The organism is Labrenzia sp. C1B70 (assembly GCF_000475395.1).
Taxonomy (GTDB): domain Bacteria; phylum Pseudomonadota; class Alphaproteobacteria; order Rhizobiales; family Stappiaceae; genus Roseibium; species Roseibium algicola.
Genome location: NZ_AXCE01000006.1, coordinates 170,352 through 285,267, shown reverse-complemented (window position 1 = coordinate 285,267; position 114,916 = coordinate 170,352). Strand labels below are relative to the sequence as shown.

105 protein-coding genes (2 of these 105 only partly in view) are annotated in these 114,916 nt (G+C 58.6%); 56 read left to right on the top strand and 49 right to left on the bottom strand.

Annotation, left to right across the window (positions count from 1 at the left end):
• A protein-coding gene (locus tag Q666_RS43045; RefSeq protein ID WP_023004040.1) for a GNAT family N-acetyltransferase crosses the window boundary here: on the top strand, positions 1-771 show its 3' portion. The gene continues 555 nt to the left of window position 1, outside the view; only the last 771 of its 1,326 coding nucleotides appear in the window; its start codon lies beyond the left edge, outside the window; it ends in the stop codon at positions 769-771.
• A 14-nt stretch (positions 772-785) separates the two neighbouring features.
• Here Q666_RS43045 and Q666_RS43040 read toward each other — a convergent pair whose 3' ends face one another.
• The 3 genes from Q666_RS43040 to Q666_RS43030 form a co-directional block, all read right to left on the bottom strand.
• Entirely contained in the window at positions 786-1,640 is an 855-nt protein-coding gene (locus Q666_RS43040; RefSeq protein WP_023004039.1) for a GNAT family N-acetyltransferase, read from the bottom strand.
• 125 nt (positions 1,641-1,765) lie between these two features.
• The gene (locus tag Q666_RS43035; RefSeq protein ID WP_023004038.1) at positions 1,766-2,086 is read right to left on the bottom strand and encodes an antibiotic biosynthesis monooxygenase family protein; all 321 of its coding nucleotides are present in this window, start codon (positions 2,084-2,086) and stop codon (positions 1,766-1,768) included.
• A gap of 139 nt (positions 2,087-2,225) precedes the next feature.
• A complete protein-coding gene (locus tag Q666_RS43030; protein WP_023004037.1) occupies positions 2,226-3,155 on the bottom strand; it encodes a LysR substrate-binding domain-containing protein in 930 nt (309 codons plus the stop codon).
• A 122-nt stretch (positions 3,156-3,277) separates the two neighbouring features.
• On the opposite strand from Q666_RS43030, the gene Q666_RS0133015 reads away from it, so the two are divergent.
• The 3 genes from Q666_RS0133015 to Q666_RS43020 all read left to right on the top strand — a co-directional run bounded on the left by Q666_RS0133015 (position 3,278) and on the right by Q666_RS43020 (position 4,719).
• Positions 3,278-3,463 (top strand): YdcH family protein, encoded by a 186-nt coding sequence (locus Q666_RS0133015; protein ID WP_031270751.1) that lies wholly within the window; start codon positions 3,278-3,280, stop codon positions 3,461-3,463.
• Positions 3,464-3,495: 32 nt separating this feature from the next.
• Positions 3,496-3,699, top strand: coding sequence for a hypothetical protein (locus Q666_RS43025; protein ID WP_023004035.1), 204 nt, complete (start codon positions 3,496-3,498; stop codon positions 3,697-3,699).
• Between the two features lie 192 nt (positions 3,700-3,891).
• Complete coding sequence (locus Q666_RS43020) at positions 3,892-4,719, top strand: bifunctional allantoicase/(S)-ureidoglycine aminohydrolase (RefSeq protein ID WP_023004034.1); 828 nt, start codon at positions 3,892-3,894, stop codon at positions 4,717-4,719.
• A gap of 250 nt (positions 4,720-4,969) precedes the next feature.
• Here Q666_RS43020 and Q666_RS43015 read toward each other — a convergent pair whose 3' ends face one another.
• The 4 genes from Q666_RS43015 to Q666_RS43000 form a co-directional block, all read right to left on the bottom strand.
• Positions 4,970-8,074, bottom strand: a complete 3,105-nt coding sequence (locus Q666_RS43015) for an efflux RND transporter permease subunit (protein WP_023004033.1) — start codon at positions 8,072-8,074, stop codon at positions 4,970-4,972.
• 33 nt (positions 8,075-8,107) lie between these two features.
• Entirely contained in the window at positions 8,108-9,202 is a 1,095-nt protein-coding gene (locus Q666_RS43010) for an efflux RND transporter periplasmic adaptor subunit (protein WP_023004032.1), read from the bottom strand.
• Positions 9,203-9,215: 13 nt separating this feature from the next.
• The gene (locus Q666_RS43005; RefSeq protein ID WP_023004031.1) at positions 9,216-9,779 is read right to left on the bottom strand and encodes a TetR/AcrR family transcriptional regulator; all 564 of its coding nucleotides are present in this window, start codon (positions 9,777-9,779) and stop codon (positions 9,216-9,218) included.
• A gap of 234 nt (positions 9,780-10,013) precedes the next feature.
• Positions 10,014-11,741, bottom strand: coding sequence for an EAL domain-containing protein (locus Q666_RS43000; RefSeq protein ID WP_023004030.1), 1,728 nt, complete (start codon positions 11,739-11,741; stop codon positions 10,014-10,016).
• Between the two features lie 77 nt (positions 11,742-11,818).
• Between Q666_RS43000 and Q666_RS42995 the strand changes: the two genes are divergently transcribed.
• Positions 11,819-12,718: a sugar kinase gene (locus Q666_RS42995; RefSeq protein ID WP_023004029.1), complete on the top strand. Its 900-nt coding sequence runs from the start codon at positions 11,819-11,821 to the stop codon at positions 12,716-12,718.
• A gap of 177 nt (positions 12,719-12,895) precedes the next feature.
• A complete protein-coding gene (locus Q666_RS42990) occupies positions 12,896-14,071 on the top strand; it encodes a hypothetical protein (protein ID WP_023004028.1) in 1,176 nt (391 codons plus the stop codon).
• Between the two features lie 72 nt (positions 14,072-14,143).
• Here Q666_RS42990 and Q666_RS42985 read toward each other — a convergent pair whose 3' ends face one another.
• The 3 genes from Q666_RS42985 to Q666_RS42975 form a co-directional block, all read right to left on the bottom strand.
• On the bottom strand, positions 14,144-15,931 hold the full coding sequence (locus Q666_RS42985; protein ID WP_023004027.1) for an ABC transporter ATP-binding protein: 1,788 nt from the start codon (positions 15,929-15,931) through the stop codon (positions 14,144-14,146).
• A gap of 120 nt (positions 15,932-16,051) precedes the next feature.
• Positions 16,052-17,833: an aspartate--tRNA ligase gene (aspS, locus tag Q666_RS42980; protein ID WP_023004026.1), complete on the bottom strand. Its 1,782-nt coding sequence runs from the start codon at positions 17,831-17,833 to the stop codon at positions 16,052-16,054.
• A 164-nt stretch (positions 17,834-17,997) separates the two neighbouring features.
• Positions 17,998-18,624 (bottom strand): ParA family protein, encoded by a 627-nt coding sequence (locus tag Q666_RS42975; protein ID WP_031270746.1) that lies wholly within the window; start codon positions 18,622-18,624, stop codon positions 17,998-18,000.
• Positions 18,625-18,770: 146 nt separating this feature from the next.
• On the opposite strand from Q666_RS42975, the gene rnd reads away from it, so the two are divergent.
• Positions 18,771-19,955, top strand: a complete 1,185-nt coding sequence (rnd, locus tag Q666_RS42970; RefSeq protein ID WP_023004024.1) for a ribonuclease D — start codon at positions 18,771-18,773, stop codon at positions 19,953-19,955.
• Positions 19,956-20,002: 47 nt separating this feature from the next.
• Here the strand turns inward: rnd and Q666_RS42965 are convergent, their stop codons facing one another.
• The 4 genes from Q666_RS42965 to Q666_RS42950 form a co-directional block, all read right to left on the bottom strand.
• The gene (locus Q666_RS42965; protein WP_023004023.1) at positions 20,003-21,523 is read right to left on the bottom strand and encodes a Ppx/GppA phosphatase family protein; all 1,521 of its coding nucleotides are present in this window, start codon (positions 21,521-21,523) and stop codon (positions 20,003-20,005) included.
• A 1-nt stretch (position 21,524) separates the two neighbouring features.
• Entirely contained in the window at positions 21,525-23,747 is a 2,223-nt protein-coding gene (locus Q666_RS42960; RefSeq protein ID WP_031270745.1) for an RNA degradosome polyphosphate kinase, read from the bottom strand.
• Between the two features lie 133 nt (positions 23,748-23,880).
• A complete protein-coding gene (locus Q666_RS42955) occupies positions 23,881-24,561 on the bottom strand; it encodes a DnaA/Hda family protein (protein ID WP_023004021.1) in 681 nt (226 codons plus the stop codon).
• 3 nt (positions 24,562-24,564) lie between these two features.
• Positions 24,565-25,662 (bottom strand): AI-2E family transporter, encoded by a 1,098-nt coding sequence (locus tag Q666_RS42950; protein ID WP_023004020.1) that lies wholly within the window; start codon positions 25,660-25,662, stop codon positions 24,565-24,567.
• Between the two features lie 428 nt (positions 25,663-26,090).
• On the opposite strand from Q666_RS42950, the gene purM reads away from it, so the two are divergent.
• Positions 26,091-27,167, top strand: coding sequence for a phosphoribosylformylglycinamidine cyclo-ligase (purM, locus tag Q666_RS42945; RefSeq protein ID WP_023004019.1), 1,077 nt, complete (start codon positions 26,091-26,093; stop codon positions 27,165-27,167).
• On the top strand, positions 27,164-27,811 hold the full coding sequence (purN, locus tag Q666_RS42940; RefSeq protein ID WP_023004018.1) for a phosphoribosylglycinamide formyltransferase: 648 nt from the start codon (positions 27,164-27,166) through the stop codon (positions 27,809-27,811). The genes purM and purN overlap by 4 nt, the downstream gene beginning before the upstream one ends.
• Positions 27,812-27,897: 86 nt before the next feature.
• Here purN and Q666_RS42935 read toward each other — a convergent pair whose 3' ends face one another.
• Positions 27,898-29,394 (bottom strand): phage tail sheath C-terminal domain-containing protein, encoded by a 1,497-nt coding sequence (locus Q666_RS42935; protein ID WP_023004017.1) that lies wholly within the window; start codon positions 29,392-29,394, stop codon positions 27,898-27,900.
• Positions 29,395-29,613: 219 nt separating this feature from the next.
• On the opposite strand from Q666_RS42935, the gene Q666_RS42925 reads away from it, so the two are divergent.
• Positions 29,614-31,230, top strand: a complete 1,617-nt coding sequence (locus Q666_RS42925) for a Na/Pi symporter (RefSeq protein ID WP_031270742.1) — start codon at positions 29,614-29,616, stop codon at positions 31,228-31,230.
• A 31-nt stretch (positions 31,231-31,261) separates the two neighbouring features.
• Here Q666_RS42925 and Q666_RS42920 read toward each other — a convergent pair whose 3' ends face one another.
• Genes Q666_RS42920 through Q666_RS42910 form a run of 3 tightly spaced genes read right to left on the bottom strand, consistent with a single transcriptional unit; the run spans position 31,262 to position 34,159 of the window.
• Complete coding sequence (locus Q666_RS42920; RefSeq protein WP_023004015.1) at positions 31,262-32,020, bottom strand: ABC transporter ATP-binding protein; 759 nt, start codon at positions 32,018-32,020, stop codon at positions 31,262-31,264.
• Positions 32,014-33,078 (bottom strand): iron ABC transporter permease, encoded by a 1,065-nt coding sequence (locus tag Q666_RS42915; RefSeq protein ID WP_023004014.1) that lies wholly within the window; start codon positions 33,076-33,078, stop codon positions 32,014-32,016. Before Q666_RS42915 ends, Q666_RS42920 begins: the two co-directional genes overlap by 7 nt.
• 1 nt (position 33,079) lies before the next feature.
• Positions 33,080-34,159, bottom strand: a complete 1,080-nt coding sequence (locus Q666_RS42910) for an ABC transporter substrate-binding protein (protein ID WP_023004013.1) — start codon at positions 34,157-34,159, stop codon at positions 33,080-33,082.
• 187 nt (positions 34,160-34,346) lie between these two features.
• On the opposite strand from Q666_RS42910, the gene Q666_RS42905 reads away from it, so the two are divergent.
• Together Q666_RS42905 and Q666_RS42900 are read left to right on the top strand one after the other, a co-directional pair.
• Positions 34,347-35,144 carry a class I SAM-dependent methyltransferase gene (locus Q666_RS42905; protein ID WP_023004012.1) on the top strand — a complete coding sequence of 266 codons (798 nt, stop codon included), beginning with the start codon at positions 34,347-34,349 and terminating at the stop codon, positions 35,142-35,144.
• A 374-nt stretch (positions 35,145-35,518) separates the two neighbouring features.
• On the top strand, positions 35,519-36,424 hold the full coding sequence (locus Q666_RS42900; protein ID WP_161633291.1) for a FecR family protein: 906 nt from the start codon (positions 35,519-35,521) through the stop codon (positions 36,422-36,424).
• A 30-nt stretch (positions 36,425-36,454) separates the two neighbouring features.
• On the opposite strand, the gene Q666_RS42895 is transcribed toward Q666_RS42900, so the two are convergent.
• Entirely contained in the window at positions 36,455-37,192 is a 738-nt protein-coding gene (locus Q666_RS42895) for a GntR family transcriptional regulator (RefSeq protein WP_023004010.1), read from the bottom strand.
• Positions 37,193-37,451: 259 nt separating this feature from the next.
• On the opposite strand from Q666_RS42895, the gene Q666_RS42890 reads away from it, so the two are divergent.
• From Q666_RS42890 to Q666_RS42870, 5 genes are all read left to right on the top strand, one after another.
• Positions 37,452-38,444, top strand: a complete 993-nt coding sequence (locus tag Q666_RS42890; RefSeq protein ID WP_023004009.1) for an ABC transporter ATP-binding protein — start codon at positions 37,452-37,454, stop codon at positions 38,442-38,444.
• Positions 38,445-38,509: 65 nt separating this feature from the next.
• Positions 38,510-39,820 carry an extracellular solute-binding protein gene (locus Q666_RS42885; protein ID WP_023014488.1) on the top strand — a complete coding sequence of 437 codons (1,311 nt, stop codon included), beginning with the start codon at positions 38,510-38,512 and terminating at the stop codon, positions 39,818-39,820.
• A 196-nt stretch (positions 39,821-40,016) separates the two neighbouring features.
• Positions 40,017-40,853, top strand: a complete 837-nt coding sequence (locus tag Q666_RS42880; protein WP_031270739.1) for an ABC transporter permease — start codon at positions 40,017-40,019, stop codon at positions 40,851-40,853.
• Between the two features lie 2 nt (positions 40,854-40,855).
• Complete coding sequence (locus tag Q666_RS42875; protein WP_023004006.1) at positions 40,856-41,695, top strand: ABC transporter permease; 840 nt, start codon at positions 40,856-40,858, stop codon at positions 41,693-41,695.
• An 8-nt stretch (positions 41,696-41,703) separates the two neighbouring features.
• The gene (locus Q666_RS42870; RefSeq protein ID WP_023004005.1) at positions 41,704-42,366 is read left to right on the top strand and encodes an aspartate/glutamate racemase family protein; all 663 of its coding nucleotides are present in this window, start codon (positions 41,704-41,706) and stop codon (positions 42,364-42,366) included.
• A gap of 17 nt (positions 42,367-42,383) precedes the next feature.
• Here the strand turns inward: Q666_RS42870 and Q666_RS42865 are convergent, their stop codons facing one another.
• Positions 42,384-43,277, bottom strand: a complete 894-nt coding sequence (locus Q666_RS42865; protein ID WP_023004004.1) for a LysR family transcriptional regulator — start codon at positions 43,275-43,277, stop codon at positions 42,384-42,386.
• Positions 43,278-43,503: 226 nt separating this feature from the next.
• On the opposite strand from Q666_RS42865, the gene Q666_RS42860 reads away from it, so the two are divergent.
• The 7 genes from Q666_RS42860 to Q666_RS42830 all read left to right on the top strand — a co-directional run bounded on the left by Q666_RS42860 (position 43,504) and on the right by Q666_RS42830 (position 51,469).
• Positions 43,504-44,316 carry an HAD family hydrolase gene (locus tag Q666_RS42860; RefSeq protein WP_023004003.1) on the top strand — a complete coding sequence of 271 codons (813 nt, stop codon included), beginning with the start codon at positions 43,504-43,506 and terminating at the stop codon, positions 44,314-44,316.
• Positions 44,310-45,236 (top strand): ABC transporter permease, encoded by a 927-nt coding sequence (locus Q666_RS42855; RefSeq protein WP_023004002.1) that lies wholly within the window; start codon positions 44,310-44,312, stop codon positions 45,234-45,236. Before Q666_RS42860 ends, Q666_RS42855 begins: the two co-directional genes overlap by 7 nt.
• Before the next feature lie 4 nt (positions 45,237-45,240).
• The gene (locus Q666_RS42850; RefSeq protein WP_023004001.1) at positions 45,241-46,143 is read left to right on the top strand and encodes an ABC transporter permease; all 903 of its coding nucleotides are present in this window, start codon (positions 45,241-45,243) and stop codon (positions 46,141-46,143) included.
• A gap of 63 nt (positions 46,144-46,206) precedes the next feature.
• Positions 46,207-47,754, top strand: a complete 1,548-nt coding sequence (locus tag Q666_RS42845; protein WP_023004000.1) for an ABC transporter substrate-binding protein — start codon at positions 46,207-46,209, stop codon at positions 47,752-47,754.
• A gap of 67 nt (positions 47,755-47,821) precedes the next feature.
• On the top strand, positions 47,822-48,694 hold the full coding sequence (locus tag Q666_RS42840) for a metallophosphoesterase (RefSeq protein WP_023003999.1): 873 nt from the start codon (positions 47,822-47,824) through the stop codon (positions 48,692-48,694).
• Positions 48,691-50,373, top strand: a complete 1,683-nt coding sequence (locus Q666_RS42835; protein ID WP_023003998.1) for an ABC transporter ATP-binding protein — start codon at positions 48,691-48,693, stop codon at positions 50,371-50,373. Before Q666_RS42840 ends, Q666_RS42835 begins: the two co-directional genes overlap by 4 nt.
• 121 nt (positions 50,374-50,494) lie before the next feature.
• The gene (locus tag Q666_RS42830; protein WP_023003997.1) at positions 50,495-51,469 is read left to right on the top strand and encodes a DUF808 domain-containing protein; all 975 of its coding nucleotides are present in this window, start codon (positions 50,495-50,497) and stop codon (positions 51,467-51,469) included.
• A gap of 155 nt (positions 51,470-51,624) precedes the next feature.
• Here Q666_RS42830 and Q666_RS65890 read toward each other — a convergent pair whose 3' ends face one another.
• The 3 genes from Q666_RS65890 to Q666_RS42820 all read right to left on the bottom strand — a co-directional run bounded on the left by Q666_RS65890 (position 51,625) and on the right by Q666_RS42820 (position 53,368).
• Positions 51,625-51,786, bottom strand: a complete 162-nt coding sequence (locus tag Q666_RS65890) for a histidine decarboxylase, pyruvoyl type (protein ID WP_152533306.1) — start codon at positions 51,784-51,786, stop codon at positions 51,625-51,627.
• A gap of 120 nt (positions 51,787-51,906) precedes the next feature.
• Entirely contained in the window at positions 51,907-52,629 is a 723-nt protein-coding gene (locus tag Q666_RS42825; protein ID WP_023003996.1) for a type 1 glutamine amidotransferase, read from the bottom strand.
• Positions 52,630-52,669: 40 nt separating this feature from the next.
• Complete coding sequence (locus Q666_RS42820) at positions 52,670-53,368, bottom strand: GNAT family protein (protein WP_031270735.1); 699 nt, start codon at positions 53,366-53,368, stop codon at positions 52,670-52,672.
• A 232-nt stretch (positions 53,369-53,600) separates the two neighbouring features.
• Here Q666_RS42820 and Q666_RS42815 point away from each other — a divergent pair, with 232 nt between their 5' ends.
• The 3 genes from Q666_RS42815 (at position 53,601) to Q666_RS42805 (ending at position 56,955) form a co-directional block, all read left to right on the top strand.
• Positions 53,601-54,758, top strand: a complete 1,158-nt coding sequence (locus Q666_RS42815; RefSeq protein WP_023003994.1) for a glycoside hydrolase — start codon at positions 53,601-53,603, stop codon at positions 54,756-54,758.
• Between the two features lie 226 nt (positions 54,759-54,984).
• Positions 54,985-56,379: a PLP-dependent aminotransferase family protein gene (locus Q666_RS42810; RefSeq protein WP_023003993.1), complete on the top strand. Its 1,395-nt coding sequence runs from the start codon at positions 54,985-54,987 to the stop codon at positions 56,377-56,379.
• Positions 56,380-56,547: 168 nt separating this feature from the next.
• Positions 56,548-56,955 carry a DUF983 domain-containing protein gene (locus Q666_RS42805; RefSeq protein ID WP_023003992.1) on the top strand — a complete coding sequence of 136 codons (408 nt, stop codon included), beginning with the start codon at positions 56,548-56,550 and terminating at the stop codon, positions 56,953-56,955.
• Between the two features lie 269 nt (positions 56,956-57,224).
• On the opposite strand, the gene Q666_RS42800 is transcribed toward Q666_RS42805, so the two are convergent.
• The 4 genes from Q666_RS42800 to ndk form a co-directional block, all read right to left on the bottom strand.
• Complete coding sequence (locus Q666_RS42800; protein ID WP_023003991.1) at positions 57,225-59,324, bottom strand: molybdopterin oxidoreductase family protein; 2,100 nt, start codon at positions 59,322-59,324, stop codon at positions 57,225-57,227.
• A 104-nt stretch (positions 59,325-59,428) separates the two neighbouring features.
• Positions 59,429-59,866 (bottom strand): EF-hand domain-containing protein, encoded by a 438-nt coding sequence (locus tag Q666_RS42795; protein WP_023003990.1) that lies wholly within the window; start codon positions 59,864-59,866, stop codon positions 59,429-59,431.
• Positions 59,867-59,949: 83 nt separating this feature from the next.
• On the bottom strand, positions 59,950-61,095 hold the full coding sequence (locus tag Q666_RS42790; RefSeq protein ID WP_023003989.1) for a YHYH protein: 1,146 nt from the start codon (positions 61,093-61,095) through the stop codon (positions 59,950-59,952).
• 170 nt (positions 61,096-61,265) lie between these two features.
• Positions 61,266-61,688, bottom strand: coding sequence for a nucleoside-diphosphate kinase (gene ndk / locus Q666_RS42785; RefSeq protein WP_031270733.1), 423 nt, complete (start codon positions 61,686-61,688; stop codon positions 61,266-61,268).
• Between the two features lie 245 nt (positions 61,689-61,933).
• Between ndk and Q666_RS42780 the strand changes: the two genes are divergently transcribed.
• Entirely contained in the window at positions 61,934-62,827 is an 894-nt protein-coding gene (locus Q666_RS42780; protein WP_023003987.1) for a DUF4344 domain-containing metallopeptidase, read from the top strand.
• Here the strand turns inward: Q666_RS42780 and Q666_RS64760 are convergent.
• The gene (locus Q666_RS64760; RefSeq protein WP_023003986.1) at positions 62,812-63,840 is read right to left on the bottom strand and encodes an AraC family transcriptional regulator; all 1,029 of its coding nucleotides are present in this window, start codon (positions 63,838-63,840) and stop codon (positions 62,812-62,814) included. The two genes, Q666_RS42780 and Q666_RS64760, sit on opposite strands and share 16 nt — an antisense overlap.
• Before the next feature lie 138 nt (positions 63,841-63,978).
• Here Q666_RS64760 and Q666_RS42770 point away from each other — a divergent pair, with 138 nt between their 5' ends.
• The 4 genes from Q666_RS42770 (at position 63,979) to Q666_RS65885 (ending at position 69,161) form a co-directional block, all read left to right on the top strand.
• Positions 63,979-65,055, top strand: a complete 1,077-nt coding sequence (locus tag Q666_RS42770) for an alpha/beta fold hydrolase (protein ID WP_023003985.1) — start codon at positions 63,979-63,981, stop codon at positions 65,053-65,055.
• A 111-nt stretch (positions 65,056-65,166) separates the two neighbouring features.
• Entirely contained in the window at positions 65,167-67,050 is a 1,884-nt protein-coding gene (locus Q666_RS42765) for an ABC-F family ATP-binding cassette domain-containing protein (RefSeq protein ID WP_031270731.1), read from the top strand.
• Positions 67,050-67,748 carry an HAD family hydrolase gene (locus Q666_RS42760; protein WP_023003983.1) on the top strand — a complete coding sequence of 233 codons (699 nt, stop codon included), beginning with the start codon at positions 67,050-67,052 and terminating at the stop codon, positions 67,746-67,748. The genes Q666_RS42765 and Q666_RS42760 overlap by 1 nt, the downstream gene beginning before the upstream one ends.
• Positions 67,749-67,910: 162 nt before the next feature.
• Positions 67,911-69,161, top strand: a complete 1,251-nt coding sequence (locus tag Q666_RS65885; protein ID WP_023003982.1) for a hypothetical protein — start codon at positions 67,911-67,913, stop codon at positions 69,159-69,161.
• Positions 69,162-69,186: 25 nt separating this feature from the next.
• Here the strand turns inward: Q666_RS65885 and Q666_RS42755 are convergent, their stop codons facing one another.
• From Q666_RS42755 to Q666_RS42745, 3 genes are all read right to left on the bottom strand, one after another.
• The gene (locus Q666_RS42755) at positions 69,187-69,579 is read right to left on the bottom strand and encodes a rhodanese-like domain-containing protein (RefSeq protein WP_031270729.1); all 393 of its coding nucleotides are present in this window, start codon (positions 69,577-69,579) and stop codon (positions 69,187-69,189) included.
• A gap of 87 nt (positions 69,580-69,666) precedes the next feature.
• Positions 69,667-70,119: a DNA polymerase III subunit chi gene (locus Q666_RS42750; protein WP_023003980.1), complete on the bottom strand. Its 453-nt coding sequence runs from the start codon at positions 70,117-70,119 to the stop codon at positions 69,667-69,669.
• Between the two features lie 516 nt (positions 70,120-70,635).
• Complete coding sequence (locus Q666_RS42745) at positions 70,636-72,135, bottom strand: leucyl aminopeptidase (protein WP_023003979.1); 1,500 nt, start codon at positions 72,133-72,135, stop codon at positions 70,636-70,638.
• 237 nt (positions 72,136-72,372) lie between these two features.
• Between Q666_RS42745 and lptF the strand changes: the two genes are divergently transcribed.
• The 7 genes from lptF to Q666_RS42710 all read left to right on the top strand — a co-directional run bounded on the left by lptF (position 72,373) and on the right by Q666_RS42710 (position 81,222).
• A complete protein-coding gene (gene lptF, locus Q666_RS42740) occupies positions 72,373-73,560 on the top strand; it encodes an LPS export ABC transporter permease LptF (RefSeq protein ID WP_023003978.1) in 1,188 nt (395 codons plus the stop codon).
• Positions 73,557-74,651, top strand: a complete 1,095-nt coding sequence (gene lptG, locus Q666_RS42735; RefSeq protein WP_023003977.1) for an LPS export ABC transporter permease LptG — start codon at positions 73,557-73,559, stop codon at positions 74,649-74,651. Before lptF ends, lptG begins: the two co-directional genes overlap by 4 nt.
• Before the next feature lie 58 nt (positions 74,652-74,709).
• A complete protein-coding gene (locus Q666_RS42730; RefSeq protein WP_035907990.1) occupies positions 74,710-77,031 on the top strand; it encodes an LPS-assembly protein LptD in 2,322 nt (773 codons plus the stop codon).
• 148 nt (positions 77,032-77,179) lie between these two features.
• Positions 77,180-78,100, top strand: coding sequence for a peptidylprolyl isomerase (locus Q666_RS42725; protein WP_075281556.1), 921 nt, complete (start codon positions 77,180-77,182; stop codon positions 78,098-78,100).
• Positions 78,101-78,106: 6 nt separating this feature from the next.
• On the top strand, positions 78,107-79,126 hold the full coding sequence (pdxA, locus tag Q666_RS42720) for a 4-hydroxythreonine-4-phosphate dehydrogenase PdxA (protein ID WP_023003974.1): 1,020 nt from the start codon (positions 78,107-78,109) through the stop codon (positions 79,124-79,126).
• 14 nt (positions 79,127-79,140) lie between these two features.
• Entirely contained in the window at positions 79,141-79,992 is an 852-nt protein-coding gene (rsmA, locus tag Q666_RS42715) for a 16S rRNA (adenine(1518)-N(6)/adenine(1519)-N(6))-dimethyltransferase RsmA (protein ID WP_023003973.1), read from the top strand.
• A gap of 279 nt (positions 79,993-80,271) precedes the next feature.
• Complete coding sequence (locus tag Q666_RS42710; protein WP_023003972.1) at positions 80,272-81,222, top strand: LysR family transcriptional regulator; 951 nt, start codon at positions 80,272-80,274, stop codon at positions 81,220-81,222.
• A 44-nt stretch (positions 81,223-81,266) separates the two neighbouring features.
• Here the strand turns inward: Q666_RS42710 and gmk are convergent, their stop codons facing one another.
• From gmk to fabD, 7 genes are all read right to left on the bottom strand, one after another.
• Positions 81,267-81,974, bottom strand: coding sequence for a guanylate kinase (gene gmk, locus Q666_RS42705; protein ID WP_023003971.1), 708 nt, complete (start codon positions 81,972-81,974; stop codon positions 81,267-81,269).
• Between the two features lie 5 nt (positions 81,975-81,979).
• Positions 81,980-82,873 (bottom strand): YicC/YloC family endoribonuclease, encoded by an 894-nt coding sequence (locus Q666_RS42700; protein ID WP_023003970.1) that lies wholly within the window; start codon positions 82,871-82,873, stop codon positions 81,980-81,982.
• Between the two features lie 54 nt (positions 82,874-82,927).
• Entirely contained in the window at positions 82,928-84,058 is a 1,131-nt protein-coding gene (gene mltG, locus Q666_RS42695) for an endolytic transglycosylase MltG (protein ID WP_023003969.1), read from the bottom strand.
• Between the two features lie 124 nt (positions 84,059-84,182).
• Positions 84,183-85,448: a beta-ketoacyl-ACP synthase II gene (fabF, locus tag Q666_RS42690; protein ID WP_031270725.1), complete on the bottom strand. Its 1,266-nt coding sequence runs from the start codon at positions 85,446-85,448 to the stop codon at positions 84,183-84,185.
• Positions 85,449-85,532: 84 nt separating this feature from the next.
• Positions 85,533-85,766: an acyl carrier protein gene (locus Q666_RS42685; protein WP_006931822.1), complete on the bottom strand. Its 234-nt coding sequence runs from the start codon at positions 85,764-85,766 to the stop codon at positions 85,533-85,535.
• A 245-nt stretch (positions 85,767-86,011) separates the two neighbouring features.
• A complete protein-coding gene (fabG, locus tag Q666_RS42680) occupies positions 86,012-86,749 on the bottom strand; it encodes a 3-oxoacyl-[acyl-carrier-protein] reductase (RefSeq protein ID WP_031270724.1) in 738 nt (245 codons plus the stop codon).
• Between the two features lie 69 nt (positions 86,750-86,818).
• Positions 86,819-87,763: an ACP S-malonyltransferase gene (gene fabD / locus Q666_RS42675; RefSeq protein ID WP_023003966.1), complete on the bottom strand. Its 945-nt coding sequence runs from the start codon at positions 87,761-87,763 to the stop codon at positions 86,819-86,821.
• A gap of 575 nt (positions 87,764-88,338) precedes the next feature.
• Between fabD and rpsF the strand changes: the two genes are divergently transcribed.
• From rpsF to Q666_RS42615, 12 genes are all read left to right on the top strand, one after another.
• Entirely contained in the window at positions 88,339-88,785 is a 447-nt protein-coding gene (gene rpsF, locus Q666_RS42670) for a 30S ribosomal protein S6 (RefSeq protein ID WP_023003965.1), read from the top strand.
• Between the two features lie 5 nt (positions 88,786-88,790).
• Positions 88,791-89,039, top strand: coding sequence for a 30S ribosomal protein S18 (gene rpsR, locus Q666_RS42665; RefSeq protein ID WP_023003964.1), 249 nt, complete (start codon positions 88,791-88,793; stop codon positions 89,037-89,039).
• A 116-nt stretch (positions 89,040-89,155) separates the two neighbouring features.
• The gene (gene rplI, locus Q666_RS42660) at positions 89,156-89,740 is read left to right on the top strand and encodes a 50S ribosomal protein L9 (RefSeq protein ID WP_023003963.1); all 585 of its coding nucleotides are present in this window, start codon (positions 89,156-89,158) and stop codon (positions 89,738-89,740) included.
• Between the two features lie 365 nt (positions 89,741-90,105).
• Positions 90,106-91,590, top strand: a complete 1,485-nt coding sequence (locus tag Q666_RS42655) for a replicative DNA helicase (RefSeq protein ID WP_023003962.1) — start codon at positions 90,106-90,108, stop codon at positions 91,588-91,590.
• 203 nt (positions 91,591-91,793) lie between these two features.
• A complete protein-coding gene (locus Q666_RS66920; protein WP_023003961.1) occupies positions 91,794-92,069 on the top strand; it encodes a PilZ domain-containing protein in 276 nt (91 codons plus the stop codon).
• Between the two features lie 157 nt (positions 92,070-92,226).
• Positions 92,227-93,369: an alanine racemase gene (gene alr, locus Q666_RS42645; protein WP_023003960.1), complete on the top strand. Its 1,143-nt coding sequence runs from the start codon at positions 92,227-92,229 to the stop codon at positions 93,367-93,369.
• Between the two features lie 28 nt (positions 93,370-93,397).
• Positions 93,398-94,792, top strand: coding sequence for a DNA repair protein RadA (radA, locus tag Q666_RS42640; RefSeq protein ID WP_023003959.1), 1,395 nt, complete (start codon positions 93,398-93,400; stop codon positions 94,790-94,792).
• Positions 94,793-94,866: 74 nt separating this feature from the next.
• On the top strand, positions 94,867-95,475 hold the full coding sequence (locus tag Q666_RS42635) for a CvpA family protein (RefSeq protein ID WP_023003958.1): 609 nt from the start codon (positions 94,867-94,869) through the stop codon (positions 95,473-95,475).
• Positions 95,476-95,696: 221 nt separating this feature from the next.
• Positions 95,697-97,169: an amidophosphoribosyltransferase gene (purF, locus tag Q666_RS42630; protein ID WP_023003957.1), complete on the top strand. Its 1,473-nt coding sequence runs from the start codon at positions 95,697-95,699 to the stop codon at positions 97,167-97,169.
• Between the two features lie 82 nt (positions 97,170-97,251).
• The gene (locus Q666_RS42625; protein ID WP_023003956.1) at positions 97,252-97,980 is read left to right on the top strand and encodes an SDR family NAD(P)-dependent oxidoreductase; all 729 of its coding nucleotides are present in this window, start codon (positions 97,252-97,254) and stop codon (positions 97,978-97,980) included.
• Between the two features lie 92 nt (positions 97,981-98,072).
• Entirely contained in the window at positions 98,073-98,687 is a 615-nt protein-coding gene (locus Q666_RS42620) for an HAD-IA family hydrolase (protein ID WP_023003955.1), read from the top strand.
• Between the two features lie 47 nt (positions 98,688-98,734).
• Positions 98,735-99,106, top strand: coding sequence for a VOC family protein (locus Q666_RS42615; protein ID WP_023003954.1), 372 nt, complete (start codon positions 98,735-98,737; stop codon positions 99,104-99,106).
• 6 nt (positions 99,107-99,112) lie between these two features.
• On the opposite strand, the gene Q666_RS42610 is transcribed toward Q666_RS42615, so the two are convergent.
• From Q666_RS42610 to Q666_RS42570, 9 genes are all read right to left on the bottom strand, one after another.
• Positions 99,113-99,910: an inositol monophosphatase family protein gene (locus tag Q666_RS42610; RefSeq protein WP_023003953.1), complete on the bottom strand. Its 798-nt coding sequence runs from the start codon at positions 99,908-99,910 to the stop codon at positions 99,113-99,115.
• Between the two features lie 107 nt (positions 99,911-100,017).
• Positions 100,018-101,439: a ribosome biogenesis GTPase Der gene (gene der, locus Q666_RS42605; protein ID WP_023003952.1), complete on the bottom strand. Its 1,422-nt coding sequence runs from the start codon at positions 101,437-101,439 to the stop codon at positions 100,018-100,020.
• 47 nt (positions 101,440-101,486) lie between these two features.
• Complete coding sequence (locus tag Q666_RS42600; protein ID WP_023003951.1) at positions 101,487-102,839, bottom strand: PQQ-binding-like beta-propeller repeat protein; 1,353 nt, start codon at positions 102,837-102,839, stop codon at positions 101,487-101,489.
• The gene (locus tag Q666_RS42595) at positions 102,836-103,519 is read right to left on the bottom strand and encodes a tetratricopeptide repeat protein (RefSeq protein ID WP_023003950.1); all 684 of its coding nucleotides are present in this window, start codon (positions 103,517-103,519) and stop codon (positions 102,836-102,838) included. Before Q666_RS42595 ends, Q666_RS42600 begins: the two co-directional genes overlap by 4 nt.
• Before the next feature lie 201 nt (positions 103,520-103,720).
• The gene (locus tag Q666_RS42590; RefSeq protein ID WP_023003949.1) at positions 103,721-104,305 is read right to left on the bottom strand and encodes an NnrU family protein; all 585 of its coding nucleotides are present in this window, start codon (positions 104,303-104,305) and stop codon (positions 103,721-103,723) included.
• A gap of 100 nt (positions 104,306-104,405) precedes the next feature.
• Positions 104,406-105,545, bottom strand: a complete 1,140-nt coding sequence (locus tag Q666_RS42585) for a Gfo/Idh/MocA family oxidoreductase (protein ID WP_023003948.1) — start codon at positions 105,543-105,545, stop codon at positions 104,406-104,408.
• A gap of 86 nt (positions 105,546-105,631) precedes the next feature.
• Positions 105,632-106,039, bottom strand: a complete 408-nt coding sequence (locus Q666_RS42580; protein ID WP_023003947.1) for a Fur family transcriptional regulator — start codon at positions 106,037-106,039, stop codon at positions 105,632-105,634.
• Positions 106,036-106,863, bottom strand: a complete 828-nt coding sequence (gene znuB, locus Q666_RS42575) for a zinc ABC transporter permease subunit ZnuB (RefSeq protein ID WP_023003946.1) — start codon at positions 106,861-106,863, stop codon at positions 106,036-106,038. Before znuB ends, Q666_RS42580 begins: the two co-directional genes overlap by 4 nt.
• Complete coding sequence (locus Q666_RS42570; RefSeq protein ID WP_023003945.1) at positions 106,853-107,695, bottom strand: metal ABC transporter ATP-binding protein; 843 nt, start codon at positions 107,693-107,695, stop codon at positions 106,853-106,855. The genes znuB and Q666_RS42570 overlap by 11 nt, the downstream gene beginning before the upstream one ends.
• Positions 107,696-107,866: 171 nt before the next feature.
• Here Q666_RS42570 and Q666_RS42565 point away from each other — a divergent pair, with 171 nt between their 5' ends.
• Together Q666_RS42565 and pcaF are read left to right on the top strand one after the other, a co-directional pair.
• Complete coding sequence (locus tag Q666_RS42565; protein WP_031270722.1) at positions 107,867-109,270, top strand: mannose-1-phosphate guanylyltransferase/mannose-6-phosphate isomerase; 1,404 nt, start codon at positions 107,867-107,869, stop codon at positions 109,268-109,270.
• A 118-nt stretch (positions 109,271-109,388) separates the two neighbouring features.
• The gene (pcaF, locus tag Q666_RS42560; protein WP_023003943.1) at positions 109,389-110,591 is read left to right on the top strand and encodes a 3-oxoadipyl-CoA thiolase; all 1,203 of its coding nucleotides are present in this window, start codon (positions 109,389-109,391) and stop codon (positions 110,589-110,591) included.
• Positions 110,592-110,602: 11 nt separating this feature from the next.
• Here pcaF and Q666_RS42555 read toward each other — a convergent pair whose 3' ends face one another.
• Both Q666_RS42555 and Q666_RS42550 read right to left on the bottom strand, forming a co-directional pair.
• Positions 110,603-110,887, bottom strand: a complete 285-nt coding sequence (locus Q666_RS42555) for a hypothetical protein (protein WP_139314037.1) — start codon at positions 110,885-110,887, stop codon at positions 110,603-110,605.
• A 679-nt stretch (positions 110,888-111,566) separates the two neighbouring features.
• Positions 111,567-111,953, bottom strand: a complete 387-nt coding sequence (locus Q666_RS42550; RefSeq protein WP_031270721.1) for a hypothetical protein — start codon at positions 111,951-111,953, stop codon at positions 111,567-111,569.
• Between the two features lie 307 nt (positions 111,954-112,260).
• On the opposite strand from Q666_RS42550, the gene Q666_RS42545 reads away from it, so the two are divergent.
• The 3 genes in view from Q666_RS42545 to Q666_RS42535 are tightly spaced (at most 27 nt apart) and all read left to right on the top strand, a layout consistent with a single transcriptional unit that may run on beyond the window.
• On the top strand, positions 112,261-112,818 hold the full coding sequence (locus Q666_RS42545) for a helix-turn-helix transcriptional regulator (RefSeq protein WP_023003940.1): 558 nt from the start codon (positions 112,261-112,263) through the stop codon (positions 112,816-112,818).
• Positions 112,819-112,845: 27 nt separating this feature from the next.
• Entirely contained in the window at positions 112,846-113,949 is a 1,104-nt protein-coding gene (locus Q666_RS42540; RefSeq protein ID WP_023003939.1) for an efflux RND transporter periplasmic adaptor subunit, read from the top strand.
• A protein-coding gene (locus Q666_RS42535) for an efflux RND transporter permease subunit (protein WP_023003938.1) crosses the window boundary here: on the top strand, positions 113,946-114,916 show its start. Its footprint extends 2,593 nt past the window's final position; 971 of the gene's 3,564 nt are visible here — the first part of the coding sequence; its start codon is at positions 113,946-113,948; its stop codon lies off the right edge, out of view. Before Q666_RS42540 ends, Q666_RS42535 begins: the two co-directional genes overlap by 4 nt.

Here is a 114,916-nt window from a genome sequence, read left to right as displayed (position 1 = left end):
CTTGCCGCCGGTCTGGTACAGGTATGTCAGCGCTCCGGGGCTTCATCCGTGCATGCCACTTTCCTGACCAAACCAGAATGGGACAGTCTGGGTGAACTAGGATATCTGCAACGGACCGATCAGCAGTTTCACTGGGAAAACCACGGTTACGACAATTTCGATGGCTTTCTGGCAGATCTGGCGTCGCGCAAGCGCAAGGCCGTCAAGAAAGAGCGGCGCGAAGCCCTGAGCGCTGAGGGCATTGAGGTGGAATGGGTTACCGGGTCCGATCTGACCGAGGCCCATTGGGACGCCTTCTACAAATTCTACATGGACACGGGTTCACGGAAGTGGGGCCGCCCCTATCTGAACCGGAAATTCTATTCACTGATCAATGAGAGGCTGGCTGACCGCACCTTGCTGGTTCTTGCCAAACGGCATGGCCAATACATTGCCGGTGCCCTCAACTTCATCGGCTCGCACACCTTGTTCGGGCGTCATTGGGGCTGCACCGAGCACCATCCGTTCCTGCATTTCGAACTCTGCTACTACCAGGCGATCGACTTTGCCATCGCCAACAAGTTGAAGCGCGTTGAAGCCGGCGCTCAAGGCGCCCACAAGCTGGCGCGCGGCTATCTGCCGACCACCACCTATTCCGCCCACTGGATCGCGCATGAAGGGCTACATCAGGCTGTCGCCGATTTTCTGGAACACGAACGCCTTGCCGTCGAACGCGAGAACGAGGCGCTGGCCGAACACGCACCATTCCGCAAGATCGACCAAGAGACCTGAACCTTGGTGTGCACTTAGCAATCAAGCCGCATTTCGTATTGTTGGAGCAGCTCTTCCGCACCTGACAGGCGCAGGAATGCGTTGGCGCTTTGCGCAGCGGTGTCGACGTTGACAAACCGTAGTTCGGATCCGCCCAAGGCCTCCATCAGCCCCTGCAACAAGGCTCGGCCAATGCCTTTGCGACGATGGTTCTTGTGAACGGCGATCTGCGCGACCGCGCCATCGGCAAAACTCGCCCCCCACCCCAGAATTTCATCGTCCTGACGAACAGCCAGAAGATGGATATCCGGGCTCAAACCACGAAGCCCGGCAATACTGTTCTGGGGGGTCGGCAAGGTATCGAAATAGAGGCTGGTATCATCGGGAAGATCGTTCAACCCGATCCGCTCGGGCACCCACACTCCGACCTGCGCCTTGAGTGCCATGCTGTTCACGAGCCGAAAGACACCAAGTGTCCTTTCGCGGCGAAAGCCAAAGGCTTCATAAGCAGCAACCGCCTTTTCGTTTGTCGTGATGACCTCAAGCTGCAGGCCTTTCGCACCGACCTCAAGCTGCATTTCGAGGACCGCAGCAAGGAGCTTTCTCGACAAGCCTTTGCGACGATGCGCAGGACTGGTCCCGACGGACAACGTATAGGCCCTGTCGCCATAACTGGAGTTCGGCAAGCTCGAAAACCAGAAGGCTGCAATCTCTTCCCCTGCCATCGCAACGAAGGAATGCTCTGCCGAAAACCCGCGCTGGCGCTGAAACTCACGGAAATCCTTCTCGCTCAGATGCAGTGGCGTGACGTAATCCGAGAAAGCAGTGTTCAAGGCCTCGCACAGCTGGTCAGCACCAAACGAGCGGCAATCGACAATCTGGTAGGACATGGAAGTTTCCGAGAAATGCGGGAGGTCGCAAGGAACCTCCGGTCCCTGTTCCAGGAGCCCGGAGCAATGTGCAACGTCGGTCGTTCATGACCGGCGCCATCACGATTTCTGTCATGAAGGTGAGGTCAGTCGTAGGCGTCCACGACGTCGTACATCACCGGTTCGAAACACTTGCACAATGAACTGATACGCCGGTTGCGCTCACGCATTTCCGGTGAACGCAACATGGCCAGGAAATCCTCCCGTCGCCGCCACTGCGAATAATTGGCGATACGGGTTTGAGCATCGTTGACATGCAGCCCGGCACCAATGAAGCCCGGCTGATGGCTAATGAAATTCTCGTAGGCGTCCTTCAGTTCGTCCAGAAGGTCGTAGCATGTGCCCGGTGTCATTTCGAAAGTGGTAATGACGGTCTGGCAATCGCGGTCGCTTGAAATTTCAGGCATGGGGCTCTCCTCCTCCGCCGGTACCTCCGAGGCTGGCACGTTTTTAGCGGACCGGCAATATGGGGAGGATTACGTGGCACGGGGGACCATCCATTCTGCTTTACGGCTTTACGCTTCCAATTACCTTTGTGAGCCTCTTTCAGGCCGGCTCGACACCCTCAACTTTCATGCTGTTCACCGCCTGGAGCGCAAGGGACAGCAGGTTTTCGAAATGGGTGGTTCGGGAAGACCCGCATCGCCAGACGAGATGCATCGTCCGGCGCATCGGCAAGCCCTCGATCTTCTTCAACAGAAGATCCGGCTCCTTTCCGAACTCGGACGCAATGTATGCGGCGGGAAAGAGTGCCAGTCCCATGCCGATCGAAGCCATCTGGCGCAAGGCATCAAGGCTTGTGCCTTCATAGTCCTGCCGAAAGTCCGCACCCGCGGCATGTGCCAATGCCTGAACATCGTTGTGGAGGCGAAACCCCTGACCGAGTGCAAGCAGCTTCTCGCCGCGCAACATATCCACCGGGATCACATCGACACCAGCCAAGGGGTGCGACTTCGGCACGGCAAGTGAAACGCTTTCCCGGCACAGCACCTGTGCCGTCCACTGATCCGATGACGCAAAATCCGGTGTCAGAATGCAGTCGAGCGCACCGGACATCAGTCCCTCTTCCAGGAGATTGGGCCTGTCTTCACGGATGTAGAGCTCAAGAAGCGGAAATTCACGTTTCAGGATTGGCAAAAGGTAGGGCATGAAATACGGCCCGAATGTGGGCGAGACCCCAAGGCGGATCAGACCGCCGAGATTGGATTGCCCTGCCTGGGCGACAGTCACGATTTCGTCGAGATTTTCGAGGGTACGCCGTGCAAGCGGCAGCAGGCGCTCACCGGAGGCCGTCAGGCTGATCCCCCCACTGCCGCGCTCCAGCAAGGTGCAGCCAAGTTGCTCTTCAAGCAGCTTGAATTGCGCTGAAAGCGTCGGCTGCGAGACGTGGCAGCGAGAGGCAGCCCTGCCGAAGTGCAAGGTTTCTGCAAGTGCAACGAAATACTCCAGCTGCCGTGACGATGGCCGAAACCGCATGTCGCCTCCCTGAATGATAGAAAATTTCTATCAATTCAATTGAAACAATGTATTTCATCTATTCCCTCCTCGTATCCATATCAAGGGTGTCGAAGACACAGCCCACGAAAGAGGAGCAGGCGATGTACAACAGACTGAAGTCGCTGCGCAGCCAGCACAACACCCTGGATTCCCTGATCCGCAGAGAGGAAATGCACCCTTATCCGGATACGCAGCACATACGGTCGTTGAAGAAATTCAAGCTTCGGTTACGGGATGAGATTACCCGGATCGAGACCAATCTGAGCTCCTCTCAGCTGGTCTATTGACCGACAACACAACGCCAATCGGGAGGTTTTGAATGAATCCGTTCCTGCCATTCTTTTCACCCTTTGCGGCCCTGCAGCGCATGCCTTCCAGACAGTCCCGCCTGAAGGATATCGATGCTCGCATGGCTTCGTTCCTGCGCGAGAAACAGACGTCGGGCGCCGCCTGCCCCAAGGTGCTCGACAACGTCAAGACCGCAAGGAGCACAGTCCAGCGCGAGATGGTCTCGGCACGTTAGAACCACGTCCCGAAAAGAGGACGGGTTCCCGGCCCCAACCGGATTTCCGCCATCCGGACCACGCTGACCATCCAGCTGGACATCCCGCCCGCAGGCCTCGCGGGCGGGTTTTCTTTTTCGTTGCCTTACCGTAAGCCGCGCTTTCTAATTCGGCTCGAAACAGTGTTTCGGCAACGGTTCAGGGAAACCCGCATGACCTCATCGCCCTACTACTCTCCAAGCGGCGGTCACCCGCCACAAACCCAGCTGCTGACCGACCGGGCCGTCTTCACGGAGGCTTATGCCGTCATCCCGAAGGGAACGATGCGTGACATCGTCACCAGTTATCTGCCGTTCTGGGAAAAGACCCGGCTTTGGGTGCTGTCACGCCCTCTCTCCGGATTTGCAGAGACCTTCTCCCAATACATCATGGAAGTGCAGCCGGGCGGTGGCAGCAAGAACCCGGAGCAGGACGCCGATGCAGAAGCCGTTCTCTTCGTGGTGCAAGGAAAACTGACACTGACAATCGAAGGAACTGTGTACGTACTGGAAGACGGCGGATACGCCTATCTACCGGCCGGTTGTGCCTGGACGGTCGAAAATTCGGCCGATGCTCCAGTCCGGTTTCACTGGATCCGGAAAGCCTATGAAGCAGTCGAGGGACTGGCTGCCCCGGATGCATTCGTAACGAACGAAAAACAGATCAAGCCGACCGAAATGCCGGGGACGGACGGCAAGTGGGCAACCACCCGTTTCGTCGCTCCGGAAGACCTGCGTCATGACATGCATGTGACCATCGTCACCTTCGAACCGGGTGCCGTTATCCCGTTTGCCGAAACCCATGTGATGGAGCACGGGCTTTACGTGCTGGAGGGCAAAGCCGTCTACAGGCTCAATCAGGACTGGGTCGAGGTTGAAGCCGGTGACTACATGTGGCTGCGCGCCTTCTGCCCGCAAGCCTGTTATGCCGGCGGGCCAGGCAAGTTCCGCTATCTGCTCTACAAGGATGTCAACCGGCACATGAAACTCAGTCGCGGCTGAAAGGCAGACTGAGAAAATGAGTCCGGATACGTCGACAAGATATTGATATCACGAGACTAGATGGCTCTGGAGGCCATAGCGAAAACCGGAACGGCATTTCCGTGTTTCCTGCACTCCTTGGCGTGACGGGTTGGTCCCATGATCAAGCCATGGGGGCCCGGTGTTGGTTGGCGTTGGGATGTCATTTGAGAGAAAGACAAAAGGCGGCTCGAAGGCCGCCTTTCAAGTTTGTGAGTGACCGCGTCTGGGGTTACTTGGCCGGAACAGCATCCGCAGGGACTGACGGCTCCGCCTTCGTCTTGTCCTTCTTCGGCGGGCGAACCCGGAAGAACAGGGCATAGAGCACGGGTGCGGCAATCAGGGTCAGCACGGTGGCAAACGCCAGACCACCCATGATCGTCACTGCCATGCCTCGGAAGAAGGCATCCGACAGAAGCGGTGCCATGCCGAGGATGGTGGTAATCGCCGCCAGCATCACTGGCCGCATACGCGAGACGCTGGCATCGATGATTGCCTGGTATTTGTCCCTGCCCTCGCCAATCAGAAGATCGATCTCTTCCAGAAGCACGATGGCATTCTTGATCAACATGCCGGAAAGCGACAGGAAGCCCAGCAGCGACATGAAGCCGAAGGCCGTGTCCGTGGCCAGCAAGGCAATCGCAACACCATTGATCGACATGGGCACCATCAGCCAGATGATCAGCGGCTGACGCACGGAGCCGAACAGCAGGATCGAGATGATCAGCATGACCAGGAAACCGAGCGGCAGCTGCGCACCCAGAGATTCCTGCGCATCGTTGGTGCTTTCATATTCACCGCCCCACTCCAGCGCATAGCCCGGCGGCAGCTCGATGGCCTCGATTTGCGGACGGACCCTTGCAAGAGCAGCAGTCGCGGTTTCGCCCGCAGTCGTCTCAGCCTTCACCGTAAGCGTACGCACGCGATCACGGCGATGGATGAGCGTATCCTGAGGCTCCATCACGAATTCCCGCACAACCTGCTCGATCGGCACATAGCGGCGTTCATTGCTGCTCAGGACCAGGGAGTCCGACACGCTCTCGTTGACGGAGATGCCGTTCTGCTCGGCCTTGCGGGCGACAATCGGAATGCTCTCGTCGACATCTCGGTAGGAGCCGACACGAATGCCTTCAGTCGAAAATTGCAGGGCGACCGACAGCTCCTCGCGGGTCACGCCGGAAATTCGGGCGCGGTCTTCATCGAAGATCGGCCGCACGACAAGTTCGCGCTGGCGCCAGTTTGTGTTGACGTCTGCAAGCTTGTTGTCAGACATCGCGAAGATCGCCTGCGCCTCGTTGCCGAGCCGCTTGAGCTCATCGGCATCCGGACCGGAGAACCGTGCCTCGATCTTGGCACCGCCACCGGGACCGAACACCAGGCGCTTGGTGATGATCTGAGCAGACGGGAAACGTTCTGCGAACTTCTCCCTCAACTCAAGCGCCAGCATGTCGATCTCTTCACGATCATGTGTTCGGATGATCATGTGGCCATAGGCCGGGTTGGCGTCTTCCGGTGCGTAGGTCAGCATGAAACGCGTTGCACCACCGCCCGCAAAGCTTGTGACGGTTGCCACCCGCTCATCCGTGAGGACGATTTTCTCCATCTCCTTCAGGTCCGCCTCGGTCGACCGGATATCGGTTCCCTGGGGTGACCAGTAATGGACATAGAAGATCGGTGTGTTGCTGTCCGGAAAGAAGGCCTGCTTCACGTTGCCGAAGGCCATGACACAGACAACCGTTATCCCGACAAGGGCGGCAACGGTCAGCAGCCGGACATGCAGGGAACCGATCAGAATCCCGCGATAGGCCTTGTAGAGAATGCCCTTGTAAGGGTCATGATCGTCCAGATTGCCGGTGGCGGTTCTGAAGAAGTACTTGCCGAACAGCGGGGTCACAGTGATCGCGAAGACCCACGACAACAGCAGCGATATTCCGATCACGGCAAACAACGAGAACAGAAACTCACCGGTAGCATCCGGCGACAGGCCGATGCCGGAAAATGCCATGATACCGATGACGGTTGCCCCCAGCAGGGGCCACATGGTCTGAGCGACGACGCGGCTGGCCGCCTCGATCGCCTTCTGGCCACGCTGCATGTTGATCATCATGCCTTCCGCAACCACGATGGCGTTGTCCACCAGCATGCCCATGGCAATGATAAGCGCACCGAGCGAGATGCGCTCCATCTCGATGGCGAAGATGCGCATGAACAGAACGGTTGCCATCACGGTCAACAGAAGCACAGTGCCGACCACGATTGCCGCGCGCCACCCCATGAACAGCGCCAGAACACCGATCACGATCACGACGGAGGCCGCAAGGTTCATGATGAAGCCGTTTACGGATTCATCGACCACGATATTCTGCTCGTAGATGGGATGGATCTGCATGCCGACCGGCAGTTGCGCTTCGACGGCGGCAAGCTTCTCGATCACCCGTTCGCCGACTTCGACAATATTGGTGCCATCGACCTGAGACACGCCGATCGTCACTGCCGCGTGGCCATCATGGCGTATCAACCTGTCCGGCTTCTCCGGCTCGCCCAACTCCAGCGTCGCAATGTCGGACAGGCGGATCATTGCCGTCGACCCTGCCCTGCCGATGACGAGATCCTGAATGCCGCGGAAGTCGTCAAAGGCGGAAGCCGTCATGAGGCGAATGCGTTTGTCACCTGAAACACCCGACCCGTTGGTCTGAATACGGTTTTCCGCATCCAGCACACCGATCACGTCGGTGAAGGTGATGCCGAGCCCGGCCATCTTGTCCTGATTGACATTCAGGTAGATGACATCCTGCGGTTCGCCGGCAACTTCCACCTTGCCGACCCCGGGAACCGTCAGGAGTTCGCGCCGGATACGCTTGACCGTGTCGCGAATGTCCCGGTTGGTATAACCGTCGGCAGTGAAGGCGTAGAAAAGGCCATAAACATCGCCGAAATCGTCATAGACCAGCGGCGTTCCCGCCCCTGTCGGCAGGTTCCGGACCTCGTCATTGACCTTGCGCCGCAATTCGTCCCAGACCTGAGGCAATTCCTCGCCGTCGTAGGTCGGCTTGATTTCGACGCTGATGCGCGACAAGCCGGGCTCCGACACGGATGTGATCAGATCCAGTTGCGGCATCTGCTGGATGGCCGTTTCGAGGTTTTCGGTAATTTCGTTTTCGACTTCAGCCGCAGTTGCGCCTGGATAGCTGGTGATCACCTGAGCCTGCTTGATGGTGAACGCAGGATCTTCCAACCGCCCCACAGTGGAGAGGCCCCAGAGCCCGCCCAGAAGCGACATGATCACGATCATCCAGGTGTTGACCGGCTTTTGAATGGAGTAGCGTGCAATATCCAAGGTTTCTGATCCTCTTGCCTGTCCGGAACCGGATCAGTTCAAACGCCGTACGACCTGGCCGTCGCTGAGATAGGCGACGCCGGCGGAAACGATGTCATCGCCTTTTTCCAGGCCGGAGCGGACCGGAATGAAGTCGCCCATGACCGTGCCGATTTCGACCGGGTTCTTGGACACGGCGCCCGTGTCGGCATCGAATTTCCAGACGTAGGCGCTGCCATCACCGTCGACTGCAATTGCACTTGAGGGCACCAGGAACTGTTCTCCCAGTTCCAGACCTTCCGGCAGAAACTTCACGGTGACAGAAGCCGTCATGCCGGGTGACAGCTGCTCAGCGCCGTCGCGAGGCATGGCAAGGGTGATACGATAGGTTTGCGCCACATCGTCGACCTGGCTGGAATGCTCGCGGTAGGTCAGCGGAAACAGCTTGTCGCCATAGGCCGGGAACCTTGCCTCGATCGAGGCCACTTCAGACTCAGATACCCGTCCGAACAGCGCCTCGGCAACGTTGATGTCCACCTGCACTTCCGACACATCGTGAAGCCGCACAACCGGTGTGCCGACACTGACCGTGGTGAAATTGTCGACCAGTCGTACTGAGACGATCCCGTCGAAAGGTGCTTTCAACGTGGTGTATTCGAGGTTCTGCTTGGCTTCCTTCAACGTCTCAAGCGCAAGGTCGTGCTTGTTCTTCTGCTCGTCGTAGGCGGACTGTGAGATCACGGAGCGTTCGCGCAGGGTTTCCAGCCGGTCGAGTTCCCTCTTTGCCTGCTCGGCATTGATCGTCGCCTCGCGGACGGCACGGTCGTAGTCAGTCGTGTCCAGCGTGGCGATCAGGTCGCCCTCTTTCACGCGCTGGCTCTCCAGAACCGGAAGCGCCACAAGCTTGCCCGGCACCTGAAAGGACAGGTCGACGGTCTTTACCGCCGCAACCCGGCCCGCGAACCGCCGCTCCAGCAGACCTATCTGGTCTGTCACCGTAAAGATCTTCGCAGGTCTCGGCGCGGCGTGAAGCTTTGCTTCTGCTTCGGAAACCGGATCAACTGCGTCTTCCTGGCAGGCTGCGAGCATCCCCGCAGCAAACAGGAGGGCGACCCAACGGCGGATTGGGGCTTTGTGAAGTGCCAGCATTTGGTCTTCCGTTCTAGTCTTGGAGTTGGGTCAGACGCTTGCGCAGCTCCTGAAAAACCAGCGCGCGTTCTTCATCTGTGAAAATCGTGACGCAATGCGCCTCGGAGAAATGCAGACCTTCCAGGCACGCCCAGATTGCCCAGGCTTTGCCGCGGTCGGAAAGTTCGGCTTCGATGGCCGCCTTCATACGGGATTTCACGCCCATGAAGGGTTCACTCAGGTCGGGACGGTCTGCTTTCGTGGCCAGCATGGCCTGCGCAAGATCCCGCTGCTCACTCAGCCAGCCTTCGGTGACTTCGATCATGGCGCTCAAGGTCGGGCATTCGGAAGAAAGGTTCCGCTCCCGCGCAGCGGACACTTCGGCTTCGAACTGGCCCGCAAGGAATTCCACCATGCCTGTAATCAGCGCGTCCTTGGTGGGAAAATTATAGAGCACCCCACCTTTCGAAAAGCCGCTTTCCTCGGCCACGGCATCCATGGTGAGGCTTTGCGCTCCCGAGCGTCTCACGACTTCGAGTGCAGCCTTCAGTATTTCCGATTTTGATTCATGCGAGTTGCGTGTCGAACGCGCGGCCATTTCTATACCGTCCAGTCAGTACAGTTTCGCGCTATTTATACCGTCCAGCCGGTACAGACAAGTGGCACGCTGGCATAAATCCGCCAGCTTTTTCATCCAGCACTCACTCGAAGCGTGTCCAGGCAGCCGGACACCCCAAAAACTGGCACGGGCAAGAGCCTGTGCCAACCGACAGAACCTGATTTTTTTCGAGATCGATCCAGGTAAAAAACAGGAGCCAGCCGGGAGTTCGGATCAGGCTGCAGCGTTCTTGCGCATTGCAGCTTCGTTTGCCGCCTGTTCTGCGGCGGCAGCTTCCGCTGCAAGCCGCGAACGCTCATTGGCTTCTTCATCGGTACGTTCTGCAAAGGCGATGAATTCATCGGCTGGCATGGGGGCTGCGAAGAAGTACCCCTGGGCAGCGGTAACGCCAAGCTCAAGCAACCGGTCGATCTGCTCTTCCATCTCGACACCTTCGGCAATGATGCCCATGCCCAGATTGTCGGCCAGTTCGACCATGGAATCGACGATGGTCGTCGAGTTGTCATCCGACCCGATGGTATCGATGAACATCTTGTCGATCTTGATGATATCGACGCCCAGCTTCTGCAGGTAAGCCATGCCGCCGTGGCCGGTGCCAACGTCGTCCAGCGCCACACGCACACCCAGGGCCTGCAGTTCCGCGATGATCTTGCGGGCGAGTTCCATATCTTCCAGTGGATGGCGTTCGGTCACTTCCACGACGATCTGCTGGAAGGAAATCCGGGACTTTTCGAAGATCGAACGGATGTCGGAAATGATTTCGCGATCCAGGAAGTGTCCCGCGAAAAGGTTGATCGACAGCTTCAGGTCCGGGTTATCGCCATAAAGGTCGCCGATTTCCTCCGACGACACGCGCATCATGTGGCGGGTCATGTCGAAGATATGGCCATTGTTTTCGGCATAAGCCATAAACTGGCCCGGCGAAACGATCATGCCGTTTGGACGGCGCCAGCGCATCAGGATCTCGCAGCCGCGCAACCGGCCACTCTCGATGTCCATGACAGGCTGATAGTAGGGGATGAATTCGCCATTGCGGATCGCGGCGATGAATTCGTCGTCGGCCTCCCGCTCCGGACGCCAGGACAACCAGACGCCGATGGCAACGAACAGAAGTGCAATGCCGGCACAGGCGGCGGCCGCAACGACCTTCAGATCCTGCACGACATTACCGGCGGCCGAAATCGGCGCGGTGATCGTCGCGACCAGCGGATAGAGCTGCGAGGAGACCTCGACAGACAGGATTTGCGAAGGATCGGTCGCCTCGGAGTTATAGCCGCCGATACTGTACCAGAGCAGATTGTTGCCGAGGCGCAGTTCGGCTCTGCGATAGGAGCGCAGATATTCCGGGCCGGGGTCGATGGCAATGACGGCGGGCGTCACTTCCGCGAACAGACGGGTCTGGTCCTTGAGATCCCAACTGATCACCGCTGCGCGAGCCCCGAGGTAGTTGCGGTCCAGCATGCCGATACCGACCAGCGGGCCGTCTTCGCGCATCGGAGGAAGAACGACCTTCCCGGCCAGATCTCGATCCGGAATGATGCACATGCGTTGACCTGCCGCGTCCGCCAGCCCGATGGCGTCGATCATGCCGTGCTCGACGATCTGTTTTTCGTAAATGCCACGGTCTTCGGCGCTACAGGTTTGCACGTCGTCTCGGTCCAGTCGCTGCAGCAGGGAGACGGTCGTGGAAATTGCCTCTTCGGCGCGATGGATGGCCACATTTCCCATGGCTTCCATTTCGACGACAGCGCGGCGTTCCGCATATTGGTTGAGGATGACATTGATCGCAAAAAGCGGAGCAGTCGCCAGCGCAAGGGCGATCAGCACCGTTTTTACAAAACCAACATAGCGGAAAGACAAGTCGCAGGCCTGTTCGTGAATAAACTCTTTCTGACCATGGCTGATCTGGGTAAACAAGGACTGAAGATTCAGCAGTTTCATTCAGATCAAAGCGACCTGCCTCATTGCCGTGTTAGCTGCAGGACAGACGAGAAAAAGCCGGACTTCGGGAGGGTTACATGCAGGCATTGTTTATTGGACAAGCCTATATCGACGTTACGTTTTTGACCGACCAGCTGCCGACGGGCGACGAAAAGACGATTGCCCGGGATTACGCGATCAGTTTCGGCGGCAATGCCGTAACAGCAGCGTTCTGCTGCGCCAAACTGGGTGGCAAGCCGGAACTGTTATGTTCGCAGGCGGATGACTGGCTGGCGCGGATGTTCCTGGACATGGCCGCGGCCTACGGCATTTCCATTCACGGGCGCAAGGTGCGCGAGAGTTCGCTCTCCTTCATCATGCCGAAGGGAGGCAAGCGTGCCATCGTGCGCTGCCGCGACAACGAATTCCTGCATCCTTTCCCTCCCCTCACGCTTACCGGCATGAAGGCATTGCATCTGGATGGCCACATGCCGGATGCAGCCCTCCACTATGCGACCACATGCAAGAACCTCGGCATTCTGACGTCTCTCGACGGAGGTGCGGTGCGCGAGAACACGGACGAGCTTTTGAACCAGATCGACATTGCGGTCGTTTCCGAACGGTTCTGCCAGCAGCTTGGCATGTCGACCGGCGAGACCCTGGCGTATTTGCGTACCAAGAACTGTCCCGTCGGCGCAGTCACGCTCGGCGACGAAGGCATGGTCTGGTACGAAGCCGGCGGTCCGGACAAGGTTATGCCGGCCCTGAATGTACCCTTGTCGAAAGTGGTCGATTCCAATGGAGCTGGCGATGTGTTCCACGGCGCCTATGTTGCATCCTACCTGCAATGGCCGGAAAGAAGCTGGGACCAGCACTTCCGCTTTGCACGTGGTGCCTCGACCCATGCGATCCAGCACCTGGGCAACGAAGCCAGCCTGCCGACACTGGAAGACATCGAACGCGCCAACAGCACCTTCCTGGAAAAGGCAGCTGCCTGACACAATCAACCCCGGTAAAGCACTGGCGACAAGGCCTTCGCGTTTCAACCGGGGAAAGTGTGACGCAGGACATATTTTGTTCGAATAAGCCCGGCTATTGCTTCAACCGGCTTTCGCCTTGCCACACTGTGGAACTTACCCCAGAGTGGGACCACCTCTATTTCGTGGAGATTTTCAATGATGTTTTCCCGTTCGCCCCGGATCGCAGCCGGTCTGACAGCCGCTGTCAGTCTGCTCGCTCTACAAGCCTCTCCGGCTCTTGCCTTCGATCCGTCCGGGAACGAGATTGCCGATGCGTTCCTGTCGCTGCTGGACGCTGAAAAAGGCACCGTCGAGAGCTATGGTTCGGTTGACGAAGCAGGTGGCGCCGTCACGCTCAGCGACATCGTCATCAGCAAGGAAGACGAGGAAGGCGCAAGCGTCACCATCGCTTCCACCGTTCTGACGGGCGGCGAAATCCAGGCTGACGGCCGGCTCAAACTGGCAAGTCTCGACATGAGCAACCTTCAGCTCACGGCCGAGGACGGCGGCATGTCGCTGGCAGACCTCAAGGTTACGGAACTTCTCTTGCCCACGCCGGAAGAAGCTGCGTCCGATACGCCGCCGGTCGGGCCCGGCTACAAGACGTTTGAAGCCAACAGCATCCAGATCCGCGATGAAGACAACCAGATTGCCGACATCGTAAAAATCTCCTCTTCGATCGATGCCATGGACGGCGATCTTCCGACGGCCGGCAGTTTCGCCGTGACCGGCGCCACGATTGATGTGAAGGAACTGGAATCGAAAGAAACCAAGTCCCTCACGGATCTCGGTTATGAAACCCTGACTGTTGATGTTGCCGGGTCAGGCAAATGGGATCCGGAAGCAGCCACGCTTGTGGTGCCGGAACTCAAGATCGATGCCAAGGAAGCCGCCAGCCTGTCGCTTTCCTTCTCCATGGGCGGGGTTACCCGGGAAGTGGTCACCCAGCTCAACGAAAAGTCGGAGAAGCCGGAAGAAGCGATGGCGCTTCTGCAGAACGTGACCATCGAAAATGCCAAGATCCGGCTGGACGACGCCTCTTTGACCGGACGCGTTCTGGATCAGGAATCGAAAAAGGCCGGTGTTGACACGCCAACCTATGTAGCTGGCCTCACCGGCACGCTGCCGATGATGCTTGGCATGCTGCAGAACAAGGAACTGGAAGGCAAGGTCGCTCAGGCTGTGACCCAGTTCCTGAACACACCAGGCTCGCTGGAACTGACGGCGGCACCTGGCGCGCCGGTTCCCCTGTCCCAGATCATGGGAACGGCGATGTTCGCGCCCCAGATGATCCCGCAGATCCTTTCGGTCGGCATCACCGCCAACCAGTAACTCTGCCTTCAAACAGCAAAAAGCCCGGACCTTGTCCGGGCTTTTCTTGTTTGTGCGTTCAAGAATGCAGGCTTACTCGGCTGCCTCGTTCCGGCTCTGGAACTGCAGTTCGCACAAGCGCCGATATATGCCGTCGTGCTCGAACAATTCGTCATGCGTGCCACTTTCAAGGACGCGCCCCCTGTCCAGAACGAGTATCTTGTGCGCGTGGCGAACCGTGCTGAGCCGGTGGGCGATCACAAGCGTCGTGCGGCCTTCCATCAGTGTTTCGAGCGCGGACTGGATCTTGGCCTCGGATTCCGCGTCGAGAGCGGAGGTCGCCTCGTCCAGCAACAGGATCGGCGCATCAAGCAGCATGGCGCGCGCGATGGCAACCCGCTGACGCTGACCGCCGGACAACCGGCCGCCACCGTCGCCTGCCAATGTGTTGTAGCCTTCAGGCAATTCGAGGATGAAGTCATGAGCGTTTGCCGCCTTTGCCGCCGCCTCGATCTCTTCCTGCGTCGCATCGGGCCTGCCGATTGCGATGTTGTCGCGGATGCTGATGTTGAAGAGGTAGGAGTCCTGACTGACGTAGGCAATGTTACGGCGCAGGGAACCCATCGTCACCGATTTGATCGGCTGGCCGTCAACGCAGATCGTACCTTGCTGCGGATCGTAGAAACGCTCGATCAAGGCAAAGACCGTTGATTTCCCGGCGCCGGATGCACCAACCAGTGCCGTTGTCTTGCCGCCCTCAGCCATCAAGGTCAGCCCGTTCAGGGCAGCACCTTCGCCATAGGAGAACTTGACGTCCTTCAGTTCGATCTGCCCGCTATCAACCTTGAGGTCCGGTGCATTTTCGACCTGCTCCAGGTCCGGCTGCTCGTCGATCAATTCGTACATCAGACGAACGCCGACCAGTGCCTTGCTGAGATTGACATTCAGGCGGGCCAGACGGCGCGCCGGATCGTATGCAAGCAACAAGGCGGTGATGAACGCGAAGAACGCACCGGGATCCTTGCCCAGTTCCACCACCGAATATCCACCGTAGAAGATAACCAGTGCGATCGCGAACCCGCCGAGGGATTCCATCAGCGGGGATGTCCGCGCCGTTAGCGCCGCAATCTTGTTGGACTGGCGCTCGACTTCAGAGACGGATGTCGCCATCCGCTGCTGCATCGTCTGCTCCATTCGGAAAGCCTTGACGATGCGAATACCCAGCACGGTTTCCTGCAGGGTCGAGCCGATCTTGGCGTTCGAAACCACCTGCCGCTTGGCGTAGGTCTTCACCCGCTTGACCAGAAAACTGACACCGACGACGATCGGCGGCATAATCACCAGTGCGAGAAGGCTCATCAGGGGATCCTGGACAATCATCACGCCGACGAGACCGATCAGGGTCAGAATATCCCGGCCAAGGCTGAGCACGATCATGTCGATGACCGAACGGGCACTGCCGGCACCCGTGTTCACGCGAATGCCCAGTTCCGGCAGGGACATCCGGTCGTAGTAGGCCTGGTCCTGCATGGTGAGCCGCTTGAACAAGCGGTTCTGAAGGTCGGCAACAATCGCGTTGCCTACCCTTGAGAGAACGACCATCTGACCGTAGGTCGAAGCACCCTTGAGGGTGAATATGCAGATGACCGCTCCGGCGATGACATAGATCATCGTCTTGTCGCGGTTGATGAACACCTCGTTGATGACATCCTTCATGATCCAGGCACTTGCGGCGGTCGTCGCCGCTACCATGCCCATGAAAACGAAGGCCACCATGTAGCGTGGTATGTAGGCCCGGAGATTTTCACTCAACAGGCGCTTGATGACTTGGACCGTGCCATCCGGATCGTTCCAGATCTCCCATTTTGCAGGGTTGAGCACTGTAAGCCGCCTTTCCAAAAACTCGCTAAGCTTAGCATGACTGAGGCCGGCTAGGCCGGCCTCAAGCCTCTGTTGCAGAGGGTTATCCCTATTTAACGGTTACCCGCAAGTAGGTTGTTATCAGGCGTCCGGCAAGTTCAGACGCAAATGCAGATCGCGAAGCTGAGCCGATGTCGCTTCGCTCGGTGCGCCCATCATCAGGTCTTCCGCCTTCTGGTTCATCGGGAAGAGCATGACTTCACGGATGTTGGCTTCATCAGCCATCAGCATGACCATGCGGTCGATGCCGGCCGCGCAGCCGCCATGCGGAGGAGCGCCATACTGGAATGCATTGACCATGCCGCCGAAGCGCTTGTCGACTTCCTCAGCCGGATAGCCGGCAATTTCGAAAGCCTTGTACATGATCTCCGGCTTGTGGTTCCGGATCGCGCCGGAAACCAGCTCGTGACCGTTGCAGGCCAGATCGTACTGATAACCGCGAACTTCCAGAGGATCGCCTTCCAAAGCTTCCATTCCGCCCTGAGGCATGGAGAACGGGTTGTGTTCGAAATCGATCTCGCCGGTTTCCTCGTCGCGCTCGTAGATCGGGAAATCCACGATCCAGGCAAATTCGAACCGGTCCTTGTCGGTATGGCCGAGCTCTTCGCCGATGATGACACGGGCCTTGCCTGCGACCGGCTCGAACTGCTTCGGCTTGCCACCAAGGAAGAAGGCCGCATCACCGACGTCGAGACCCAGCTGGGTGCGGATCGCTTCGGTGCGTTCCGGACCAATGTTCTTGGCCAGCGGACCGGCAGCTTCCATGGAACCGTCTTCAGCCTTGCGCCAGAAGATGTACCCCATACCCGGCAGGCCCTGCTCCTGGGCGAACTTGTTCATGCGGTCGCAGAACTTGCGGCTTCCACCCTTCGGTGCCGGGATAGCGCGGATCTCGGTGCCCGGCTGCTCCAGCAGCTTGGCAAAGATTGCAAAACCGGATCCTGCAAAATGCTCGGAGACGATTTCCATCTTGATCGGGTTTCTGAGGTCCGGCTTGTCGGTGCCGTACCAGAGCGCTGAATCCTTGTAGGAAATCTGCGGCCAGTCGCGGTTGACCGGACGGCCGTTGCCGAAACGCTCGAAGCAGCCTGCAATCACCGGCTCAATGGTATCGAACACGTCCTGCTGGGTGACGAAGGACATTTCCATGTCGAGCTGGTAGAAGTCGGTCGGTGAACGATCGGCACGCGGGTCTTCATCGCGGAAACACGGCGCAATCTGGAAGTACTTGTCGAAGCCGGAGACCATCAGCAGCTGCTTGAACTGCTGTGGTGCCTGCGGCAGGGCGTAGAACTTGCCGGGGTGCAGACGAGAGGGAACCAGGAAGTCACGCGCGCCCTCAGGGGAAGAGGCCGTGATGATCGGCGTCTGGAATTCGTTGAAGCCGATGTTCCACATGCGGTCACGCAGATCGCGCACCACATTGGAGCGCAGGATCATGTTCTGGTGCAGCTTCTCGCGGCGCAGATCCAGGAAACGGTACTTCAGACGAACTTCTTCCGGATAGTCCAGATCACCGAAGACCGGCAGCGGCAGTTCCTTCGCCGCACCCAGGATTTCCATCTCGCGGATGAAGACTTCAATGTCACCGGTCGGAAGTTCGGCGTTGATGGTTTCGTCGGTGCGCTTCTTCACGTTGCCGTCGATGCGGATACACCATTCGGAACGCACGGTTTCGGCCAGTTTGAAGGCCGCAGAGTCGGGGTCGACCACGCACTGGGTGACACCGTAGTGATCGCGCAGATCGATGAACAGCACCCCGCCATGATCGCGGACCCTGTGGACCCAGCCGGAAAGACGGATAGTCTGGCCTTCGTCGGACAGACGGAGGTCACCGCATGTGTGACTACGGTAGGGGTGCATTCTAATTCCTCGACATTTTTCTTGGCATAGAAAATCGTTACGGCCCGCTGGAGGCAGGCCGAGTCCGGCTGCACAATCCATGTTGCGGGACGAAAGTCAAGGGAAAGGCTTGCGGTAGGCTTGCCTCTCCCCTTTTTGAACGCGAAACGGTTCGGGAATTTCTCTCAGGCGTCGACTGCTTGCAACAGTGGATGCCACTGGCCGCGGATCTCGTGAGAACTGGCATCGGAATAGTCGAATACGCCAGACCCGGCTGCGGCATGGCGGGCATATATCACCCGATCAGAAATCCGGGCAAGCAGCGGATAGCCCTTCTTGGCGAGCAACTGCTCGAGATCGGCAACCTGGTTTGACCGGCGATCGATCCGGTTTGCAACCACGTGAATATCGGCCTTGCCCTTGCGCACGCGCTTGATATCGGAAATGCCGTCGAGAAACTTCAAGGTGGCGTCCCAGTCGAAGGCTGATGCAAGCACCGGAACGATGATATCGGACGACTCCGCAATCAGGTTCTTGGCCAGCTCCGATCGAAGCCCGCCGGGTCCGTCGATGACAATGGCGTCCAGATGCTTGTCCTTGTCACCGATAGCCTCCTCCTTGCTCCAGTTGAGACCTTCGATCTGCGCCAAGCCCTTTGGGCGGCGCTTGACCCAGGAAAGGCTCGACTTCTGCCGGTCCGCATCGGCAAGTGCAACATCTTCGCCACGAGCGGCGAGCGCAACGGCAAGATTCGTGGCGAGGGTCGTCTTGCCGCAACCGCCCTTTGAATTCACCACCAGTATCTTGCGCATTTCCACTCCTCTGTGTGTTCTTTTGCGGACGCTCGCTTAAGCTTCAACATAGGCGCACAAAATGCGCCTTTTCAAGAGCTTCAAGCGCGAAAATTACCATTTCGTGGCGACAAAGCGGCAGAACTCGGGTATAGCTGTCCGTCACCATGCATGTGATTACAAAAACAAAAGATCTCGCCGCTGCGTGCCAGCGTCTTGCCGCTCATGATTACGTGACTGTCGACACGGAGTTTCTCCGTGAGACAACCTTTTGGCCCAAGCTCTGCGTCATCCAGATGGCAGGGCCTGACATGGCCTTCATCGTCGATGCCCTGTCCGAAGGGCTGGACCTTGAGCCCTTTTTCGAGCTTATGCGCGACGGCAATGTGACAAAAGTTTTTCACGCTGCCCGCCAGGACATCGAAATCATCTATCATCTGGGAGAACTTATCCCGGCCCCGCTGTTCGACACTCAAGTCGCGGCCATGGTTTGCGGCTTTGGTGATTCCATTTCCTACGACCAGCTTGTCTACAAGGTGACCGGTGCCCGGATCGACAAGTCGTCCCGCTTCACCGACTGGGCCCGCAGGCCGCTGACGGCAAAGCAACTGGATTATGCGCTGGCGGACGTCACGCATCTGCGCGACGCCTATCAGTTCCTGAAAGCGAATCTCGCCGAACAGGACCGCAGCCACTGGGTTCAGGACGAAATGCAGGTGCTGACATCCATCAACACCTACCGTACGGATCCCGAACAGGCTTGGAAACGGCTGAAGCTTCGAGTGCGCAAGCCGGTTGAACTGGCCGTGATGATGGAAGTTGCAGCCTGGCGCGAACGGGAAGCGCAATCACGCGACGTTCCGCGCAGCCGCGTCATCAAGGACGATGCCATCTACGAGCTCGCAGCTCAGCAGCCCCAGGACGCAGAATCGCTCGCGCGCCTCAGGACCATTCCGCGCGGCTTCGAGCGTTCAAAGTCGGCAGACGAGATCCTGAAAGCCGTCAGACGGGCCGTTTCGCTTCCCAAGAACGAAATGCCGAAACTGCCGAAAGGTCGACAGGCACCGGACGGTTCAGCGGCCGCTGTAGATCTCTTGAAGGTTCTTCTGAAACTTGTCAGCGAAGCACATGGCGTTGCTGCCAAGGTCATAGCCACGGTGGATGATCTTGAAAAGATTGCCGCGGATGATGCTGCCGATGTGGCAGCCATGAAGGGCTGGCGGCGCGAGCTTTTCGGCGAAACCGCGCTCAAGCTGAAGCGCGGCGAAGTCGCCCTCGCCTTCCAGGATCGTCAGATCGTCGCGATTGATCAGCCGCGGCAGGCGAACGTTGAATCGGAAGCGGCAGAGTAAACTCTGCCGCCTGCCTTCTCAGTCTCGGTTCCGCAGCACCCCAGAAATCAGCCGGCGTTTACAGCAACATCGACATCGATGACCTTGCTGAGCTGGTTCGCACGCTTGCGCAGTCGTTCACCGTCGAGGTCGGCAAGATCCTTGCCGAGATCCAGTGACAACCCTGTTTCCGATTTGGTGATGCCAACCTTCGGCAACATGCCGGCAATGGAAGCACTCAAAAGAGAAGCCACCCGCATGGTAGCGCCAAGAACCTTGGCGCGGATGCGCAGACGGTCCGTAAACAGCTCCCGGATGACCGGCGAAAGATCGCCCTCGCGCAGACCCTGGTGGCGATAGAAAACGGCTGCAGCAAGATAAGCCCGACTGGCATGATCCAGCCCGACGAAAGATGCGTTCGAAATGATATTGAGGCTCTGCTCGCCGCGATAGTCGGGATGGGCGCGCCAGCCGATGTCAGAGAGAAGACACGCCGCGTGGCGAAGCCGTGTCTCGTTGGCGGTTTCCTCGATGCCAAGTTCCTTGAACAGCTTGTCCGTCCAGACAATCAGCTCTTCCGCGTGCGCAGGTGAGCGCGCGCGCAGCGTGCACAGCTCGCGTGCAGCTTCAATCACCGGGTCATGAGCCTGCATTTCCGAAGGCAGCTTTTCATGGAGCAGGCCTTCACGAACACCGGTTGCGGAAAAGACCAGGCGCTCCGCCTTCATCGACGTCAGCACCTGTTCCAGCACGACTGCACCGATCGGCACCAGAGGACGGCGCTGTTTGGAAACGATCTCCGCCAGTTCCACCCCTTCAAGGTTGGGAATGGCGATACGCTTGCAGAAGGCAATCGCCTCTTCCGCACTGATTTCATAATTGTGCATCACGTGCAGTGGGTAATTGTTCTGCATCAGATGCAGACGGCCCAGCGAACGCCACGTGCCGCCAACGGCATAGAATGTCCGTTCACCGGGTGCCAGGTCAGGCCACTGAAAATCCTTGAGAGCCGCTTCGGTGATCTTCTGCGCCTTGGCGATCTTGCCTTCGGCCTCTTCCGAAAGCCGCAGCCCGCCAAGGGGGAACGTCGCTCCCGTGCCGGGCTTGTTGTCGGCAATTTCCACCAGCTCCAGACTGCCGCCACCCATGTCGCCGACAATGCCGCGCGGCTGCCAGAACCCGGCAATCACACCAAGAGCCGAATAATAGGCCTCTTCATTGCCATCGAGGATGCGAACAGGAGCCTCCAGAAACCGTTCGACCTCACCCACGAAATCAGGCCCGTTTTCCGCATCGCGCGCCGCAGCCGTCGCCACGATGTAGATGTCCTGGCATCCGGTATGCTTGATCAGGGTCTTGAAGCGGGTCAGTTCACCGAGCGCCAGACTGACGGAATCGTCGGCCAGACGGCCGGTCGCGGCAATGCCCTTGCCAAGCCCTGCCAGCAGCTTTTCGTTGAACAGCATGGTCGGCGTGCGGGCCTTGCGTTCGTAAATCACGAGGCGCACGGAGTTGGAGCCGATGTCCACGACTGCGACAGGTCCGGACCCGTTGAGCCGGCCACGTGCCGGATGAAACTCAGCAGTCATGCTAACCTCGTTTTTGCCGTTCCAGGAACGGCCTCGGCCGATCGCTCTTCAATGATTTGCCTCTGCCGGAAAGCGAGGGGTTCGTCATGAAATACTGATGTGCATTGAAGGGTTCCTCATTGGCGTTCGGAACGATGCGTTCATGGCTGCCGTCCGACAGAATGCGCCAGCTTTGCTGGTTGTCCTTCAGGTTGGCCACCATGATCTGGTCCAGAACCTGTTCGTGCACTGTCGGTGTCTTGAGCGGTGCCAGGACCTCGACCCGCCGGTCGATGTTACGCGGCATCAGATCGGCTGAGCCGATATAGACGTGTGCCTCGGGAGACGGCAGTCCCTGGCCGTTGCCAAAGCAGTAGATGCGAGAATGCTCAAGGAAACGTCCGACAATGGATTTCACCCGAATGTTGTCGGACAGGCCCGGAATGCCCGGACGCAGGCAGCAAATGCCGCGAATGATCAGATCGATCTGAACACCTGCCTGGCTTGCGCGATAAAGGGCATCGATGATCGCCGGATCCACGAGGGAATTCATCTTCCACCAGATCTGCGCGGGGCGGCCTGCGCGGGCGTGCTCGATCTCGTTCTCGGTCATTTCCAGCATGCGCTGACGCAGGTTGACCGGAGACACCATGAGGTTGTTCAGTTCCGCCGGTTGAGCGTAACCGGTGATGAAGTTGAACACCCGGGCAGCATCCTCGGCAATGCCGGGATCATCGGTGAAGAAGGAAAGATCCTCATAAATCCGCGCCGTGATCGGGTGATAGTTTCCTGTCCCGATGTGGCAATAGGTCTTGAGCTGACCGTGCTCGCGCTTGATGACCATGGAGAGCTTGGAGTGCGTTTTCAGCTCGATGAAGCCGAAGACAACCTGCACCCCTGCCCGCTCCAGATCGCGCGCCCACTTGATATTCGCTTCCTCGTCGAACCTGGCCTTGAGCTCCACCAGTGCGGTAACGGATTTGCCGGCTTCTGCCGCCTCAGCCAAAGCCTTCACGATGGGGCTGTCGTTGGAGGTACGATAGAGCGTCTGCTTGATCGCCACCACGTCCGGATCACGCGCAGCCTGCCGCAGATACTGAACCACAACGTCGAAGGATTCATACGGGTGGTGGACGATGATGTCTTTCTGGTGGATCGCCGCCAGACAGTCGCCGCCATGTTCGCGAATGCGCTCCGGAAAGCGCGCGGTATAGGGCTGGAACTTCAGGTCAGGCCGCTCAAGGTCTACGATCTGGGACAGGTTGTTGAGCGCAAGCAAGCCGTTTGCGAGGAAGATCTCGCTTTGCCCGACATGCAGCGCCTCCCCCACGAACTCACGCAGCGCCGGTGGTGTGGTTTCCTGGATTTCCAGACGGATCACCGAGCCCCGGCGGCGGCGGCGCAAGGCGCTTTCGAACAGACGAACGAGGTCTTCCGCTTCTTCTTCGATTTCAAGATCGCTGTCACGAATGACGCGGAACGCCCCCTTGCCCCGGATCTCGTAGCCTGGAAACAAGCGCCCGATGAAGAGGCTGACGACTTTCTCGATTGCAATGAACCGGGCAGCGCCATCTTCGCCGTTTGGCAATTGAACGAAGCGATCAACCTGGCTCGGAATTCTGAGCAGAGCAATCATGCCGCGGCCACCGGAAGTTGGCGCCAGTTCAAAGACGATGGAAAAGCCAAGGTTCGGAATGAACGGGAACGGATGCGCCGGATCGATGGCAAGCGGCGTCAGAACCGGGAAGACATAAGCAAGGAAATAGTCTTGCAGCCAGGCCTTGTCCGCCTGGTCAAGCGTGTCGCCCTGCGGGATTTCGATCCCCTTGTCGGCAATCTCCCGGCGCAGCTCCACCCAGATCTTCTGCTGAGACGCCTGGAGATCACGCACTGCTTCGCTGATCTTCTGAAGCTGCTCGGTCGGCGTCAGGCCGTCGTCGGACAGATTGGTAACGTCGGCCCGTTGCTGGCCACGCAGGCCGGCCACGCGCACCATGAAAAATTCGTCGAGATTGTTGGCGGAGATCGACAGGAACCGAACGCGCTCAAGCAGCGGATGGTTCGGGTTCATGGCTTCTTCCAGAACCCGGAGATTGAACTGGAGCCAGGACAGCTCCCGGTTCATGAACCTGGCCGGAGATGTAGCCAGCTCACCTTCCGGTGTCAGTTCCGGCACGGTTCCCTTTGCATCGGAAGCAACGGTGGAGGCAGGCAGAATGTCCGAAAGATCAGGGGCTTCGTTCATGGCATCATCCCTTGTTCCGCGCAGCTTCCGCTTCAATCCGGCAAAACCGGGCACGCCCATTCTGCCTCAACGCCGCCGTGACTAACATGAACTTCTGAGCGGGCAAATGACAGTCCTGTGGCAGCATCGGCGATTATTGGCCTTTATGCACATTTTCCAAGACCCGCCCGGCAAGTGGTTTCGTGATCTTGACCCGCCCGGCAAGAGCCTCCTGATCGATCGCCTCCACGGCGCGCATGGCGACCTCGAGCGAACGTTCCATTCGCACCACAAGATAGTCGACGACACCTTGATCAACCGCAATCTGCCGGTCGGCAAACAACTTCACCAGAACACGGCGAAGGAGATCATCGTCCGGCTCCAGAATTTCGACAGGCGTGGCCGCGCGCAGGCGGGACTGCAGATCGGGAAGGGAAATTTTCCAGCTGGCAGGCCAGGTACGGCTGGTGATGAGCACCGTCTTGCCCGCCTGACGCGCTGCGTTGAGAAGATGGAACAGGGCCGTGTTGTCGATACCCAGGTGCGCATCCTCGATCACGGCAGCGGGTGCGGCAACGAGGGTTTCAACGGACTGCGGATCGAGCTTGGAAGCAGCCAGAACGGCAGCGCCGGTCTCATCCTGAAAGGCCTGGACAAGATGGGTTTTTCCCGCGCCGACGGGGCCTGCAAGGACAACGACCGGAGAAGGCCAATCCGGCCAGCGTTCCAGCAGTTCGAACGCAGCCCGGTTGGAGCTTCCAACCAGATAGTCGTCACGGCTCAAGGCCGCTTCATGCGGCAATTCCAAAGGCAACTGGCGCGGTGTTTCCACCATTTTCTACTCTGATACCTGTTCTTCTTGCCCCGATACGGGATGATCGGTTCCCCGATAGACCGGGCTTGCGAGATACTGCTTCAGGGCAAAGCGTGCAAGCACGCCGATCATCGCGGCGGCGGGAACCGCAATCAGCATCCCCACAAATCCAAAGAGATATCCAAAGGCAAACAAGGCAAACATGAGCGTAACAGGATGAAGGCCCGTGCTTTCGCCAACAAGTTTGGGCTGCAGGATATTTCCCTCCAGAAACTGACCGACGCCAAAGATCGCGGCAACTGCGATAATCCAGGGCCATTCCGGCCAGAATTGGACAAGCGCCACACCGATGGACAGGACAAGCCCCAACCCGGCCCCGACGAAGGGAATGAAACTGACGAGACCAGCCACCATTCCGATCAGGAGACCGAAGTTCAGCCCGATCAGCGCCAGAGAAACAGCATAAAACGATCCCAGGATAAGACAGACCGACACCTGGCCGCGCACGAAACCGGCAACAGCCTGATCCATTTCCTTTGCAAGACCGCGGATTTCTGCCAGATGATCGCGCGGCAGCCAGCTGTCGATACGCGCGACCATGCGGTCCCAGTCGAGCAAAAGATAGAATGCAACGACCGGTGTAATGACGAAGAGTGACAGGATCGACAGCAACGCCTGACCGCCGCTCCAGAGCGACTGGGCCAGCTTGCCGACGAAAGAAGCTCCCTGCCCGATGAGATTGGACATGGAGGACTGGAGGTCTTCCGCATTGATGCCCGCAACGGACGCCAGATCGGCCGGAAAGTTATCCGACAGCAATGCCTGCAGCTTGCGGATCAGCTCCGGGAACTTTTCCAGGAAAAGGGCAAGCTGATTGCCCAACAGTGGCAGAAGCAGGATGAAGAACATCACGAGGATGAGGACGAAGGCGAACAGGATTGTCAGCGTCGCCCACATCCGCCCCATGCCCAGCTTTTCCAGCCGGTCGCAAACCGGATCCAGCAGATAGGCCACCGCCATGCCGGCAACGAAAGGGAGAAGCACGCTGGAGAAGACATACAGAAACAGGCAAAGAACAACGAGGGAAATCAGCCAGAACTGGACCTGACGGCGAAGGGTCATGTATGGCGCTCCTCGGTTGTGCCGGTGCGTAGGAATGGCTTTCTTCCGGACATGGAATTAAACCCCGCCTCCGGTCAAGTCCAGAAGAAGTCGGCTTTTCGCGGCATTGGTCCATCAAGGAGCCACTTCTGCCTCATGAGGCAAAGCCTATGACCACGGTTTCAAACAGGCCAGCAAGACCGATTTCCGGCAACCGACTGCCTGCAGCACTCTCGCGCTGACGGTTGAGCCAGATGCTCCATGCCCTCTTTTTTCGCCGGCAATGCACTTTGAGCCATTCAAACCTGCCTGGTTTTGAAGAAAAATGCGGAAGTTGGCCTGCCATCTGTTCTTAAGCCCTGCGCAGAACCGCTCGCCTCTTGTGTTCCTTGGCGGCAGACTGTAATCCGCACTGGCACAGCCAACCGCACGCAGTCTCGGAGTGCCCCATGAGCGAATCCTCTGGTCCCAACGGCCTGACCTATGCCGATGCAGGTGTCGATATCGACGCCGGAAACGAACTGGTGAACCGCATCAAGCCGCTGGTCAAGGCAACTTCCCGCCCCGGGGCCGACAGCGATATCGGCGGTTTCGGTGGTCTTTTTGACCTCAAGGGCGCTGGGTTTCAGGATCCGATCCTTGTTGCCGCCAATGACGGCGTCGGTACCAAGTTGAAGATTGCGATTGAAACCGGCCAGCACCGCACTGTGGGCATCGACCTTGTTGCGATGTGTGTCAACGATCTGGTGGTCCAGGGCGCTGAACCGCTGTTCTTCCTCGACTATTTCGCGACCGGCGCGCTGGATGTGACCACTGCAACGGATGTGGTTGCCGGCATTGCAGACGGCTGCAAGATGGCAGGAGCCGCGCTGATCGGCGGCGAGACAGCTGAAATGCCGGGCATGTATGTGGAAGGCGACTACGACCTGGCAGGCTTCTCCGTCGGTGCCGTGGAACGCGGCGGGATCTTGCCGCGCCCGGACGTTGCCGCTGGTGATGTGCTGCTTGCTCTGGCCTCCTCCGGCGTTCATTCCAACGGCTATTCCATGGTGCGCAAGATCATCGAACTGTCCGGCATGAACTGGTCGGACGCGGCACCGTTTGCAGCCGGCAAGACACTGGGCGAAGCCCTGATGGAACCGACCAGGATTTACGTCAAACCACTGCTGGCCGCACTGAAGGAAACCTCCGGCATCAAGGCCCTTGCCCACATCACCGGTGGTGGCCTGCCGGAAAACCTGCCGCGCGTTCTGCCGAAGAATTGCTCCGCTCGCATCGATCTTGGCCAGATCAGCGTCCCGCCGGTGTTCGGCTGGCTCGCGAAATCGGGCGGCGTTGCCGAGAAGGAAATGCTGCGCACGTTCAACTGCGGCACCGGGATGGTGATTGTCGTGTCTGCGGATCAGGCCGATGCGGTTGCCGACGTCCTGCACAATGCCGGTGAAACGGTCAGCAAGATCGGCGTCATCGAAGCTGAAGGCGCTGCACCGGTGCTGTTTGACGGCAGCCTGGACCTTGGCGCATGAGCCGCAAGAAGACTGCCATCCTGATCTCGGGACGCGGCTCCAACATGGGCGCGCTGATTTCCGCGGCAATGTCTCCCGACTATCCCGCCGAAATCACGCTTGTCCTGTCCAACCGGCCTGACGCCAAGGGACTGGAACGGGCCGCTGAGCTGGGCATTGCAACGGCAGTTGTCGACCACAAGGACCATGCAGGTGATCGGGAAGCGTTCGAAAAATCGGTAGATGCCGTTTTGAAGGACCACAAGATCGACCTGGTCGCCCTTGCCGGTTTCATGCGTATTCTGACGCCCTATCTGGTCAATGCCTGGGCGGGCAGGATGATCAACATCCATCCGGCTCTCCTGCCCTCTTTCAAAGGCCTTGCCACACATGAGCGGGCTTTGCAGGAAGGTGTCAAGTTGCATGGTGCCACCGTGCATTATGTGTCTGCTGAAATGGACGATGGTCCGATCATCATGCAGGGAGCCGTACCGGTTCTGGACAATGACACCCCTGACACGTTGGCTGCCCGTGTGCTGGACGTTGAACACCAGATCTACCCCAAGGCTCTTTCCATGGTTGCCAGCGGCAAGGCCAAGGTGTCGGGAGCACGGGTAACCGGCAGCGGCAACAGCAACGAGACGGAAACGCTCATCTGGCCGTAGGCCGGACGGCTTTCCCCGCTTGCAGCAAAACGATCGCAGATTTTTCAGACCGATCCTGACGCGTCAAACGGATCGGTTCCCTCTGGCTAGCCTTTCCGGACCTTCTGCTGGAAGGACAGGACAATGAATTCCGCCGGCCGCAAGAGCGAAACCTTCACCACGACGTTCATGCAACCGGCCTGAACATCGGCGCCCGTCATCGTCGTCCCAAGGCCGACTTCGACACCGTAGGCATCTTCTGACGAAGCGCCCGCGAGAGCCCCTTGTTTCCATAGCCCGTTGAGGAAATTTTCGATCACCGATTTAACCATAAGCCAGGTCGGAGCGGTGTTTGGCGCAAAGACAAAAGGATCCAGCGCCGCCTTGATCGATTGTTCCAGCATGATCGCGGTTCGGCGGATATTCACATAGCGCCATTCCGAGCTGTTACCGTCCAGCGTGCGTGCTCCCCACACCACATTACCTCGCTCGGGAAACGACCGGATCGCGTTCACGGCTTTTCCGTCCAACGGAGTGTTCAGGTCTTCCTGCTCCGCATCGGAAATGGATACGCAAGGCGACACGACTGAATTAAGGCTGAGATTTGCCGGCGCTTTCCAGACACCATCCTGGGCGTCTGTCGCTGCATATGCACCTGCCAACGCGCCGGACGGAGGCATGACACTTACTGCTTTTACAGCTTGCGAGAGTAGCTCGTTGTAGCGCTTTGAAAGACCCTGCAAGATCTTGTGAGTACTGCATTTCCCCTCTTCGGAGATGTCGTCGCCCTCAAGTGATTTCACCGCCTTATCGAAAGCGGCTTTCCGGGCCTCATTGGCCTGAATGGCAGTCTCCTGGCCAACATGTTCGAAGAAGGCCTTGCGCGTACCAGCCGAAACATTTTCAAAGGTTATCGACCCCGCACCAAAGTGAGACGTATTCAACCAGGGATAATAGGCAGCAGCAAAGCTCATATCTTCCGCTACGAGCAAGGTTCGCAGGCCGCTTTTTCCCGAGATCACGTCATTCTCGTCTAAAGTTCGCTCCCTGTTCCCATCGAACACGTCCACAATGGCGAAACGGTTTTGCAAGTCTGTACAATGGGCAAGGCATCTATTGCTGACGGTCTTGTAATCTTCTGACGACAACAACACCGCGTCGGGTATCACGATGACCGACGGTTCCTGCAGCTTGGCGAGCTCTCGCCAGACAGGTTCACCGAAATCCTCCACGGACTTGGTGAGAACGGGCTCTCCCGCGCCGTAACATCCAACCGACAGGATCCAGCAACCATGTCCTCCATTTTCGAAGAAAAGCCCCATGGCCCCATGCAAATTGAAGCGGCTTGCTTCCTCCAGGTCCAGAGCCGGCTTGCCATCCTGCAGGCTGAAGTCGAAACGAAACATGGGCCCCACGCCGAAACGGGCCTCGAATTCCGACATCGTGGAGATCCGCACCGGAATGCCGGTCACATCCTTGCCATCCACAATTGCTGTTTCCGTGTAGCCGACAAAGACCGCAACGCTCGTCGGAACCTGCACGACGGTGTTTGGGAAGGAGTTCAGCTCGGTGACATAAACACCCGGGGCCTCATACTTCTTCATTGCTCTCTTCCTCGTAGCGCGTCATCCGGCAGAAGCTTGATAAGCCTGACAGGTTCAAGCTCCCACAGTCGTGCCGGCGAGCAAAGGACTTTCTGCCTCAAGTTGCAGATGCTCCATGAAGCACCCTTCGCCTCAATCTGACGCTCAAGGATCGCAAATGCGAAGCCGATAGTATCTTGACTGATTGTGGGCACTTAACCTGTCGGATAACGTGCCTGCATGTTTTTGAGTTTCATGTCCGCGCTTGGTGGCGTCGGGTTGTTTCTGATCGGTATGCTGCTACTGACCGACGGGCTGAAAGCCCTGGCGGCACAGCGCATGCGCGACGTGTTGTCCAGGTTTACCTCAACGCCCTTGTCGGGCGCCGTGACGGGTGCTCTCACCACCGCAGTCATCCAGTCATCCAGTGCAACCACAGTTGCCGCTGTCGGCTTTGTCGCTTCCGGCCTCCTCACCTTTCCCCAGGCGCTCGGCGTCATCTTCGGTGCCAACGTCGGCACGACCCTGACAGGGTGGCTGGTTGCGGTTCTCGGCTTCAAGCTGGATCTTGGCCAGATCGCCCTGCCCTTCGTGTTTTTTGGCGCGATTGCGCGGCTGGCATTCCGTGGCCGGATCGCACTCACAGGCCAGGCGCTCGCGGGCTTTTGCCTGATCTTTATCGGCATCGAACACATGAAAGACGGTCTGGACGCCTTCAGCGGCGTGGTAACCCCGACCGACTTTCCGCCGGACACACTCTTCGGCCGGCTGCAGCTGGTGTTGATCGGCATGCTGATCACCGTCGTGACACAGTCCTCCAGCGCAGGCGTTGCAACGGCGCTGGCTGCGCTTGGTGCCGGTGCGATCAACTTTCCACAAGCAGCGGCGCTGGTAATCGGCATGGACGTCGGAACCACATTTACGGCAGCTTTGGCGACCATCGGCGGTGGCACCATGGCCCGACGTACGGGCTATGCGCATGTGATCTACAACGTCATGACCGGTGTCATGGCGTTTTTCCTTTTAGGGCCGTTTCAGCTTGTGGCCGGCGCGTTGACCGGAAACGGCGACAGCCAGATTGCGCTTGTCGCATTTCACAGTTTCTTCAATGCGCTCGGCGTCGTCTTGGTGCTTCCACTTGCGCGGCCATTCGCCCGGCTGATCGAACATCTCGTTCCCGAAAAAGGCTCCGATCTGACCAGCCGTCTGGATCCGCTCGTGTTGCGGGACCCGCACGCAGCCGCGTCCCTGGCGGGGCAGACCGTCGCACATCTGGAAACCTTGATCATCGAACGCCTGCGCAATCGGTTGGGCGCAAAGTCATCTGCTTATGAAGAACTGGATCGGGAGGACCTGGCCAAGGCCATCGCAGAAGCACGGACATATCTGGACAAGATCATCGTTCCGCCGAACGACATGGCCTTTCAGGAGGAACTGAAAGGCCTGTTTCACATTCTCGACCATTTGAGCCGCCTTCTCTACCGTTGCGACCAGCGGCAGAGGATCGACGAGCTGTCCTTGGATCACCGGCTCAAGCGCCTGGCGGGCCTGCTTCTCGGCGTCACGGACATTTCCACCAGGCAGAAGGACGCCAAGACACAGGAGAAGACGCTGGACCGGTTGCGGCTGCTGATGCGCCGACAACGCCGCCTCAATCGTGACCGGCTGATTGCAATGGCCGCTGCCGATGAGGTCCCGGCGGAAACAGTCTGGCTGAAACTGGATGCCCTGCGCTGGCTGCACAGGGTTTCCTATCACCTGTGGCGGATCCGGTTGCACCAGAATGTGCTTCTGGATGCGAACCGGGATCTGGCCTCGACCGTCGAAGAAGCCCGCATAGACGTCGACCAGGATTGATCAGCGTTGGCCATCGGCCGATCACGCGCCGTCAGGCAGCGGACCGGTCGATGATGACGTGATTTTCTCCGCGCGAACAGGCCTCCACGCGCGCCTCCACACGGTAGATGTCACGCAGCATCGCTGACGTGATGACATCTTCGGACGGGCCGGCGGCAACGAGACGCCCTTCGGCAATCACCATGGTGTTCCGACAGAACCGCAGGGCATGATTGAGATCGTGCAAGGCAATCAGAACCAGGGTGCCCTGGCGGCGTGCCAGATCGCGCATAAAGTTCAGAACCTCGACCTGCCGGTAGAGATCCAGCGCGGAGGTCGGTTCGTCCATCATCAAAACTTCCGGACGGCGTACCAGTGCCTGCGCAATCGAAACCAGCTGACGCTGACCGCCGGAGAGTTCGCCAAGGTTCCGGAACGCCAGGCTATCGATCTGAAGCGCCTTAAGGATCTGGTCGATTTCGACGAGTTCAGAGTCCTTTACACGCCAGCCCTCACCCTGTTTGGCAGCCAGAAGAACGGATTCATAAACCGTCAGGACGGCATTGGCGTGGGTATCCTGGGGCATGTAGCGGATAGCATCCCGGGGCGCTGCCCGGTTGCCGGCCAGCACGACATCGCCGGGGCCTTTCAATAGACCGGAGATGCGCTTGAACAAGGTCGATTTGCCTGCTGCGTTGGGACCGATCACCGCCGTCAGTTCACCGCCGGAGAAGACCGGCGTCGTGACCCCTTCGACCGCGAGATTGGAGCCATAGCGTGCGCCAACCCCTTTCAGCTGCAACGTTACCATGACTGCCTCCGGTCCGCGAAAATGAGCGCGAAGAAGAATGGAACGCCAACAAGCGCGGTGATGACGCCGATGGGCAGGATCGCCCCCGGAAGTATGATCTTGGAAACGACCGAAGTTGCCGACAGCATCAAGGAACCGCACAAGATGGCCGCAGGCAGGAAGAAACGCTGGTCTTCTCCGACCAGCATCCGGGCAATGTGCGGTCCGACAAGCCCGACGAACCCGATCGTCCCGACAAAGGACACGGGGATCGCCGCCAGCAGGCTGACGCCGAGCAGCGTTTTCAGCCGAAGCGACCTGATGTTGACGCCGAAACTCGCCGCCTTGACGTCGCCGAGCCGAAGGGCTGTCAGAGCCCAGGAATGCCGCGCGAAGAACGGCACGCAGACAACAAGAATGATGAAGGTCGCCAGAACCTTGCCCCATGTCGCCTTGGTCAGCGACCCCATGGTCCAGAAGACGACCGCAGCCAGCGCCTGTTCGGAAGCAAGATATTCCAGCAGCGACAGCAGGGCGTTGAACGTGAACACCAATGCGATCCCCAGAAGAACGATGGTCTGAACAGTCACGCCCCGTACAGTGGACAGCAGATAGATGAACAGCGAAGCCGCCATGGCCATCAGGAAAGCATTGATCGGGACCATGTATTGCACAGCGGCCGGAAAGATCGCGACGCCGGCGACAAGACCCAGGGCCGCGCCAAAGCTGGCAGCAGCGGAGATGCCTAGCGTGAAGGGGCTGGCCAGCGGGTTGGCAAGGATCGTCTGCATCTGCGCACCCGCAAGGGACAGGCAGGCCCCAACGGTGATCGCCATCAGCGCGATCGGCATGCGAATGTCCCATAGGACGACGCGTGTCTGCAGATCGGCGCCGTACGGATTAACCAGGGCGGAAAGCACTTCCGACAGCGGATAGCGGGCCGGTCCGAGGGCCAGATCCAAAGAAAAGCTGAACGCCAGAGCGACGATCAGCCCGCAAATAACCAGAATGCGCCTGAACGCAAGGGCGCGGTAAAGACCGCGCCCCTCCTCAGCCGGAATGATTTCCGAAACCGCCATCTTATTTACTCGAGTTCAGCGAAACGAAGTAGCCTGGCCGGTAGTCGATCGGCAGGAAGCGGTCGTGCAATTCCTGGAAAGTCGCTTCCGGGTCAAGGTCAGCAAAGAGCTCCGGATGCAGCCATTTGGCGATCTGCTGAACAGCGACGAACTGGTAAGGGCTGTTGTAGAACTGGTGCCAGATGGCATGGACATTGTTGTCCCGGACCGCCTTGACGCCAGTAAAGCCCGGACGTTCCATCAGGCCCGCCAGCTTGTCTGCAGATACTTCCGGATCCGCGCCGGCGCCGACACCAACCCAATTCCCGCCGGGAACATACAGCTCCCAGTTTGCACCGGTCACAATGATCTGGTCCGGATCGGACGCGATGATCTGCTCCGGGTTGACGGTGCCGAAGGTGCCGGGAATGATCTCGGCAGCCATGTTGATGCCACCGGCCATTTCAACCATCTTGCCGAAATTCTCATTTCCGAACGACATGCAGCAATCATCGGAATAGCCGCCTGCACGCTCCACGAACACAACGGGTTTCGCGAGATCTGACTGTGCCGCCAGCTTGTCGGTCACCTTGGCGATCTCGGCTGCCCGGAATTCGATGAATTCCTCGGCCTTGTCTTCCTTGCCGTAGAGCTTGCCGATCAGGCGCATGGACGGCTCGGTGTTTTCCATCGGCTTTTCGCGGAAGTCGACATAGACAACCGGAATGCCGACCTTGCCGAGTTTCTCGATGTAGCCGCCTTCTTCGGTGGCAACCTTGGCGTCGAGGTTCAGGATGATCACGTCCGGCTGGAGTGCAACGGCCTGCTCGACATCGAAAGTGCCGTTCTTCATGCCGCCGAAAGTCGGCAGATCGGCCATTTCCGGGTACTTCTCGAGATACTGATGGTATCCGTCGTTGTCCGCCTTCTCGAAATCGTCTCGCCAGCCGACGACACGTTTGAAGGGGTCTTCACCATCCAGCGCGGCGGTGAAATAGATCTGGCGCCCCTCGCCCAGGATGACCTTTTCCACCGGCACTTCGACCTCGACCTCACGGCCGGTAATATCCGTGACCGTTACCACGTCGCCGGCAAGTGCCATTGCCGGAAGAAAAGTAGCCGTTACCAGCAAAGATGCTGCCAAGCTTTTGATTTTGCTCACATCCGCCTCGATTTTTTATTGAGGTTATAAGTTGAGTTTTAAATTCTTGTTTTTCGTATTTTTCCTGAGTATATGAGTCAAGAATTATCTTTTGGAATGGTTCCAAGCAACCGGAGCAATACGCCTGATGAGCGACGCAGACACACTCTCGAATTTCGATCTGCGTGAAGAAATCAAGGAATACTGGGGCAAGCGGGCCGAGACCTTCGACACCCAGCCGGGCCACGAGATTTTTTCCGACGAAGAGCACACCGCCTGGATAAGGCTGTTCGAAAAGCATCTGGGCCCGGGCGGCTCCAGGCGCGTTCTTGACCTTGCTTCCGGAACCGGCGTTATCTCGCACCTGCTCGACGACCTCGGCTTTGAGGTGACCGGGATGGACTGGGCGGAACCCATGCTTGCCAAGGCCCGAGAAAAGGCGAGGAAACGCGGGCGCACGATCCGCTTTCTGCTTGGCGATGCCGAACGCACGATGGAAGCGTCTGAAAGCTACGATGCCATAACGTGCCGGCACCTTGTCTGGACCCTGGTCGATCCTGCGGCCGCCTTTGCGGAATGGCACCGGGTGCTGAAACCGGGAGGACAGCTGCTCGTCGTCGACGGAGACTTTGTCAATCCTGGCTGGTTCGCAAAGTTGCTTGCAACGTTTTCAAAAACTCGTGCTCGCTTTGGATTGCTCGCGCAACCGGAAGCAAAGCCGGCAGACATGATGGAAACACATCGCAGCATCCTGTCCCGCGTTCATTTCTCGAGGGGAGCAAGGGCAGAAGCAGTCGTGGAACTATTGCGACAGGCCGGTTTCACTCAAATCGTTGTCGATACGGACCTGAAAGCCGTTCACCGGGCACAACGGCGTCACCTGCCTTTCTTCAAGGGTCTGGAAAGGGCAACGCAGCACCGCTACGCAATCTGTGCCAGGAAATGAACCACCTGACCTGGGTTGCCGATTTGAATACCAAACCAACTATTCTTGACATGGTGAAAGAATTATTACCTTCAGTACAGCAGAAGAAATAAAGTCAACTCAAAACACATAGGTCAAACTATTTAAACTTACAATTGCAAGAATAAATTGAACCTTTATTCTTCACCCTACGTTAAGCCGGTATCGATAAGAGTGCATGACAACACAACTATCGAGTATTGCCGATGCACGCCGGCCACGCTGTTTACTGCCTTCCTTTTAACAGCCTTCCGGCTTTGCGCAGGACGCTGAAAACTCGTGCCGCAGCTGTTCTGCTGACTCTGCTGCTTATTCCCCTGTCTGCAGGACTGACAAAAGCTTTTGCAGCCGAATGGGTGATCACACGGATTTCCGGAACGGTTTATCTGGTCGCACCAGGCATTCAGGCGCACCGGGCCCGCAAGGGGATGGCACTTCACAAGGGCCATACCATTGCGACGCGAAAGGGCGCACGCGCTGTGCTTCAGCGAGGCAACGACAGCATCACGGTCGGCCCGAATACGGAATTTGCGCTATCGCAATATCGCAGCAACGACAGCCAGACCACGCTGCTTCAACGCAAGGGAACGATCGATGTCGATGTCGAGACCCGCGGCAGACCGTTTTTCAGGGTTGAGACGCCTTATCTTGCAGCCGTCGTCAAGGGAACCCGTTTTTCGGTAACCGTAACCGGCAACGAAAGTCAGGTTTCGGTTCAGCGCGGCGTCGTTGGTGTTCAGGATCTCGCATCCGGGCAGCAAAGCGACCTGCGCGCAGGCCAAAGCGTCCAAAGCGCACCGGGGAAGTTCAACGGTCTCAAATCCGTCGGCAAGAGCCGCGCCGCCATCCAGCAAGGTACACCTGGCAAGCCCAGCTTCGGCGATACCCCGGCAAGCCTCTCACCTGCGGGCTCAAAAGCTCAGAACACCGCCACCAGCGGGCGTGACAATGCCGCCAGCGGTAGCGGCAACGCAAATGCCTCCTCTGGTAACTCGGGTGATCGCGGGCCGAGTGGTAACGCCAATGGGAACTCAAGCGGAAACTCAGGCGCAAATTCTGGCGGAAACTCTGGTGCAAATTCCAGCGGAAGCTCTGGCGGTAACGCCGGTTCCGGTTCTGGTAACGCCGGTTCCGCAGGCGCATCAAACAGCGGCGGGGCAAGCGCCGGCGCGTCAGCTGGCGGGGCCAGCGCAGGCGCATCCGCCGGAAGCGGTGGCGCAAACGCAAATGCCGGTGGCGCCGGAGCTTCTGCCGGACGCTAACCTTCTCTCGCTCTTTCCGAGTTCCGCTCTTCAGCCGTTGCCGAGCGCTTCTCCCAGAGAGCGGCCGAGGGCTGACTTCTCTCGCAAATCCAGACCGGAATGCAGATCGACGATGTGGCTCTTCTGGATCTTCTCGGCTGCTGCGCCGTCGCGCTTTTCAAAGGCATTCATCAGGGCATGATGAGAGTGGCTTTCACAGGCAGTGTCTGAGCGTTTCCAGTAAAGAGCGATGATCAGCGAAGAGCGCGAGATCAGTGATCGGATCATGCCGGCGAACACCCGATGGTCGGCGATATCCGCAATCTCCGTATGAAAGCTTCCGGACAGGAACAGCGCCTTGCCCATGTCACCGGCATGAAGAGCTGCATGTTCCGCATCCAGATGTGCGTGCAACTGCGCGAGCTGCCTGTCGGTGATGAAATCGGCTGCCAGCCTGGCCACGGCAGGCTCGATCAGCGCACGGGCCTGAAACACCTCGTGGGCTTCGCGGATCGACGGCTTTGCGACGAAGGCACCACGGTTCTTTTCCATGGCGACCAGCCCGGAATGGGCGAGTGCCTGCAACGCAGCGCGCACGACGGTACGGCTGACGCCATAAATTTCGCCCACCTCATCCTCAGACAGTTTCAGCCCCGGTGTCAGTTTGTGTTGCAGAATGGCAGTCTGAAGCTTCAGGCAGATTTCAAGGGCCCGGCCCTGAGGTAGGGCGAAGACTTCATGCAGCTTGCTGCGTTGATCAAGATCGGCTGTGGTCACAGGTTTGGTCATTTTTCTTGAAGTGCCCAATGGGGGTTGAGCGGTGCCTTGATCCTACTCCCCGCCACCCGAAGCGGCAATCTAGGATCGTATACAATTTTTGTTCATATCGTATTTAATTTGCCAAAATATTGTGCACTTTTACCGATGAGAATTTACTCATCGCTCCACCTTCTCATCAGGATCTCCGGAATTCCGCCAGTTTTTCGCGTTGGCACGGCACTTGCTGTCTCAGGAGCCGAAAACGGTTTTCTGAAGGAGACGTCCGGCCATGGCGAAGTCCCTGGACCTTGAACTGGCAGCCACCACCAAGATCTACGGCGAGACCATTGCGGTCGACGCGATCAATCACAAATTCGCCGCCGGCACCTATTCTTGCCTGCTCGGGCCATCGGGATGCGGCAAGTCTTCAACTCTGCGAATGATCGCCGGCCATGAGAGCGTCTCCACCGGCGACATCGTTCTTGGCGGCACCAACATCACCGATCTTCCACCTGCCCGGCGCGGCACGGCGATGATGTTCCAGAACTATGCGCTGTTTCCGCATCTGTCCGTGGTCGATAACGTCGCCTTTTCCCAGAAGATGAAGGGTGTCGAAAAACCGGTCCGGCTCAAGAAGGCCCGTCAGTTGCTGGAACTGGTGGATATGGCAGCCTATGCGGAACGGCTGCCTTCGCAGCTCTCCGGCGGTCAGCAGCAACGTGTTGCCCTGGCCCGTGCCCTGATTACCGAACCTTCCGTGCTTCTGCTTGACGAACCGCTGTCGGCACTCGATCCGTTCCTGCGTATCAAGATGCGGCTCGAGTTGAAGAAGCTGCAGCGCGAGCTCGGCATTTCCTTCATCCACGTCACGCACAGCCAGGACGAAGCCCTCGCGCTGGCCGACGACATCATCGTCATGAACGGCGGCAAGATCGAACAGGCAGGCAGCCCGCGCGACGTGTTCAATACGCCAACAACCGAGTTCGTCGCCCGCTTCATCGGCGGCCACAACGTGCTGCAGCAGAAAGGCGCTTCGGTCGCGCTGCGGGCAGACAGGTTGAGGGTGAAAAAGGCGGCCGGAGAGGACGGCGCCGTTCTGACGGCCTTCGTCAAGGACGTCGAATACCTCGGCTCCACCGTCAATCTCGCGCTTGATGCGGGGGGCGCCGGCGATCTGACGGCCGCACTCACCGACGAAGCCTTTTTCCAGGACCCGATCGAAATCGGCGCAACCGTCTTCCTGACATGGAAGCCGGAAGACGCACACCAACTGGCTGCCTGAAGGCTGCCGATCGAAGGCCTTCTCCCGAGGCCGAACAAACTCCAGAGGGGAACAGGAGTAAGAACATGACAGATACAGTGGGAAAAACTGAACAGATGACCAAGAAAGGCGTCAGCCGCCGCAGCATCCTGAAAGGCGGCGCTGCAGCTGCCGGTGCGGCCCTGGGTTCGGGAGCCATCACCGGCTTCCCGACCATCTGGGCACAGAACATCAAGGACGTGACCCTGCGCCAGTTCGGCACCGGCGTTTCCAACCTCAACGAAGTGGCGCAGAAGGTGAAGGAAGATCTCGGCTTCACCCTGGAAATGACCGCTCTGGACAGTGACGCCGTCACCCAGCGTGCGGCGACCCAGCCGGACAGCTTCGACATTGCGGACATCGAATACTGGATCTGCAAGAAGGTCTGGCCGACCGGCAACCTGCAGGCAATGGACACCTCCAAGATCAAGAACTACGACAAGATCGTCGGCATCTTCAAAAGCGGCAAGCTGACGCCGGAATCCGTGATCGCACAGGGCACCGCTCCGCACACGGTCGGCTTTGTCGACGGTCCGGACGGCAAGGCGTTCGCCACCGAAGAAACCGGCTGGATGACACTCATCCCGACCATCTACAACGCCGACACACTCGGCATCCGTCCGGACCTGATCGGCCGCCCGATCGAAAGCTGGACCGAACTGCTGAACCCGGAATTCAAGGGCAAGGCATCGATCCTCGACATCTCTTCCATCGGCATCATGGATGCGGCCATGGTTTGCGAAGCCATGGGCGAAATCCAGTATGGCGACAAGGGCAACATGACCCGCGAAGAGATCGACAAGACCATGGCGATCTTCACCGAAGCCAAGAAAAACGGCCAGTTCCGTGCCTTCTGGAAGACCTTCGACGAAAGCGTCAACCTGATGGCGTCCGGCGAAGTCGTGATCCAGTCCATGTGGTCTCCGGCAATCACCGCCGTGAAGTCCCGCGGCATCGATTGCGTCTATCAGCCGCTTAAGGAAGGCTACCGGTCGTGGGGTGGTGGCATCGGTCTCTCCAAGAGCTTGACCGGCCTCGAACTGGAAGCAGCCTACGAATACATCAACTGGTATCTCGACGGCTGGGTCGGCGGCTTCCTGATGCGCCAGGGCTACTACTCGGCCGTGCCGGAAACCTCCAAGAACCACATGGACGAGAACGAGTGGGGTTACTGGTTCGAAGGCAAGGAAGCCACCGGCGACATCACCAACCCGTTCGGTGACGTTCTGGCGAAAGCCGGCGAAACCCGCGACGGCGGCTCGTTCTACGAGCGCATGGGTGCCGTTGCCTGCTGGAACGCTGTCATGGACGAGAACCAGTACATGGTTCGCAAGTGGAACGAGTTCATCGCCGCCTGAGGCTGAGCCGACACACTGGTGCCCGGGAAACTTTTCCCGGGCACTTCAAGACACCCGGGGCGAGCATGACACCCGCCTTCTCTACTTACCGGACCCGACCTTCATGACGGATCAGACACAGTCCATTTCCAGCGTGGCCCCGGCTGCGAAAGCTCGTGCTAAGGCTCCCTTCAGCCTCAGCCGCCTGCCCGATGCCATGACCGGCTGGCTACTGTCGCTGCCTCTGGCGCTGGTGCTGTTCTTCTTCCTGGTTCTGCCGATTGCCATGATCGTCGTGGTGAGTTTCTGGGGGGCGACGGAATTCTCGATCTACCCGGCCTTCCAGTTCGACAACTACGAATTCCTGCTGACGTCTCCGGTGACCTACCAGGTGTTCTTCAACACGGTGAAATACGCGCTGATCACCTGGGCGATCACGCTGGTGATCGGGTTTACCGTTGCCTATTTCCTCGCCTTTCACGTGCGCACGCTGACCTGGCAGATCGTTCTGTTTCTGTTGTGCACGATCCCGTTCTGGACATCCAACATCATCCGCATGATTTCCTGGATCCCGTTCCTGGGCCGCAACGGCATCGCCAATTCCACGTTGATCTCGATGGGCGTCATAGACGAGCCGCTGGATTGGCTGCTCTTTTCCGACTTTTCGGTGATCCTGGCCTTTGTCCACCTCTACACGCTGTTCATGGTGGTTCCGATCTTCAACACCATGATGCGTATCGACCGCTCGCTGATCGAGGCAGCCTATGACAATGGCGCCACCGGTCTGCAGACACTCACCAACGTCATCATTCCGCTGACCAAACCCGGCATCATGATCGGTTCCATTTTTGTCGTCACGCTGGTGATGGGCGACTTCATTACCGTGCGCTTCATGTCCGGCAGCCAGAAGGCCAATGTCGGCAGGTTGATCTCCAATGACATCGCGCTTTTGCAATATCCCTCTGCCGCGGCAACAGCGGTCATCCTGCTGATCACGGTGCTTCTGGTGATCTCGATCCTGCTGCGCTTCGTCGACATCCGGAAGGAGCTCTGATCATGGAAAAACGTTCCCGCCCCTTCTATGCGCTTGCCGCGTTCTTTGGCCTTTTCCTGGTTTTCCTCTATGGCCCGACAGTCACCATCGCGATCCTGAGTTTTCAGGGACCGCAGGGCGGGCTGACCTTCCCGATGCGCGGCGTCTCGCTGCACTGGTTCCACGACCTGTTCGAACAACAGGCCGTCGGGGATATCTGGGGCAGTTTCTCGCGCTCGCTCGTTCTTGGTCTCATGGTCATGGTGACAACGGTCGTTGTCTCCGTCATGGGCGGCCTTGCCTTCCGCAAACGGTTTCCCGGGTCCGGTGCGATCTTCTATCTGATCATCACCTCACTGGTGATCCCGTCGATCCTGGTTTCGCTCGGCGTCGGCCTGATCTTCTCTCAATCCGGCCTTGCCGTACATTGGTCGACCTCGGGCTTCGGCGCGCAGCTGACGTGGACCTTGCCCTTCGGCCTATTGATCATGTTCGCGGTTTTCAACCGTTTCGACAAATCCTACGAGGAAGCCGCACGCGACCAGGGCGCAAGCGCCTGGCAGACTGTCCGTCATGTCGTGCTGCCGATAATCGCGCCGATGCTGATCGGGGTCGCCCTGTTCGGTTTCACCCTGTCCTATGACGAGTTTGCCCGCACGCTTCTGACGGCCGGCAGCTACAACACGCTGCCGCTGGAAATCTACGGCATGACAACAAACGTCACGACGCCGGTGATCTTTGCGCTCGGCACTCTGACAACCGCCTTCTCCTTCGGCATCATCGGCCTGTTCCTCGCCATTGTCGTCATCCTGAACAAACGCAGGTCACGGCACGGCTCGGATGCCGGAAAGGGCATGGTCTAGGGCCTTACATGCGCGACATACACATCCTCGTCATCAATCCGAATTCCACGGCTTCAATGACGCAGAAGATCGCGGCGGCTGCTCGCGCCGCAGCCGGTCCCTTCAGCCGGATTACGGCCATCAATCCACTGGAGGGACCGGCAGCCATTCAGGGACCAGCGGATGGCGAGGCTGCCCTGCCCGGCCTGTTCGATCTCTTCGAGCGCTCGCTCAAGACCGACCCAAGCATCAGCGCGGTCATCATCGCATGTTTCGACGATACCGGCCTTTGGGAACTGAAGGCGAAATCCCGCGTCCCGGTGGTTGGCATCGGCGAGGCGGCCTACCATGTTGCCTCCGTGGCGGCCGAACGGTTTTCGGTGGTTACCACCTTGTCCGTCTCCGTACCGGTGCTGGAAGAGAACCTGCAGCGCACCGGCCTTGCCGCCCGATGTGTCAGGGTGCGTGCATCGGACGTACCGGTTCTCGAACTGGAAAACCCCGAGAGCGATGCCCGGCACAAGATCGAGGCGGAAATCCAGGCCGCTCTGAGACTGGACGGCATTGGCGCAATCGCACTCGGTTGCGCGGGCATGGCGGATCTGGCCGCCGACCTGACGGCGCAATTCAAGGTACCCGTCATTGATGGTGTAGCGTCCGCTGTGCGCCTTGCAGAGGCGATCACCGCCTAGGCGCGCCCTCTCGCCTGCTAGTGGTCCAGAATGTCGTCCGCCTCCGTACGGAAGCTTTCCACGGCGGAAAAGAAAACGTCGAACAGCATGCTGCGCTCGTCACCGAGCGAGAAAACCACTTCCTCGTATTGGCGTTGCATGTCCGAGACCGGAACCCGGTGAACGACATCGGTTCGACCGGTTCCGAACCGCCACATGAAACCGACCCCGAGGCCATTGACCACTGCTTCATAAACCGCGTCACGGGTGTCCAGTGTCAAAAGAGGCGAAGGCTCGAATCCGGCAGAACGAAAGGCCCTGTCGACCACCCGTTGGGTGGAGGATCCCCTTGTCCGGAAAATCAGGGGTTCGGCCATCAGCCGTTCGCAGGTCACGGCCGCCTCCCGGGAAAGCGGGCTGTCGGGATGGACGATGGCAACGACATTCTGCCTTGCAAGCAAGGCGCGCCGGAAACGGCCATCCGCAGGCACATCCGGCAGCACACCAATGTCGACTTCGCGGGTCAGCACTGCCCGCGTGATCCGCTCATGCGAACCTGTTTCCACCGCGATTTCGATGCCCGGATGCCGCTTGAGAAACTGCGCGATCAACGCCATGCCCGGCATCGAATTTCCCAATCCGATTTTCAAACGACCATTCAGCAAGGTGTTGTGGCGGGTCAAAAGCCGTGTTGCTGCGCGTTCGGCTTCTGCCATTCGTTCGGCGACATCGCATAGCTCGTTGCACAGCGGTGTTGGCGACAACACACCGTTTTTCCGGTCGAACAGGCGTACGCCGAATTCCGCTTCAAGGTCTTTCACATGACGCGCGACGGCCGGCTGCGAAATCTTCAGCGCCCGTGCCGCTGCAGCATATGAGCCTCCGGACGCGACCGCGTTCACGGCCCGAATGCGCGACAGGGAAAGTGTCATTCCAGGTTTTCTCCGATTAGCAAAGCCAAAGGTTTGATCACCTCAAACCATAGGTTCGCTCTGTTACGGCAGCGTCACAGAGTGACGACAATTTGATTGCGATTTCAGCGGGCCACGCCAACGGAGCACGGCCCTTCCTGACCAGAACAATCCGCCTGCCGTACCGGCGGATCCTCAATGTCGATCGGTGGTACCGAAAGGCAACCGGACAGATATGGACTTCGCAATGCGGGCTCGCAAAACAACAACAATTCAATGGCTTGGCGCCGCGGAGGTTGACGGTTATGCCGCAATCCTGTGCGATCTGGACGGTTGCCTGATAGCCGCCGGACGAGCATTGCCGGGCGCGGAAGATTTTGTCCGGGCGGCTGGCAAAAGGGTATCGATCGTTTCGAACAACTCGGCCGACACAAGTGTCACGCTATCGGCAAAACTGAACGCAATCGGACTGCGGCTGCCGCAGGAAAGCATCTTTCTTGCAGGTGAGCTGGCTGTGCGCACGATCGCAGCGGAACGTCCGGGCGCGCGCATCCATGTAATTGCCGAACAGCCGCTTCACGCTCTTGCAACAGAGCTCGGCCTTGAGCGTGCGAATGATCGGACCGACGTCGTCCTGCTTGCTCGCGATACAAAGTTCACCCTGACCGGACTGGAAAAGGCCTTGCGACTGCTGGAGCAAGGCGCAGAGCTGGTCGTGACCAATCCGGATCTTTCCCACCCGAATGCGGACGGTCGCCCGGTGCCGGAAACCGGCTCCCTACTTGCAGCCTTCAAGGCGTGCTGTCCGGAGATCGCACCAAGGGTTATCGGCAAACCTCAGCCGTTCCTCATCAACGCGGCACTTGAAGCTGCGGGCGTTCCGGCGAGCGAGGCCGTCTTTGTGGGCGACAACGCCGCGACCGACGGTGCGGCGGCAACCCTTGCCGGTCTCGATTTCATTCACCTCGTCGCAACGCCCTCGCCGCTCGCGAACGGCGCTCCGGAGGAAGACACGTTACCGCTCGCTCACCCGTCGTCAGTGGAGGCGAGCGCATGCTGACCTACGTTCTGCGAACCCTTTTGCGGATGGCGATCACCCTGTTCCTCATCGTGACGCTCGTCTTCTTCGCCACCAGGCTTTCCGGAAATCCGGTCGATTTCGTTCTCGGCGAAGGCATCACCAAGGAAGACCGGGCCCTCCTGATCGCTTACTACGGTCTGGATTCATCCATCGGCACTCAGTACTGGCGCTATCTCAGCTCGGTGTTTTCGGGCGAGTTCGGACTGTCCTTCCTGGAAAGGCGGCCGGTTTCGGAAATCGTTCTCGAACGTGCCTGGCCATCCTTGAAACTGCTGCTGAGCGCCGTTTGCTTCACGCTGATAGTGTCCATACCGCTTGGCATTCTGGCCGCCATCTACCGCACCAGCATCATCGGCAGCGTGGTGATGGTGATTGCCTTTCTCGGATATGCCGTGCCGTCCTTCATCATCGGCATCCTGCTGGTGCTGATCTTTGCCTACACGCTCAACTGGCTTCCCGTCATTGGCGATGGAACGGCGCTGCATTTCATCATGCCGACGCTTGCCATTTCCGGCACGCTGGTTGCGGCGATCACCCGCTTCACCCGCAACGCCATGCTGGACGTGCTCAGCCAGGACTACATGCGCACAGCCCGTGCCAAGGGCCTGCCGGAGTGGATCGTCATCTTGAAGCATGGATTGCGCAACGCGTCGATCACGCTGCTTTCCGTGGTCGGACTACAGATCGCCAGCCTCGCGGCGGCGGGTAGCGTTGTCGTGGAATCGATCTTCGCATGGCCCGGTATCGGCGACCTCCTCGTCCGGTCCGCCATCCTGCGTGACTACCCCGTCCTCCAGTTCGGTGTCCTGTCCGTCGCTGTCGCGGTCATCGTGATCAACGCAGTGGTCGACATCGCCTACGCCTTCGCGGATCCGCGCATCCGCCTTGCCAAGGGATAAGCGCATGACCGACGCAACGCACAACCTGTCTTCGCCGCGTAATACTGGCACAAGAACATACCGTCTGCCGATCTGGTCGGATGCGAACTGGATTGTCCGGATCGCGCTTCTCATCGGCCTGATCCTGGTCGTGACGGCACTCGCCGCCCCCTGGGTAGCCCCCTTCGACCCGAATGCCCAAAGTCTCATTTCCCGGCTGCGTCCGCCAATCGGGTTCGAACGCTACAAGGACGGCTTCTATTTCGGCACCGACGAACTCGGCCGGGACATCTTCTCCCGCTGCATCTACGGCCTGCGGCTGACCTTCGCACTCGCCCTTGCGGGAGCCGTCATAGGTCTTCTGATCGGGGGTACATTGGGTCTGATGGCCGGCATCATCGGCGGTGTTTTCGAAGAGGTCATCATGGGCCTGGTAGACGCGCAGATCGCCATTCCCTTCACCCTGATCGCCCTTCTCATTCTGGCAGTCATGGGCTCATCCCTGGACGTGATGATCCTCGTGCTCGGTGTCTACGGCTGGGAGCAATACACGCGGATCGTGCGCGGTGAAGTAAAGAAGCTCATCCAGATGCCCTTTGTCGAAGCGGCACGTGCAGCAGGTGCTACGCCGCTCCGGATTGCGGTGAGGCACATCCTGCCCAATGTCGTCTCGCCGATCGTCGTCCAGTTCACACTGAACTTTTCCAACATCGTCATCCTGGAATCGACCCTGTCTTTCCTCGGTCTCGGCGTTCAACCGCCAACCGCAACGCTCGGATCGATGGTCGGCATCGGCCGCGACTATCTGCCGACGGCCCCCTGGATCGTTCTCGCCCCCGCGATGGTGATCCTGCTCCTCACATTCGCAGTCCAGATCCTTGGCGACTGGCTGCGCGACAAGGCGGATGTCCGTCTCAGGTCCCGCTGACCGAACCCAACGACAGAAGCCGGAACGGCCAACGCTCCACCCTAGAAGCCTTGGAGGCTCGATATGACCAAACTACTGGCAACCACCGCTCTTGCTTCGCTCATGGCGACAAGTGCCTTCGCAACAGAACTCACCGTTGGTGCAGCCAACGTGTCCAGCTACCTCGATCCGGGTCGCGATCACTCTAATGTCGGCTCACAGTTCTACTACAACGCCTTCGATACGCTGATCGCAAAGAACCACGACACCACCGACACTGAATGGCAGCCGGGCCTTGCGACAGAGTGGAAACTTGTCGAACCGACGATCATGGAACTCAAACTGCGTGAAGGCGTGAAGTTCCACAATGGTGCCGACATGACCGCCGACGACGTCGTGTTCTCGCTGAACCGGATGTATCAGGCCGACTTCCCACCCTATCAGGTGCGTGCCCGGGACCGTCTTGAAAACTTCGAGAAGGCCGAGAAGGTCGACGATCTCACCGTGCGCATCCACGCAAAGCGCCCGGAGCCTCTTTGGGAAACACTGCTGAACCTGCAGCAGGTCATGATCATTTCGGAAGCTTACACCAAGAGCCTTGCAGGCGACCCGGACAAGCTTGAGCATGACGACTTTGAAGCCTTTTCCCTGAAGCCGGTCGGCACAGGCCCATACAAGGTTGCCGAATTCGTGCCGGGCGAAACAGTGGTCTGGGAACGTTTTGACGACTTCTGGGGCGAAAAGGCACCGCTCGACAAGGTCACCGTCCGGCATATGCCGGAGACTGCTTCACGCATCACGGCCCTGAAAACCGGTGAAGCCGACATCGTCACCAACATCGCACCTGACCAGCTTCAGCTGATCGAGAACGATCCGGACATGAAGGCCGCCGGCAGCGCCACTGCCCTCTTCCACGTCATGATCATGAATGTGAACCATCCGAAACTGAAGGATGCCCGCATCCGTCAGGCCCTCTCGCTCGCCATCGACCGTGACACGCTGAACGAAGCCCTGTGGGGTGGCAAGGCCGTGGTTCCGTCCACGCACACGCTTGCGGAATTCGGCGAACTGTACCAGCCGGAGCTGACCACCTTCGAATACAATCCGGAGAAAGCCAGGGAACTGCTCAAGGAAGCAGGTTACGACGGCTTCGAAATCACCTACGACACCGCACCGGGCTACTACACCAACGGCCTTCTGGCGGCCCAGGCCATCATGGAGATGTGGGCGGAAGTCGGTATCAAGGGCAAGGTCAACGTCCAGGACAAATGGAGCGGCAACTCACCGGACATGATGACCCGCAACTGGTCCAACCCGATGTATTTCGCCGACCCGTTCGGCAGCTTCGGCGTCATGTGGGCTCCGAATGGTCCTTCTGAATCCGAAGGCCGTTTCAACACCGACGAAGACTACGCCAAGAGCTGGGAGCAGTTCCGCTTTAACGGTGATGTCGAGTTGCGCCGCGCGGCCTATGCGGAGCTGATGGAGCGCATCAAGCAGGATCCGCCGGTGCTGCCGCTGTATCGCCCCTATGAAAGCTGGGCGATGAAGACCAACGTCAACTGGGCTCCCAAGCCGGGTCACATTCCCTACGTGCTCGACTTCCGCGCCGGCTCCATTTCGTTCAACTAAGCAAAAAAGCGCCGCCGGTACACCGGCGGCGCTCTCCCTACCCTTTGATCAATTCAGGAAATTCAACGTGTCCGTACGCATTGCTGTTGTCGCCGACATCCACCACGGCAAACCTTCCGCGACCAAGCGCGGTGACACTGCCCTCGACCTGATGGCCGAGTTTGCCCGTTTCGCCAACGATGCTGCCCCCGATTTCGTCGTCGATCTGGGCGATCGGATTTCCGATATGGACCGCGACACGGACCTTCAGCTGGAACGCGAAGTCGCCGACGCCTTCAAGGCCGTCAATGCTCCGGTCCACCACATCAACGGCAATCACGACCGCGATCACCTGGATATTTCGGACAACGAGGAAATCCTCGGTCAGTCCCTCGCCAACGCGACCTTTGATGCAGGTAACTGGAGAATTGCGCTGTGGCGCGCAGACAGCAAGATCCATCGGACGCCGGAGCATTCAGGTTTCATTCTGCATGAGGCCGATCTCTTGTGGCTGTCACGCGTTGCACAGAACACGGACAAGCCTCTTCTGGTGCTCAGCCACGTTCCCGTTTCCGGTCATGGCCAGATCGGTAACTACTACTTCGAACGCAATCCGTCAGCTTCGACCTACCCGATGGCAGAACGTGCCCGCGCGGCACTGGCGCAGTCCCGGCAGCCGGTGGTCTGTCTGTCCGGCCACGTTCACTGGAACACAATCACCACGGTGGACGGCATTACCCATCTGACACAGCAGTCGCTTACCGAAAGCTTCACCACCAGGGGCGAACCTGCCGGTGCCTTCGGTTTGCTTGAGCTTGGCGAAACCGTCTCCTGGCAGGTGCAGGGCCTCGACCCGATTGCCCATTCGTTCAAGCCTCATGCCGACCGCTGGACACCGCCGCTACCGGATTTCAACCAGCACCCGGAATTTGCAGCAAGACGCCGCGGAGACCTCAAATGACCAAGCCGGTACTGGACGTTCAGGACCTCAGGATTTCTTTCGGTGCTCATGAAGCCGTGAAGGGAATTTCCTTTGCAATTCATGCGCGCGAGACACTTGCGCTGGTCGGAGAGTCCGGTTCCGGCAAATCGGCCACGGCACTTTCCATCCTGCGGCTGATCGAACGAGAAGGTGGAACGATTGGCGGGGGCAGCATCCGACTGAACGATGGTGATGGCTCCCATGACTTGCGAAGCCTGACGGATGCGCAACTGACCGCGTTGCGCGGCAATGCCATTTCCATGGTCTTTCAGGAGCCGATGACCTCACTCAACCCGGTTCTGAAAATCGGCGACCAGGTTGGCGAGGTCTTCATCCGCCACCGGAAGTTCGACAGGCGCAAGGCCATGCAAGCCGCGGAAGAAGCCCTCGATCAGGTGCGCATTCCGGATCCGGCGCGGCGGCTGCAGCAATATCCGCACGAACTATCCGGCGGCCTGCGTCAACGGGTGATGATTGCAATGGCGCTCGCCTGCAGGCCCAAACTGCTGATCTGCGATGAACCGACAACGGCTCTGGATGTCACCACCCAGGCGGAGATCCTGACACTGATCCGGAACCTTCAGGCAGAGATCGGCATGGGCGTTCTGTTCATCACCCACGACATGGGCGTCGTTGCCGAGATTGCCGACCGGGTCGTCGTGCTTCGCAACGGCGAAAAGATGGAAGAAGCCAGCGTTCACGATCTCTTCGAAAGGCCAAAGGCTGCCTACACAAAGGCGCTGATGGCGGCAACGCCGAAACCGGGTTCGGGAACCAGCACGCAGCAGGCAGGGACCGAGACAGTGCTGGATGTTGAGCAACTGTCAACAAGATTTCCCGGCAAATCCGGCCTGTTTTCAAGGAAATCCGGCGGCGTTCTCGCCGTGAACCGCGTTTCGCTGAAGGTTGCACGTGGCGAGACGCTTGGTCTGGTTGGCGAGTCCGGTTGCGGCAAGTCGACCCTGGCGCGGTCCATTCTGCACCTGATCGAACCTGAAAGCGGATCTGTCCGGCTTGACGGCAATGTTCTGAACAGCTCCTCCCGGCAGGCGCTCCGCGAAACGCGGAAGGACATGCAGATGGTATTTCAGGACCCTTACGCGAGCCTCAATCCGCGGCTTCCGGTACATGAGCTGATCACGGAGCCGGCGCGGATCCACGGCCTTGTCTCGCGCAAGGACCAGAAGGAACTCGCAGCGCATCTGGTTGAAAGGGTTGGACTGGAGCGCGATGCCATCAATCGCTTCGTGCACCAATTCTCCGGCGGACAACGTCAGCGTCTGTGCATTGCGCGTGCCTTGTCGGTGGAACCGAAACTCATCATCGCGGACGAAGCGGTTTCCGCGCTTGATGTTTCCATTGCCCGGCAGATCACTGATCTCATGCTCGAACTGCAACGCACGGAAGGTCTGTCGTTCCTATTCATCTCACACGATATCGGCGTGGTGGAGCGGGTAAGTCACCGCATTGCGGTGATGTACAAGGGCGAGATTGTCGAAACCGGTCCAACCGAACAGATTCTGAAAAACCCGCAGCACCCGTACACGCGGCGCCTGTTGTCTGCTGTTCCAAACCCGATGCCGAAGCAACGCCGCAAGTCTGCGGAGGCCTTCACGGCATTTCCGCAGGAAAGCACGACACTGGCGGCGATGGCGTAGCCAACTTCAGGCCAATTCGTTCCGGTGCAATCTGTTTCAGGAATATGGGGTCTCTTTACTGGCCCCTCACCCGGCAACACGCTATATCCTTGCCCCGGACGGACACAGACCTGGAGCTGCCATGAGCGGATTGCTTGCCCTACTCGATGACGTTGCCGCAATCGCCAAGATTGCCGCGGCCTCCGCGGATGACGTGATCGGCCAGGCGGCCAAGGCGGGCGCGAAAGCGGCCGGAGCCGTAATCGACGACGCAGCCGTCACTCCGAAATATGTCGCCGGATTTTCCCCTGCACGCGAAATTCCGATCGTCTGGCGGATCGCGAAGGGATCAATCAAGAACAAGCTGATCTTCCTGCTTCCTGCCGGCCTCGTACTCAATGAGTTTTTACCAGGTATCATCACACCGTTGCTGATGCTGGGTGGCGCCTACCTGTGTTTTGAGGGGGCGGAAAAGATCTATCACATCTTCAAGCCACATCATCATGACGCCGACGAGCCGGAAGGCTTCGTTGCCGACCCGTTGCATCTGGAAGAACAGAAGGTTTCCGGCGCCATCAAAACCGACTTCATCCTGTCGGCGGAAATCATGACGATCGCCCTCGCCGAGATTCCTGAAAGCACCATCTGGATGGAAGCTGCTACGCTTGCAGTGGTCGCAATCGGCATCACCGTTCTCGTTTATGGCTCCGTTGCCTTGCTGGTAAAGGCGGACGACTTCGGCCTGATGCTGACGCGCAGAGGCCGCCTGTCGCTGACCCGCGCCATCGGCCACGGCATTGTGAAAGCCATGCCCGGCTTCATGAAACTGCTGATGACAGTTGGCACCGCCGCCATGCTTTGGGTCGGTGGCTCCATCGTGCTGCATGGTATGGACGTTCTGGGCTTCGGGCAGATCTACGGCATCATCCACGACATTGCCCACAACGTCGCTCATTCGGTACAGGTCGCTCAAGGCTTCCTCACATGGGTGGTAACGGCAAGCCTGGACGGTCTATTCGGCCTTGCACTCGGCATGCTGCTGATCCCGGTGACCAGCAAGGTGATCCTGCCGGTCTGGCGGCTCGTCAGAGGCAAGTCAGCCGCGAAGAGCCACTGACCTTCGAGCGGTCGGCCCGGAAAAAACAAAGGCAATCGACAGGAGACAGTCGATTGCCTTTTTCGTGAGAGAGCAAAGCGCAGGATTTTCTGTACGCCGACGAGACCGGGACATGTCAGCCCGACAGCCTGCTCCCAGTCGCTCAAGGTCAGTTCCTAAAACGTATTGAAGCTTGAGGGGCCTTCTGGTTGAGCAAACGTGGTGTAAGGCGCAACGGTGAGTGCCGTACCGACAAAGCCAGACTTCATGATGACATAGGCACAGGCCATGTAGGTGCGGTCATAGGGCACCGACGGGTCCTTGTCGCAGTCAACGATCCGCCACGCCCCTAAACACCTGCAAGCGCGAGAAGTTCAAATTAGCGTTTAGATCCAAATAAAGTTCTACCTTCGCAAATTCGAGCATTGCGATTGAACGGGCATGGTTGGCTCTGCAGATCAGGCTTCGGCGTTACCGGGCAAAAGCATCCCGATTTCTTCGCCCGACAGGAACATTGCAAAGAGATCTGCCGCCTTGTTCGCATCAAGAGGCATGGTCTCGATCCGTTTCGGCAGATCAGCGCGCTGCGTGTCGTTCAAAACATATCCACGCAGCTTCACAATGCCTGCAAGATAGTCCGGATCTATTTCCGGATGTGGCTGGCATGTCAGGATCCGGCCAGGCAGATGAAGCCCGGCAATCGGGCAACCTGAACTGCTTGCTACAACTTCAAGCCCCTTGGGGGCCATTGTGACCTGGTCCTGATGCCAGGCATTGAGCACCAGCTTTTCGTGACCGAAACCGCGATAGGTTTCCGGGCCGGCGGTAAATCCCCTGGGCGACCTCTCCACCTGGCCGCCAAGGGCCTGAGCAATGATCTGGTGACCGAAGCAAACACCGATCAGAGGTCGCTCGCTCTGGTGGATTGCGCGGATAAAATCCTCAAGCTGCGGAATCCAGTCGTGGTCTTCGTAAGCTCCGTGGCGGGACCCGGTTATCAACCAGGAATCCGCTGCTTCCGGCCCATCGGGGAACTCGCCCGCCTCCACATCATAGGTCGTGAAGGAAAACCCGCGACCGGCCAGCAACTGCCGGAAGCATGCATCGTAGTCGCCCAATTCCTGTGCCAGTTCGTCGGGGGCATGCCCGGGCTGCAAGATGCCGATATGTCTGGAGTTCATCGATAGGTCTCGTCTGGCGAATCCGGCTGGCGCGGATCGCTCATGATTGACCGCTCTTCGCAGCATCCGCAAGACACGCGCCAAGTTTGCGCTTCTGCTCTCCGGATGACTCGAAATTCTCCGCGGCCAACCAGGCTTCGTAGCCCTTTTTCAGCGCCGGCCATTCCTTGTCGATCATGGAGAACCACGCTGTATCGCGATTGAGACCCTTGACGACAAGATGCTGTCGGAAGATGCCTTCCTCGCTGAAACCGAAACGCAAGGCGGCCTGTCTGGACGGTATGTTGTCGTTGTTGCATTTCCATTCAAAACGCCGATAACCGAGATCATCGAACACATATTTCATGAACAGATAGAGGGCTTCGGTCGCCCCGCGTTTGCGCGAGATCAGCGGTCCCCAATAGATATTTCCAATTTCGATGACACCGTTGGCCTCGTCAATCCGCATAAGCGTCTGCCGTCCGGCAACTTTGCCGGATTCCTTGTCCACGATTGCAAAAAAGAGCGGATCCTTGCTGGCTGCAGCCTTTTCCACCCATCCGCGGAAATCAGTCTCGGTCTCCGGCGGATACTCAGGCAGCCAGCGGAATTTCTGATCGCCGTCCGGCACATCGGAAGCTTCGAATAGCCCGGACGTGTGACGCACCGGGTCAAGCGGCTCCAGAACAACGTAACGGCCCTCAATCGGCTTGTGCTCCGGCCGGGGACGCGCGGTCCAATGGCTAAGGTCTTCAGGCATGATCATCTCCGGAAAGGGCATGGCTTGCATGTGCCGGCAGTTTGCTACCAGCAGGCTTCCACTGTCTACCGTTTCACTGGTACCGCGAGAAGATCCAGTTCCTCGAGACCAACAGAACCAGTTAGGCGGCTCTTTTCCTTTAGGCCGCACCACGCCGTAAAGGAGCATTGAAGCCCATCTGCAACCAACAAAACTCGTGTTAAGCTCCACCGGTTTCTGGAGGAGGCAAACCATGACTTCGGGTGTAACGGTGCTTGTCGGGACCACCAAGGGAGCGTTCCTGCTGAACGGTGGAAGTGACCGTGGAGGCTGGAAGGTAAAGGGACCTTTCTGCGATGGCTGGCCGATCAATCACGTGATCGGCGATCCGGAAAGCGGCACGATCTGGGCCGGCGGCGGCGGCGAATGGTCCGGCGCGGGCGTCTGGCGTTCTGTCGACGGCGGCGAGACATGGGAGGTCACCCGACTGACCAAAGGGACGCTCGACGACTGGGCAGCAAATGATCCCGAGACGGCCAAGTTTCTGAATTGGACACCTCAGGACCTGCCTTTTGCGGACGACTTTTCGCAAATCTGGTCGCTCGGGTACGCCCACGGTACGCTCTACGCCGGCACCAAGCCCGCAAGATTTCTCGCCAGCAGGGATGGCGGCAAGAGCTTCGCGCATCTGGAAGGGCTTGCCAATCATCCGTCCGCAGACAGCTGGAACCCGGGTGCGGCCGGCCTTGTGCTGCACACGATCGTTTCCGACCCGGACAATCCGAAAAAGCTCTGGATAGGCATTTCTGCCGCAGGCGTTTTCGCCAGCGAAGATGGCGGCATGACGTGGGAGCGACGCAACCGGCTGTCCAACGCGGCCGCCTGTGAGGGGCATGATCACCCTGCCTCCCCGCGCGACGGCGAGACCGGCCATTGCGTTCACAACATGATGCGTGCACCTGGCGACAATGACCTGCTTTATCAGCAGAACCACCACGGCGTCTGGCGATCCGCAGACGGCGGGCTCAACTGGGACAACATCACCGACGGCCTGCCCTCCACCTTCGGCTTCCCGATCCGCGTTCATCCGCGAGATCCTGACACCATCTGGACGCTCCCGCTTAACGGAGACACCGAAGGCCGGTTTCCCCCCGGTGCGGCGGCAGCCGTCTGGAAGTCCGATGACGGTGGCCGAACCTGGCGGGACAAGCGCGAGGGCCTTCCGCAGGAAGCCTGCTTCTTCACGGTTCTGCGTCAGGCGATGGGCGGCGACACACGAGACCCCGCCGGGCTCTACTTCGGCACAAACTCAGGCTCGGTTTTCGCCAGCCTGGATGAAGGTGAGACCTGGCAGGAAATTGCCCGCCATTTGCCGACTGTGCTGGCCGTCGAGGTTTTGGACCGAGCATAAAACCAGCTGATATCGGGAAGGCCCTGCTGCCAACTCGCTGCCACGCGTGCGTTTGCCTCGACCACATCTTCCTGGAAACAAAGACCGTTCAGCACGCGCGCTGTTCGCCAGCCGTCCATTGTTCGCAAGCTCCCCTGGGTGCCCCACCCTGAAGCGAATGATTGGTGACATTCCGGCACGACCTCTGTATACAGTCAATATCCAGTCAATTTGAAAGCAATTCTTCATGACCGAATGGTGTCCGGACCTTTCCGCCAGCAATGCTCCGCGCTATGCCGCGATCGCGGACGCCATTGAAGAAGATATCCGCACCGGACGCCTTTCGCCTGGAGACCGGCTTCCTGCGCAGCGCCAGTTGGCAGCCCGGCTCGGGCTTGACTTCACCACCGTTGCACGCGGTTACACCGAAGCCCGCAGGCGTGGCGCTATCTCCTCCATGGTTGGCAGTGGCACATTCGTCACCGGCCCCGACAGCGTGCTGGGCGGCGGCGTTGCAACACGTGATGCCAAGCGGCTGTCACCTCCGGACTTTTCCATGAACCTGCCGCCGGAAGTCAGTGACCCCGGCCTGATTGCCCGTATGAAAGAGGGGCTCGCGGCGCTTTCGGCCGACGTCATTCCGCTGCTTCGATACCAGACAATTTCTGAAAAGGACCCGGACCGCCAGGCTGCAGCACGCTGGCTTGCCGGGGTTGGCCTCAAACCCGACCCGGAAGATATTCTGTTTGCTCCCGGCGCTCAGGCAGCCCTTGCCGGCATTCTTGCAACGCTTTGCGAGCCGGGTGACCGGATCGCATGCGAAGCCGTCACCTATCCCGGGATCCGCTCCATCTGCGGACAACTCAGACTGGAGCTTTGTGGCTTGCCGAGCGACGAAGAAGGCATTGATCCGGAGGCCTTTCGCAAAGCCTGTCTCGACGGTCGCCTGAAGGCACTCTATCTCAACCCCACTCTGCACAACCCAACCACTCGCACCCTCTCCGAGCAGCGGCGCCGCGATCTTGCTGCCACCGCGCAGCGCCACGGCGTGCCGATCCTGGAGGATGATCCCTACGGCCAGCTCAGCCGCAAGCAGGTCCCGTCGATAGCCGCTCTTGCTCCGGATATCACCTGGTACATCGGCTCTCTTTCGAAAAGCGTTGGAGCCGGTCTCCGGCTCGCCCACGTCCTTGCCCCGGACCGGAGCGCTGCATGGCAGTTCGCTCGTTCACAGCGCACGTCCAGCGTCATGATTTCCCCGCTCACGACAGCCCTGGCCACGCGCTGGATCGAAGATGGCACTGCCAGAGCCCTGCTTCGGCACATCCGAAGCGAAAGCGCGGCCCGGCAAGAGCTGGCCGCCCGCTATCTGAAAAGCCAGAAATTTGAAGCCGACCCTGACGGATTTCATATCTGGCTTGCCTTGCCGGAAGGCTGGTCTCGTCCGGCCTTTGTCAGCCAGATGAGGAACCAGGCTGTCGGCGTTGTGGAAAGCGACGCCTTCACGATTGCCGGAAAGGCGGATGAATCCGTGCGGCTCTGTCTGGGCGGGCCACATGATCGAGCGCAAATCGATAGCGCGTTCAGGGTCATTTCTGAGGCATTGGCGTCAACGCCGGACAAGACCTCCACCTACTTCTGAACAAAAAAAGACTGCACACATCCCTCTGCCAATCTGCCGCAGGCGATTGGCTTGCCATGCAAGCAATTTGCTTTATCTTTGACTGCAAACATATCCATTCATTCAAATATTGACTGGATTAACGTCTCCGGCTCGAACCGGAAGACCTCTCGCAGGAAAAGGTGTTCCATGACCACTCCACAAAGCTGGCCGCAAATTCCGCCGATCCGCACCGGCATCAAGGGCCGCTGCCCGCGTTGCGGCGAAGGCTCCATCTTCGACGGCTTCCTGAAGCTGAAGCCGAAATGCGACCACTGCGGACTTGATTACAGCTTTGCCGACCCTGCGGACGGGCCCGCGTTTTTCGTGATCTGCTTCGGCTGCATTCCCGCAGTCGCCTTTGCGATCTGGCTCGAAATCGCGTTTACAGCCCCTTACTGGGTGCATTTGGTGACGACCCTGCCGCTGATCCTGGTGACCTGCATTCCTATGCTTCGACCGCTCAAGGGCTGGCTGGTCTCAAGCCAGTATTTCTACAAGGCGGAAGAAGGCAAGCTGGCCACACCGGTTTCCCAATCCTCGGAAAGCCAGGTCTGACGTTCGGAAGCCCCAAGCCGGACCGACGACCAGACTTTCCCGAGGCAGGCGGTGACATCGGACGGGCGATGCACCGCCTTTTCTTTTCTGAAATTGCGAGGCTATGGAGCAAGTGGCCCATCCTTCGAGACGGTGCTTCGCACCTCCTCAGAATGAGGATGAGTGTGTTGCTCTGCTTGCGTCTGAATGCACGTCCGCCTCATCCTGAGGAGCGAGTTCACTCGCATCTCGAAATGGGCCGCAATTACCTAACAAACCGGCAGTCAGCGTCAGACGGCCCTCAGCCACACGGCCGTGTCGTGAAACGCCGCGCCGCCATAGGGCGCAACCGGGTCGGCCCCGGTAAGCGTGTTGATGCCGCGACCATCCTCGAATGCATCGTTCGGCCAGATCCCTTCCGAGATCACGGTTCCGGGCGCGACGGTCGCAACATATCGCACATGCAAAGTCACGACACCGCGCCGGTTGCCCATCTTCACCTTGGCACCGTCTTCGATGCCGAAACGCTCTGCCTCTTCCGGACGCAACCAGACCTCCGGTCGGCCTTCCTTCTTCTTCGAGCTGTCGGTCTCGTTGAACGTGGAATTCAGGAAAGAGCGGGCTGGCGATGTCACCAAGCGGAACGGATGCTGCTCGTCTGCAAGTTCGATGCTGTCCCATTGGTCCGGCAACTCCGGCATCGTCTGCCAGGGACCGAAGATTGTGCCGTCTTCCGGCTTGTTGGGAGCAGAGGAACGACCCCAGTCAGCCTTGAAGTGGAACTTGCCGTCTGCGTGACCGAAACCGTTGAGATAATGCGCCGTTTCGAAATCAGGCTGCAGATCGATCCACTTTCCAGCTTCCAGGTCTGCGAGCGTTCCATAGTTGGAATTGCGCAACAGCCAGTCGATATGGTCGCGTGCGCTCATATCGAATCCGGGGTGAGGTTTTGAGTCAACGCGCCTGGCGATCTCGTTGATAACAAATATATTTTCCCTAGGACCTTCCGGCGGCTCAACAGCTTTGGGACCCAGCATCAGATACTGGTGTCCGCCGCCTTTATAAAGGTCGTCATGTTCCAGAAACTGGGTTGCCGGCAGCACGATGTCTGCCATCTGCGCGGTCTCTGTCATGAAATGCTCATGGACGACGGTGAAGAGGTCCTCGCGCGCAAACCCCTGCTTTATCAGGTCCTGCTCCGGTGCCACGGAAACCGGGTTGGTATTTTGAATCAGCATCGCCTTCACCGGCGGACCACCAAGCAACGCCGCTTCGTCGCCCGTGAGAATACGGCCGACAAGGCTCTGGTCGAGGGCACGCACAGCCAGGTCCTTCAGCGAGCCGGCTTCGATCATTTCCTTGTTGAGCTGATAGATCGCGCCGTTGTTGTGGAAGGCGCCGCCGCCCTCTTCCTTCCAGCAGCCGGTGACAGCGGCAATGGAACTGGCAGCATGCATGCCGACTGCACCATTGCGCGACCGGGTGAAGCCGTAGCCGAGCCGGAAATAGGTCTTCTTGACGGAACCGATCAGCTGCGCCAGCTCCTCGATCCTTGAGACGTCCAGCCCCGTGATCGAGGCAGCCCACTCCGGGGTCTTCGTTTTCAGATGCGCTTCCAGCTCGGCTGGACAATCCGTGTAGGTTTCCAGGTAATCCCGGTCGGCATGGCCGTCGCGGAAGAGCACATGCATGACAGCGCAGGCAAGCGCGGCATCCGTGCCGGGTTTCAGGATGATGCCGATGTCCGCCTGCTTCATCGTTTCGGTCTCATAGACGTCAACAACGATAATGCGCGCGCCGCGTTTCTTACGGGCGGCAATGGCATGGGTCATCACGTTGACCTGGGTCGCGACCGGATTTGTGCCCCAGATGACGATCTGGTCGGAAACCGCCATTTCACGCGGATCAGGCCCTGCCAACTTGCCGGTGCCGGCAACATAGCCTGTCCAGGCCATGTTGGTGCAGAAGCTGTCGAACTGACGCGAGTAGCCCTTGGTATGACGCAGCCGGTGGATACTGTCCCGCTGCACCATCCCCATCGTACCGGCATAGTGATAGGGCCAGACGCTTTCGGCTCCAAATTCGGCTTCGGCAGCCAGGAACTTTTCAGCGATCAGATCCAGCGCTGCATCCCAGGAGATTTCCTCAAAACGGCCTTCACCTTTCTTGCCGGTGCGCCGCATCGGCTTCAACAGCCGGTCCGGGTGGTAAAGCCGTTCGGGATAACGCGCGACCTTGGCGCAGATAACGCCTGCGGTATAGGCATTGTCCTTGGCACCATTCAGCCGGCGTACGTCGCCATGCGGATAAAAATGCACCTCCAGCGCGCAGGTCGACGGACAATCGTGCGGACAGGCGGAAAAAGTGCTCTTGGGCGGCTGCTGGGTCATGATGCCTTACTGAATTCCTCGAACATGAGCCCGGCAAGGTTCCCCCAGCGCGGCCACCTGTCAAGTCGGATGGCCGCTTTTACCCATTATCCGGGTGGTTCGTTTCACCCGCGTGGGCCGAAATCCGCAACTGTGACGACCCCGTCGCCGTTGCGGTCGATCATTTCGATCCAGGAGGCTGCGTTGTCGAGAAACTCGGCTTCAGAAACCTTGCCGTCGCCGTCGGTATCATTGACTTCAAGGCGCATGCCGTTTGCCGGGTTTCTTGCACCTTTCCCCAATCCCTTGGGCTCATTCTCTGCCTGATCCTGGGCTCTTGCCTCATCGAAGAGGACATATTCCTCTGCATCCAGAAAACCATCGTCGTTGGCGTCGAAACTGGCAAAGACATTGCCGCGCCGTTCCCGCGCTTCTTCCGCGGTCACTGCACCGTCACCATTCAGATCCCAGTTTTCGATGAAATGCGCCCCAGGCCCTTCTGCGGCAAAACATGAGCCCACGGTTGCCAGAATGAGGGCGGCTCCGAGCGTGATCGATTTCATGTGACTTCCTTTCTTTCCAAGTTTCGAATTTTTGAATGTTTCATTTCCAAAAAAAGTGCGTGGATGTCACGCACTTTTCCCGTTCAGCTGCCGCTGCAGGGAGATCTCCCCCCACGCCCGGCTTCCGGCCTTGCGCCGGGTGGAGGACCTCCGTTGCGCGAGCCAAAGTCTGGTCCATGGCCAGATCCAAGGCCCGGGGGCGGTGGGCGACCTCCATGCAGAAAACGTGGCGGGTGTCCGCCCTGCGCCTGAACAAGCATGACGGCAGCCTCGCTATTGTCCGACAGCGCCGCAAAATCGACCGTGGGAAGATCGCTCTCGTTCTGGATCTCGCCTCTCATGCCAGCTCGTTTCAAGCGCATGAAGCTGCTGTCGGGGTTACCCATCCAACAGCGTGGAATGAAAGGAAATGCATCCGTCAGCACATAGTGATACGTGCCGTTCGGATATTCCGGCGTAACCGCAAAACGCCCGTTGCACTGGTCAAGATCGCCGGCGCCGGCAACATAGGCCCAATCCTGTGTGAACTTGCCGTTGTAGCGCCCGCCCGGCCCACCCGGCCGATTGCCTTTCTTCACCCTGTAGCTGCTGTTCAGCTTCTTGAGACCCGAATTCCCCTTGGGATCGGAATAGCCGTAAGGGCCGTAGATGGGAAAGCCGTCCGCGGCGAATCCCAACAAGGCGGGCACCGACTTACCATCCTTGGAGGCCATGACGCCGGTCGGAATGCCATGATAATGGTAGGTGCCATCCGGTTGGACATGGGCGTTGTACCGATCAAGACCCAGCTTGCAAGCACCGCCCAGCGCCTCGTAGTTCCATCCCGAGCGACGGTCGTTTTGCCAGAACTCCGCCGTGCCAGGGTCCATGACCACACCGTTCACCGCAATGCCAAAAACCGCCTCCTGCGCCCTGGTTGCGCTGGAGTTCTTGTGCGGCACCAGAGGGACTTTCAGATTGTAGTTCTTTTTCGAAATGGAATGCGGGTTCCCGCGGTTGGGAAATTTTCCGGGTGGTTTCACCGGATAGCCGTCGGCATGAATATGGCGATAGTTACTGTCGACTGAAATGTCTGCCGACGCTTCGGCCTTCGGAAGCAAGAGGTTCCAGATTTCCTCCATAACATGCGTCTGCTCGACGGCTTGTTCACCTTCCAGTGGCACCATGCTGTCATGCGCGGCAGCCGGTGCTGCAATCAACACTCCGGCCAGCGCTACGGATATGCGCATCGCTCTCTCCCGATCTCTTCGCCCACGAATTGAGTATGAGGCCTTTGGAAGCAGAACGCTGTCAGACAATCGCATCAAAGTGTAACGCGATGTAACGGCTGAGAGGTGGCACAAACAGAAAAAGCCGGCCCCGACGGGACCGGCTTTTCAGTCAACTCATTGCCCGCAGGTTAGCCGACGAGTTCAACACCGGAGAACCAGAACGCGATTTCTTCAGCAGCGGTTTCAGCTGCATCGGAACCGTGTACGGAGTTTTCGCCGATGGACAGGGCATAGGACTTGCGGATCGTGCCTTCTGCAGCGTCAGCCGGGTTGGTTGCACCCATGACTTCACGGTTCTTGGCAATGGCATTTTCGCCTTCCAGAACCTGAACGACGGTCGGGCCAGAAGACATGAATTCAGTCAGTTCGCCGAAGAACGGACGTTCCTTGTGAACCGCATAGAAAGCTTCAGCTTCGCGCAGGGACATCCAAACGCGCTTGGAAGCAACGACGCGCAGGCCGGCTTCTTCAAGCTTGGCGGTGATGGCACCGGTCAGGTTGCGCTTGGTGGCGTCCGGCTTGATCATGGAAAACGTGCGTTCAATCGCCATGGTTTCATCTTTCTCGTTTCAGCAGCGGGCCGGCGGAGTGCCGGTTCCGGATTTTTAAAAATTTCGCGGCCTTAATAACGGGGTGCCGTCACGCCCGCAAGGGGGCCGGGTCATGACATTTTGATGTCGGTAACCGGTTTGTGGCTCAATATGGTGCTGGCCAACATACGAACGGCTGCCTAGTCTGCGCGCAAATGCAAAGGTCGAGCGGACGGTTTGCAGCGCTCCTCTTCGGGAATGACACCATGGTCGAACTCTTCGCCATCCTGCCAACGCTGCTTTATGCGGCCGTCGCATCGCTCTGGCTCAGCCTTGCCGCCCCCTCGGTGGCGGCCAATACACATGAGATCGAAAGCCCGCAAACTTTCCCCACTTTGGCAGGGCAACTTGCCGCCCTTTCGCCCGAACAGCTGGAAGAGCTCTTCGTTTTCGTTGCGGGCAACACGCTGTTCACGCTCTACCACGAGAGCGGACATATGCTTGTCTCGGAACTGGAACTTCCCGTTCTGGCCCAGGAAGAAGATGCCGTCGACAATCTGGCCACCGTTTCCATGCTCGGCGCGGACACCGACGACATGGATCTTTATCTCACACAGGCGATGATCGGTTGGTTCCTGATTGCCGAGGAAGACTACGACGACCTGGTTTTCTACGACGAGCACGATCTAGACCAGCAACGCGGCTACAAGATGCTGTGCCTGATGGTAGGGGCCGACGAAGACGCCTTTCTGGATCTTGCCAGAGACCTGGAGTTGCCGGAGGAGCGGATCGAAAGTTGCGCCTTCGACTATGAACAGGCCTCGGCTTCGTGGGAAATCGTGACCGATCCTTATCTGAGAGACAGCGATACGCCCGGGGGCAAGATCAAGGTCGTCCACGATCCGGCAACAAGAGACCTGGAAGCCATGGCCGTTTTCCTGAAGGAAAGCGGACTGGTGGAGATGGTCGCCAAGGAATTCGACACTTTCTACGAGCTGCCGAAGACAGTCACTTTCCGCTCAACCGCCTGCGGCGAGGAAAACGCCTTCTGGGATCCGCAGACGCGGGAAGTGATCCTCTGCCATGAACTTCTCGCCGGCCTGGCTGAGATCTATCTGAGTGTTCCGGAAGAAGAAGAAAAAGCTCAGAGCGAGGACTGAGCATTCTTGCGATAAGCGCCTGGCGCTTCGCCATATGCCTTCTGGAATTCCCTGTAGAAGTTCGAACGGGTCAAAAATCCGGCCCGCTCCTGTATCCGGCCGACAGGCTCATCCGTCGTAACCAGCAGTCGTTCCGCTTCCGCGAGGCGTACCAGATTGACGAACTGGCTGACATTGACGCCTTCAACTGCGTTGACAGCTCTGGATAGTTCCCGATCAGGAACCCCGACCCGCCGGGCCAGCCGCGTAAGTGTGAGCGATGGATCCCGGAAGAACTCCTGGTCCACCAGAACCTTTCGGGCAGAATCGACAATCTCTGCCCGCTGCGCGTCATTTCCAACGCTCTCTTCAACCTTTGCCCGTGACTGCCCGAAGCGGGCACCCAGAACACCAAAGGCTGCTCCGACTGCAAGGACCAGAAAGAACAGGCTTGCCAGCGAAATCGCGAGCGCGGCGGCAACCTCGCTTTGCTGCGCGAACAGGTAAGCGACAAAGGCGTCGATCAGCAGTGTTGCCAGCATGATCAATATGGAAAAGCCGAGCAGATTGCGAAGCAGACCACTCTTGTTCGTCGGAGCCTGGCAAAACACATCCGGCCCCTGGCTCCAGAGCCTTGCAAGCGCAAGCGCATAGACCGCGTAGCTTGCGCCGATAAGCCCATCAACGTAACCGGCAACCGGCACAGGCAAATGCATTGCAACTGTCACGATGGCAGCCGCACCAAAATTCAACGCCACGAGTTGCCGGGTTCTTTCACCCGAAACGGTCAGCGAGACGAAAGCCAGATAAACGGACGGCGCTATCCACACCGGCAACACCCTTTGCACGGTCAGGAGCTCGACAACCCCGAAGGCGAAGCGCGCGCCCACGAGGGCAGCTTCCAGCGTCAGCAGACCGAAGAGCCGAACGAACAGCCCTCTCGCGACAGGCGGCAACGAGCGCCAGTTCAGCGCAGCGATGCCGAGTGACAGGAAGACAGCTGCAAGCAGAAAGGAGACGGGAATGCTGATCATGACCGGTATGCGCAAAGAGGCAGTTTGAACGTGCTGTCCTTTATCACGATTGAGGACAAGACCGGCAGCCTGCGGCGATTGTCAACAGATCCGCCACCGGACATTTGAAGGGCATCGCAACTTTCAGATGGATTTCCCATGTCTCCTCACCTCGCCGGACGGTACTCTTACACGCGCACATTCCTGAGTGCTGCAATCCTTGTTGCAGGCTTCATCGAACCGGTCCTGTCACAGGCACAGGACACCTCAGCCCTCCCCTATGGTCCTGGTGTAACCAGTCTGACGATCGAGGACGATCGGCAGGATCGTCCTCTGGCCGGAGATCTCTGGTATCCGACACAGACACCTGAGCTCTTCAGCCAGGCAGACAAGAGCAAGGTCTGGCAGATGGCTGCTGCCGATCCAGACGGCAAACCAGCGGACGGACGTTTCCCGCTGCTTGTCCTTTCACACGGAATGTATGGCAACACCTTCAATCAGGCCTGGCTGGGCTCGGAGTTGTCGCGGCGCGGTTACCTGGTCGCCATGATCAATCATCCGGGAACCAGTACATTCCTGCGTGATCCCGATCAGGCACGTGAACTCTGGGATCGACCGGTGGATCTATCGAGGGTGATCACTTTCCTGCTGGAAGACGAGGCAACTTCAAAGCGGATCGACCCGGACCGCATCTACGCGGCAGGGCATTCTCTTGGCGGGTACACCGTGATGTTGTTGGCAGGTGCCAAGTTTGACACTGAACGGCAAAGGGCAATCTGCACCGGCGAGAACCAGCCAGTGGTGTGCGGAGTTTTCGCAGGATGGTCCGTTGCCGAGACCGCCGCCGACAGGAAACAGATGTCCGTTTCGCGCAAGGATAGCCGTGTCCGGAAGGTCATCAGCATGGACCTCGGTGGCACGCCCCTGTTTTCAGAAGAAAGTCTTCACGCAATAAATATTCCGGTCCTGGTACTGGGTTCGGAACGTGCGGATATGCTGAACCAGGAAGTCGAATCCTGCGCTCTTGCGGCCGCCTTGCCTGCAAGCATGGTGCACCATCTTGAACTGGAAGATGCCGGGCATTTCGACTTCATGGGCGTGTGCAAACCGGAGGCCTTCGAAATCCTGAAGGAAGATGAGCCCGGCGATGAAATTGTTTGTGTCAAAGGTTCCCGGGAGCGCGAGCAGCAACACAGGCGGATAGTCGCCGAGATCCTCGATTTTCTGGAACCTTGATCTTCAAACCGGCGGGCCAACGGTGCAGCGATGCCACAGCCCGCCACCGGATCGCCCGAAGAACAGCTTTCCACTTGCATCCGCATGGGCGCTCCGCCAAACATCCGCCTCATGTTGCAGATTACGGACCTTACATATCGGATCGGAGACCGCCTCCTGATCGACAGAGCCAGCGTTACGCTCCCCGGCAAGGCCAAGACAGGTCTTGTCGGTCGAAACGGTGCGGGCAAATCAACGCTGTTCAAGATCATCACCGGGGATCTTTCCACCGAGACAGGCTCAGTGCAGATCCCGAAGCGCGCGCGCATCGGTCAGGTCGCACAGGAAGCCCCGGGGACGGAAGAAACCCTGATGGAAGTGGTGCTGGCCGCGGACAAGGAACGCAGCCAGCTGCTGGCAGAAGCCGAAACACAGACAGACCCGGCCCGGATTGCCGAAATCCATACCCGGCTCGCCGACATCGGCGCCCACACGGCTGAAGCCAGGGCGGGCTCGATCCTGTCCGGCCTTGGCTTTGATGCCGCCGCGCAGCAAAGGCCGTGTTCGTCGTTTTCGGGCGGATGGCGCATGCGCGTTGCCCTGGCTGCGGTTCTTTTTTCCGAACCCGACCTTCTTCTGCTCGACGAGCCGACGAACTATCTCGATCTTGAAGGCACGATGTGGCTGGAAAACTATGTTGCCCGCTACCCGCATCAGGTGCTTCTGATCTCCCACGACAGAGACCTTCTGAACAAGGCTGTCGACAGCATCGTCCATCTCGACCGGGGCAAGATGACCTACTACTCCGGTGGCTATGACAGTTTCGACAGGCAACGTCGCGAAGCGATGATCCTTGCAGAAAAGGCGAAGGAAAAGCAGGACGCCCAGCGCAAGCACATGCAAGCGTTTGTCGACCGGTTCCGTTACAAGGCCAGCAAGGCCCGGCAGGCGCAGTCACGCCTGAAAATGCTTGAAAAGATGCAGCCGATTGCCGCCCTCACGGATGAGAGCAGCAAGCCGATCCATTTCCCCGATCCGGACAGCCAGCTGGCACCGCCCATCCTGAAACTCGAAGGCGTGGCGACCGGCTATGGCGATACCAGGATCCTGTCGCGGCTGACGCTGAATATCGACACCGACGACCGGATTGCGTTGCTGGGCGCCAACGGCAACGGCAAGTCGACATTCGCCAAGCTGATCTCCGGACGCCTTGGCGCCATGGATGGTGAGATCACCAAGGCGTCGAAGCTGAAAATCGCCTTCTTCGCGCAGCACCAGCTTGACGAGCTCAAGCCTGCTGAAAGCGCCGTTGCGCATGTACGTGCCCTCATGCTGGATGCGCCGGAGGCAAAGGTTCGGGCTCGCGTTGCACGCATGGGGCTTCCGACCGACCGGATGGACACGCCTGCGAAAGACCTGTCTGGTGGTGAAAAAGCCCGCCTCCTCCTGGGGCTGGCGACATTTGACGGTCCGCATCTGCTGATCCTCGACGAACCGACCAACCACCTCGACATCGACAGCCGGGAAGCGCTCGTGATGGCGCTGAACGACTTTCAGGGAGCCGTCGTACTGATCAGCCACGACAGGCATCTCGTCGAGGCTTGCGCCGACCGGCTATGGCTGGTGGCAGACGGCAAGGTGGAACCCTATGACGGCGACATGGAAGACTATCGCCGACTGATCCTGCAAGGTCCCGAGGCGGTTCAGAAAGCCCGTGACAAGGCCGCCGCGGAAGCTGACAAGGCAAATGCGCAAGAAAAACGCCGCGATGCTGCCGTCAAACGCGAACTTCTGAAACCGTTGAAACAGAAGATCGATGCCGCTGAAAAGGAAATGAAGCGCCTGCAGGAAAAGATCATCAAGCTGGACGAAGCCCTTGCCGATCCGGAATTCTTCACGAGGGAACCGGAACGGGCTGCGAAATTCGCCAAGGAACGGGCCTTCTGCGAGAAGAAGCTGATCAAAACCGAAGAGGAATGGCTGGAGCTTTCCGCCGAATTCGAGGAGGCTTCCTGATGGCCAAGATCACGACACTCGGCTTCGATGCAGACGATACGCTCTGGCACAACGAACGGGTGTTCAGGCTGACGGAAGAACGGTTCGCCTCATTGCTCGGCGACTACACCGACAAGGATCACCTGGCCGAGCGGCTGCTGGCCGCGGAAAAACGCAATGTCCTGCATTACGGCTACGGCGTTAAGGGCTTTACCCTTTCCATGATCGAGACAGCGATCGAGGTCACCGACAGGCAGGTGCCCGCCGATGTCATCGCCGAAATCCTGGAAGCCGGGCGAGAGATGATGTCCCATCCCGTCGAGCCTCTCCCTTACGTTGAAGAAACGCTGAAAAAGGTGAAGGCGTCTTTCAAGCTGGTCCTGATCACCAAGGGGGACCTGTTCGACCAGGAACGCAAGGTGACGGCCTCCGGCCTCGATGTCTATTTCGACGCAATCGAGATTGTCTCTGAAAAGACCGACGAGACATACCGCTCACTGTTTTCACGCCACGGCAGTGGCCCGGGTGAAGCGCTTATGATCGGCAATTCACTGAAATCGGACATCCTGCCGGCGCTGGACGCAGGAGCATACGGTGCTCACGTGCCCTATGACCTGACCTGGGCACTGGAAGAGGCGGACGAGCCACGTGGCCATGACCGGTTTTACCGATTGGACCACATCGGCAAGGTGCCGCAACTGCTCGCTCGTCTGAGTTGAATTGCGGTATTTCGACCGAAAAATTCCTGTCGGAAGTGAAACCAATTAAAGTCTGACGGGTTGTCGTAAGTGAACATTCAGACACTGCGGGCACGTTTGCGGAGTTACCGCGGGCGTCTTCGCAAAGCTCGATTTTTCGCACGCTTCAGACCAGGATACGTAATGTCTCTCTCCAGAACCGTCACCCTATTCCTTGGCGCAACAGCGCTCGTCGTTGCCCCTTCCCTGTCGCCGGATGTGCCTTCGCTTTCCTTCCATGTGGACAAGGCGTTCGCCAAGAATGGCAACGGAAACGGCAATGGTGGTGGCGGCGGCGGAAATTCCGGCGGCAATGGTGGCGGCAACAAGGGAAATTCCGGCAACAAGGGCAATAGCGGCAACTCCAACCGCGGTGGGAACTCCGCTTCCAACGGCAACGGCAACGGCAACGGCAACAAGGGCCTTGGGATCTTCAACCGCGGCAATGGTTCCAAGCAGGCCAAGTCGAACAACGGCAACGGAAATGGAAAAGGCCTCGGTGGCTTTCTGAATTCCGTATTCGGAACCGAAAATTCAAAGAGCTCCGGCAAGCGTCAGACCGCCTCCAGAGGCAATAGTGGCACCGCGAGCCACCGGCTTCCAAAGGCTGAACGCGCGACACTGGCAAGCATTGCCGTGACCCCACAGGCAAGCCCTGCAGGCAAACCGAAGAACTTCAATGCAAAGCTTGGCCGGTTGAATTCCCTCAATCGCAATTACCACGCCTATATCAATTCCAACGACCCGCATCTGGCAGCCATTCAGGCCTACATAAATGACAGCCTTGCCTACGAGCGACTTTCCGCAGATCTGCAAGGCCTCGAACAGGACCTCCTGACCGCACGTACGCTGTTCGACGGGTTGCTTCAGGACGTGGACAGCTATGACGGCTTCGCCTACGAAGGCCTGACCTCGCAACAGCTCGAAGACCGGCTTGCCGAACTTGAAAGCCTGGATACGGCTGAATTGTCAGATGACGAGCTGACCGCTCTCGAAACTGAAAGACTGGCGCTTGAAACTGCTCTTCAGAGCGACGCCTATTCGGATTTCAAAACGGCTGAAACCAACTACGAAACGGAAAAGACCGGCCTGGATGGGCTCGCCGCTGATGTTTCTGACGAAGCGTTGGAAGAAGCACTTCTGGCGATGGCAAACGAGAACCGCGTCCGGGAATATGGCGACGACTACGTCGACGAGGAAATGCTCGACTGGGCCAAGCAGGTTCTCGGGGTTGGCGATTACGACGGCAAGATCGATGAAATCCGCGAAGCAACCGAGACCCCGGACGACGGCACGGACCCGATTGATCCCGATGAAACAGCCGTCAACGACGATGGTACGGACGGTTCGGACGCCGATCCGGATGAACTGCGCCTGATCTCGACGTCCAACTAGCACCAATACGGCGGGGCGGTCTGTTTCAGTCCTTTTGCTCGACAGGACCGCCCTTCTCGACCCAGTCTGCGAACCCGTCTGTCAGATGGGCAGCTTCAAAGCCCATATCCTGAAGCGTCGCGACAGTGAGTGCAGAGCGCCAGCCTGCGGCGCAATGGAAGATGAAGCGCTTTTCCTGCGAGAAGACCTCCTTGTGATAGGGGCTCTCCGGATCCACCCAGAACTCGATCATGCCGCGAGGGCAATGAATGCTGCCCGGAATGAACCCGAGCTTCTGACGTTCACGCACGTCTCGCAGGTCTACGAACACCACATCCGGATCTCCTACCAGGGCGATGGCAGCATCGGTGTCGACTTCCTCAATCCGCGCCTTGGCTTTGGCGACCATGTCGGCCGATGACATCTTCAGCTTCTTCATAAGGCTTTCCTCCAATATCGGCATCGCGCACCGGTGCGCGTCTCACTTTTTAAAAGTTTGCTCGCCCATCTCAGGGTCTGTGCCGGCCTAAGCCTTGCGTTCCCAACCGCCGGCTTCGGTCTGTTGCCAGTAAGCGATTTCAAACCCTTCCGCCTTGGCTTCCTTCCAGCGATTGCGCGCTTCCTGAACAGCCTCGGTATCGTTGCCATCAAACATGTAGATCGCCCGCTTGTAGGCGCTCAGCGGTGGCGGCGCGGCCCTGTCCACCAGGAAGCGCACGTCGGCTTCGTTCGGATTATCTTGCTCGGACGTGAGATATATCGGCTGATGTTCGGCGTAACCGTCTGCCTTGGTGCCATGTGGCAGAAAACCGTCGTCGGTAAAGGTCCACAAATGGGCATCAAGGGCGCTGCATCGCTCCTCGGTTCCCGTTTGCACGACAACTTTCCAATCCCGCTCCAGGCACTTTTGCAAAAGCTGCGGCAAAGCCATCTCCAGCGGCTTGTGCAAAAGGTGATAGAATACAACTTCAACGCTCATGCCGGACCCTGTCTAGACACATCCTTGTACCTTCGCTTTCCGTTTTCCACCGCCATGCCGGAATGTGGTGCAGGCCTGCAACACTCGCCTGTTCAAATTCCCCCGACGGCAAACATGACATGGACAGGCCATAAGACTCGTATCATTAACCCTTCGAAAATGTCGATTGGCTAGGGTTCGTCCCCGGGGACGATCCAATGATCATTTGATTTGGCCATGGATCAAAAAATTTGGCCGGTGAGCGGTTTTCCCGAGCCGGCGCAAAAGGGGATTTGGTGAATGCTTGCGCGTGTCGTTGTGTTTTTCGCATTGGTTGCTGTCGTTGCAGGCGCGACACTTGGCATGGGTCTTCTGGTTGAACCGGCAACGGCCTGCCAGACCTACAAGACCTGCTGATCCAGGGTCGACAGCCAGATACGAAAAACCCGCCTTCCCGGCGGGTTTTTCTTTGCCCAGCGGCATTCCAGTCCTGGCGCCCTCCACCAGTAGAAAATGCGAAGGGCGCCAAGATGGACCTCAGCCTTCGTAGTGATCCGCGACAAGCTGGTTGAGCAGACGCACGCCATAGCCCGAGGCCCAGCTCTGGCAGATTTCGTCCTTCGGAGCGCCGAATGCGGTTCCGGCGATGTCCAGATGCGCCCAGGGCACGTCATTCGTGAAACGCTGCAGGAACTGGGCAGCGGTGATGGACCCCGCCCAGCGGCCACCGGTGTTCTTGACGTCTGCATTGGGCGTATCAATGATCTTGTCGTATTCCTTCGACAACGGCAGGCGCCAAAGCGGCTCACCGCTAGACTTGGCAGATGACAACAGCTTGTCTGCCAGACCGTCGTTGTTGGAAAAGAGACCGGCATTCAGATTGCCGAGAGCGACAAGCACGGCACCGGTGAGCGTTGCCAGATCGATCATGATCGCCGGTTTGTATTTTTCCTGCGTATACCAAAGCGCGTCGGCAAGAACCAAACGACCTTCCGCATCGGTATTCAGGATCTCGATCGTGGTTCCGGACATGGCGGTGACGATGTCACCTGGTCGTTGCGCGTTACCGTCCGGCATGTTTTCGACGAGGCCGATGACACCGATCACGTTTGCCTTGGCCTTGCGCCCCGCGATCGCATGCATGGCGCCGATGACTGCGGCAGCTCCGCCCATGTCGCCTTTCATATCTTCCATGCCCGCGGCCGGCTTGATGGAGATGCCGCCAGTGTCGAACACCACGCCCTTGCCGACGAACGCAACCGGGGCGTCACCCTTCTTGCCTCCGTTCCAGCGCATCACGGCCAGCTGCGGTGGGCGGGTCGACCCTTGGGAGACGCCAAGCAAAGCAGCCATCTTAAGCTTCTTCATTTCCTTTTCGCCGAGAACCTCGACTTCGACACCAAGCGCCGTCAGTTCCTTGGCCTTCTCGGCAAACTCCACCGGACCCAGCACATTCGCCGGTTCGTTCACAAGGTCGCGGGCCAGAATCACGCCGTCGGCAATAGCTTCAGCAGAAGACCAGGCCTTTTTTGATGCCTTGGGATCGGCAACGGCCAAGGTCACCTTCATGTTCTTGGGTTTGTCATCGTCTTTCTTGGCAGTCTTGTAGGTGTCGAAGGCATAGGCCCGCAGCTTCACGCCCATTGCGAACTCTGCAGCCAATACACCGGACGGATCTGCATCGCCCGGGACATCCAGGAGCACCGTTGCTGCGTCTGCCTTCGTCTTCTGCAATTCTGCAAACACCGCGCCGCCAAAAGCCCGCCAATCGTCGCCAGTCAACTCGCCGGCATCGCCAACGCCGAATACGATCAGCCGGTCGAGACCCGATCCGGCAGGAGCGACCAGATCAAGACTTGCCTTCTTCTTCCCGGTGAAACCTGCGATACCGGCCGAACGTTGCAAGCCTCCCTCGAGACCCGAGACAACTTCTGCAGCAACCGGCCCAAGGCTAAGGTCGCTACCGGCCAGGATTACGGCCACCCCACCCTTCGGCGTTTCGGCCTTGGAGAAGTTCAGTTTTGCAAGCTTGGTCATGCTTCGGTCCCGTTGGTTTTTCTGGTTGGAGCGGTTGGGCAGTGGAAAGAAAAGGCGCCCTATCCCGTAGATTGTGATTTTCGTGTCAAATCATGGGGTTTCAACAGCTTTTCGGCAAGGGCGACAAAAATTAATGTATATTTACCATTCTTATTCATGAGCCATTCACCACATTCCGTGTTATTCGGTCTCAGGCCGATTATCGTCATTTTTGCAGGGACATGTACCGGCACCGTTATGAAAACGCTTGAACGTTACATCATCCGCCGGACTGTTTACGCTTTCACCCTCACGATTGCAGCGATGACGGGTGTGGTTTGGGCAACCCAGGCCTTGCGCCAACTGGACCTGGTGACCTCAAAGGGTCAGACCATCGTCCAGTTCATTGGCATAACCATGCTTGCCCTGCCCTTCCTGATCGTCATCGTGGCTCCGTTCGCCCTGATGATCGCGCTGATACTGGTTCTAAACTCCTTGTCGGGCGACAGTGAGCTGATCGTGATCGATGCCAGTGGCGGCTCCAGGTTCCTTGTCTTGAAACCGGTCATGCTCTTTGCCTTCGTAGTCATGTTGCTGACCGCGAGCATGTCACTTTATGTGGCTCCCACCGGATTGGCTCAGCTGCGCACCGAGATTACCCGCGTGCGCGCAGACCTTGTTGCCAACATCGTCAAGCCGGGCCGCTTCATCACCGTCGAGGACGGATTGACGTTCCATATCCGCAACCGTTCCGGCAAAGGCACTCTTGACGGTCTTTTGATGCACGACACCCGCGACCCGGAGACGGCCTTTACCTATCAGGCAGACACCGGGCTGATCGTCGAAGCTGCCGATCGCACGCTTCTTGTCATGCAGAACGGAACAATTCAGAGACGTCCAAAGCAGCAGGGCGATATTTCGATCGTTCGCTTCCAGTCCTATGCATTCGATTTGTCGAACCTTATTCCTGAAGCTGGCGAGCCGGTGTTCAAAGCCAGTGAGCGGACCACCCTTAACCTGATGTCACCAGGCAGGAACGACGAATATGCGCTGAAGAATCCGGACAAGTTGGCGCAGGAGCTCCACGAACGCTTCAGCCAGCCGCTTTACTGCCTTTCCTTCGGCCTGATCGTGTTCGCGTTTCTCGGCAAGGCCAGAACGACACGCCAGGGGCGCGGGTTCGCCGTGCTCGGGGCAATCTGTTCCTGTGTCCTGTTGAGGACCACGGGCTTCGGCGTAACCGCCATTTCCGGTGGTTCCACCGCGCTTCTCAGCCTGCTTTACATTGTTCCCGTTGCGGGCGCGGTGTTCGCCCTCGTCTCCATCTTCCGCGAACAAGGCGGGTCGCAGCCACGCTGGCTGGTCGATCTGCAACATTCTGTTCAGGACAGGATTGATGCACTGAGTGATCGCTTGAACGGTCGCAAGCCAGGAGGCGTCGCATGATCCTTGGACGGACCCTGTCGCTGTATTTTTCAGGGCGTTTCCTGAAGGCTATCCTCGGTCTCTTCCTGTTTGCCGCTGTCCTGATCTATCTGTTCGACGTCCTGGAACTGGTTAGACGTGGTGGTGACCGCGAAGGATTTTCCGTCCTGCGCGTTGCCATGATCTCGGCCTTGCGGGTGCCTCTGCTGCTGGAACAGGTCATTCCCTTCACCGTCCTGTTCGGTGCAATTGCTGCCTTCGTGACACTGAGCCGAGGCCTGGAACTGGTCGTGGCACGGGCTTCCGGCATCTCGGTCTGGCAGTTTTCTCTTCCCGCCATCCTTGTCGGGATCGTTCTCGGTATCCTGTCCATCACCGTCTACAATCCTGCGGCTGTCTGGTTTCAGCAGAAATCGGACGAAGCAGCTGCCGGTTTGTTCGGCTCGGAACAAAGTTTCCTTTTGCAGTCCTCGAACGACGTTTGGGTTCGGCAGGACGGCCTGGACGGAGAATCAGTGTTGCTTGCCAAGCAATTGCTGGAAGGCGGCACGCTGCTGCAGGGCGTCACCATTTTCACGTTCGACAAGGACGGTACCTTCCGCGAGCGGATCGAAGCTGACGAAGCGCGGCTCGGAGACCAGATCTGGTACCTGGACAATGCCATCGTCTACACGACCGAACAGGATCCACAGCCTTACGGGCAATATCAGATCAGCACATTCCTGACTGCGACTGAAGTTCGTGAAAGCATCGGATCCCCCGAATCGATTTCGTTCTGGAATTTGCCTCGTTTCATCGAACTGGCCAGAAACGCTGGGTTACCTGCCTATCGCTACAATTTGCAGTATCAGACTCTCCTCGCCCGCCCGCTTCTTTTGGTCGCTATGATTTTGATCGCAGCGGCGGTTTCCCTTAAAGTTTCGAGGTTTGGCGGTTTGGGAAGTATGATTCTGGGTGGAATCCTTTCCGGGTTCGTGCTTTACGTTCTAACCGAACTTGCCAAGGACTTCGGGGGTGCGGGTATTGTCCCTCCCTTGGTGGCGGCCTGGGCGCCGGGAATATTTGGAGTACTCATGGGTTTGACAATTCTCTTGAATCAGGAAGACGGGTAAAGCGATGACTTTTCCGGTTTTTCTGACAACAGAGACTTGGGCCAAAAAAGGCAGACTGTTGGCTGCGGCGAGCTTGTGCGCCATTGCAGCAACCCTTTGCCATGGGTACGGATCACCAGCCGCGGCACAGGACCTGACAGCAGGTCTGGCCGGTCAAGTCGATCCCGATGCCGAACTCCTGCTTGAATCAAGTGAGATCACCTACGATTTCGACCGCGATCTCATCGTCGCGACCGGAGATGTGCAGGTCTATTACGACGGCAGCACCGTCCAGGCGCATCAGGTTGTCTTCGACCGCAAGAGCCAGCAGCTCAAGGCGTCGGGCAATGTGATCTTCATCGAATCCAACGGCAATGTCGTGCGCACGGAAGAAATGGTCCTGTCCGAAGACTTTTCAGAAGGCTTCGCACGTGCCCTTCAGATCGACACGACGCGGCGCACACGCTTCCTGGCTGAGCAAGCCCGGCGCGAAGGCAACAACATCACGACCATCGATAACGGCGTCTATACGGTCTACACCAAACCGACCAACCCGCCGGACAAGCCGCCGCTCTGGCGCGTGCGGGCCGAGAAGATCATCCACAATCAGCAGGAAAAGATCATCCGGTTCGAGAACGCAGCCTTCGAGGTCTACGGTCAGCCGATTGCCTACCTGCCCTATCTGTCAATGCCGGATCCGTCCGTCACCCGAAAGTCCGGTTTCCTGATGCCTAGCGGCATTGTGTCCGACAAACTCGGGTATGGCGTAAGCGTTCCTTATTATTGGGCGCTCAGCCCCTATTACGATGTGACGACCATTCTGACGCCACTCACCAAGCAGGGCGTGTTCGGCGATGTCGAATATCGTCATCGGTTTGCCGCTGGCGAAGTGAGTGTTTCTGCGGCTGGCCTGTTTCAGGCACAGCCGAGCAATTTCACGACGGACCGCGCTGACGATCGCTGGCGCGGTGCGGTCAATTCGACCGCCTCCTTCAGCATTGCGCGCGACTGGACCCTCGGCTGGAACCTGACCTACAAGAGTGACCGTCAGTTCTTCAAGGACTACTCGTTCACCAGTTTTGGCGACAACGGCGAGACCTCCACGATCTATCTGGAAGGCAAGACCGACCGTAACGCGCTGTCTGTCAAAGCCTATGCGTATCAGATATCCCAGGAGGACTATACGGACAGCCAGTTCAATGCCAATGGCTTCTCTCCGGTCGGCAGCTCCCTGCAGGACAAGCAGCCGCTCGTTCTGCCCGTGATCGACTATGACTATGTGTTCGCGGATCCGATCCTCGCCGGTGAGTTGGCACTGACTGCCAATTTCACCTCACTGACACGCGATGAAACGGATGCTTTCTCCATTGATGGCGGCACAACTGCGAAATTCCGTGGTATCGACGGCACCTTCTCGCGCGTGTCCGTGAAGGGGAACTGGCGCCGCACATTCATCGATCCGCTTGGACAGTCGTTCACGCCGTTTGCCTATATGCGCGGTGACCTGTTCTTTCTGGCCTCACCGGATTCTGACGTGACCGCTCTCACAGGCGAAAGTTTCGTCGGCCGTGCAATGCCCGCAATCGGCCTGGAATACCGCTATCCGTTCATTGCAACTTTCAACGGCGGCAACCAGATCCTGGAGCCCGTCGCCCAGGTTGTGGCCCGTCCGAACGAGCAGCGGATCGGCGAACTGCCGAACGACGACGCGCAAAGCATCGTCTTTGATACGACGACCCTGTTCGACTACGACAAGTTCTCGGGCTTTGACCGCGCCGAAGGCGGCACACGTCTTAACGTCGGCCTGAACTACAAGCTGCAACTGGACAGTGGCTACTATGTCAGCGGCCTGTTCGGTCGGTCCTATCAGCTTGCCGGCGACAACTCCTATGCCATTCCGGACATACTCGGTGCGACGCAGGATTCCGGTCTGGAAACTTCCTTGTCCGATTACGTCGGCAGCCTCTATCTGGACACGCAATACGGTGTGAAGGTCGGCGCCCAGGCCCGGCTCGACAAGGAAGATTTCACCGTGAACCGGATACAGGCACAGGCCAGCGGTATCTACGGCCCGGTCGTGTCTTCCCTTGCCTATGCGTTCCTGAACGCGCAGCCGGATGTCGGGATCGATGATCCGCGAGAGGAACTGCTAGGCTCCGCGAGCCTTCGCCTTGAGGAAAACTGGCGCATTTTCGGCTCCATGCGATACGATCTGCAAAACAGCAACATCGTGCAGGACGGTCTCGGGATCGGTTATGACGACGAAGGTTTTTCGCTGTCCGTCACCTATGCTGAAGACCGCAGCCGCAACGATGGCGATGACGTCAACCGGACGCTTTATTTCCGCATCGGGTTGAGGACCATCGGCACGACACAGGTTTCAAGCGGCGCTCTCAACTAGGCCATCTGACTGACCGTAGGTCATCATGCCGCCATGAAAAAAGGCATGATGCGTGGAACCTTTGAAATTTCGGGCATGATATGCGAAACATCATGTCATAAAACAACGAACTTCGGTTTGGCCTCAAGCCAGCACGGATGGTTATTCAATGCGACTTCGTATCGTTCCGGTATTCTTTGGACTAGCTTTGATCCTGGCAGCGCCGCTGGCAACGCCTTCCCATGCAGCGATCAAAATCATTGTCAACGATGTGCCGATTACCGACTACGACATCAGCCAACGCGCCCGGCTGATTACAATGACCCAGCGCAAGTCCGCATCCATCGCCAAAAAGCAGGCGGAAGAGGAACTGGTCGACGACCAGGTCAAACTTGCCGAAGCCGAACGTGTCGGCGTTGACGTCAGCCAGTCGGAAGTCGACAACGCTTTCAACAACATTGCCCGCAATGTGAAGATGTCTCCGGCCCAGCTTTCCAAGGCGCTTCGCAGTGGCGGTGTTCAGCCCGATACCTTGAAGGAACGCCTCAAGGCGCAGCTTGCCTGGAACCAGGTGTTGCGGTCCCGTTTCAGTGGCCGGATCGAAGTGGATGAATCCGACGTGATCGCGGCCCTGAAGAAGACCGACGAGGAAGACCGTCAGAAGTCCGTGGAATATGACCTCAAAAGGGTCATTGTCGTGGTACCGAAGAACTCCTCCGGTGGTTTCAAGTCCAAGCGCAAGAACGAGAGCAACCAGATCCGGGCTGCTTTCAACGGCTGCGATGAATCCGGCGCCATTCTCGGCAAATACAGCGAAGTGGTTGTGCAGCCTATCGGACGCCGGCTCGAAACCGAGCTTCCGGAAAACATGCGCGCCGAAATCGAAAAAATGACACCGGGCAAGTTGACGAAACCTTCCACCACGCCCGTCGGTTACGAAATGATCGCGGTTTGCGGAAAACGCGAAATCGCGTCGGACATAGCCGTTCGCACGGAACTTGAAAACGAGCTGCGACAGAAGGAAGGCGAAAGCCAGTCCCGTCGGTATCTCCTGGAAATCCGCCGTCGTTCCACCATCATTTATCGCTGATCCTACATGCGCTCCAACCAGAAGCCGATCGCCGTCAGTATGGGAGAACCTGCCGGGATCGGCCCGGACCTGGCTCTGATTGCATGGGCTAATCGCAAAGCTCTCGGATTGCCGCCATTCTACATTCGCGGTGACGAATCCCTGCTGCACGAACGTGCACAGAAAATGGGCCTGAACGCGCGGCTCAGGCTGGTAGCGCAGGACGAGGCTGTTGCGACTTTCACCAAAGCTTTGCCCGTTGTACAGACCGGGCCGGCCCTACCCGACCAGCCGGGTGTGGAAGCACCTGAAACGGCAGCTTCCGTTGTTGCTGCTATTGAAGGGTGTGTCGACGATATAAAGTCCGGCCATGCCTGCGCCCTCGTGACCAGTCCGATCAACAAGGCTGCGCTTTACCGAACCGGCTTCGCCTTCCCCGGCCATACGGAATATCTGGGCTCCCTTGCAGAGATGCACTGGCCAGGAGAACCGGCAAAACCCGTGATGATGATTGCCGGACCGGAGTTGATGGTGGTTCCGGTCACCATTCACATTCCAATTCGCGATGTTCCGACATCTCTCACGACTGAACTTATCGTTGAGACTGCGGAAATTACCGCACGCGACCTCAAGACCAGGTTTGGCTACACGTCACCACGATTGGCGATTTGCGGGCTGAACCCTCATGCGGGTGAAAACGGCTCGATGGGAACAGAAGACCGCGACATTATAGAGCCAGCCATTTCTCGCCTGCGAGCGATGGGTATCGAGGCGACAGGTCCGCATCCAGCCGACACTCTGTTTCACCCGCCTGCACGGCAGCATTATGACTGCGTGCTTGGCATGTATCACGACCAGGTGTTGATACCGGCGAAGACCATCGGTTTCGATGAGAGTGTCAATGTCACGCTGGGCCTGCCTTTCGTGCGCACCTCTCCCGACCATGGCACGGCATACAACCTGGCTGGAACCGGCACCGCCCGGGTCGACAGTTTCGCTGCGTCCTTGCGCATGGCGGATGTGCTTGCCAACCCCGAGCGGTTCTAGGGCGATAGCGATCAATGGCTCAGATAGACGACCTGCCCCCGTTGCGCGACGTCATCGCCGCTCATGGTCTCAATGCGAAAAAGTCGCTGGGACAGAACTTCCTTCTCGATCTCAATCTCACCTCTCGCATCGCCCGATCTGCGGGCAGTCTTGAAGATTGCACCGTTCTGGAAGTCGGCCCTGGTCCCGGTGGGCTGACCCGTGCCCTGCTGGCCGCAGGAGCGAAGCGGGTGATCGCGATTGAAAAGGACAGCCGCTGCCTGCCGGCTCTTGCCGAAATCTCGGCACACTATCCGGGGCGCCTGGAAGTCATCGAAGGCGATGCCCTTGAAATCGATCCGGTGGCCCTGACTGGAGGAGACAAGGTCCGCATTGCCGCGAACCTGCCTTACAACGTTGGCACCCAGCTGCTTATCAATTGGATCACGACACCGCAGTGGCCGCCATTCTGGTCGTCGCTGACGCTGATGTTCCAGAAGGAAGTCGGTGAGCGGATCAGCGCGCCCCCCGCGTCCAAGGCCTATGGCAGGCTTGCAGTTCTGGCAGGCTGGCGCTGCAAGGGCGGGATCCTGTTCGACATCAGCCCAAAGGCGTTCACGCCGCCCCCGAAAGTGACGTCGGCTGTGGTTCATCTGACGCCAAATCCTTCGCCCCTGCCCTGCGACCTGAAAGCCCTTGAAAAGATTACCGCTGCGGCCTTTGGCCAGAGACGCAAGATGCTGCGTGCCAGCCTCAAGTCACTGACACCGGACGCAGAAGACTTGGTCACAAGGGCCGGGTTGAAGCCGACGGCCCGTGCCGAAGAAATCGACATCGCAGGGTTCGTTGAACTTGCCAACACGTTCAGGGCCGCTCAGGCAGTTTGACGACTGGCAGGATGCTGGAAAGTTCCGGTTTACGGCACTTGCCCGCCTGAACGGCTTTCAGGTTGTCCGGGTTATCCAACCCGAGATCCCGCATCATCCAATCCGGCATTTGGTTTCTTCGGTCAGCCTTGTCCGGACCGGTGTACCAAACGTTTCGTTTTCTTGAAAACAGGACCCTTAAAAAGCTGACCATTGTCTCATCTCCCGTTGATGACGGGCAGAAGATGTCAGAACCTTTTTAGAATGTAATTGAATGATGCTGCATGATATCATTCAAAAATGAATGAAATCGATTTTGACTGGGATGCCGTACGCGTCTTTCTAGCTGTTGCCGAGAATCAGAGCCTCAGCAAAGCCGCCCAGGTTCTTTGCCTGTCCCAACCAACCGTCGGCCGCCATATTGCGCGGTTAGAAGAACAGTTGGACGTACAATTGTTCGATCGACGCCAGACCGGCTACGAACTGACGGGTGGTGGCCGACGTTTGATCAAGATTGCCAGATCCATGGCACGCGGAGCGGCGGACTTCAGGCGCGCGGTTGATCTGGAAAAGGTCGGCTCAAAAGAGCAGGTCTGCAGGATCACGCTCGGTGAATGGGGGCAGCATTATCTGACACGGCACGTCGACCAGATAACCGATGGTCTTGACGGTGTCCGGATAGAATTTTTCGCGGACGATGCCTTCTGGGATCTCAGCCGGAACTCCGCCGACATCGCCATCGGGAACAGACAGCCTAAACATCCGCACCTGATTGTCCAGAAACTGGGTGAGATCCAGTTTCACGTCTACGCCTCAAAGGACTACTGCCGAAAGCGGCCGGACGCTGTTGACCCCTCGACCTGGCAGGAACAGATCTGGGCGGGATATTGCGGCAGCCGGGCGCGGCTCAAGTCCTCGCAGTTGCTCAACGCCATTCTGCTGGGCAAGACATGCCGCTACGCCGTCAACAATTCCGTATCGCTCTGCAATATTCTGAACGCCGGGCACGCCATGGGCGTTCTACCAGACTGGATCGCGGAAACGGAGGGTCTGACACGCCTGACGGCTACCCCACTCGCTCAGGGAGGGTCATGGATGAGCTTTCACGAAAGACTGCGTTTCCACCCGATGCTGTCGGAGGTCAAGGATCGCGTCGCCAAGCTCTTTCGGCAGAGGTTTTCAGAAACAGCCTCTCGAGCAGAGCAAAGGGATACAGCTCATGTCGCAGGTGCAGGTTCTTCGTCTTCCTAGCTTCGAATGACGCTGAATGGCCAGTTTAGGCAGCGCTTGAGACGTCAGGATTTTTCGGCCAGCTCGTTTTCCAGATCATCGACCATGCCCTGAATGAGCGGACCGATTTTCGGTGAGCGGAACTGCTTCAGTCTTTCTGCTTTCAGGATTGCACGAACGTTTTCGTAAGCGCGTTCCAGATCGTCATTCACCACAACATAATCGTATTTCGACCAGTGGCGCATTTCACCAACAGCAGTCTTCATCCGCTTGAGGATAACAGTGTCCTCATCTTCAGCACGCCGCTTCAGCCGTGATTTCATTTCCGCGATGGACGGCGGCAGAATGAAGATGGAAACGACATCGTCACGCATCTTTTCATAGAGCTGGAAGGTTCCCTGAATATCGATGTCGAACAGGATGTCCTTGCCATTTTCAATAGCATTTTCGACCGGTCCACGCGGTGTGGCGTAGTAGTTGCCATGCACCTCGGCCCACTCCAGCAGCTCATCGTGCTCGCGCATCTGCTCGAACCTGCCGGCATCAATGAAGTGGTAGTGCACGCCGTCAACTTCGCTGGACCTGCGTGGCCGCGTGGTCACGGAGATCGACAGGGCAAGATTGTCTTCGTTCTGCAGCAGCAGGCGCGCGATCGTCGACTTTCCGGCTCCGGACGGTGACGACAGCACCAGCATCAGGCCACGGCGCTGCTGCTCGGCCTGCTCCGCACTGACAGTGGTTCCCGTTGAGGTACCGGCAGGTGCGTCGGTCATGTGGCTCACTCCAGATTCTGTATCTGCTCACGCATTTGATCGATAACGGACTTCAGGTCCAGCCCAATGGCTGTCAGGTCCACGTCGTTGGACTTTGAACACAAAGTGTTGGCTTCCCGGTTAAATTCCTGAGCCAGGAAATCCAGGCGCCTTCCGATTGCTCCACCGGTGTCCATCAATTCACGCACGGCTGCCACATGGGCATGCAGGCGATCCAGCTCCTCACGGATGTCAGCCTTGGTTGCCAGAAAGACAGCTTCCTGATGCACGCGCTGCGGATCCAGTTGACCGTCCGAGGCATCCATCAGCTCTGCGAGCTGTCGCTTCAGCCGTGCCTTTATGGCGTCCGGTTTGCGCGCAGGCAGATCCTCGGCGGCCTGGGTCAGTTCGGCGATCCTGTCGATCTGAACTCGTACCACCTTGCCAATTGCCTGCCCCTCGCTGTGGCGCATGTCGACAAGGTCAATCAGCGCAGCATCCAGGGTCGTCAGAAGAGTGTTGTGAAGCGCTGCCTGAACCGCTTCGTCTTCTTCGGGCTCCTTGAGCTCAAAGACGCCTTTTTGCGCCAGAATGGCGTCAAGCGACGGCGGAGCAAGATCAGGTACCCGGTTCTTGAGGAGATCGATTGTTGCAAGGACAGCTTCAAGAGCCGATTCATTGACCTGGAGCTGCTGTTCGGACTGGTCTCTCTGCATGGAGAGCCCGACGGAAACATTTCCGCGCCGAAGAAGCTTGCCGCAACGCTCGCGGATCTTCGGTTCAAGCGTCTCCAAACCCGTCGGGATGCGGATACGAAGGTCAAGGGACTTGCCGTTGACAGATCTCAGTTCCCAGGTCCAGCGAACCGGTCCGGATTCTCCAAGGGCCCGTGCAAAGCCCGTCATGCTGGCAAGTGCCATGTGCCCCCCTTTGCGAATGTGCCGCCACCGGCCCGCCGCAAAGGCGGGCTCCGGTCAATTGGATGTGGCTGGCTGCGTTTCCTGGTTCTGCTCCGCCTGACGACGGTCTCTTTCCACCTGACGCCACTTGCGGACATTTGCCTGGTGCTGCTCGTAGGTCTCGGCAAAGATGTGGCCACCGGTTCCGTCGGCCACGAAATAGAGATCCTGCGTGCGGGAAGGATTGGCGACCGCTTCCATGGCCGCGCGGCCCGGATTACCGATCGGTCCTGGCGGCAAGCCGTCGATCTGGTAGGTGTTGTACTTGTTGTCCGCCTTCAGCTCGGATTGCTTGATTGCCGAGCGGTCCTTGAGCCACGCTTCACCGCCATAAAGACCGTAAAGGATCGTAGGGTCGGATTGCAGGCGCATGTTCTTGTTGAGACGGTTCACGAAAACACCGGCGACACGCGGTCGCTCGTCTGCCAGGGCTGTTTCCTTTTCAACGATCGACGCGAGAATAACCAGGTCTTCCGGCGTTTCGACCGGCAGGCCTTCCGTCCGGCGTCCCCAGATTTCGCTCAGCAGCTTGGATTGCGCCGCTTTCATCTGGTTGAGAACTTCCTGGCGCGAGGCACCGCGTGCAAAGGTATAGGTTTCGGGAAGCAGTGCACCTTCTTCCGGAACTTCGGTAATCTCGCCTACAAGCACTGGGTGCTCGCGCACGCGCTCGATGATCTGGGCGGTGGTCCAGCCTTCCGGGATCGTTACCGAATGGGTGACGGCATTGCCCTCCACCAGATCGGTCATGATCTCCTGCATGGAGACGCCGGGCGCAAAAGCGTATTCACCGGCTTTCAGTTTGGTGGCGTTCTTGTAGAAGCGGATGCCCAGGTTGAAGATCCACTCGTCGAGCAGATTGTCGCTGATGACACCCTGCCCTGAAAGCCTGTCGGTAATACCCGAAAGCCCGGCACCTGAAGAAATCACCACGGTGGCGTCCTTCTGCAGCGGGCCCTTTTCCTCGAATTTCTGTTTGCCGAAATAAAGCGCGCCCCCGAACGCGGCAAGTCCGAACACGGTCAATGTGATGACCATGTTGATCAGAATGACGAAGGGGTTGCGTACGTGCCTGGAGCGTTGCGGAGGCGCAGGCGCCGGTTCCGGCTGCAAGGCTTCACGCGGGCTTTTGGGCTTAATGCGCATATTGGGTCGCACCTCCAAGATTGAGCCCCCAAATCCCTGACTTAGGCTCAAACGGACCAGTTGTCACAATCAAAGTTTCAGGCCGGCCCGAGAGAATCGGACCGGCCTGAAGAACTTGAATGGGTTATGCGGCAACTTTGCGGAAGACAAGCGAGGCATTTGTGCCGCCGAAGCCGAACGAGTTCGAAAGGGCGACATTGATATCCAGCTTCTTCGGCTTGTGCGGCACCAAGTCGATAACCGTCTCGACAGACGGATTATCGAGGTTGATCGTCGGCGGAGCCATACCGTCACGCATGGCCAGAACCGAGAAAATGGCCTCGACCGCACCAGCAGCACCGAGAAGGTGACCGATGGAGGACTTGGTCGATGACATTGTCAGATCGGCGGCATGTTCTCCCGCAAGCCGGGTGACAGCGCCAAGTTCGATCTCGTCGCCAAGCGGCGTCGAGGTTCCATGAGCATTCACATAGTCGATGTCGGCCGGCGTGACCTGGGCGCGCTTCAGCGCAGCTTCCATGCAACGGTAGGCACCATCGCCATCGGAGGACGGAGCGGTGATGTGATAAGCATCGCCGGACAAGCCGTAACCGATGATCTCACCGTAGATCTTTGCGCCGCGGCGAACTGCATGCTCGTATTCTTCGAGCACGACGACACCGGCACCTTCGCCCATCACAAAGCCGTCGCGGGCGACGTCGTAAGGGCGGGAACCTTTTTCGGGAGTGTCGTTGAAAGCCGTGGAAAGCGCACGGCAGGCAGCAAAGCCCGCGAGTGCAAGACGGCAGACCGGAGATTCCGTACCGCCAGCAACCATGACATCCGCATCACCGAAGGCAATCAACCGCGATGCATCGCCAATGGCGTGCGCGCCGGTCGAACACGCGGTCACGACAGCGTGGTTCGGGCCCTTCAGGCTGTGACGGATCGAGACATACCCGCCGGCAAGGTTGATCAGACGGCCGGGAATGAAAAACGGAGAAATGCGGCGCGGGCCTTTTTCGGCCAACAGATTGGCGCCCTGCTCGATGCCCTGAAGACCACCGATGCCGGAGCCGATCAAAACGCCAGAGCGTACCTGTTGTTCGTAAGTCTCAGCCTTGTAGCCGGAATCGGCCATTGCCTGATCGGCAGCCGCCATCGCGTAGACGATGAAATCATCGACCTTGCGCTGTTCCTTGACGTCCATCCAGTCATCCGGATTGAACGCGCCTTCAACGGACGAGTCACGCGGGATCTGACATGCGATCTGGCAGGCCAGATCGTCAACTTTGAAATTCGTGACCTTGTTGGCCCCGCTCTGTCCTTCAAGGATCTTTTTCCAAGTGACATCGACACCACAGCCAAGCGGCGTCACCATGCCCAACCCAGTTACGACAACTCGCCTCATACACCCGCACTTACGTTGGAAGGGCCAGGCGGGGTTTCGCCCCGCCGGCCCGATCTTCAAACATTCACAAGAAGGGGGTTACCCTTACTTGTTGGCTTCCAGGAATTTGACAGCATCGCCAACGGTCAGGATGGTTTCTGCTGCGGTGTCCGGGATTTCTACGCCGAATTCTTCTTCGAACGCCATGACCAGCTCGACCGTGTCAAGGCTGTCTGCGCCCAGGTCGTCGATGAAGCTTGCACCTTCAACAACTTTGTCAGCATCTACGCCGAGGTGCTCAACGACGATTTTCTTTACCCGATCCGCGATATCGCTCATCTTTCACTTCCTTAGTTTTCATCTATTCGTCACTCGCGAAACTGCCCCCATCCGGTTTGCAAACAAGCGGTGGCGCGAACTCGCGGTCTTTAAGATGTCGCCGCACACCAGGCCAGTTTATTTGGCCAACTGTGCAATTCGAAACAATCGGCGGGTTGGTAACACACTTTGTTGACCTTTACCAGCCGATCCAGACCGCTTGTGAGCGGCCCGGATTCTTTTTGCCTGCTCGGCAAAAATTCCTTTTAAATCATAGCCATGCCGCCATTAACGTGCAGGGTCTGCCCGGTCACGTAAGCGGCTTCATCGCTGGCCAGGTAGACGGCGGCTGCGGCAATCTCTGCGGAAGTGCCCAAACGCCCTGCAGGCACGCTCGTCAAAATCGATTCTTTTTGCTTGTCGTTCAGCGCATCGGTCATTGCCGTTTCGATGAAACCGGGCGCAATCGTATTGACCGTGATGTTGCGGCTGGCGACTTCCCGGGCAAGCGACTTGTACATGCCGATCATGCCGGCCTTGGCTGCCGCATAATTGACCTGACCGGGGTTTCCGGTGACGCCGACGACGGACGTGATGCCGACGATGCGGCCGGACCGACGCTTCATCATGCCCTTGATTGCTGCGCGGCACAGACGGAAACCAGACGACAGGTTCACTTCCAGAACCTGATCCCACTCTTCATCCTTCATGCGCATGAAGATATTATCGCGCGTGATCCCGGCATTGTTCACTAGGATGTCGACAGAGCCCATTTTCTCTTCAGCCGCCGGCAACAAGGCATCAACAGCCGCGCGGTCGGACAGATTGGCCGGTGTCACATAGGCGCGTTCGCCGAGATCAGCAGCAAGCGCTTCCAGCTTTTCAGCCCGCGTGCCGGACAAGGAGACGGTTGCGCCCTGTGCATGGAGCGACCGGGCGATTGCTTCGCCGATCCCACCGGTGGCACCGGTGACAAGCGCGTTTTTCCCTTCCAAGCTGAACATTCGGGATCCTTCCATTGTTCCTGTTTGGGTCCGCGGCGGACCAAATCGTCGCCTCGGCCGATATAAGCCTTATCCGGAGATCTTTTCCATAAGGGCGTCGATGTCTTCCGGAGAATTGACCGCCATGCCGGTGGCTTCCTTGGCGATCCGCTTGACCATGCCGGTCAGCACCTTGCCTGTCCCAACCTCGACAAAGGTGTCGACACCGTTGTCGGCAAGCCAGGTGATGCTTTCGCGCCAACGCACGGTACCGGTCACCTGCTGAACAAGGCGATCGCGAATTTCATTTGCGTCAGTAATCGGGCGCGCAAGCACGTTTGCGACCAGCGGCACGACAGGAGAGCGGATTTCGGCATTCGCCAGAGCTTCGGCCATCTTGTCGGCAGCCGGGCCCATCAGGGAACAATGGAACGGTGCGCTGACCGGCAGCATCACCGCACGGCGCGCGCCCCTGGCCTTGGCAATCTCGACGGCGCGCTCGACGGCGGCCAGATGCCCGGAAACAACCACCTGCCCCGGCGCGTTGTCGTTCGCGGCCTGGCAGACTTCTCCCTGTGCGGCAGCCTCGGCCACTTCTGCGGCAACATCAAACTCCAGCCCGAGCAACGCAGCCATTGCACCCTGACCGGCCGGAACCGCATCCTGCATGGCATCTCCGCGCACGCGCAGGAGCTTTGCAGCGGTCGCAATATCCAGGCTGCCGGCAGCAGCCAGCGCGGAATATTCACCAAGAGAATGTCCTGCGACAAAGGAAACACTGCCGGCAAGGTCGAGGCCGCGAGCCTCCAGAACGCGCATGGTCGCAAGGCTGACCGCCATAAGTGCAGGCTGAGCATTTGCTGTAAGCGTCAGCGTTTCTTCCGGACCAGTCCACATGACATCGGACAGCTTCTGGCCAAGCGCCTCGTCGACTTCGTCGAAAACGGCTTTTGCCTCCGGGAACGCATCGGCAAGGGCTTTGCCCATTCCAACGCCCTGACTGCCCTGGCCGGGAAATGTGAATGCAATGGTCATCTGGAAACGCCTCCGTGACTCGTGAGCGGACCTTGTTGTTCTTATAGCGAAAGGTCGACGGCTTATTAGAAAGCGGAGAAGACAGCCCGTGCGGGCTGAAATCGAACTTGGCGCGAGGCTATGATACGGTCTTGACCAAACTGTCAAGGCCCACAGGGCAATCATTTCCGCTTTTCGGGCGGTTTTGCCGGTTTTCCTTTGTCCTGATTATCCCTGAAATGCCCGGCAACCCGATGGGCGTTGTCTTGCGCGCGAAACCGGTCCTCCCCTTACCTGCTTCGGGAACTCAATATATATAGACAGTCAGGCAATCTTCCAAATCGGGAGCGTTCGTATCTTCTCCAGATTTTCGATCCTTTCGGGCGTATGCTGCTTGCAATTTCCGCAAAACAGAGTATAGAGCGCGCTTCATCCGGGGTTTGGCCGGGGGCTGAACGGAAGGGCATGACGCCAGGATCCTTGATCGGATCCGACTTCCCGTGTTCCCGCTCTCGTTAGAATTCTCGTGCCTTTCCGGGGCTACGAGGAGGCTCTGCGCCGATCCCGCGTTGTCAACACGAAGAAAGGCTATTTCCATGCCTCTTTACGAGCACGTATTCCTGGCTCGCCAGGACGTTTCGGCCCAGCAGGTCGAACAACTCGTCGAACAGTACAAGGGCCTCATCGAAGGCGCTGGCGGTACTATCGGCAAGGTGGAAAACTGGGGTCTGCGTTCCCTCGCATACCGCATCAAAAAGAACCGCAAGGCTCACTACACCCTCATGAACATCAACGCTCCGCACGCCGCGGTTGCCGAGATGGAACGTCAGATGGGTCTGAGCGAAGACGTTCTGCGTTTCATGACCTTCAAGGTTGATGAACTCGACGAAGAGCCGTCTGCAATGATGCAGAAGCGCGACCGTGACGACCGCCGTGGTGGCGATCGTGGTGGCCGCTTTGGTGGTGGCGATCGCGGCGGTGACCGCGGTGGACGCGGTGGCGACCGCGGTGAGCGCGCTCCGCGCCGCGCAGAAGGGGAGTAAGATTGATGGTTGATATTGCACAGCTCCCGAGCCGCCGTCCGTTCTTCCGTCGCCGGAAGACCTGCCCGTTCTCCGGCACCAACGCGCCGAAGATCGATTACAAGGACATCCGTCTGCTGCAGCGCTACATTTCCGAGCGCGGCAAGATTGTTCCGAGCCGCATCACCGCGGTTTCCGCGAAGAAGCAGCGTGAACTGGCCCGTGCTATCAAGCGCGCCCGCCTGCTCGGCCTGCTGCCGTTCGTGATCAGCTAAGCGTTTCTCGAAAATCTTGAGACGTTTCTTTCGGGGCTTCCCGGAAGACCCGAATTGGGGCCGCGGGCAAACGGCCTCTAACCATCCTCAACGGGTGGGACAGTAGGAGAAATGACATGCAAGTTATCCTTCTTGAGCGCATCGCCAAGCTCGGCCAGATGGGCGACACCGTTCGCGTACGCGACGGCTATGCCCGTAACTTCCTGCTGCCGCAGGGCAAGGCACTGCGTGCCAACAAGTCGAACCTCGAGCGTTTTGAGCGTGAACGCGTTCAGCTCGAAGCTCGTAACCTTGAGCGCAAGAACGAAGCTGAAGGCGTTGCCTCCAAGCTCGACGGCGAATCCCTGGTGATGATCCGTTCCGCTGGTGAAACCGGCCAGCTCTACGGTTCCGTTTCCACGCGCGATATTGCTGACGGCCTGACCAATGCCGGCTTCTCCGTTTCCCGCAGCCAGGTTGAACTGCGCAACCCGATCAAGACGATCGGTCTGCACAGCGTTCTGATCCAGCTGCACCCGGAAGTCGAAGTCGCCATCAGCGTCAACGTTGCCCGTTCTGAAGACGAAGCTGTCCGTCAGGCTGCCGGCGAAGATCTCTCCACGCCGGAAATGGACGTCTTCGAATTCGAAGAAGATGAAGAAGCAGAAGACACCGAAGAAGGTGCAGAAGCTTCCGAAGAAGCAGCGGAAGAAGAAGCCTAAGCACTTCGCTTCCCTTGTGGACTTTAGAAAACGGCGCTGGCTTCAGCGCCGTTTTTTTGTTTGCCGGCAACTTTTTGGAATGATGGCAAGCCACGCCTAATCCTGGCTTTTCAGTTTCCGGTTTAAGGCCTTGAAACTGCTCGAAAATTCATTAACCAGCTATTAATCTTCTCGAAAATATCATAAATTTCAATGACTAAGACGTAGCCCCTTGAGTCTTCAATCGAGTTCAGAGTCAAGCTGGATTCGATTCTTTCCCCGCTGATTTGTCGAAGCCGGTGGGAATCGAAATCAGCCATTTTTGAACCTTGAGCCCTCCCCCGTCACAGAGTATTCCCAATGAACTTGGGTCAACGGGGGTCGTTATGAAGGGCACGCTACAGAAGGTCGAAACGGAAGAAGACATCCAGCGCTTGGCACCACACAATGCCGAGGCGGAACGTCAGCTTCTGGGGGCGATTCTCGTTAACAACGAGACGTTCTACCGGGTCTCAGACTTTCTGGAACCACATCATTTTTTCGTGCCTGCTCACCAGGATATCTACGAGAAGATCAGCCATCTGATCCGCGCCGGCAAAACCGCGTCGCCGATCACGCTGAAGACCTTCTATCCCGCCAACGCGAAGATTGCGGATCTGTCCGCGACCCAGTTTCTTCTGCGCCTGGCCGGTGATGCCGCCTCGATCATCAACGCCGAAGACTACGGCCGGACCATCTACGACCTGGCGATCCGTCGCAATCTGATCCGCATCGGCGAGGACATGGTCAATATCGCCTTCGACGCCCCGATCGATGTGCCCCCCTCCCAGCAGATCGATGATGCCGAGCGCCGCCTGTTCGAACTTGCAGAAACCGGCCGCAGCGAAGGCGGGTTCGTCGCGTTTGGCGACGCCCTGACCGAAACCATCGAGATGGCGCACGCCGCCTATAACCGCGAAGGTGCCCTTTCCGGTATTTCCACAGGTCTGCGCGAACTGGACCGTTTGATGGGTGGTCTGCAGCATTCGGACTTGATCGTGCTTGCCGGTCGTCCCGCGATGGGCAAGACCTCCCTGGCAACCAACATCGCCTACAACATCGCCCAGTCCTACAAGTCCGAAGAACAGCCCGACGGCTCGATCAAGACCGTGAACGGCGGCGTTGTCGGCTTCTTCTCTCTGGAAATGTCGGCTGAACAGCTGGCCACCCGTATCATTTCCGAACAGGCGGAAATCTCGTCCTCGAAAATCCGCCGCGGCGATATCACCGAAGCGGAATTCGAGAAGCTGGCCGCCTGTGCCCAGACCATGCAGGCCGTCCCGCTTCATGTGGACCAGACCGGTGGTATTTCCATCGCCTCGCTGGTTGCCAAGGCGCGGCGTCTTAAGCGTCAGCGCGGTCTCGACCTGCTTGTGGTCGACTATATCCAGCTCTTGTCGGGCTCGAACAAGAACTCCGGCAACCGCGTTCAGGAAATCACCGAAATCACCACGGGCCTAAAGGCGCTTGCGAAGGAACTTCACGTCCCGATCATCGCGCTGTCACAGCTCTCCCGTCAGGTGGAATCGCGTGACGACAAACGACCGATGATGTCGGATCTACGTGAATCAGGCTCCATCGAGCAGGACGCCGACGTGATCCTGTTCGTGTTCCGTGAAGAATATTACCTGTCCAAGACCGAGCCGGAATTCGGAACTGTCGAACACGAAAACTGGCAACGGGATATGGAGCGGCTCAAGGGCAAGGCAGAAGTCATCATCGCCAAGCAGCGTCACGGCCCGACCGGTACGGCGAACCTGCACTTTGAAGGCCAGTACACCCGCTTCTCCGATCTTGCCGAAGAAGATCACCTGCCCGAACGCTACGAATAACAGGCGTCTTCGCGATTTCGGACGGTCCTTGAGACAAGGTGCCCCGATAGCCGCCTGATGCTGCATTCAAGCTCTCGTCTGCGGCTCACTTGCGGCATTTGGCAATGAACACGCCGTCGCTCACGATTAAGCCACTGTTAAAACTCCTCACTTACTTTAAGTAGAAAGAATTTCGCCTAAAATCTTTTCCAGGTGACCGCATCTTGTATTCGTCGGCACAAAAACTCCTCGAAGAAGCTCGCATCTTTCCGCGCAAAAGATGCAAGTGGTCCGGCCTTTTGAAGCAGGACGCGACCCATCGCCCCTGCGTGGTCGAAGATATCAGCGTCGGTGGTTGCCGCGTTGCGACCAACACCAAGGGTCTTGAACGACATCAGCGCATCACCATCGAAATCGAAAGCCGGAAATTGCGGTTTTACGGTGAAATTCGGTGGGTGCGCTCCGGCGAAGCCGGCGTCGAATTCCTCTATATGGATTGAGCTTCCGCTCTTCAGCGCACTTCCCGGGGGGAGCGCTGCAGTGCGCTTCACTTGGTCACGGTTTTGGCGGTTTGGCCGTTGGTGCAAATGCGCCCTGATGCGCTAAGCTCACTCTCGAATTTCAGACATTGATTCTGACTGGAGAGATATCCGGACCGTGCCTGCGACGATAGAACAAGCCTTCCCATCCGATCTTTACGGCGGACGACTGACGATCGACCTTGATGCGATCGTGTCGAACTGGACCTTGCTGAAAGGCAAGGTAAGCGACAGCACCGATTGCGCTGCCGTTCTGAAGGCCGATGCCTATGGAACCGGACAAGACAAAACCGCTGCAGCCCTCTACCAGGCGGGATGCAGGACGTTTTTCGTCGCGGTGCCGACCGAGGCCCTGACGTTGCGCGCAAGTCTTCCGGACGCAGTCATCTACGTGCTCGACGGGCTGTTTCCGGGAACGGCCGACCACTTTCTGACCCATGAAATCCGTCCCGTCCTCGGCAGCCTGGAAGAACTCCTGGAATGGGCGGAAGTCTGCAAGGCGTCGGGCAAGAACAATGCCGCCGCTGTCCATGTCGATACCGGCATCCACCGTTTGGGCCTGTCTCCGGCTGAACTCACCCGCGCTCTGGGTGACAACGCCGTTCTGGGGCCGTTCCAGCCATCACTGGTGATGAGCCATCTTGCCTGTGGCTCGACGCCCGACCACGACATGAACCGGCGGCAGCTCAAGCTGTTTACAGAGACAACCGCCCCCTTCCCTCACATTCCGCGGTCATTGGCAAATTCCGCCGGGGTGCTGCTTGGTCCGGACTACCACTTCGACCTTGTTCGTCCCGGGATCGCGCTTTACGGCGGGCTTGCCATCGAAACCGAGCCCAACCCGATGAAACCGGTCGCCAAGGTGGAAGCACGCATCATGATCGTGCGCGACGTTCCACAGGGCGATACGATCGGCTATGGCGCGAAACAAACCGCAAAGCGCCCTTTGCGCAATGCCGTCGTGGCCGCCGGTTATGCCGATGGCATGATCCGTCGTGCCGGCTCCACGGACGACCGCCCGGGTGGCTTCGGGCTGATCGGCGGTTACAAGGCGCCGATCCTCGGCCGGATTTCAATGGACATGATCACGCTCGACGTGACGGATGTGCCTGAACACCTGCTTCAGCGCGGCGCGTTTGTGGAAATGCTGGGGCCAGGTGTTGCAGCTTCCGATCTTGCCGCTTATGCGGAAACCATCGACTACGAATATCTGACAAGCCTCGGACGTCGGTTTGAGCGCGTCTATGCGCCCTTGACCTGACCGAAGCCGAGAGCGAAAGGCAATTTGCATGGCACGGCGCTCCACATCCTTCGTCTGCCAGTCCTGCGGCGCGGTTACCGCCAAGTGGGTTGGCCGTTGTGAAAGCTGCGGTGAATGGAACACCATCGTGGAGGAGCAGACCGGCGGCGGCGTCGGTGGCGGCCCCGGCAGGGCTTCCCGCAGCAAGGGCCGTGTCATTCCCCTTGTCGGCCTTTCCGGCGATGCCAAGGAAGCCCCGCGCATTCAGACGAAGGTGCCTGAACTTGACAGGGTGACCGGCGGCGGCTTCGTACGAGGGTCCGCCCTGCTAGTTGGCGGCGACCCCGGTATCGGCAAATCGACATTGCTGATCCAGGCGGCTGCGCAACTGGCCAACCTCGGGCACAAGACCGTCTATATTTCGGGCGAAGAAGCCATTGGACAGGTTCGGCTCCGGGCCGAAAGGCTGGGGCTCGCCCAGGCACCCGTGGCACTGGCTGCGGAAACAAGCGTTGAAGACATTCTGGCGACGCTGGAAGCCGACACGGCACCGGCCCTTCTCATCCTCGACTCCATTCAGACGCTCTGGACAGACCAGGTGGAATCTCCTCCCGGCACCGTGACGCAGGTGCGTGCGTCCGCCCAGGCGATGGTGCGTTATGCCAAGAAGAACGGCACCACCCTTGTTCTTGTCGGCCATGTGACCAAGGACGGACAGATTGCCGGTCCGCGCGTGGTCGAGCACATGGTCGACGCGGTGCTCTATTTCGAGGGCGACGGCGCTCATCAGTATCGTATCCTGCGCTCGGTCAAGAACCGCTTCGGCGCGACGGATGAAATCGGCGTTTTCGAAATGACGGGCAAGGGACTGCAGGAAGTCCCCAATCCTTCTGCCCTGTTCCTGGGAGACAGAAACACGTCCGCGCCCGGCGCAGCCGTTTTCGCCGGTCTGGAAGGCTCAAGACCTCTCCTGATCGAGATCCAGGCGCTGGTGGCGCAGTCTTCGCTGGGAACACCGCGCAGGGCCGTCATCGGCTGGGACAGCGCGCGGCTTTCCATGATCCTGGCCGTGCTTGAGGCACGGTGCGGCGTCCGCTTTTCACAACATGATGTCTATCTGAACGTCGCCGGTGGTCTCAAGATCAACGAGCCTGGAGCCGATCTTGCCGTGGCAGCAGCGTTAATCTCCTCACTCAGCGGACTTGCCCTTCCGGCCAATTGCGTCTATTTCGGCGAAGTCAGCCTGTCGGGGGCCATCAGGCCGGTCGCCCAAGCCCCTTCCAGACTGAAAGAAGCCGAGAAACTCGGCTTCGATCAGGCTTACTGTCCGGAGGGCAATCTCAAGGACGGCACCGTGTCTTCGTTCAGGACGACAGGCGTGCCGGAACTTGGGGACTTTGTTGCCAAACTTTCGGCGGAGGCTAGTGCTACGGGGCAGACCTGACGCAAGATGGTGACGGGTTTGGGCAAAAAGTTTAAGCTCTTGAAAGAGCGCCAGACAGAGGATTTTTCAGGAACATGCCGATAACGCTGCTGGACGGACTGCTCTTGGTCATCATGTTCATCTCGGCGGTCCTTGCGATGATCCGCGGATTTGTCAGGGAAGTTCTTTCCATCGTTTCCTGGGTGGCTGCGGCAGCTGCGGCATTCCTGCTGTACGAACGGGTTCTTCCTTACACCAAGCAGTATATCAACCATGACCTGGTTGCCATGGGCGTATCTGCCGCGGCAGTCTTTCTGGTCACGCTGCTTGTTGTCAGCTATATCACCATGCGGATTTCCGATTTCGTGCTCGACAGCCGGATCGGCGCCCTCGACCGGACCCTCGGGTTCGTGTTCGGAGCTGTGCGCGGTCTGCTGCTGGTCGTCGTCGCGATGATGTTCTTCAACTGGTTCGTCCAGCCGGAACAGCAGCCGAACTGGGTCAAGACCGCCAAGTCGCGGCCGATCCTGCTGTCCATCGGTGAACGGCTGGTGGCTGTGCTGCCAGAAGACCCAGAAAAGGCGATCCTGGACAAGATCCGGCAGAACAACCAGGCCGGAGGGGGAGCAACCCCGACTGATGAACCGGCCTACAGCGATTCAGAACGTCAGGGACTTGAACAGCTGACGACGGATAGTAACTAACAGGCCTTGGGCATAAACCAGGGACACTAACCGAGACTGGGGCAGTAACGGGCACCGCTTGAGGTGCAGCGTTGAATGAGGCATCCCGCGCCCAAATATGTGCGGGACGATGTACCATTTGCAAAGCGGCCAATGTTTCGTCCACCTGCGTGACGATGACAGACATTTGACCGCAAGACCCGGCCGGTCCTCCCACCGGCCAGAACGAAGGAGTGTTCGCCATGGCTGGCGGAACCGACGTGCACGAACCGTTCGACATCAATGCAGATACCTTGCGCGAAGAATGCGGTGTTTTCGGCATTCTGGGTCATGAGGATGCCAGCGCGCTGACCGCGCTCGGGCTTCATGCGCTCCAGCACCGCGGGCAGGAAGCAGCGGGGATCGTCACCGTTGACAACGAGCAGTTCCGTGCGGAACGCCATCTCGGGCTGGTGGGCGATCACTTCTCCGACGCCGACACCATCGAGCGGCTGAGCGGAAAGGCCGCTGTCGGCCACGTTCGGTACTCGACGACCGGTGAAACCATCCTGCGGAACGTGCAGCCGCTCTTTGCCGAGCTGGACGGTGGCGGCATTGCCGTTTGCCACAACGGCAACTTCACCAACGCCCTCACCCTGCGCCGCCAGTTGATCCGAGACGGAGCAATCTGCCAGTCGACCTCCGATTCAGAGGTGGTCCTGCAGCTCGTTGCCCGCTCGCGCAAGGGGAAGATCGTCGAACGTTTCATCGATGCGATCACCCAGATGGAAGGTGCCTATTCTCTGGTGGCGCTGACGTCGAAGAAACTGATCGGCGCGCGTGACCCGCTCGGCATTCGCCCACTGGTCCTGGGCGATCTGAACGGTGCTCCGATCCTGGCCTCGGAGACCTGCGCACTCGATATCATCGGGGCAAAATTCATCCGCGAAGTGGAAAACGGCGAAGTTATCGTCTGCACGTCAACAGGGATTGAATCCTTCTTCCCGTTCGGCAAACGCCCGGCTCGTCCGTGTATCTTCGAATACATCTACTTCTCCCGCCCCGACAGCGTTGTCGGCGGTCGCAGCGTCTACGACGTTCGCCGGGAAATGGGGCGTCAGCTGGCCAGGGAATCCAACGTCGAAGCCGACGTGATCGTTCCGGTGCCGGACAGCGGTGTGCCGGCGGCCATCGGCTTCAGCCAGGAAAGCGGCGTGCCGTTCGAACTCGGCATCATCCGCAACCACTATGTCGGCCGCACGTTCATCGAACCGACCCAGCAGATCCGTGCACTTGGCGTGAAGATGAAACACTCCGCCAACCGGGCTCAGATCGAAGGCAAGCGCGTCGTGCTTGTGGACGACAGCCTTGTGCGCGGAACAACATCGGTCAAGATCGTACAGATGATCCGCGAAGCGGGTGCGAAGGAAGTTCACTTCCGGCTCGCCAGCCCGCCGATCAAGTATTCCGACTACTACGGCATCGACACGCCGGTGCGTGAAAAACTGCTGGCTGCAAAATACGGTCTTGAGGAAATGCGCGCCTATATCGGTGCCGACAGCCTGGCCTTCCTGTCCGTCGATGGCATCTACAAGGCCATGGGCTACGATGGCCGCGACGATGCCAACCCGCAGTTCACGGACCATTGTTTCACCGGCGATTACCCGACACCGCTGACCGATCTTTCCGAGGATCAGGACTTCGTCAGCGCCCCTCGCCTGGTCGAGGTCGGCTAAAGCGCTCAAAACTCTTTGGACCGCTTCAATTTATGCCTTTCGGCGGTACCGCCGGAGGGCAAATTGATCTAAGAGATCACGCATGATCAAAGACTTTGAAGGCCGGGTCGCTCTCGTCACCGGCGCCTCCCGCGGAATTGGCTATCAGATCGCAAAGCAGCTCGGCGAACGTGGTGCGCATGTCATTGCGCTTGCGCGGACTGTCGGCGGCCTGGAAGACCTCGATGACGAGATCCGCTCCGCAGGCGGGGAAACAACGCTCGTCCCGCTTGACCTGACCGACTTCGACGCGCTCGACCGGCTTGGCGCCGCGATCTACGAACGCTGGAAGAAGCTCGATATCTTCGTTGCCAATGCCGGCATGCTGGGTGTTCTGTCGCCGATCGGCCACATCAGCCCGAAGGACTTCGAGAAAGTGACGGCGGTGAATGTCGTTGCCAACTGGCGGCTGATCCGCTCTCTGGACCCGCTCCTGCGCCAGTCGGACGCGGGCCGTGCACTGTTCCTGTCTTCCGTTCATGCAAGCACCTGCACACCTTTCTGGGGTCTTCAGTCCATCAGCAAGGCTTCCGTGGAAGCCATGGCGCGGACCTGGGCGAATGAAAGCCTGAAGACGAACATGAAGATCAACCTGGCTGACCCTGGCCCTACCCGCACAGGGCTGCGTGCCAAGGCAATGCCAGGCGAGCTTGCCACCAATCTTCCGACGCCGGATGATGTTGCGGCAGATCTTCTGCCCTTGCTGATGCCGGACGTTCTGGAAACCGGCGGCCTGTACGACCGCGTCAGCGGAGAATGGATTCAGCCCTAAGGCGGATCCTGCTGGGCAGATCCAATCAAGGGTTGCATAGCCCGTTCATTCCCTTTATGCCTTCCGGTCGATGATCGGAAGGGAAGCATGCCATGCGGTCAGATATCAGTGTCATCGCCTGGGATTTCGACGGCGTTCTAAACCGCAATGTCGTCGACGGCAGGTTCATCTGGGCTGACACGCTGGAGAGCGACCTCGGAATTGCACTCGATGCATTCGAACGCGGCGTCTTCGATGCCTCCTTCCTGCAAGTCATCTCCGGGAAACGGGACATAAAAACTCACCTGCAAGACTGGCTTGACCGGTGCGGCTACCTCCTGGATGCGGGAGATCTTCTCGACTATTGGTTTGCCAAGGATGATCTGCGGGATCCCTTCACCTGCAGCCTGCTTGAACATCTGACAAGTCACGACGTCGTTCAGGTGATTGCGACGAACAATGAAGATCGCCGCTCCAGCTACATCGAGCACCAGTCCGGCTTCGGCTCGCTGGTCAGCCGGATTTTCTCTTCCGGCCGCATCAAGTCAGCCAAGCCGGACACCGCGTTCTTCGTCCATGTCAGCGACACTCTCAAGGTTGCCCTGTCCGAGATCTTGCTGATCGACGACAGTGCCACAAACGTTCGCGTAGCGAAGGCGCTTGGCTGGAAGGGCTTTCATTTTACCGAGAAGACCCGCCTGGAACTTGCTTCCTTTCTGGAACTTTGAAAGCATACAGGGTATCCAGCGGCGGTCGCTGCAGAGGAGCCAGGAAGATGAAACTCGGCGCGTTCTCGGTCAGTCTGGCCGTCAAGAATCTCGAAAAATCGAAGGCGTTCTACGAAGGACTTGGCTTCGTGGATATCGGCATCTCGGACACGGACAACTGGGCGGTCCTAAAGAATGGCGATACCATCATCGGGTTGTTTCAGGGCATGTTCGACAAGAACATACTCACCTTCAATCCCGGCTGGGACCAGGATGCCAGGACACTGGAAGATTTTCAGGATGTACGGGACATCCAAAAGACGCTGAAGGCGAAGGGATACACATTCGTATCCGAAGCTGACGAGGCCGGCAGTGGTCGGGCCAGCTTCATGCTGGTCGACCCGGATGGAAACCCGGTTCTCGTCGACCAGCATGTGTGAGGCTGATTAAGCAGCTTCGAAAGGCGCAAAGGAACTTTCGGCGATTTCCTTCAGGTCGGCAAAGACGCCGGGAGCGCCAACAACGACACGTGCGCCGTCGTAAAGGGACTGGTTGATGTCCTGTTCCAGAACTTCACCACCGGCTTCCTTGGTGATCAGCATGCCTGCAAGGCAGTCCCAGGCGTTCATGTGGGATTCTACATAGCCGATAAGGCGCCCGGAAGCCGCGTAGGCAAGCATCAGACCGCCCGAGGCGTTGCGGAAGAACACACCGCCCTTGGAGACCAGGGCACCGACGACGTTGACCGCATCCGTAACGGCAGTGCGGCCGTTGAAACCAACACCGACAGAGCCGTGAGAAAGGCTTTCGCTGTCGGAGGCACGGATCGGCTTGCCATTGAGGAACGCACCGTGACCGGCGGCAGCCTTGAAGGTTTCCTTGGACACCGGATCATGGATCACACCGACAATCACCTGGCCCTGATGAACGCAGGAAATGATGACGCACCACTGCGGAATGCCGGCAACGAAATTTGCCGTACCGTCGATCGGGTCGGTAACCCAGGTGTAGCCCGAAGACCCTTCTTCCATGCCATGCTCTTCGCCCAGGATACCGTCGTCCGGATAGCTCTTTGCGAGTTCCGCGCGGATGAGCGTTTCCACATTGCGGTCCGCTTCCGAGACGAGGTCCTGATGACCCTTCTGCGTAATGGTCAGCGTGTCCAGCTTGTGAAAATAGTCGAGACCGAGCTCGCCAGCCTTTTCGGCAAGGGCAACGGCGAATTCCAGCCGGTCGATGGACATGGTTCAAACTCCCTTAAGTGTCGATAGCGCGGCGGGAAGCTGCTTTCCCGCCAGGAAAGAAGAATACTGGCTGGCAGCCTGGCAAAATGGCAGGCTGCCCTCCCCACTCAGCCCCGTTTTCTCTTCGGGGCGTAAGGGTTTTCGCCTTTGCGGTAGGACAGGCGAATGGGAGTTCCGTGTATGTTGAAGGTCTGGCGCAGCGAGTTGACCAGATAACGCGTGTAGCTTTCCGGCAATTGTTCGGGACGCGAACAAAAAACCACGAAATGTGGCGGCCGCGTCTTGGGCTGGGTCATGTAACGCAGGCGCACCCGGCGTCCGGCAACTGCGGGGGGCGGATGGTTCGCGGTGACCTTGTCCAGCCAACGGTTCAGCTTGGCGGTCGAGACACGCGAGTTCCAGGCCTCGTAGGCGGTAAAGACGCTTTCGATCAGGCGATCGACGCCCTGCCCTTGCTGGCCGGACAAAGTCGCGATCTGAACACCGCGGATCTGGTTGAAATACCGCTCGTTGGCATCCTTGATTTTCTTCCAGGCTTCTTCCCGGTCTTCGATCAGGTCCCACTTGTTGATCGCAATCACCAGCGCGCGGCCTTCGCGCGCAACAAGATCGATGATCTGCAGGTCCTGCTTCTCGAAGGACATGGTGGCGTCCAGCGTGACAACGACCACTTCGGCGAACTTGATCGCACGCAGAGCGTCGGCCACGGAAAGCTTTTCGAGCTTTTCCTGAACGCGGGCCTTTTTCCGGATACCGGCCGTATCGAACAGCTTGATATGCCTGTCGCGCCAGACCCAGTCTACCGAGATGGAATCGCGCGTGATGCCTGCTTCCGGTCCGGTCAGCATGCGGTCTTCGCCCAGCATGCGGTTGATCAGCGTCGACTTGCCCGCATTCGGGCGGCCGACGATGGCAACACGCAGCGGTCTTTCAATGGTACCGACCGGCTCTTCGTCCTCGACGAATTCACCGTCCTCGTCGACATCCACGTTGGTGATCGCCTCTTCGCGCTTTGCCTCTTCTTCTTCCGTGACCCGGTCGACATGAGGTTTCAGTGCGTCATAGAGATCAGCAAGCCCTTCGCCGTGTTCAGCGGAAATCGCAATCGGATCACCAAGACCAAGCGAATAGGATTCGTAAAGTCCGCTCTCTCCGGCCCTGCCTTCCGCCTTGTTGGCCAGCAGGATCACCGGACGGGTGGTCTTGCGTGCGACTTCGGCAAAATGGGCATCAAGCGGCGTTACACCGGCACGAGCGTCAATCACGAACAGAACCGCGTCGGCGGTTTCGATCGCCTCCTCGGTCTGCCGGCGCATGCGGCCCTCGAGGGATTCCTTGTCCGCATCTTCGAGACCGGCGGTGTCGATGATCGTAAAGCGCAAGTCGCCCAAACGGGCATCGCCCGGCCGCCGGTCTCGCGTCACACCAGGTGTGTCGTCTACCAGCGCCAGGCGCTTGCCCACAAGGCGATTGAACAGGGTGGACTTGCCGACATTCGGCCGTCCGATAATGGCGACAGTAGCGCCCACAGCAGTTTCTCCTGATAGGCGGGCCTCTTCGGGCCCTGCCTCAAATGCTAGTTGAAGGCAGCGACGCCGTCATTGCCTGTCAGCACGATAATCCGGCCTCCGGCGACGATCGGTGTCACATAGACATCCGTATTGGTCCGCTGCGTCAACATGGTTTTTCCAGAAGCGGCATCCACGATTGCGATCTGACCGTCGCTGGAAAAGGCAACCAGTGCCCCATTCGCCAGGATCGGGCCAGCCCAATTGCGGCGCTTCTTCTTCTTTTCCGGACGCGGCAAGGCCGTTGCCCAGAGGGTTTCCCCGTTTTTCAGATTGAGGGCGACCATACGGTCGTCGAGATCAACCATGAACAACGCGCTGCCGGAGACAACCGGCGTGTGCACGCTGCCGAGATCCTGTTCCCAGCGACGCTGGCCGGTGCGGGCATCCACCGCAACCGTGCGGCCGGCAACACCAGTGGCATAAACCGTACTGCCGGAGACAACCGGGCTCGCCGAAACGTCCGCGAGACCGGACAGGGCAAGTGTCCTGAAGCCGCGCGACACGCCATCGATCCAGGCCGGTTCGCCCGACTTGATGTCGATGGCCATGATTTCACCGGAGGAGAACGGCACGATGACACGGTTGCCGGAAATGGCCGGATTGGCCGCAGACAACAGACCAGCAGTTTCCTCGATACCTGCATAAGTCCAGGCAACGCTGCCGTCAGACTGCTTCAGGGCATAGACTTCGTTGGACTGGGATACGACGATGACGTGCCCGGCACCGGCAACAGGCGCACCACGAGCCGGCGTGTCGATGTCGACTTTCCAGATTTCCCGGCCGGAGCCGGCTTCAAGAGCCGCGACCTGACGATAGCTGGTGGCTGCGTAGACAACGCCGCCTTCAACGGCGACACCACCACCAGGACCCACATCCCTTTCGCCTTCCGGACGCAGGTTCTGGGTCCACTGGCGTCCACCGCCCGTCGACAACGCTACGACTTCGCCATTCGGCTTGTAGACGTAAATACGGCTGCCATCGCTGACCGGACGGGAAGACACCCGAAGTGCGGATGTTGTCAGCCCGCCGCCGGACGAGCCGACCTGAGCGCGCCAGGCACGATTGCCGGAGACGGATATGGCGACGTTGCCCGGATCGTTGGTCAGGCCACCACCGGCTGTTGACCAGGACTGCCCGCCAGTCGCAGAACCGACCTTTGCTGCCTGGCCGAGCGCTTCGGCTGCCGGATCGGCGCCGTCGAACACGGGCTGGCGCTCACCCTTGAGGATTTTCTCGCGAGCAAACGGGTTTATGTTCTCGGTAAATTCGCTGACCGACCCGCAACCGGTGAGGACGAGCGAAAGCGCAATGGCACCAAAAACACCGCGTCTGCGGAAAGAAACGGTTACAAAACTCACTGGTTGTTTCCTTCACTGTCCGCCTTGGCTTCGCCGTTGCTGGACCGGATCACGTCACTCAGGATCGACACGCGGCGGCTCACGTCTGCCGGTGTTTCCGCGTCGTCTTCAAGAGCGGAAATCCACTGACGGGCTGTTTCAATATCGCCGGCTTTCCATGCACTTAGAGCAAGAAGTTCGCGTGCAGCTGCACGGAACGGACCAGTGTCGCCGGTCAGCTTCTCGACCCGGTCGGCAATATCGCCGTAGCCTTGGGTGTCGACGGCAAGATAAGCGGCACGCAGCGCTGCAACATCACGCAGAGCATCCATGATGCTGGTGTCGCGTGACAGGGCATCGAATTCGGCCAGGGCTTCTTCAGTCTTGCCGGAGTTGGAAAGATCGGTAGCCTGGCGCAGTTTCGCCAAGGCCGGGTATCCACCAAGGGCGTTGTCCAGTTCACCGTAAAGAGCTGCTGCTTCTTCGTAGTTCTGGGCTTCGGAAAGCCTCACGGCTTCAAAGAACGTGTCGCCAGCGCTCTGGGACTGCTGTTCCTGCCAGTAGAGCCAGCCGCGATAGCCGCCGGTTCCGACAATGATCAAGACCGCAACGCCAAGCACCCACGGACCGAAGCGGTCCCAAAGCCGACGGTATTTTTCCTGGCGGATATCTTCATCGACTTCACGAAAAATGTCAGACATGCGTGTCTATTTCCTGCATTCACTTCTTCGGCCCGGCACGTCTGCCCGGGCACGGCCCCTTCATGAGTGGCGCACATTATCCACTTGATCCGGCTCGGGCAATTCCCTGAAGGGGCTTAAATCGGTCCTTCATGGCGCAAGTGGGGCAATCCGGCACGGAATGCCGGATTTCTAACGTAATTTCAAGCTCCGCGACCGCTATCAGGCCACCGGAACGCCGATCAACAAGGCGTGCAGCTTCCACGCGAACAGTCCGTAGAGGACCAAGCCCAACAGAATCACGACAAAATCGGAGTATTTTCCGGGCTTGGCCGTTGCCAGTGCACCTATCTGCCCTGCGCCGGGCCCGCGGCGCTTGACCGAAATCCGGTCTGCCACTGCCCAGGAGAGAAAACCGCCAAACAAAAGCACCGAAGCCAGATCGCCATTTGCCAGAAGGTGAGCCAATGCCCACAGTTTTACGGCTACCAGCATCGGATGTTTCAGGACTGTCTTGATCCGCGACGGCACATAGGCAGCGACAAGGAAAATGAAAACAGGAACCATGAACAGCATGGTGACGTGGCGCAGCCAGAACGGCGGATCGTACAGCACCGGCGGGCCTTCAAAACGGGCCACGCCATAACCGTAAACGATCAGCCCCAGACCGACGAACGACAAGAGCGTATACAGCCCCTTGTACGGTGTTTCGCCGAGCCTTGAGACCAGCCCATTGCGCGTTGCCGGAAACATCGGCAACGTGTGAATTCCCAAAAACAGCACAAGGCCGGCGATCAACAAGGCCATTCCCGCTCTCCCTCTTTTGCCCGCAAGCGGCCGGGTGCCCTCAGACCCGGACATCCCTTGCGGCGAAGATAGGTGGCTGGCGGTGCACCTGCAACCAGCTTCAGACGAGCAATTTGACTGCCTCAGCGGCAGCAAGCGCCTGTGGACGGCTGGCCTGGTGTTCGATTTCGATGAACGTTCCCGTTTCGGCAGATTTCAAAATCGACACCATGACGTCGACCGCATGCAGTGCCCGTTCGAGCGAACAGCGGAACTCGGTGTCGTCTCCACTCAGGATCGACTGGGCCATGTCTGCCAGACCGGCAGCGCGGTAGTTCGCACGCGGCAGGCCGTTGTCATCGACATTCGCCAAACCGAACGGGTGCATCGCATCGTCTAATGCTTTTGTCGTTCCATCTTCGGTGACCAGGCTTACGTCTCCGCCGAAATAGTTCGGGTCGGCCAGAAAAAGTGTTCCCCGGGTGCCGTAAAGCTCCATAGGCTGGTGCCTGTGTGCCCAGACGTCCCAGCTCGCTGTCAGCGTTACTTTTGCACCGGACCGGAACTCGAGAATCGCATGGATCGTGGTTGGGGTGGAGACGTCGATCTTTTCACCATTTCGAGTGCCGCTCCCGATCGTCCGGGTCTTGAACGGCATGGCTGACATGGCGCACACACGCTTTACCGGGCCGATCAGATTGAGCAACGCGGCAATATAATAAGGTCCGAGGTCGAGAACCGGCCCCCCTCCCGGCTTGAAGAAGAAGTCCGGGTTGGGATGCCAATGCTCCATACCGTGGCTCATGACATGGCACGTGCCGCCAACGATTTCTCCGATCAGTCCTTCGTCAACTGCCTTGCGGGCAATCTGATGTGCCCCGCCCAGAAACGTATCCGGTGCACACCCGACCCTCAGATGTTTTTTGCGTGCAAAATCGGCAAGCGCCTGCCCGTCCCGGATCGACAGAGCCAGAGGTTTTTCCGAGTAGACATGCTTCCCGTGCGCCAGGATTTCATGGGAAACGAGATAATGGGCATCGGGAACAGTCAGATTGACGATCAGATCGACATCATCCGCCAGAAGCAGGTCGTGCACGGTGAGTGCACGCACGCCGTATTCGGATGCGCGCTCTTCCGCAGCATGACGGTTCAGATCCGCACAGGCCTTGATTTCAAGGCCATTGAACTTTGGCGCCAGATCAAAATAGGTCTTTGAGATGGTGCCGCATCCGATGATGCCGATGCCCAGTTTGTCTGCCATGAACCTCTCCGCGGATTCGATGCAGACATCCTAGAACAAAGACACTGTCTCGGAAATCAAATGGATGCCGGGAAACACCGCCAGGGTTACATCGGCATGGTGCACTGCCGGCAGGTACCGCGCAGTTCGATGGTCGTCCGGGACAACTGGAAGCCTTCGCTCTGCGTCCATTCCCTCAGGAGAGAAATGGCCTTGTCCGGCGTAAACTCGCTGACAACACCACATTTTTCACAGATGGCGAAGGCAGCCGTGCCATGACCGGAGCAGCCCTTGTGGGAACAGGCCACAAAGGCATTGAGGCTTTCCAGCCGGTGGACCATTCCGTATTCCACCAGCTTGTCGAGAGCCCGGTAGACCTGCAACGGCGCACGGAAACCGCTGTCGCGCAACAGATCGAGAATCGCATAGGCCGTCAAAGGTCCACCCGCGTCCGACAACGAGCCGAACACCAGGGCCTGGTTCTTGGTCAGTTCGGGATGTGTCTCAACGCTCACGGACGATCTCCTTTCGTGCTCGATCTCACCCTTCTCACGATTTGCACACCCGGGACAAGACTGACGACAAACAGCGCCATCGCCGCAACAACGATGGAGGGGCCGGACGGGGTATCGTAGGCCAGCGAACTATAGAGCCCGCCGACGACGGCGGCAGCTCCAGTCAGGGCTGCAATCACCGCCATCTGTTCCGGCGACGCCGACAGACGCCGGGCGGCAGCGGCGGGAATGATCAGCAGCGCTGTGATCAGCAGCGCGCCGATGATCTTCAGAGAAATGGCAATAACGATTGCCGTCAGCAGCATGAAGATCAGCTCGGTCCGCTCAGGCTTCAGCCCCTCGCCCGCGGCAAGGTCCGGACTGACCGTTGCTGCGAACAGGCGGCGCCAGATGACCACGAGGACACCGAGCACGATCGCACCGCCAGCGTAGATCATGGCGATGTCCATGGGTGTGACGGCCAGGATATCGCCGAAGAGCAGCCCCAGCAGATCGACCCGGACCCATGTCATGAAGGCCAGACAGACCAATCCCAGGGCGAGCGCGGAATGGGACAGCAAGCCAAGCAACGCATCGGAAGACAGCGTGTCGCTGCGCCTCAGTGCCATCAGCACGATCGCCAGAAGGATGGAAACAACCCCGACGGCCAACGTGGTGTTGACATTGAGGAGCAGCGACAGGGCAACACCCAGCAAGGCTGCATGGGACAGCGTATCGCCGAAATAGGCCATGCGACGCCAGACGATGAAACAGCCAAGCGGTCCTGCAACAAGTGCCACACCTATGCCGGCAATAAGTGCACGGGTGAAGAAATCATCCAGCATTTCGAATGCCGCCTTCTTTCTCCGCAGCCGCATCGGCAGGTGCGTGATGATGCTCGCCGGAACAGGAGGAACACAGCGAACCGTCCGCGTGGCGCACCTTTCCATCCGGCAGATGCACGTGGTCATGGTGATGTTCATAGACGGCAATCGCCGCATTGCGCCGGTTGCCAAACAGCGCATGATACCGGTCGTCACGGCTGACGTCAGAGGGGGTTCCGCGGCAGCAAACGTGACCATTGAGGCAAATCACCTGATCTGCTGCCGCCATCACGACATGAAGATCGTGAGAGATCATCAGGATGCCGCAGCCAAGCGTGTTGCGGATTTCGGAAATGAGGTCGTAGATCGCGATCTCACCGGCATAATCCACGCCTTGCACCGGTTCGTCCAACACCAGCAGCCCGGGATTGCGGGCAATCGCGCGCGCCAGCATGACACGCTGCATTTCACCGCCGGAGAGCGTGCGCATCTGAGAAGTCATCAGCCTTTCAGCGCCGGTGCGCGCCAGCGCAGCGCGGCATTCGGCATCGGACAGGGGGTTCGTCAGCCGCATGAACCTGGCGACCGTCAGCGGCAACGTCCAGTCGATGGCGAGCTTCTGCGGCACGTAGCCAATTTTCAGGCCGAGCTTGCGTTCGGCACGGCCTTCGCTCGGGCTCAGGATCCCAAGCGCCATCTTGGCCGTTGTCGACTTGCCGGACCCATTGGGCCCGATAAGCGTCACGATTTCACCCGGAGAAACCGATAGATCTACGCCGCGCACCAGCCATTCACCGCCCTTGCGGATGCCCGCGCGGTCAAGCTGAACAAGCCTGGTATCCGAATTTGTCATAGTCCTGAAAGCCTGCTGCGCTCTTTGGGAACCAACGCCCTGGCGTTACGTTATTACGTATGTAGCGTTCAAGCCACTTGCTTGCAACTTGTCCCGGTGCTGGTTAACACTCAAAGCAACACCGGTGCGCCCGCAAGCGCCCGAATGTGCCAGCAGAACAGGAAGCAAAGCATGATTTTCCCTTGTATTTTGTCCGGTGGTGTCGGTTCGCGGCTGTGGCCGCTGTCACGCACCGACCGGCCAAAACAGTTTTTGCCACTGTTTGGCGGGGAAAGTCTGTTCCAGAAGACCTGCAAGCGCGTCAATCGGCCGGACTTTGCCGCTCCGATCGTGATCGGCAGCAATGCTCACCGGTTTCTGATCGGCGAGCAGCTCAACGAACTGGGGCTCGAAGCCCAGTCCATCCTGCTTGAGCCTGTCGGCCGAAATACAGCGCCCCCTGCCCTGATGGCAGCGTTGATTGCCGCTGAAACCGACCCGAACGCCCTGATCCTGCTGTTGCCATCCGACCATCTGATCCGGAAGGAAGATCTTTTCCTGACTGCCGTCCATCAGGCGGAGACAGCTGCTCGCGCCGGCAAGATCGTGACCTTCGGCATCGAACCCAGCGAAGCCAATACCGGATACGGATACATCAAGGTTGCAAGTGGCAGCGAGCCTGTGCGGCCTGTGGAAGCCTTTGTCGAGAAGCCTGACCAGGACCGTGCCGATGCCTTCCTGAAAGACGGCAGCTATGTCTGGAATGCCGGCATCTTTCTTTATGCCGCCAGTACGATGATTGATGCTTTCAAGAAGCACCAGCCGGAGCTTTACGAGAACATTGTCGCCGTCATGAAGACACGGCATGGGGATCTGGATTTTACGCGACTGAACCAGGAAGCCTTCGAAGCACTGGACAACATTTCCATCGACTACGCCATCATGGAAAAGGCGGACAACGTCGTCTGCGCGCCCGTTGCACCGGAATGGGACGACCTGGGTTCCTGGTCGGCGATCTGGACGGTCCTGGACAAGGATGCCCAGGGCAATTCCGGATTGGGCGATGCCCGCTTTCTCGATAGCAACAACTGCCTGGCCTATGCTGAACGCGGGCTCGTATCCGTTATCGGCCTTGAGGATGTCATGGTGATCGCCACGACCGACAGCGTTCTTGTTGCCCACAAGGACAAGGCGCAGGACGTCAAGACCGTTGTGGAGCAACTGAAGGCGGAAGGCAGGCATGAGGTGGACCGGCATCCGAGGTCCTACCGTCCTTGGGGCTATACCGAACGCATCAACGCCGGCGAGCGTTTTTCCGTTCAGTCGATGATGATCAAGCCGGGCAAGAGGCTCAGCCTGCAAAGCCACCTTCACCGGACGGAGCACTGGGTGGTGGTATCCGGTACGCTCGAGATCACGATCAACGGCGAAACGCGCCTGCTCAGCGAAAACCAGTCCGCATATGTGCCGCTTGGAGCGCAGCACACGTTGCATAACCCGGGCAAGATTCCGGTGCGGATGATTGAGGTGCAGTCCGGAACCTACTTGCAGGAAGACGATATCCGGCGCCATCCGGAAACATCACAAAAACTCTGACGAGATCGATTTCTCTGTGATGCGTTCTTGCCCTGCCAGATGATTTCCGGCAAGACTTCACCTCAATTCGCGACCATGCCCCAGAGGCCAACGCCACGCGACGGAGAGGAAAACGCTCATGCATCATGTCTTCATTTGCGATTATGTCCGCACCCCCATCGGACGCTATGGCGGCATGCTGTCCTCTGTCCGCGCTGACGATCTAGGTGCGATTCCCATCAGCGCCCTCATGGAGCGCAATCCGGACACTGACTGGGCCGAGGTAGATGACGTCTTTTATGGCTGTGCCAACCAGGCCGGTGAAGACAACCGAAACGTCGCACGCATGTCGGCACTGTTGGCGGGCCTGCCGGAGACAGTTCCCGGTCTGACACTCAACCGGCTTTGTGGTTCGGGAATGGACGCCGTTATGACTGCGGCCAGGGCGATCAAGGCCGGCGAAATCGATCTGGCCATCGCTGGCGGCGTTGAAAGCATGTCCCGTGCACCTTTTGTCATGCCAAAGGCAGACACCGCCTTTTCCCGCTCGGCTGAAATCTTCGACACGACAATCGGCTGGCGCTTCGTCAATCCGCTTCTCAAACGCCAATATGGTATCGATTCCATGCCGGAAACGGCGGAAAACGTTGCCGAACAATTCCAGATCTCGCGACAGGACCAGGATGCCTTCGCGCTGCGCAGCCAGCAACGAGCCGCCGCCGCTCAGCAATCCGGTCGATTCGCCGAAGAAATCGTTCCCGTCATGATCCCGCAGCGCAAGGGCGACCCTATTCTGGTCGACAAGGACGAACACCCCAGGAACACAACGCTGGAGGCTCTTTCGGCGCTCAAGACGCCGTTCCGTGAAAATGGTTCGGTGACCGCTGGCAATGCGTCCGGTGTCAACGACGGTGCTGCGGCTTTGCTGATCGCGTCGGAAGCTGCGGTGGCCAAGCACAATCTCACGCCGATCGCCCGCGTCGTCGGCGGAGCCACCGCCGGCGTTCCGCCGCGGATCATGGGCATTGGCCCCGCGCCGGCGACACGCAAGCTCTGCGCGCGCCTCGGAATCGCGCTGCCGGAGTTCGACGTGATCGAACTCAACGAAGCTTTCGCCGCACAGGGCATTGCAGTCATGCGAGACCTTGGCCTGCCCGAAGACAGTGAAATCCTCAATCCGAACGGCGGTGCGATTGCACTCGGTCATCCGTTGGGGATGTCTGGCGCCAGAATCACGGGAACAGCAGCCCTGGAACTGAAAAAACGGGATGGAAACCTGGCGCTTGCCACCATGTGCATCGGTGTCGGCCAGGGTATAGCGCTGGCTCTGGCATCAGCGTGAGGCGTTTCTGATCAGATCGACAGTTTGGCGTACCGGTCTTCACCTGTGCGCCAATACCGGCTCGGGCCAGTCCCCACCGGCACCGGCCGGTCTTGTGCGGCAGGTGTTGCTGTCTGAGGAAAAGGCCCTGACTGCACCCTCTTTTCCATCGTGTCGCTGACTTCGCCCAGTTCATCCGACAGCCTTTCGAAGAGCAGGCTGGGCATGCGCAGCGTCGCGACATAGTAGGAAATCGCCTCATCTGCCGCTTTTTCCAGGTCCAGTTGACCGATCTCGCGCAGGGTATTTTCCGCCATCACATGAAGTTCGACCGCGTCTTCGACCAGTGGCTGCGCAACCTCTACCGCCTGGTCGGAATGGCTAGCAACCCAAAAGGCGGCTGACGCTGAAAGGCTAACAAAAACAAAAACGTGCAAGTTTCTTAAAAGAAATCGCATTGCAACCCCAATGAATAATTAACAAAACGTTAAACTACCATTGGTCGTACAGGGCGCGTGGAAGATCTGCAACCTGTCCTTGCAGTTCTCCCTTTTTTTCGAACGCCATGGTTAACAGCGGTCTGCGTTGTTCGGAGACGTACCCTTCTTCGCTTCCCGATCCTGGAACGGACCACTGCGGACGTACTGACAGTCCTTCAGCTACATGACCTGGCCGCCCTTCCCGGCACCGGAAACGGGGCACTGTCAGATTTGCCTGTAGGTATTTGCAGGTACGTAAAATTTTACATGCGGTATTACCGGGACTTTAGATCCTGCGACTGTATAAGCGCGGCATCAAAACGGAGGACGTCATGATCGAAAGGACCGGTGAGATGAGGCTCTCATCCCTGGGATTGCTGCTACTTTTAGCAGCTGCGGCCATGACCTTGTTTGCTGATTTGGGGCCACAGCCCTCGACTTCCGCCAAGGCCAAGTCAGTTTACCAGCAACTCGCTCATTGACCGTTTACGCAAGGTGCCGAACTGACCGAGAAGGTTCACCGGCGCAGATCGTGCCCGCGATTTGCTCTGGCTGGAACCGGCACTGGTTTCATTTGCCCGGTGAAAGATATCGGCAGTCTGCGCCTTGCGGCCCCACCTCCGCCTTTTCCGCTTCGGCCGGTTTCACCCAACAGCATGATGGCTGAACCCATGACCACGGACCCGAGCGTGATGAACAAGCCGAATGCCAGCATGATGACCGGCAGTACCGGGTCCTCTGCCGACATGACAAGCACTCTCAGATTACCGATATTGCCGAGGAAAATGCCGCCGAGCACAAGGCCGGCAATTACGGTTCCCGCCAAGCCGTTGACTGCAAGCAGACGAAACAAGGGATCTCTCGGAAGCTTCAAGCGAACCGGCCCCTTCATCGACAATGCCATGGCGCGCACTCCTCGCTCTGCGATTGCTGTTGCGATGCATGATCAGCCTAGCGCCGATCGATACCTGCCAACAACCTGTCAAATAGACCGATTAAGATCATTTTGAAGATCAGCTCATAGTTTGTTCATCTTCGACGCAAGATTTGTGCAGCGCACTCTTGATTACAAATGCGTGAGCATATATTTGTTCGATATATCGAACCAACATATGACACTTCTTACGATGCCTATAGCGTCATCCGGATCGCAACCGGGCTCGTATGAAGGCCGTCATGCCGGGAGGACGCTCCCAGGCACGGAGTTGTCAATGAGTGTACGCAGTCTCTGCCTCGCAATCCTTTCTTTCGGGGATGCCACCGGATACGAAATCCGGAAGGAGTCGACCGAAGGCCGGTTCAGCTATTTCGATGATGCGAGCTTCGGCTCGATCTATCCGGCGCTGGCGCGTCTGGAATCGGAAGGGCTTGTAACCGTGCGCGAGGAGCCGCAGGCAGGCAAACCTGCCCGCAAGGTCTATTCCATCACCGATGCCGGCCGGGAAGACTTCATCCAGTCCCTGTGCGATCCACAGGCGCCGGACACTTTCAAATCACCCTTTCTGCTGATCGCCCTCAACGCCGCGCAACTGCCTCCCGAGGTCATCCGCCGCGCGGTCGAACGGCGCAAGGCGCAGGTGCACGCTGAGTTGCGCCTGCTGACAGACAACGAAAAAGACCAGGAATGTTCGCACCCCGGGTCCAACTGGACCCGTGAATACGGCATAGCCTGCATGAATTTCACCCTCGCCTATCTGGAAGAACACGGCGAGGCACTGATCAGGATTGCTGAAGAAGCGGCACAGCCGGTTGCGGCAGCCGCGGAGTAAGCGCAAGACGTTTCGGAGCTTTAGACAATGCGAGTGAAGTTTTCCTACCTCCTGGCGACCGGCATCGCGGCCGGCATCGGTTTCTGGATGTATAGCGGCACGATGGTGATCGGTGGTGTCGGCGACAGCGAACATGCCACCCCACCCCCGGCGCTCAGGGTCAGCCAGGCGTCCACGGAGACCTTCCGCGTTCAGGTGGAACGTCTTGTGGCGCAAGACCGTCGAGCCGTTCTGGAAGTGCGCGGGCGCACCGAAGCCGAAGCCACGGTGGCTGTCAGATCCAAGACAACCGATGACGTGGTGGAGCGCCCGGCGCAGGAAGGTGCGCATGTCGCCGCCGGCGATGTGCTTTGTGTTCTCGACAAGGGATCGCGGCAGTCACGCATTCTGGAAGCCAAGGCTGCCCTGGCTCAGGCGCAACTGGACCATGAGGCAGCAACTCAGTTGAACAGCAAGGGCTTTACCGCTCAAACCCGTGTGGCTGCCCTGCAGGCCCAGCTCGATGCTGCAAAAGCACGCCTGATAGAGGCCGAGCAGGAGCTGGAACACACTGTTATCCGCTCGCCGATTGCTGGTGTCATCCAGAGCCCCATGGCTGAAATCGGCGCACAGCTTGAACAAGGCGGCATCTGCGCGACGGTGGTTGATGCGGATCCGATGATTGCCATCGGCGAAGTGTCGGAACTGAATATCTCCGAGATCTCGCTGGACATGCCGGCAACGGTCACGCTCGTGACGGGTGAATCGCTCAACGGCAAGGTGCGTTACATCTCGCCGACGGCAAATCCGGACACGAAAACCTTCCGTATCGAGATCGAGCTTCCCAATCCCGACGGCAAGGCCAGGGACGGCGTGACGGCAGTCACCAAGCTGGAGCTGGCTGCGGAGAAGGCACACAAGATTTCACCGGCTATCCTGACGTTGAACGACGCCGGCCAGGTCGGCATTCGTGCAGTCGATGAAAACAACAAGACTGTCTTCTACCCCGTCAAGGTGCTGGGTGGAGAACAGGACGGAATGTGGATCGGCGGTCTTCCCGACGAAGTCGTCGCCATCACCGTGGGGCAGGAATACGTCTCGGATGGAGAACTCGTGCAACCGGTCTTTGAGACGGCAGAGGTGAGTCAATGATAGACATGCTTGAAGGCGTCCTTCGGCGCCCCAAGACGGTATTCGTGATGATGCTGGCGCTGATCGTTGCCGGTGTTGCCACCTATATCTCGATCCCGAAAGAAGCCAGCCCGGACATCGATCTGCCGATCTTCTACATTTCGATCACCCAGCAAGGCATTTCTCCGGAGGATTCCGAGCGCCTGCTCGTGCGGCCGATGGAAACGGAATTGCGCGGCCTTGACGGGTTGAAGGAAATCACCGCGATCGCGTCGGAAAGTCATGCCGGCATCGTGCTGGAGTTCGACATCTCGTTCAACAAGGACGAGGCGCTGGCGGACGTGCGCGACAAGGTCGACCAGGCCAAGAGCAAGCTGCCGGACGAGGCTGAAGAGCCGACGATCACGGAAATGAACTTCGCACTTGCGCCGACCATGATCATCGCCTTGTCGGGCAACGTGCCGGAGCGCACGCTCTACAAGCACGCCCGGCGTCTGAAGGACGAGATCGAGGCTATCGACACCGTCCGGTCGGCGGATCTGACCGGGCACCGCGAAGAGCTGCTGGAAGTCCTGATCGACACCCAGAAACTGGAATCCTACTCGATCACCCAGCAGGAGCTCCTGAACTCGCTGCAGCTCAACAACCAGCTTGTTCCTGCGGGCTTTATCGACGGCGGCAAGGGTCGCTTCAACGTTAAGGTGCCTGGTCTCGTAGAGACCGCAGAGGATGTCTACACGCTGCCGCTGAAACAGAGCGGTGAAGGTGTCGTGACCCTTGCAGATGTCGCCGAGATCCGGCGCACCTTCAAGGATCCCAACGCCTACACACGCGTCAACGGCAACCGGGCAATTGCTCTTCAGGTCGTCAAGCGTATCGGCACCAACATCATCGAGAACAACGCGGCAGTCCGTGAAGTTGTCGAACATGCCTCCAGGGACTGGCCGGAAACCGTTCGTGTCGACATGATGCTCGACCAGTCCAACAA

What these genes read in the sequence shown, in the direction of transcription:
- Q666_RS43040 (WP_023004039.1), bottom strand. Translation starts at nt 1,640, where the DNA reads ATGTCCTACCAGATTGTCGATTGCCGCTCGTTTGGTGCTGACCAGCTG.
- Q666_RS43035 (WP_023004038.1), bottom strand. Translation starts at nt 2,086, where the DNA reads ATGCCTGAAATTTCAAGCGACCGCGATTGCCAGACCGTCATTACCACT.
- Q666_RS43030 (WP_023004037.1), bottom strand. Translation starts at nt 3,155, where the DNA reads ATGCGGTTTCGGCCATCGTCACGGCAGCTGGAGTATTTCGTTGCACTT.
- Q666_RS0133015 (WP_031270751.1), top strand. Translation starts at nt 3,278, where the DNA reads ATGTACAACAGACTGAAGTCGCTGCGCAGCCAGCACAACACCCTGGAT.
- Q666_RS43025 (WP_023004035.1), top strand. Translation starts at nt 3,496, where the DNA reads ATGAATCCGTTCCTGCCATTCTTTTCACCCTTTGCGGCCCTGCAGCGC.
- Q666_RS43020 (WP_023004034.1), top strand. Translation starts at nt 3,892, where the DNA reads ATGACCTCATCGCCCTACTACTCTCCAAGCGGCGGTCACCCGCCACAA.
- Q666_RS43010 (WP_023004032.1), bottom strand. Translation starts at nt 9,202, where the DNA reads ATGCTGGCACTTCACAAAGCCCCAATCCGCCGTTGGGTCGCCCTCCTG.
- Q666_RS43005 (WP_023004031.1), bottom strand. Translation starts at nt 9,779, where the DNA reads ATGGCCGCGCGTTCGACACGCAACTCGCATGAATCAAAATCGGAAATA.
- Q666_RS43000 (WP_023004030.1), bottom strand. Translation starts at nt 11,741, where the DNA reads ATGAAACTGCTGAATCTTCAGTCCTTGTTTACCCAGATCAGCCATGGT.
- Q666_RS42995 (WP_023004029.1), top strand. Translation starts at nt 11,819, where the DNA reads ATGCAGGCATTGTTTATTGGACAAGCCTATATCGACGTTACGTTTTTG.
- Q666_RS42990 (WP_023004028.1), top strand. Translation starts at nt 12,896, where the DNA reads ATGATGTTTTCCCGTTCGCCCCGGATCGCAGCCGGTCTGACAGCCGCT.
- aspS (WP_023004026.1), bottom strand. Translation starts at nt 17,833, where the DNA reads ATGCACCCCTACCGTAGTCACACATGCGGTGACCTCCGTCTGTCCGAC.
- Q666_RS42975 (WP_031270746.1), bottom strand. Translation starts at nt 18,624, where the DNA reads ATGCGCAAGATACTGGTGGTGAATTCAAAGGGCGGTTGCGGCAAGACG.
- rnd (WP_023004024.1), top strand. Translation starts at nt 18,771, where the DNA reads ATGCATGTGATTACAAAAACAAAAGATCTCGCCGCTGCGTGCCAGCGT.
- Q666_RS42965 (WP_023004023.1), bottom strand. Translation starts at nt 21,523, where the DNA reads ATGACTGCTGAGTTTCATCCGGCACGTGGCCGGCTCAACGGGTCCGGA.
- Q666_RS42960 (WP_031270745.1), bottom strand. Translation starts at nt 23,747, where the DNA reads ATGAACGAAGCCCCTGATCTTTCGGACATTCTGCCTGCCTCCACCGTT.
- Q666_RS42955 (WP_023004021.1), bottom strand. Translation starts at nt 24,561, where the DNA reads ATGGTGGAAACACCGCGCCAGTTGCCTTTGGAATTGCCGCATGAAGCG.
- Q666_RS42950 (WP_023004020.1), bottom strand. Translation starts at nt 25,662, where the DNA reads ATGACCCTTCGCCGTCAGGTCCAGTTCTGGCTGATTTCCCTCGTTGTT.
- purM (WP_023004019.1), top strand. Translation starts at nt 26,091, where the DNA reads ATGAGCGAATCCTCTGGTCCCAACGGCCTGACCTATGCCGATGCAGGT.
- purN (WP_023004018.1), top strand. Translation starts at nt 27,164, where the DNA reads ATGAGCCGCAAGAAGACTGCCATCCTGATCTCGGGACGCGGCTCCAAC.
- Q666_RS42935 (WP_023004017.1), bottom strand. Translation starts at nt 29,394, where the DNA reads ATGAAGAAGTATGAGGCCCCGGGTGTTTATGTCACCGAGCTGAACTCC.
- Q666_RS42925 (WP_031270742.1), top strand. Translation starts at nt 29,614, where the DNA reads ATGTTTTTGAGTTTCATGTCCGCGCTTGGTGGCGTCGGGTTGTTTCTG.
- Q666_RS42920 (WP_023004015.1), bottom strand. Translation starts at nt 32,020, where the DNA reads ATGGTAACGTTGCAGCTGAAAGGGGTTGGCGCACGCTATGGCTCCAAT.
- Q666_RS42915 (WP_023004014.1), bottom strand. Translation starts at nt 33,078, where the DNA reads ATGGCGGTTTCGGAAATCATTCCGGCTGAGGAGGGGCGCGGTCTTTAC.
- Q666_RS42910 (WP_023004013.1), bottom strand. Translation starts at nt 34,159, where the DNA reads ATGGCACTTGCCGGCGACGTGGTAACGGTCACGGATATTACCGGCCGT.
- Q666_RS42905 (WP_023004012.1), top strand. Translation starts at nt 34,347, where the DNA reads ATGAGCGACGCAGACACACTCTCGAATTTCGATCTGCGTGAAGAAATC.
- Q666_RS42895 (WP_023004010.1), bottom strand. Translation starts at nt 37,192, where the DNA reads ATGACCAAACCTGTGACCACAGCCGATCTTGATCAACGCAGCAAGCTG.
- Q666_RS42890 (WP_023004009.1), top strand. Translation starts at nt 37,452, where the DNA reads ATGGCGAAGTCCCTGGACCTTGAACTGGCAGCCACCACCAAGATCTAC.
- Q666_RS42885 (WP_023014488.1), top strand. Translation starts at nt 38,510, where the DNA reads ATGACAGATACAGTGGGAAAAACTGAACAGATGACCAAGAAAGGCGTC.
- Q666_RS42880 (WP_031270739.1), top strand. Translation starts at nt 40,017, where the DNA reads ATGACCGGCTGGCTACTGTCGCTGCCTCTGGCGCTGGTGCTGTTCTTC.
- Q666_RS42875 (WP_023004006.1), top strand. Translation starts at nt 40,856, where the DNA reads ATGGAAAAACGTTCCCGCCCCTTCTATGCGCTTGCCGCGTTCTTTGGC.
- Q666_RS42870 (WP_023004005.1), top strand. Translation starts at nt 41,704, where the DNA reads ATGCGCGACATACACATCCTCGTCATCAATCCGAATTCCACGGCTTCA.
- Q666_RS42865 (WP_023004004.1), bottom strand. Translation starts at nt 43,277, where the DNA reads ATGACACTTTCCCTGTCGCGCATTCGGGCCGTGAACGCGGTCGCGTCC.
- Q666_RS42860 (WP_023004003.1), top strand. Translation starts at nt 43,504, where the DNA reads ATGCGGGCTCGCAAAACAACAACAATTCAATGGCTTGGCGCCGCGGAG.
- Q666_RS42855 (WP_023004002.1), top strand. Translation starts at nt 44,310, where the DNA reads ATGCTGACCTACGTTCTGCGAACCCTTTTGCGGATGGCGATCACCCTG.
- Q666_RS42850 (WP_023004001.1), top strand. Translation starts at nt 45,241, where the DNA reads ATGACCGACGCAACGCACAACCTGTCTTCGCCGCGTAATACTGGCACA.
- Q666_RS42845 (WP_023004000.1), top strand. Translation starts at nt 46,207, where the DNA reads ATGACCAAACTACTGGCAACCACCGCTCTTGCTTCGCTCATGGCGACA.
- Q666_RS42835 (WP_023003998.1), top strand. Translation starts at nt 48,691, where the DNA reads ATGACCAAGCCGGTACTGGACGTTCAGGACCTCAGGATTTCTTTCGGT.
- Q666_RS42830 (WP_023003997.1), top strand. Translation starts at nt 50,495, where the DNA reads ATGAGCGGATTGCTTGCCCTACTCGATGACGTTGCCGCAATCGCCAAG.
- Q666_RS42825 (WP_023003996.1), bottom strand. Translation starts at nt 52,629, where the DNA reads ATGAACTCCAGACATATCGGCATCTTGCAGCCCGGGCATGCCCCCGAC.
- Q666_RS42820 (WP_031270735.1), bottom strand. Translation starts at nt 53,368, where the DNA reads ATGCCTGAAGACCTTAGCCATTGGACCGCGCGTCCCCGGCCGGAGCAC.
- Q666_RS42815 (WP_023003994.1), top strand. Translation starts at nt 53,601, where the DNA reads ATGACTTCGGGTGTAACGGTGCTTGTCGGGACCACCAAGGGAGCGTTC.
- Q666_RS42810 (WP_023003993.1), top strand. Translation starts at nt 54,985, where the DNA reads ATGACCGAATGGTGTCCGGACCTTTCCGCCAGCAATGCTCCGCGCTAT.
- Q666_RS42805 (WP_023003992.1), top strand. Translation starts at nt 56,548, where the DNA reads ATGACCACTCCACAAAGCTGGCCGCAAATTCCGCCGATCCGCACCGGC.
- Q666_RS42800 (WP_023003991.1), bottom strand. Translation starts at nt 59,324, where the DNA reads ATGACCCAGCAGCCGCCCAAGAGCACTTTTTCCGCCTGTCCGCACGAT.
- Q666_RS42795 (WP_023003990.1), bottom strand. Translation starts at nt 59,866, where the DNA reads ATGAAATCGATCACGCTCGGAGCCGCCCTCATTCTGGCAACCGTGGGC.
- Q666_RS42790 (WP_023003989.1), bottom strand. Translation starts at nt 61,095, where the DNA reads ATGCGCATATCCGTAGCGCTGGCCGGAGTGTTGATTGCAGCACCGGCT.
- ndk (WP_031270733.1), bottom strand. Translation starts at nt 61,688, where the DNA reads ATGGCGATTGAACGCACGTTTTCCATGATCAAGCCGGACGCCACCAAG.
- Q666_RS42780 (WP_023003987.1), top strand. Translation starts at nt 61,934, where the DNA reads ATGGTCGAACTCTTCGCCATCCTGCCAACGCTGCTTTATGCGGCCGTC.
- Q666_RS64760 (WP_023003986.1), bottom strand. Translation starts at nt 63,840, where the DNA reads ATGATCAGCATTCCCGTCTCCTTTCTGCTTGCAGCTGTCTTCCTGTCA.
- Q666_RS42770 (WP_023003985.1), top strand. Translation starts at nt 63,979, where the DNA reads ATGTCTCCTCACCTCGCCGGACGGTACTCTTACACGCGCACATTCCTG.
- Q666_RS42765 (WP_031270731.1), top strand. Translation starts at nt 65,167, where the DNA reads ATGTTGCAGATTACGGACCTTACATATCGGATCGGAGACCGCCTCCTG.
- Q666_RS42760 (WP_023003983.1), top strand. Translation starts at nt 67,050, where the DNA reads ATGGCCAAGATCACGACACTCGGCTTCGATGCAGACGATACGCTCTGG.
- Q666_RS65885 (WP_023003982.1), top strand. Translation starts at nt 67,911, where the DNA reads ATGTCTCTCTCCAGAACCGTCACCCTATTCCTTGGCGCAACAGCGCTC.
- Q666_RS42755 (WP_031270729.1), bottom strand. Translation starts at nt 69,579, where the DNA reads ATGAAGAAGCTGAAGATGTCATCGGCCGACATGGTCGCCAAAGCCAAG.
- Q666_RS42750 (WP_023003980.1), bottom strand. Translation starts at nt 70,119, where the DNA reads ATGAGCGTTGAAGTTGTATTCTATCACCTTTTGCACAAGCCGCTGGAG.
- Q666_RS42745 (WP_023003979.1), bottom strand. Translation starts at nt 72,135, where the DNA reads ATGACCAAGCTTGCAAAACTGAACTTCTCCAAGGCCGAAACGCCGAAG.
- lptF (WP_023003978.1), top strand. Translation starts at nt 72,373, where the DNA reads ATGAAAACGCTTGAACGTTACATCATCCGCCGGACTGTTTACGCTTTC.
- lptG (WP_023003977.1), top strand. Translation starts at nt 73,557, where the DNA reads ATGATCCTTGGACGGACCCTGTCGCTGTATTTTTCAGGGCGTTTCCTG.
- Q666_RS42725 (WP_075281556.1), top strand. Translation starts at nt 77,180, where the DNA reads ATGCGACTTCGTATCGTTCCGGTATTCTTTGGACTAGCTTTGATCCTG.
- pdxA (WP_023003974.1), top strand. Translation starts at nt 78,107, where the DNA reads ATGCGCTCCAACCAGAAGCCGATCGCCGTCAGTATGGGAGAACCTGCC.
- rsmA (WP_023003973.1), top strand. Translation starts at nt 79,141, where the DNA reads ATGGCTCAGATAGACGACCTGCCCCCGTTGCGCGACGTCATCGCCGCT.
- Q666_RS42710 (WP_023003972.1), top strand. Translation starts at nt 80,272, where the DNA reads ATGAATGAAATCGATTTTGACTGGGATGCCGTACGCGTCTTTCTAGCT.
- gmk (WP_023003971.1), bottom strand. Translation starts at nt 81,974, where the DNA reads ATGACCGACGCACCTGCCGGTACCTCAACGGGAACCACTGTCAGTGCG.
- Q666_RS42700 (WP_023003970.1), bottom strand. Translation starts at nt 82,873, where the DNA reads ATGGCACTTGCCAGCATGACGGGCTTTGCACGGGCCCTTGGAGAATCC.
- mltG (WP_023003969.1), bottom strand. Translation starts at nt 84,058, where the DNA reads ATGCGCATTAAGCCCAAAAGCCCGCGTGAAGCCTTGCAGCCGGAACCG.
- fabF (WP_031270725.1), bottom strand. Translation starts at nt 85,448, where the DNA reads ATGAGGCGAGTTGTCGTAACTGGGTTGGGCATGGTGACGCCGCTTGGC.
- Q666_RS42685 (WP_006931822.1), bottom strand. Translation starts at nt 85,766, where the DNA reads ATGAGCGATATCGCGGATCGGGTAAAGAAAATCGTCGTTGAGCACCTC.
- fabG (WP_031270724.1), bottom strand. Translation starts at nt 86,749, where the DNA reads ATGTTCAGCTTGGAAGGGAAAAACGCGCTTGTCACCGGTGCCACCGGT.
- fabD (WP_023003966.1), bottom strand. Translation starts at nt 87,763, where the DNA reads ATGACCATTGCATTCACATTTCCCGGCCAGGGCAGTCAGGGCGTTGGA.
- rpsF (WP_023003965.1), top strand. Translation starts at nt 88,339, where the DNA reads ATGCCTCTTTACGAGCACGTATTCCTGGCTCGCCAGGACGTTTCGGCC.
- rpsR (WP_023003964.1), top strand. Translation starts at nt 88,791, where the DNA reads ATGGTTGATATTGCACAGCTCCCGAGCCGCCGTCCGTTCTTCCGTCGC.
- rplI (WP_023003963.1), top strand. Translation starts at nt 89,156, where the DNA reads ATGCAAGTTATCCTTCTTGAGCGCATCGCCAAGCTCGGCCAGATGGGC.
- Q666_RS42655 (WP_023003962.1), top strand. Translation starts at nt 90,106, where the DNA reads ATGAAGGGCACGCTACAGAAGGTCGAAACGGAAGAAGACATCCAGCGC.
- radA (WP_023003959.1), top strand. Translation starts at nt 93,398, where the DNA reads ATGGCACGGCGCTCCACATCCTTCGTCTGCCAGTCCTGCGGCGCGGTT.
- Q666_RS42635 (WP_023003958.1), top strand. Translation starts at nt 94,867, where the DNA reads ATGCCGATAACGCTGCTGGACGGACTGCTCTTGGTCATCATGTTCATC.
- purF (WP_023003957.1), top strand. Translation starts at nt 95,697, where the DNA reads ATGGCTGGCGGAACCGACGTGCACGAACCGTTCGACATCAATGCAGAT.
- Q666_RS42625 (WP_023003956.1), top strand. Translation starts at nt 97,252, where the DNA reads ATGATCAAAGACTTTGAAGGCCGGGTCGCTCTCGTCACCGGCGCCTCC.
- Q666_RS42620 (WP_023003955.1), top strand. Translation starts at nt 98,073, where the DNA reads ATGCGGTCAGATATCAGTGTCATCGCCTGGGATTTCGACGGCGTTCTA.
- Q666_RS42615 (WP_023003954.1), top strand. Translation starts at nt 98,735, where the DNA reads ATGAAACTCGGCGCGTTCTCGGTCAGTCTGGCCGTCAAGAATCTCGAA.
- Q666_RS42610 (WP_023003953.1), bottom strand. Translation starts at nt 99,910, where the DNA reads ATGTCCATCGACCGGCTGGAATTCGCCGTTGCCCTTGCCGAAAAGGCT.
- Q666_RS42595 (WP_023003950.1), bottom strand. Translation starts at nt 103,519, where the DNA reads ATGTCTGACATTTTTCGTGAAGTCGATGAAGATATCCGCCAGGAAAAA.
- Q666_RS42590 (WP_023003949.1), bottom strand. Translation starts at nt 104,305, where the DNA reads ATGGCCTTGTTGATCGCCGGCCTTGTGCTGTTTTTGGGAATTCACACG.
- Q666_RS42585 (WP_023003948.1), bottom strand. Translation starts at nt 105,545, where the DNA reads ATGGCAGACAAACTGGGCATCGGCATCATCGGATGCGGCACCATCTCA.
- znuB (WP_023003946.1), bottom strand. Translation starts at nt 106,863, where the DNA reads ATGCTGGATGATTTCTTCACCCGTGCACTTATTGCCGGCATAGGTGTG.
- Q666_RS42570 (WP_023003945.1), bottom strand. Translation starts at nt 107,695, where the DNA reads ATGACAAATTCGGATACCAGGCTTGTTCAGCTTGACCGCGCGGGCATC.
- Q666_RS42565 (WP_031270722.1), top strand. Translation starts at nt 107,867, where the DNA reads ATGATTTTCCCTTGTATTTTGTCCGGTGGTGTCGGTTCGCGGCTGTGG.
- pcaF (WP_023003943.1), top strand. Translation starts at nt 109,389, where the DNA reads ATGCATCATGTCTTCATTTGCGATTATGTCCGCACCCCCATCGGACGC.
- Q666_RS42555 (WP_139314037.1), bottom strand. Translation starts at nt 110,887, where the DNA reads ATGGCGGAAAATACCCTGCGCGAGATCGGTCAACTGGACCTGGAAAAA.
- Q666_RS42550 (WP_031270721.1), bottom strand. Translation starts at nt 111,953, where the DNA reads ATGGCATTGTCGATGAAGGGGCCGGTTCGCTTGAAGCTTCCGAGAGAT.
- Q666_RS42545 (WP_023003940.1), top strand. Translation starts at nt 112,261, where the DNA reads ATGAGTGTACGCAGTCTCTGCCTCGCAATCCTTTCTTTCGGGGATGCC.
- Q666_RS42540 (WP_023003939.1), top strand. Translation starts at nt 112,846, where the DNA reads ATGCGAGTGAAGTTTTCCTACCTCCTGGCGACCGGCATCGCGGCCGGC.